The organism is Xenococcus sp. PCC 7305, from assembly GCF_000332055.1.
Classification (GTDB): Bacteria; Cyanobacteriota; Cyanobacteriia; order Cyanobacteriales; family Xenococcaceae; genus Xenococcus.
The window spans coordinates 1-84,218 of sequence record NZ_ALVZ01000223.1 but is presented as its reverse complement, the minus strand read 5'-3'; the positions used below and the strand labels follow the sequence as shown (position 1 = coordinate 84,218).

Genomic DNA, 84,218 nt, shown 5'->3' with positions numbered 1-84,218 from the left:
TTCGCAGAAGCCTTATCCTCAGCACGAAAAATTAAAGATAATTATAAGCGAGCAGTTGCATTAAGTTCTATAGCAACTCATTTACCTGCGATTTTTCCAGAAGCCTTATCCGCAGCACGAAAAATCAAAGATAAAAGCAATCGAGCAGCTGCATTAAGTTCTCTCGTCACTCATTTACCTGAAATTTTACCAGAAGCCTTTAAAACAATTAAAAGTATTGATTTTGAATTTGATCAAGTAAGATTGCTAATTTTACTTGTCCCTCATCTACCTGAACATCTGTTTTTAGAAGTATTACATGGAGCGCAGTATATCAGCTCAGAATCTGACAAAGCTAAATTATTAAGCAAACTTACTTATAATTTACACATAATTTGTGATTCTTCTATTTATTCTTGCTGGAGTGAATTACTTCACTACTCAGCCAGTTTAAAGCGTAGTAGCTTATTGATTCAAATTAGAGAAAATATTCACATCATTAGTAAGTTAGGCAACTCTAATACTTTTAGAGAAATTGCTGATGCGGTTCATGATGTAGGGCGATGGTTTCCCTAAAATCAAAGTCAATTTGTTGATCGCCTGTTGCAGATTTTGAAAAACAGCAATTACACTTTGGTTTTCCCACGTAAACTTGCCAAAAACCTTTCATGGACAAAATAAGCACAGATGTCTTAGTTGTTGGTGCTGGAACAGGAGGAGTCGCCGCCGCAATTCAATCCGCTCGCTCTGGAGTACAAACCGTATTAGCCACAGAATTTTCTTGGCTCGGCGGAATGCTAACCTCAGCAGGAGTTTGCGCCCCCGATGGTAACGAATTAGCAGCTTGGCAAACAGGTTTATGGAGAGCATATATTAAGGAATTACAAAAAAGACAAAGCGGTGGATTAGACAACGCTTGGGTGAGCCTCTTTACCTATCATCCCGCTGTAGGTGCAAAGATTTTCGACAATTGGACAGAAGAATTAGACAAATTACAAGTCATAAAAACAGGAAAACCTTTAGCTGTTCTCAAGCAAGGCGATCGCATTACGGGCGTAACCTTTGCTAACCTCACCATCGAAGCAACCATCACCATTGATGCCACAGAATTAGGAGATTTACTTGCGATCGCAGAAATCCCCCATCGTTGGGGTTGGGAATTACAAGCAGAATTCAACGAACCCAGCGCACCAATTGAACATAATGAAATAACTGAGAAATATACTGTTCAAGCACCGACTTGGGTTTTTTTGTTGGAAGAAGGGAATAGGGAACAGGGAATAGGGAACAGGGAACAGGGGGGAAATCTATTTAAGAATACTTGGGAAAATTATGGTGCGGAAAAATTTCTCAACTACGGAAAACTAACCGATAACCTCTACATGATAAATTGGCCGATCGCAGGAAATGATTATGGCCTCGGAATCGATCGCCTAACCCAATCAGCAACAGCAGCCGATGAATTTCTACTAGAAGCCTATAACCATAGCTATAAATATGCTGAATATTTGCAAACAGAATTAGCAGGTAATTACGGCTTAGCGAGTAACATTTTTCCTCACCACGAAAATCAGATTTTACAAAACTCAGAAATTAAACTTGATCCCGCCTTTGCCCTCCATCCCTACTATCGAGAAAGCCGTAGAATTATCGGCAAAACCACTATTACAGAACATGACATTTTACCGATGGCAAATGGTTCAGTCGCTGCTTTACCCGTAAATGACCAAGGACAAGTAAATGCGATCACGATCGGTAACTATGCCAACGATCATCATTACCCAGGATTCGATTTTCCCCTAGAGCCCAAATCTATCAAATGGGGTGGACGCTGGACAGGAACACCTTTTACCATTCCCTACGATGCACTGATTCCCCAATCCATTGACGGCTTAATCGCCTGCGAAAAAAATATTTCTGTTTCCCATATTGCCAATGGCAGTACCCGCTTACAACCAGTGGTGATGAATATTGGTCAAGCTGCGGGAATGGCGGCAAAGTTATGTATTGAACAGAATTGTCAACCTAGAGAATTACCAGTCAGAACATTGCAAGATGCTTTATTAGAAGATCAATTCGCTCCCTCAGCAGTAATTCCCCTGTATAACTTGTCGCCAAACAATCCTCAATGGTTGCACTGGCAAAAATATTATTTAGAGCATCCCGAAAAATATCCAGTAGATGGTAATTATCCTCACGAAGATCTTGATAATTATCTTGTCCCCCAAGGAAATCATTATCGGGGAATTTTCCAACTACATGGAGAACAAGACTATAGATTTACACTCCAAGAACCCCAAGATATCCCACAAAAATCTTGGCAGTTAATTACCATCGAGCCCCAGGTCAATCAGCAACTATTAAATCTCACCAATGGCATAGAGATTAATGTCGTCGGCAGGCTAAATTATGCAGGCAATTGGTTAATCATTGAAAAAATATTGTGAAAGCATAGATTGTTCTCCCGATATTTCAAGCAACAATACCTGACCACTGCACCTTTTTCTCTTTAGTGCGACGAAAGGAAAACCAATATTCAGGTTGTTGATAAGTACAATAAGGCGCGATCGCGATTTGTTCTTTACCAATCCCCAACTGCTCAAGTTGAATCGCATTAACTCTTCGCACATCCAATTTCACTCTGCCCGCTTGAGAATCCTCTAACAGAGGAGAATCTTCAATGTCAAACAAAGCATTTAGAACTTTCTCCTTCTCCTCATGCTCCGTAATACTTTTACCAACTTCTGCTGCGACAGTTTCCGTCACCTGATAGACTTCTCCTGCGATCGCTGCACCCATTGCAATTCGCAAATTTTCTAAACTACTACCCTCTGCCTGTAAAAGTGCGATCGCCTCTGGAACAATTTTCTGGGAAGTGCCGCGCCAACCAGCATGGATCGCCGCAACTTTACGAGTTTCCACATCTCCAATCAGCACCGGATTACAATCAGCGCTAGCAACCCAAAGAGCCTGTGTTTCATAATCACTCATAATGCCATCTGCATTGGGGAATTGCTGCTCCAAATTTTCTTGTGAAGTCTTAGAACTAATCTCTTGAGGAGTCAAGACTCGATTGCCATGCACTTGTTTAACTCGATAAACATCAGCCTTCGGCTCCAGCGCGGTTACCAATTTTTCAGGAGGATGAGGGTAACATTGCTGAGTGAAAAACCCATGCCGCCACGAACTTAATAACTCACAAGTTAAATAGGGCAAACCCTGCCATTCTTGCCATTTCCAAGAAGAATCATTCATAAAAAATCAATAATTAATAGTTAATAAAATCAAAAGACTAGCAAAGATAACTCTTACTAGTCTCCAATTGTAATTAATTTGATTAAGCTACAAGATATTACAAACCAGCTGTTCACTGATAACTGATTTTAGGCTTCGCTAGGCACAAATTCATTAGTATTCACATCATATTTCCAAGAAATACCTTCAGGATCTTTACTAAGACTCCAGATTGCAAATTCAGCTTCAGATTTTGTTTTCTGTCGACCGACCGTACTCGAATTTACATCCAGACGTTTAGCCAAATCTGCTTGATTCATAGATTGAATTTCAGGCTTGTCTAAGGTAGATGTAGCAGTAGCGGTTTTTGCTTTTTCTTGAGCGAGTTGGGTAATTTCTTTAAAAGATACCGAGTTGGGCTCTTTAGTTGTAGATGAAGTACTAATAGACTGAGGCGAAGTCGAGGTTGTTGTAACTTCTTCTTCTTCTGAATCATCGCCAAAAGGATCGCTATCGTCAAAAATACGACCCAAGGCACTAGCAGTAGGGAAATAATAGACAACACCTTTGTCTTTGACTTTTTTAGGTTGTGTCCCGTATTCTTCTGCTTTTCTTTCTAGATAGGCTTTAGCTGATTTGGAACTAAGACCAGCTTTTAATGACAAATCCAACGGAGTCAGATAACCTCGATTTTCTTTAACCAGGTTATTGAAAAAGGGATTGACTAATTGGCTCCATTTTCGCCATTGATAACCTTGCCAGGCTTTCCAGCTAACAATTATAAATGTTAATCCTAATAATACTGGCCATAGTTGGCAGATAATCACGATCGCAAATGCCATCGGAATAATCAAAACTAAAAGCCCATTAGAATTACGATCTAGCACTTGTCCAGTCATAATTATGGATGCAATTGTTTAATGAATGGTTTGCCTTGCAATTTCACTTGCATGGACTAAGTGCAATCTTAATGCAAGTTGCGTTGCATTGCATAGATCTAGAGGCAATTTTTGCCCCCAATAGCTACTTTGTTACAATCAGTTGGGATAACTCAAGACGTTGCAACATTGCTTTACGTCCCGCAATAGCTACCGAATCATCTAATTTGCTTAGGTTTATTTCCTTTTGATATTTGATTTGCAAGGCGGTTTTGATTAGCCAATCAGTGATGAAGGGATTTTTGGACAACAAGGGGCCGTGGGAATAAGTTGCGATCGCATTATGATAAAAGGCACCTTCGGTTTTGTCTTCCCCATTATTCCCATAACCAACAATTACTTTACCCAAAGGTTGCACAGAATCTAAATAGGTTCTACCACCATGATTCTCAAAGCCGATAATAATTGGGTCCTCGTCCCAAAGAGCCTGCAATTCCTTCGCTAAAGGAGTTGCTGTGATTTCAAAAACCACATTGCCAATACAGCGATTCGCCTCAATTCCGGGATGTTTACTGACTAAATCTAATAATCCTAAACCTTCAATTCTCTGTCCCAAAGCTGGTTCGTAATAGCGTCCCAACAGTTGAGGAGAACCACAGGTGAAGACTCCTGGAGTACCTGATTCTATCTTATTTCTAAAGGCTGCGGCCTTTGCTCCCTGGAGATCTCGCATCACAATCTCTTGTTGGCGATCTTGAGCTCCGCCACCAACAATAATATCTACCTTGCTAAATTGGGCACTATCCGCCTCGCGATCGAGGGGTATGATGGAAACTCCAATATTTCGCCATTGACAACGCCTTTGAACACAAATGACATTTCCGCGATCGCCATAAGTACTCATTAATTTAGGGTATAGCCAACCAATCGATAATTCCATATAGCTTACAAGCGAAGACAACTAAACTTGAATTTAGTCTAAAAAGCCAATTATTTCTGGAAGAAAATATTAAAATATAGTTACACTATTGAATAAATTTTAATAAGTTCCACATAGTTAGTATTAAAGTGAGAATCTAGAATATGCCTGCTAGCCCAACAACAGTTAAGGAAAAAGCTGCAAAAACTGTTCGCAAAACCTATCCTAACTATAAAATCATAGTTCTCAATGATGATTTCAATACTTTTCAGCATGTCACCAAAACCTTGATGACTTATATCCCTGGCATGAGTAGCGATCGCGCCTTGGAACTAACCAATCAAATCCACCATGAAGGTCAAGCCATAGTCTGGGTAGGCCCCCAAGAACAAGCAGAGTTATATCACCAACAACTTAAAAGAGCAGGATTAACAATGGCTCCATTAGAAGCAGCCTAAAATAAGACCAGTAAAAAACTTTGGCAACTATACCTCAAGTAAAAATAGCGAAGACTTTAACACAACTAATATTAATCGTATCTATTACCTGAAGGTAATCAGCAGTTTTCACTCAAGCAGTTTCCTGTTCGAAAAGATGTAATAAACTTTATTGAGTAGTAAGCATAGAGGGTTCATAGGATAATTCAGCCAAACAATTAAGAACTTTTTGAGGATGAAGCTGAGTCATGCAAAGATGATTTTCCAATAAACAAGATTTATTTTTAAAGCAATTCTTCTCGCAGATCGTACAATTAAATTCAGATAGAGCTATTCTAACGTGGGGTTGCCTGGGAGCCCAAAGCCTAATGGGACTGGCTCCATGGCCATTATCATCATTACCAAAGATAGCAACAGTGGGACAACCAACTGCTGCTGCAATGTGTAGAGGCCCAGAATCTACAGCAATGCAAGCCCTGGCTTGGCGGAAAGCACCAGCCAATTCGACCAAAGATGTTCGGCCTCTAAGATCAATCAAAGAAGTTTGGTTGAGCAAATCATCCTCAACATTTCCAGAATAGTATAAAGCTTGCTGAATTTTGGGGTTATTGCCCACTAATCCCACAGTTAATCCCTGTTGTTCACACCAGTTAATCACCTCTTTCCAATAACTAACTGGCCACATTTTGGCTGAGCGAGTGGCTGTTACACTAATCAAGATATCGGGGACTTTAAACTTAGGAAGCTTGCTAGGCAATTCCAATTTAAAAAAGTCGGTTTCTACATAAGCAATACGACAGAATATTTCGCCGATATAGTTGCTGGTAAGAATATCTCGATGTCTTTCGAGAAATGCAGGACTATTCCAGTTAGAATCTGCCAAGACTTTTTGCACAGGATCATGGCTTGCATCTAACTTAATCCGAAAATCAGGAGATAAGGCTCCGCCTACTATATATTTGGGGCGAATAGCTGTAACAATCACTAAATTGATTTCACTAAACTCATCACAATTAATCGCTAAATCATAATCACCAGCAATTTCACGTCTTTGGCGAACTGCTTGAGCAAGACTTTCGAGAAAGTTTAAACTGTCCGTATAAAGGGAAAATCGCCAGTCAACATAAGAACTTTGAACTTCAAAGTCCTTAGTAATTTCACTGCCAAAAAAGTCGATGATGCTATTGGGGTACTTTTCTTTGAGACCTCTTAAAAGTGGTGTGGTGACAACAAAATTTCCGACTTTGGTAGAAGAAAAAATTGCTATATGGGTATTTGAGCGTAGAGATTGATTAGAAAATATTTCCATTGGGAATAAAGAATGATATTACTATTGATTTAAATTTGATATTTATAGATATGGGAAATATAATAATTTCGAATATAAACTTTGCAAAATCACGATTCCTAGTTGTTTTAGCAACCTTAAATAATCGCTATATACATAATAATTAGAGCTTTATATAATACGATTCATTAATTATGCAAGAATTCTCATTATTCAGCTATCAATTTTTTCAAAAATAACTTGACGACCTTTATGAATCAGCTTAATTTTATCCGTGAAAACCCTTAAAAATTTATCGACAGCCATCTTAGGATGTTGATTAGGATTATCCTTAAACTGAGGCCAATTGTAATCATCAAAGATAATTAGACCTTTGACCTTAACCAAACCCCAGCCCAAGATAGCATCTTCAAGAATATCAGAGGCCACATGAGAACTATCAATGTATAGAAAATCGTAGGTGTTCAGGGGCAGCCTCCGCAATATTTCTTGCGATTTACCAACAATTTTTTGGACTTTCTCATTGGAGCCTGTTTTAGTAATATTAAAGTCAAATCTTAGTTCAACAGAGCTTAAGGACTGTTCGCCTTGGTAATCCTTAAACTCTGGATTCTGATGCTCTATAATCTCCTTAAATGTATCTATACAGATAATTTTTGCTGAGTCATGGGTCAATATATTATCTAGTAACCAACAAGTCGATCTTCCTTCCCAGCTTCCTATCTCTAAGAATTTTAGTTTTGCTAAATTTGTAAACTTTCCTAGAAACTTCTGCCAATTAGAAATATTATTACTAAACCAATCTTGAGTAAATTGATAACCTTTGAATTGACAATGTTGTATATATTGTTTATGCCGCAAATATAATAATCTTTTCTCTCTTATGTTATGCACTTCTCGTGCAGAGACAGGGTCGATGTGAGATTTTCCTCGATACTCATTTGGTGGTAGTTGGAACTTAGTTATTTGTCTGTCAAAATTATTGCCAGGATACCTAATATATTCAACGGTGTTTGGGTCAAATTTGACAATCTTATAAAATCTGGACAATGCAAGTTGATAGGCAATATCTTCTGTTCCTACTTTTTTATAAATCTCATCTTCAGGAAATCCTTCAATAAACTCATGACATTCTCTTCTGACACATAAATTGAGAGGAATACTATTCTCGATAGCTGCCTTCCAATAAGGATGGAGTTCATCTTCGGTTTTGACACCTGTTCTAACTACATCAATACGCTCTTCTGGAAAGTTGATTGTCAAGTTATAATTGTCATTAACAAGCTTGAAAGATGCTTTCCCTTCAGATTTGCCTTGTAACAACATAAAGCAGATATATATATGTTCTGGCAAGAATAGATCATCCCCATCACAAAAAAACAAAATATTGCCCTGAGAGTTCTTTGTCCCTATATTTCTAGCTGCTGCTGCCCCTCGATTGCTAAGTTGGTTCACAATTTTAATTAATGGGTTTTGGCTCGCAAACTCTGTTGCTAGGGATAAGCTGTTATCAGTGGAAGCATCATTAACGACTATTATTTCGGCTGTTACTTCCTGAGAGCGGGGAAAATTTTCATTGAAAAACTTAATACTAATATTAATGCTGTCGAGAGTTTTTATGATTTGTTTTTCACAGTTAAAAACTGGCACAACAACCGAAAAAGAACTAATGTTTAAGTCTGGTTTCAGACACTTTTGACCCCCAGTGTATTTCTCAACCAAACTTTTGACTTTCTCTACTTGAAGCCCTGTTTTAACCTCCTCAACAGAAAAAATCGGTGCTTCTCCTGCTAAAACAGCTTGCAGTTTCTTCTTCACCTGCTCGAATACACTTACCCAATCTCCTCGTTTGGATTGCCGAAACAATCGCATGGTGGGATACCAAGGAGAGTCCTGACGCTCAAGTAGCCAACGCCAGTCCGGGGCAAAAGGCAATAATACCCAGACAGGTTTACCCATTGCTCCTGCTAAATGCGCTACTGCTGTATCTACCGTAATCACTAAATCTAATTGCTCAATCACACAGGCAGTATCTACAAAGTCTTTTAGTAGAGGACTGAGATCGTAAATGCGATTTCTTGTGAGCCAGGGTTTAATATTGTCAGCATCCTCGCCCACTTGCAAGCTATAAAGTGATATATTTCCTAAATCAAGTAATTCTATAAAAAATTCTGGTATACAAGACTTTTTCCTATATATCTTAGTGTTAACTTTGCCTGCCCAAACTATACCGATGCGGTACTGTTCAGATGAAGGCAAGATGCATTCTGAACGTAATTTTTGAGGAGGAAAAATGTAGGGGTTTGAGTTGTAAATATTATCTAAATTGGTTTTGAGAATTCTCGGCAAACTCATCATTGAAGCATGGCAATCATAGGTATAAATGTTGCAGGCACTCAATTCCACAAGTTCAAAGTCATTTTTTAAACATTCTTGAAATAAGGGGATTAATGATGATTGAACAGCCAAAAAGACCTGTGCACCTCGTTTCTGGAGTTCTTTAGCGTAACGAACAAATTGAATAGCGTCACCAAGTCCTTGCTCATTCCAAAGAACAATTGATTTCCCATTAATATCAGCGCCTTTCCAAATAGCAGTTTTTAGATAGTGATATTTTTCTGTTTGCAATCGCCATTCGTATTCTGAAAAACCTTGCTGGAAATTACCTAAAATTAATAATGCCATGCCCAAATTTCTATGGGCTTCAGCATAATCAGGTTTCAGTGAAATTGCTTTTTGACAACAGACGATCGCATTGTCAAACTGTTCTAATTCTTGATAGACAACAGCCAAGTTATTATGAGCCTCAGCATAATCAGGTTTCAGTGAAATTGCTTTTTGACAACAGGTGATCGCATTGTCAAACTGTTCTAATTCTTGATAGACAACAGCCAAGTTGCTATGAGCTTCAGCATAATCAGGTTTCAGTGCAATTGCTTTTTGGTTGCATTGAAAAGCTTCAGCTGACTTTCCTTGGTCTAGATAAACTTTGCCCAAGTTAGTATAAGCTTGAACATAATCAGGTTGAGTTTTAATCGCTCTCTGATAGCATTCAAAAGCTTGATTCAACTGTACTTTTTTCAGATAAATATTCCCCATATTGCTATGAAATCTAGCATCATTAGGGTTAAGTTGAATTGCTCTATGATAGCATTTTAACGCTTTAGACCAGTCCCTTTGTTTTTCGTAGATAACACCTAAATTAAAGTAAGCAATAACATGATCAGGTTGCTCTTGCAAAACTTCTTGAAAACAACTTTGAGCAGCTGATATTTGACCTGATTTATAATGCTTAATCCCTAACTCAAACTTTTTGATTTCAGTATGATTTGTTGGTTGAAGCTGAATTGTAAGTCTCTTGACAGGAAATATAGGGGATTCTCCTTCCAAAACAGCTTGAAGTTTCTTCTTCACCTGCTCGAACACACTTGCCCAATCTCCCCGCTTAGGCTGCCGGAATAACCGCATGGTAGGATACCAAGGGCTATCTTGGCATTCTAGGAGCCAACGCCAATCCGGGACACAAGGTAATAATACCCAGACAGGTTTACCCATCGCTCCCGCCAGATGTGCGACCGCTGTGTCTACCGTAATCACTAAATCTAATTGCTCAATTACACGAGCAGTATCCACAAAGTCCTTGAGTAGAGGGCTGAGATCGTAAACGCGACCATTTCCTAGCCAAGGCTGAATTTGGGAAGCATCTTCGCCTACTTGCAAGCTATAGAGAGAGACCTTCGGACAATTCAATAAATCTATAAACAATTCTGGCGTACAAGATTTCCTCCTATACATCGCAGTATTAACCTTGTTGCCAGCCCAAACAATTCCAATTCGATAAGTATCTGATGGAGGGAGAAAGCAATTAGAGAGCAAAGGACTAGGAGAAAAAATATATGGATTACCATCAGGAATACTATCTAAATCAGTCTTAAAAATACAAGGCAAGCTCATCAGCGAAGCATGATATTCGTAACTATAAATGTTGCATTTGCTCAATTCTATGACTTCAAAAGTAATCTCCAAACAATTTTGAAATAAGGAAACTAATGGATCAACAACACTCAAAATTACTTGGGCACCTTGGTTTTTGAGTTGCATAGCATAACGAATAAATTGAATGGCATCACCCATTCCCGAATCATTCCAAAGAACAATAGATTTCCCCTTGATATCACAACCATTCCACATAGGAGCTTGCAGCTTAAAATGTCGATATTTCTTATTGGAAAGTTGCCATCGCCATTCATACTCTAAAAAACCTTGAGCCAAGTTACCTGACAGGAGCAAGACATATCCTAGACTATGATGAGCAGAAACATGGTTCGGTTGAATTTGGATTGCCTTATAGAAGTAATCAATAGCTTTATCAAGTTGTCCTGGCAACTTACTAGTTGTCTGACCTAAACTATTGTAGGCATCTACCAAATTGGGATTAATTTGTATTGCCTTCTGAAAATAATCTACGGCTTCTGGCAATTTGTCTTGCTCATCCAACAAACATCCCATACACCAATAAGCAATAGCATCATTTGGCTTGAGTCTAATAGCCTCCTGGAAGTATTTAAATGCTTGGATAAAACAGCCTTGTTTTTGGTAAGCCATGCCATAATTAAGCATAGCTTCAGGCAACATTTCTAGCTTTTTATAGGCAACACCCAGATTTCTGTAGGCTTCAGAGTAATGCCTATCTATTCGAATCGCTTTTTTATAAAATTTAATAGCTTGAGATAATTGCTTCTGTTCTGAGTAAACATTGCCCAGGCTACTATAGAAAATAGCTTCTGTTGACTTTAATTTAATCGCTCTTTCAATATTCTCAATAGCAATTGAATATTGCTTGCTTAGAGCATTCACAACTCCAAGTAGATGCCAAGTATCAGCGTTATCAGCTTGCCATCGTAATACTTGTTGAAAACAAGCTTCTGCGTCAGGAAATTGTTTTGATTGACAATACTTGATACCCAAATCAATGTACTGCTTAATTTGCTCATCCGTTATTGTTTCTTGAGTTTTCTTTTGTAGCTTTGAGACTTCTTCAGAATTCTGTCTTAACATCTTTTTTTAGTGCACTTTAGTTAAAACTTGCAGAGTGAATTTGGTCATGCTAACTTGACTCAGAGAATAAATTGCTCTATCGCCCCCATAGTTTAAACTAAAAAATTTTTAGGTGGTACTAAACAAGTAATGATTGATTGTAGTAGTACATGAAATGCCAAATAGCACCTATTATAGTTTTCCAAAGATTTAGCAAAAGACAAAGTTCTCCTGACTAAACACGATGCTTTTTGCCTAAGAATGTTGTTGCCTCTTTCGATATAGCTAATCTTGCCTATTTACTTTCTCAAGGCGCGATCGCATTTATTAGAGAATACCGCATTCCCCTTTTGCTGCCTTTACTAGGATTTCTTGCGGTATCAGAGCATATTTTTCGTTAACGGATATCGGTACATATCTTTTAGAAAACAGTTATAAGATGAGGTATTAAAAAACAGCAACTTGTCTAAGAGTTTCTAATACTTGAGGAGATTGCACCTTATATAAATCTTGTTTTCCTTTATATTCCCCAATTAGGCGAATTGTTTGGAGTAATTCTTGAGTGACTGGTCCTTTTTCGATTACGCCTTTAGTAAAGGACTTCATAATGTTGATGCTTTAGAATATGAAAGAATTGGATCTTTGTACAAAACAAAAAGCATCTATTCAATAACAGTTAAATTCTGACGTGCCCTGATTAACCCCTTTACGTCTTGGCATCTTTGTGCGAAATGAAAAATTAATAATTAGTAAGGGAGAAAAACAAATCTCCCCTCTAAAATCTATCTAACCAACAGTACCTTCCAACTTCAGACTAAGTAACTTATCAGCTTCAGCCGCAAATTCCATAGGCAACTCATTTAATACATCCTTACAGAACCCACTAACCAACATTGAAACCGCATCCTCTTCCGAAATACCACGCTGAGCAAAGTAAAAAAGCTGCTCTTCTCCAATTTTCGCAGTAGAAGCTTCATGCTCCACTTTCGCCGTATTATTATCCACCTGAATATAGGGGAAAGTATTCGCTTCGGCATTATCCCCAATTAACATCGAATCGCATTGAGAATAATTCCTCGCACCCTTCGCTTTCGGGCCCATTTTGACCAAACCACGATAGCTACCCTTAGAATTACCAGCCGAAACTCCCTTAGAAATAATCGTACTGCGGGTGTTTTTGCCGATATGAATCATTTTGGTGCCAGTATCAGCCTGTTGCAAATTATTCGTTAGGGCGATCGAGTAAAACTCCCCTACAGAATTATCACCAACTAAGACACAACCAGGATATTTCCAGGTGATCGCAGAACCTGTTTCCACTTGAGTCCAAGAAATCTTAGAATTTACCCCTTTGCACAAACCCCTTTTGGTAACAAAGTTATAAATTCCCCCCTTGCCATTTTCATCACCAGCAAACCAGTTTTGCACTGTGGAATATTTGATATCTGCATTGTCCAACGCAACCAACTCGACAACCGCAGCGTGAAGTTGATTAGTATCAAACATCGGTGCAGTACAACCTTCGAGATAGCTAACAGATGCTCCTTCTTCGGCAATAATGAGAGTCCTCTCAAATTGTCCTGTATCGCCGTCATTAATCCGAAAATAGGTGGACAACTCCATAGGACATTTCACGCCTTTAGGAATGTAGACAAATGAGCCATCACTAAAGACTGCTGAGTTTAAAGCAGTAAAGAAATTGTCTGCGACAGGAACAACAGTACCTAAATATTTTTGGATGATTTCGGGATATTCTTGCAAAGCTTCGGAGATTGAACAGAAGATAACCCCATCTTCAGCTAATTTTTCCTTAAAAGTCGTGGCAACGGAAACACTATCAAAGATGGCATCTACTGCAACGTTGCCCAATCTTTTTTGTTCTGATAAGGGAATTCCCAACTTCTCAAAAGTTTCGAGCAGAGTAGGATCTACTTGATCCAAACTGCCGAGTTGTTCTTTCTTTTGTTTCGGTGCTGAATAATAAACAATATCCTGATAATCAATAGCAGGATAACCAACATGAGCCCAATCTGGTTCAGTCATCTTAAGCCACTGACTATAGGCTTTGAGACGAAACTCCAGCATAAATTCTGGCTCGTTTTTTTTAGATGAAATTAGGCGAATAATGTCTTCACTAAGTCCCCGAGGAATAGCATCGGTTTCGATGTCGGTAACAAAGCCGTATTTGTAGGGTTGATTGACTAGATTCTTGACTGTGGCACTCATGTTTGGAATTTAAACAATAAATTTGTTGTTTAAGTCTATTGTAGGTTACATTAACAACAAAGATGTTGTCAAACTCAAAAATTTTATAATTCAACGATGGCGACTACTAGTTTAACCGCGACAAAACAGAATATATTGGAGTATCTGCTCAAACAAGGTCAAGCAACAGCTCAACAGTTGGCGAAAGCTTTCGACCTAAGTTCTCAAGCAATTCGTCGTCATTTGGGAGAATTAGAAGCCGAAGGCTTGATCGCCCATGATGCTAGGCAAAAGGGCATGGGAAGACCTAAATATCAGTATCAACTAAGTGCCAAGGGGCGTGGTCTATTTCCCCATCGTTACGAAGAATTTGCGGTTTCTTTTTTAGATACTTTAGCCGAAACGGTAGGCAAAGAGAGAGTTGGCAAGGTTTTAGCTAAACAATGGCAAAAAAAAGCTCAGGACTATCGCGATCGCATTGGCAATGGAACATTACAAGAAAGAGTTGCCAGGCTCGTCCAACTACGTCAGGAAGAAGGCTATATGGCAGAGTTACATCAGATAGAAACAGAAGATGACCAGCAACAGTTTGTCCTTACAGAATATAATTGCGCGATTTCGGAGGTAGCCGAATCTTATCCGAGTATCTGTGGCCATGAGTTAGAGATGTTTGCCGGGATTTTACCCGATTGCCAGGTCGAACGAAATCATTGGCTCAATAATGGTGAACATCTTTGTGGATATTTAATTAAAGCAAAGTGATCCCAGTCTGTTATTCGTAGTTAGTAAGACCAAGATGCAATCTCTCAAGACAAAATATTCTTTTGAGGAATATCTCAATTACCGAGATCATACGGACTAAACTGTTGACCAAACATTCGCGATATAAATTAATTTACTCCTCATCCCTCATCCCTCATCCCTTATTTATGATCACGCTCCTAGTTCCAACAAAATCAAATAAGAACTAATACCCGCTAAAAACCAAAGAAAAGTCGAGGTTCTTGGCTCAGGCAGTTCTTCAACAAAAACATTGAACAAAATAAATCCTGTAAGAAATGCTGTCAGGACATCAGTAAGTAACTCATCAAATTCTGGGTCTAAAAAAACGTTCAGCGCCAAACCCGCAAACAATGACAGAGCCAATACGGAACTTCCAATGACCTTGAAATGATTCCCATGTTTTTTATGAAGTCCATAATTCCGACTCAATAAATGTAATCCCATTGTTAATACATAAACTAATACCAGAATGAAAAAACCGTGAAAATGGCCAGGTAAAGTATAGATAATTAGTGCATTATAAATACCTGCAAAAAATATCTCCACCATAAATATTCGGGATAATAGTTTTTGGTCATGCTTAGTATTTTGTAATACGAGACTCTGCATTCCATAAAAAACGACGAAGCCACCTAAAGTAATAATATAAATCGATCTACCAAAAGCTGCTCCAGCTTCTTCAAGCTCAGGTAATAAATGAATAAAAACGTAGGATATTGCTAGTCCACCACTAAAAGAGTGAACAATATGTTCTACATTATCGAATAACTTATAAATAGGATGGGAAACAAGATGAAAAACTGCCAAAAGAGACGTTACCAATAAGAGTACCCAAAGTACTTCTGATTCAACAGCATGAGTTTCAGCAGTTTCCGCAACTTCTGCGAAATAAAAAATTAAGCTCATTTATGATTCTAGAACTTCTATTAATTTATAGTGATTTCACAACAATTCTCACAAGTTTATGAGGAAAGTCAAGCATAGTTTCGATTAATAAAATAAATATTCATGAAAAAAAATATGGGAGAGCAGCCGATATTCAGAACTAAACAAGCACATAAAACCCTGGACATCTTAATCGATCAAGATAATTTTGCTGCTGGACTTTTTCTTGCACCAGCCTTAATTCTTTTAGGGATCTTCTTGTTTTATCCCATTATCTATTTGCTTTATCTAAGTTTTACTACTGGAAGTTTTACTGTTGACGGTATGCGTTGGGTGGGCTGGCGTAACTATTGGCGTTTGCTGATAGATGCGGATTTTTGGCAGGTTATGGGAAATAGTTTTTATTTTGGAATTGCAACAGTAATTCCAACGATTGTGCTTCCTCTTTTACTAGCAACTATTCTTAACCAGGCGATCGCATTACGGGGATTGTTACGCACTGCCTATTTTATTCCTTCTATTACTTCGCTAGTTGCTGTTGGCTTGAGTTTTCGTTGGTTATTTCAAACTCAAGGGCCTGTTAATAATTGGCTCATAACACTGGGGCTAGATCCCATTCCCTGGTTGAGTAGTACCGTTTGGGCTATGCCTGTACTTATCTTATTAAGTAGCTGGAAACAAATTGGTTTTAATTTGGTTGTCTTTCTTGGTGGCTTGCAGACTATTCCCCAATCTCGTTATGAAGCCGCCGAATTGGACGGAGCCAATGCTTGGGCCAAATTTTGGTATATTACTTTGCCTGGGTTGCGCCCGACAATCATTTTTGCTGTGGTAACCACTACCATTTTTACGTTTCGTAGTTTTGAGCAAGTTTATATCATTACTGGTGGCGGGCCTTTAAATTCAACAAATCTACTCGTTTACTATATTTACGAACAAGCTTTTGCTCGCTTTGAATTTGGCTATGCTGCCGCTGCTGCGACTATTTTATTATTAATTACGTTTGTCTTGGTTGCTTTATATTTGAGAAGTTGGCAAGAAACTGATTAACGTGATTTCGACAAACTAGTGCCGCTGCGCGGAAGTAATAAGTAATAAGTAATAAGTAATAAGTAATAAGTCTTGATATATCAGCTTTTTGCTCTTCGTTGATGGTTGTCTTATTTACGCCCGCGTCCACTAGAGATGGATTAATTTGAGAATTTTTTACGGACAAAACCTAGTAAATTATGAATAAATGATTCTTTTTCTTGAGATAATAGCTGCGGCTCTGGTTGATTTTTTTGATAAAGAATCGAGCCAAGACTCTTATCTGCCAAGAGTTTGAGTTTGCTCTTACTGGGGGTGTAACTAGCTAGAAAGATTTCGTCCACTAGTCCGATCGCAATTAAACAATAGGCAGTAAACCGAATTTTTGCCAGGGGTTGCTCAGTGAGCTCAGCTATTTTGGTAAGAGATGTTGCGCCATCAGCAAGTTCCCATAATTTTTGCTCCCAAGACATGAGTTTTACATGGGGCTTTGCCATGAGTCTTTTTAAGCCAAAACTCGCCTCTGGTAGTTGATCGGCAAAGATCTCACGGTTTTTGATTAATCTTAAGGCATAAATACTAACTTGAGTTGGCCTCATGTGATGCCCTGTCATTTCTAGCCAGGGAATTTTCATTAGGCGATCGCGTAATTCGGCACTTTCATCAAAACGGAAAGAGCCAGCATTCAATTGAAATAGCTCGTAAACTTGATGTAGTTTTATTTGAAAAATAAAATTTAATTGCTCTTTGGACAAAAATTGATTTTTGTGGAGATAAATCCCCAAGGGCATTTCTGGAGGACATAGAGTCCTCAACTTGTTGGTGACCAGAGGCGTTACCCAACCTTGTTGTTCAATAAACTCGATTAGCCCCTTTAGATTAATGCGATCGCTGACAGCTACAAGATAACCATCTTGAAACCAAATATAATAGATGGGGCTTAAATGAATTTGTTTAAGAGTTAAAGATCCCTGGACAATCAGACGACCTGATTGTTTCTTTTGTTCAATGATGCGAAACAATTCGGGCAACGAAAATGATTTTAGAGAGCTGCAAATACTCATAAAATATCCAACTTAGTCCCCAAATTGCAAACAAGCTAAAAAATTAGCCTCAAGGATCAAACATAAAGATCTAGTAAAGACTATGTAAATTCTATGTTAATCGATTTAGCAATTGATGATCCAGATCAAGACCGATATTAGGTTTTAGGTGGTAGATTTTAGGTTGAAAAATATTTTAATTTCCCAACTGGGTTCTAAGGTTAATAAATCAGCTATATTATTGGCTGTTGGCGCAATTACAAAACAATAATTCACTGAAGATTTCCTAGCCGCTCTTTGTGGCTTTTTATCTAAAGTGAACCTGTGGATCTATATACTCCAGGCAACAATGTTAAGCCAGTTGCGTCAATAACCTGATAAGGATTTGAGCCTGCTTGATTAATAATGTAGTACTATTTGAGGATGTTTGTTGATGAGAGAAAAAGAAGAACAAGTAGTGGTACAGAAATCCCCAGAGCAACAAGAAGAAAATATAGTAGTTGAAATTGTTAAGACTCTGGTCACTGCTGCAATTTTAGCCTTTGGCATTCGCACTTTTGTCGCAGAAGCAAGATACATTCCCTCAGAATCGATGCAGCCTACTCTAGAAATTAATGATCGCTTAATTATTGAGAAGATCAGCTATCGCTTTAGAACTCCCCAAAGAGGTGATGTGGTAGTTTTTCGCCCGACCGAAGAGCTAAAAAAACAAGGCTACAAGGAGGCTTTTATTAAAAGAGTGATTGGCTTACCTGGAGACACAGTGGAAGTTAAAAATGACAGAGTATTTGTTAATGGTCAGGAATTAGCAGAAAAATATATCTACGTTCCGAATAATGACCCAGGATATCAACCCCGCCCGCAAAAACCCTATGGGCCAACAAAAGTCCCTGAGGATCAATATTTGGTTTTAGGAGACAATCGGAATAATAGTTTAGATTCTCGTTCTTGGGGTTTTGTTCCTCAAAAAAATTTGATTGGTAGAGCAACAGTACGTTTTTGGCCTTTGCAACGTCTTGGCACTCTAGACGAAAAGCCTCTTTATCCCAATTAATGATTTGATGTTGCAGGGAATCAAACAGTGAGGAAAAATCTTACCCCTGTTCCCTGTTCCCTGTTCCCTGTTCCCCTTTCCCCGACTGGACATCCACCCAATTCTACAGAAAACAAGCTCTTCATCTCAAAAGATTAATTTAATGAAGTTATCGTTACAAAAGAGCATAAAACTTCATCGTTCCAGTACATAGTTGCACATGAATTGCACAAAAACTTTGCTTAAATCAGATTAGTCCAAAAAAACTAAATTACTGAATCTCCTAACTCACCAAGTCTCTGGGGCTTATTTTCCGGTGAAAACCAAGAAAGCAAGTGTCAAGCCTTGACTTTTTCGGGGCTTCTTTATGGCTGAGGAGATAAAAAGTTGGGGTTCAGTTTCTTACAATCTAGTTTTTTGGTATTTATCAATATTCAGGAGAAACATTCATGTTAGATGCTTTTGCCCGTGTAATTTCTCAGGCCGATGCCAGAGGAGACTATATTACCAATAATCAATTTGACGCGCTAAACAGTATGGTTGCAGAAAGCAACAAGCGCATGGATGTTGTTAATCGCATCACTAGTAACAGTTCGACAATCGTCGCTAGTGCTGCTCGTGCTCTTTTTGCTCAACAGCCTCAGTTGATTGCACCAGGGGGAAATGCTTATACAAGTCGTCGGATGGCAGCTTGTTTGCGAGATATGGAGATTGTCTTGCGCTATGTTACTTATGCCACATTTGCTGGCGACGGTAGTGTTTTAGAAGATCGTTGTTTAAATGGCCTCAGAGAAACTTATGTGGCTTTGGGAGTTCCCGGTGGTTCTGTTGCTGAAGGCGTCAATAAAATGAAAGATGCGGCGATCGCAATTGCCAATAGCAAAGATGGCATCACTAATGGAGATTGTAGTTCTCTAATGTCTGAGCTTGCTGGCTATTTTGATCGTGCAGCTTCTGCAGTTAGCTAACTAACTTTCCCTTTAAATATCGTCAAAACAGCTAATCGCCAAGATTTGCTGGCAAAAAGAACATAAATTACAAGAGGTATATTATTAATGAAAACTCCCATTACCGAAGCCATCTCCACCGCTGATTCTCAAGGACGCTTCCTTAGTAGTAGCGAAATCCAAGTTGCTTTCGGTCGCTTTCGTCAAGCTAATGCTAGCCTCCAAGCTGCTCAATCATTAACTAGTCAAGCAAGTTCTCTAGTTAATGGTGCAACTAATGCTGTTTACCAAAAATTTCCCTACACCACTACTATGCCAGGAGCTAACTATGCTTCTACTCCTGAAGGCAAAGCTAAATGTGCTCGGGATGTTGGCTACTATCTAAGAATGGTTACTTATTGCCTAGTAGCTGGTGGCACTGGCCCTATGGATGACTATCTAATTGCAGGTATTGCTGAAATTAATAGTACTTTTGAATTATCTCCTAGCTGGTATGTAGAAGCTCTTAAATATATCAAGGCGAATCATGGTTTAAGTGGTGATCCTGCTGTAGAAGCCAACTCCTATCTTGACTATGCTATCAATTGCCTAAGCTAGTAATATTCGGTCGAGAATCGTAGAATATTCCCCGTAATTTTTTACATTAGGGCTCTAGGTTTTAAGTTCTAAGTTTTAAGCTCATATTATTTTGACTAATCGTCAAGCTTAGAGCCTAGGACTTATGACTTATAGCCATTAGTTTTAATTCACATAAATAGGAGCATAACCAGTGGTAATTTCAGCAGCAGCTCGTCTAGGGATTTCTGCCTTTGACGAAACTAGCATTGTGGAACTGCGGTTTGATTGGAGCCAGGAAGAGGCTAAAATTGCGATCGCAGCAGTTTATCGACAGCTTTTGGGCAATGATCATCTGATGAAGTCTGAGCGTCTTACTAGCGCTGAGTCTCTACTGTGTGATCGCAAAATTTCTCTGCGGGAGTTTGTCAGAGCGGTTGCCAAGTCAGAATTATATAAGTCAAAATTTTTCTATAACAACTATCATCCTCGGACTATCGAATTAAATTTTAAACATATTCTTGGTCGAGCACCCTATGATGAGACCGAGATTATCGAGCATCTAGACATTTATCAGAGTCAGGGTTTCGAAGTAGACATAGACTCCTATATCGACTCTGAAGAGTATACTCAAAGTTTTGGCGATAATATTGTCCCTTACTACCGAGGTTTTGCGACCCAGAAAGGCCAGAAAACAGTGGGCTTTACCCGGATGTTCCAACTATATCAAGGTTATGCCAATAGCGATCGCGCCCAAGGCAATACGGGTAGTCCTCGCCTAACCTACGATTTAGCTCGTAACATGGCAACTCCGGTGAATAATCCTGGCGGCAGAGGTTCTCTTTCAGGAACCACAACTACTGCTAGAGGGAATTTATATCGTTTGCGAGTCGCCCAGGGCGCACCAGGAAACTCACCTCAAATACGTCGTAGTTTCCAAGAATATGTCGTGCCCTACGAAAGACTTTCCGCAACCCTACAAAAACTTAATAAACAAGGTGGTCGTATTGAGAGTCTGACTCCTGCTTAATCTGACTTTCAACCACAGCTCTTGATCTACAAATACTAAGGAGAATCATACGTGGCTATTACAACAGCAGCATCTCGTTTGGGGGTTTCTGCTTTTAGCGATCGCAAGCCTTTAGAATTACGTCCTGATTGGAGTCAGGATGAGGCGAATGCGGTTATTAATGCAGTTTATCGTCAAGTTTTGGGCAATGACTATATTATGTTGTCTGAGCGCTTGACGGCTACTGAATCATTACTCAGTAACGGTTCGCTTACCGTTAGAGATTTTGTTCGGGCGGTTGCCAAATCGGAACTGTATAAGAAAAAATTTCTTTATGACAATTTTCAAACTAGAGTTATTGAATTAAATTTCAAACATCTGTTGGGTCGTGCACCCTATGATGAATCTGAGTTTATTTATCATCTTGATCTCTATCAAAATAAAGGCTTTGAAGCTGATATCGATGATTATATCGATTCGGCCGAATATGAAGCAAGTTTTGGCGAGAATATCGTTCCCTACTACAGAGGGTTTAACACGCAAACCCAACAAAAAACCGTCGGCTTTACTCGGATGTTCCAACTGTATCGTGGTTATGCCAATAGCGATCGCGCCCAAGTCGCCGGCAAACCTACCCGTTTGGCCAAAGAGCTAGCCGCTAATAATGCTTCAGCAGTAGTTGCACCTTCGGGAGGGACCAATGGCTGGGCTTATCGCGACTCTAGCAAAGGCACGACCCCAGAACGGACTTTTAGAAGTTCAAACAAAGAAGGCCGGGTGTATCGTGTCGAAATAGCTGGTATGAGTTTGGCTGGTTACCCTAAAGTACGTCGTGCTAGCCGTGCTCTGTTGGTGTCCTATGAGCAACTGACCCCAACTTTGCAAAGAATCAATAAGATGGGCGGCAAAGTTGCTAGCGTTACTTTGGCCTAAACAATAAATAACTTATTTAAGGAGATAGTTAAGATTATGTTAGGCAGTTCTTTGATTGGAGGAAGTTCCAGTTCATCTTCTCAGAATCGAGTTTTCGTTTATGAAGTAACTGGATTAAGACAAAATGACAATAATGACGGGAATGATTATCCTGTCCGCAGCAGTAATAGTGTATTTGTGCGAGTTCCTTACAACCGCATGAATGAAGAAATGCTGCGTATTGGCAAAATGGGAGGAAAAATTGTTGATATTCAACCCCTTGGGCTCTCTAGCACTGGGGAGGATGCAGCAAATGATGAATAATGATTCTTAAAATCAATTAAACCGAGGGTAGAAGTTAAAAGTGGTCAAGCTAAAACTTCTGCCTTCAGGAACGAAGCAACGTTAATAATTTATTTTTATAATAATGGTTACTATAATCAAGCCTTCTCTGAGAGAAAATCAATATTTACTGATTCGTCAACTGGCGAACTTTATTGAGGATCAATGGCAATTGCACCTAGAGCCATCTCCCTACGACATTCCTCAAAACCTCGGTTATGTAGAAGGTAATCTTGAAGGAGAAAAGTTGATTATCGAAAATCACTGTTATCAAACAACTCAATTTCGCAAGTTGCATCTAGAATTAGCCAAGGTTGGCGATCGCTTGGACATCTTGCATTGCGTGATGTTTCCTCGGGCCAATTATGATCTGCCAATATTTGGAGTTGATTTAGTTGCCAGTAAAATGGGTATTGGAGCGGCGATCGTTGATCTGTCTCCTGTCAACAGCGATCACCTATTGCCGAGCTCCTATCGAGATTTTTTGCAGGATCTGCCACAATTAGATTTTTCCCAGCCCCGTGCTTTGCCAGAATGGGGAAGAATTTTTTCAGAATTTTGTCTGTTTGTCCGTCCCGGAGATCACGATGAAGAACAGCTATTTTTTCATCGTGTTCAGCAATATCTAACTCTTCATTGCCAAATTGCTCTGGCGAAACCGCAAATCTCATCTCTAGTAGGCAAGGCTCAAATCTTGTTGGGTCAACATTACTACTGCACTCAACAACAACAGAACGACAAGACAAGAAGAGTTTTGGAAAAGTCTTTGGGTTCAACCTGGACAGATCGCTATATGAGTCAAATGCTTTTTGATTGTCCTTTAAATATTGAAAATTACTTAAACGAAAATTACTAACAACTTTAGTTTGAGCTATTTGATTAATTTTGATGAAATTATTCTTTAACAAAGATTGATTCAAGTTAAAGTTATTTAACAAAAGTAATTGTGTTTTTACCATGGCGGGAGCAAAGAAATCCCCAAGAAAAAAGTCTCCTAGCAAAAAAATATTGTTTGAGGCGGTTTTTAGGAATTCATTAGAAGCGATTATTATCCTGGATAAAAGCGATCGCATAATGGAGGTCAATCCTGCTGCTTGTAAGTTATTAGGACGCAAGAAAAAAAATTTATTAAATCATAAAATTGCTGATTTTTTAGAATTGCCCCTCAATTGGCCACAGGTTCAGGGTCGAGCAAAAATTAAAATTAAACAAGATCAAGGGGAGGCCAAAATTGCCGAGTATAGCCAAGTTCAGAATTTGCTACCCAGCTATAACTTGCTAATTTTACAGGACATGAGTAGTTTTCAAAATTCAGCGATCGCAGAATTAGAGCTGCACCACCAAAGAGTTGAGTTATTTGCTGAAGTCACCCTCAAAATTCGCCAATCTCTACAGCTCCAAGAGATTCTACAAACTGCAGTTAGCGAAGTTCAAAGAATTTTACAGGCAGATCGTGTACTCATTTATCAAGTTTTCACCAATGGCACGGGGATGCCGATTCGCGAAGCAGTATTACCAGAATTTAAGCCTATTCTGGGGGTTAAGTTTCCCGAGGAAGTTTTTCCTGAAGATTATCGCCAACTCTATTCCCAAGGCCGGGTTATCGCGATCGCAGATGTGCGCTCCACTGATGCCAATTTAGCCGAATGTCTGATTGAATTTATGGACGAATGGCAAATTAAATCCAAGCTCGTGGTGCCAATTCTGCAAAATGCCCAATTTCCCAAGAAGACTCCCCGAGAAGATCGACTCTGGGGGTTACTAATTGCCCATCAATGCCAAGCCACGAGAACCTGGACTGACTTTGAATTGGAACTAATGCGCCAACTAGCAGATCAAATTGGAATTGCCTTATCCCAAGCCGAACTACTTGAAAACTTAGAAGGATTAGTCGCGGAGAGAACTGCTAAATTGAGTCAAGCTAATCACAATTTACAGCAGGAGATGAGCGATCGCCTAGAGGCAGAAGCTGCTTTACGTCACAGCGAAGAGCAATTGCGTCTCATTGCCAATGGCTTACCAGTTTTAATTGCCTATGTAGATCGGCAGCAGCATTATCGCTTTAACAATGAAGCTTATAAAATTTGGTTAGGATTATCGCCCCGAGAAATTCAAAACTCTCATTTGCTCAAAGTTCACGGAGAGACAGAATATAAACAAATTAAACCCCATATAGAAACTGTATTAACTGGTGAGATGGTAACCTATGAAAGAGATCTCATTCTTCAAGACGGCTGTATGCATTCGCTGAGCATTACCTATATTCCCCATATTCAGGAAGACCATATTATCCAAGGATTTTTTGCTCTGACCAGTGATATCAGCGATCGCAAAGCGATCGAAAGAATGAAAGACGAGTTTATTTCCGTCGTTAGCCACGAACTGAGAACACCCCTAACTTCGATTCATAGTTCTCTCAAGATTTTGGCAACGGGAAAGCTAGGCAGTCTTTCGAAGAAAGGACAACGAATGCTCCAAATTGCCGACGAGCAAACCGAGCGCCTGGTTCATCTAGTGAACAATGTTCTTGATTTACAAAGAATTCAGTCGGGCAAAATCACCATGAACAAGCAAGCCGCCCAAGCTGAAGAGCTGATCCTCGAAGCTGTACAAACCATGGAAACCCTAGCGCAAGAACAGGCCATTCGGATTTCGATTCAACCAAATAACTTTATTGTTTGGGCAGACCGCGACTATATCGTACAAGCGCTGACGAATCTTTTGAGCAATGCAATTAAATTTTCTCCCCCCAACAGCATGATCGTGATATCCGCAACCAAAAATCACCGTCAGACAAATGGCAAGCAACAGCAAACGGTTTCTCCCATAACTTTTGCAGTTCAAGATCAAGGACAAGGCATCCCTGAGGACCGACTAGAAACCATTTTTGAGCGGTTTCAACAAGTAGACTCTTCTGATTCGCGGAAAAAAGGCGGCACGGGTTTAGGATTAGCTATTTGTCGTCAGATTGTCGAAGGACATGGGGGTCAAATTTGGGTAGAAAGTTGTCTGGATAAAGGCAGCACTTTTTACTTTACTTTACCCGAACTAATTCAATTAGAGAGCAAAGATCATGGCTGAAAAAAACATTTTACTAATTGATGATGAAGAGACTATTCAAGAGGTAGTGCAGATCGGCATCGAAATTGAAGCTGGGTGGCAAGTAGAAACGGCATCTTCAGGAACTGAAGGCATTAATTTAGCTACACACCGCCAACCTGATGCTATTCTGCTCGACATCATGATGCCCGATATGGATGGGATTGCCACCTTGTCCCGCCTCAAATCTAATGCCAAAACTAGCGCAATTCCCGTAATTTTTCTCACAGCCAAAACTCAAGCTGTCGAGAAAGAGCAATTTCGCAATCTCGGAGTCGCCGATATAATCACTAAACCATTTAATGCGATGACTCTTGCTAGTCAAATTGCCAAAATACTAGGATGGAATTTTTAAGCTTTGTTGTTTAATTTAATTTTTTAAGACATGAGAATTTTATTAGTTGATGATGATGAAGTTTTAATTGAGTTGTTAACGAGAAATCTGGAACAACAGAATTATGCGATTGATGTTGCCAAAGATGGGGAACAGGGCTGGATTTATGGCTCCACCTATAGCTACGATTTAATGATTCTCGATTGGTCTCTACCAAAACTTGATGGCATTACCCTATGCCAGCAGTTCCGAACGAGCGGGTTAAATAATCCTATTATCCTATTGACCTCCCGTGATGGGAGTCAAAACAAAATTAGAGGTCTCGATTCTGGAGCCGATGATTATATATGTAAACCTTTTGACACTGAAGAATTAGCAGCTCGCATTCGCGCTTTACTCCGCCGAATGAACTGTGATTTTTTTCCTATTTTGAGTTGGGGGCAATTGCAACTCAATCCTTGTAATTGTACGGTTACCTATCAAGAAGAACCAATAAGCCTGGGAGCTAAAGAATATCGACTATTAGAATTGTTGCTGCGACATAGCCAAGAGGTTCTAAGTATCGAAGAAATTATGGATCATCTCTGGTCATCTACAGAATATCCGGCTGATGCTACGGTCCGCTCTCATATGCGCCGTTTGCGTCAAAAACTAAAACTAGCTGGACTGCCGACAGATTTTATTACCACAATCCGCGGACAAGGCTATTGTCTGAAGCCCTTGAAGAGTGATCATAATGCTGCGATAGACCATTCAATAAAGAGATCTCCTCAGCCGTCAATTATCCCAGAAAATAAACCAGATAAAAAAATGCAACATATAGCTGCGCTAGCTTCTATTTGGGAGAAATATCAACCCAAAAGAGAAAAGCAATTAAAAATCTTGTCCCAAGCTGTAGCATCTCTTCAGATCGGCAATCTGGAAACAAGTGATCGCGTATCGGCAATCGTAGTAGCCCATAGTTTGGCAGGCAATTTAGGGCAATTTGGGTTAAATAGAGCTTCTAAACTAGCCCGAGAATTAGAACAATTATTACAAGAAGACCTAAGCCATGAGCCTCAGCAACTATTACAGTTACTTGACAAATTAGAGGCTTTGCAAAAACAGGTCACCGAACAACCAAATATTACCCATCAAATAAGCCAACAATTAGCACAGAATTCGCCCTGTTTACTAATTGTCAACGACGATCATCACTTAAACGAAGAATTGATAGCAGAAGCTCAAATTCAAGGGATCAATACCAAAATAATTACCAATCCGAAATCGGTCAAAATCTGGCTGGACGAACAACAATCTCAGGGGAAAAAACTTCCAGATGCAGTTATGCTCAATATCTCTTTTGAGGAGGATTCGAAGTCACAAAATTCCCTATCAGAATATTTAGAGTTAATTGCAGAATTTAATTTACTTATTCCATCAATACCAGTTATCGTAATTGCCGATCGCGATCGCTTTCAAGATCGGCTACAAGTTGCTAGACATGGCGGCAGATTGTATCTCACCCAACCTATTCGGGCTAGTCAAATTATTTCTATCTTCCAAAAAGCATCACAACATTCGTCCCCAGGCAAAAAAATTATGATTGTCGATGATGATGTAGAGCTGTTGCAAATATTACCTGATCTACTGAAACCTTGGAGATTCAAACTGACTACTCTAGATGATCCTCGACAATTCTGGGAAGTCTTGCAAGCTATCGACCCTGATTTATTAGTATTAGATATTGAGATGCCTTACTTAAGTGGCATTGAACTATGTAAAGTGCTGCGCACTCACACTTACTGGTGCAAACTTCCTGTTATGTTTTTAAGTATTCATAACGACACAAGCATTTCTGATCAAGTATTTGCCAGTGGCGCTAATGATTTTATTAACAAACCAGTTGTCGCGCCACAGCTAGCAAATAGAATTATCAATCGCCTCAATCTTGAGCATTCTTAAAACGAAGGCAGAAGGCAGAGGGCAGATGATTTTGAACCTAAAACCAGTCTTTACGAATAAGTAAATCGCCGAAATGTGCCTAGTATCTATTTTGTGTCGGGTTTTTGGGGAGGAAAAGCAAGTAAGGTGATATGCCCAACCAAAATCAGCAAATCTCTTTCTAACCCCGCGACTTTTTTAGCATTTTCCAAAAATCCAGGTAGCTGAACTGTGACAATAGCCCCGGCAATGATAAATAATAAGACTAAATTGCTTGCTTTCCAGAAACGACCAAACAACAGTGCCACACTGGCAACCACCTCAGCAATCCCCGTGATTGGCCCCAAGAAACCAGGAAGACCAAATCCGACGAATTTTTCCGTTGCCATAGACCAAAAAATCGCCTTTGGTAATCCGTGATAGAGGAAAATTGCCACTAGAGTTAAACGAATAATTAGTAGGGAATAAACCTGAAAATTGGTTTTAGATTTTGTTGTTTGAGTCATAGTATTTGTCATGGTTTAAATCTCCTTTGAGTTATAAGTTTAATAAGTCTTTTTACTAGATGTAATTCCCTAAACTATGCGAGAGATAGAACTTCTGCCATCTGCCCTCTGGCCTGACGCGCTAGCTAATCCTTTAGGGCTACCCTCTCGATCTTGGTTGATGGGAGAAAAAATAAATCGCATCGCGCGATCGCGGAAAATATAGCTATGAAGCCAGCTCATCAGAATCATCAAACGATTATGCCAATTAGGGAAATAGACCAAATGTACAGCTAGCCAGAACAACCAAGGCAAAAAGCCTCTGAGTTGCAGATTGCCAATTTTCCCCACTCCGCAATAACAACCAATAATAGCCAGTCTCCCTTTGTTGAAATAGCGAAAAGGCCTCACAGAATGTCCTTGAATAATTTTGGTAATAGCTTGCGCTACATAGACCCCTTGCTGCAAAGCTTCTGGTGCTACCCCAGATAAATTTTGACGGGAGGAATTTACCTGAGCGAGATCGCCAATGGCAAAAACCTCTGGATATTGCGCTAGTTGTAAGGTTGGGGAAACCTTAATTTTCCCTTGGTTACTCGTTTGCGGGAAAGGAAAGCTTTTCGGAATAGCGCCGGTGACTCCCACAGCCCAAATAACCGTAGCTGAAGCAAACCAAGTACCATCATCTAGTTCAAAGCCTTGGGCAGAAACTGAAGTAACTTTGGAGCGCAACATAACTTTTACCCCCAGACGACGCAGCTTACTTGCTGTGTAATCACCCAGAGATGAGGGAAATTCCGATAATAAGCGATCGCCGGAATGCACCAAAATAATCGTCACGTCTTGAGAATCTAATCTCGGATAATCTTTGAGCAAAGCATCATTGACCAACTCGACTAACGAGCCCGCTAATTCGACTCCTGTCGCACCTCCTCCTACAATAGCGATAGTTAATAGTTTTTTCCGTCGAGCAAAATCTAATTCTCTTGAACCTTGCTCACAACAGCTCAGAATGTGATGACGCAGGTTTATCGCATCACCAAGATTTTTTAGAGGAAAAGCAAATTTTTTTGCCGATTCAACACCAAAAAACTGGCTGCGACTACCAGTCGCCAAGACCAAATAATCATAGGAAATAGTTTCATTTGCCAATTGAACTATCTTGGCAGGAAAATCAATAGTTTCAACTTTTGCCGACACAAAACTAACATTGGGCGAGCTGCGCAACAGATTCCGAATCGGTACCACAACCTGTTCAGGGGCTAATTGGGCAGTAGCAACTTGATAGAGTAAAGGAATAAAACTGTGATAGTTATGGCGATCTATTAAAATAACTTCCACTGCTTTATGGGCCAAAGATTGAGCTGCTTGTAAACCACCAAAGCCTGCCCCAACAATTACGACACGATGATATGTTTGATGTTGTTTCATAGGGAAAAATAGCCATTCATAATGGTGTTACCTTGGGGTTGTTTAGTATCAGCTTCCGGCTCGATGGTAATCAAAATGGCGTTAGCATTTTTTAAAGCATTATTCGATAATTCCAAATGAACAATTCCTTCTTCATCGGGAGTAAAATTTGCACAGCCAGTTGTTTTTTCTGGAGATACGGCCCAGAGGCGATATACTTTCTTTCCGGATAAAGGTGCCAAATTTTGGAGAGCTAAAACAGCTTTCTTTTGCTGTGGAGCAATAAACAAACTTCCCGATGCTTTTGGTAATTCCTCTAATCCTTGAAGAGAAACTAAACGATTATGAGGTTGACGCAGCAGGCCAATTAATTCTTGTTGTTGATGTAATTGATTATTATTAGCTAGTTTTTGGCGTAAACTATAATTATCAACCCCCAATAATAATGTACTGACCACAGCAATACCACTAATTACCCAGGCCATAGGATTGAGTTTTGGAAAATTAGGATATTTTACTTGATTTTTTTGAGCAATTGAATCACAAATTCTACCACGCAAATCAGAGCTAGGATTATTTTGCGGTAAGCTATAGGGCATCAAAGTTAAAGTTGCCGATAATTCATCAATTTGCTGCTGAATTTGAGGGTTAGCAACTAATTTTTTATTTAGCCAAGTCAATTCTTTTTCGTCCAAATTACCGAGAACATAGCCGGCTAAAATCTCTTCTAAGTTGTAAGATTCATAATTATTTGCCATTTTTTAAGTGATCAAATTTTGTAAGTTTTTTCTAAGTATTATTAGTCCCCGACGACTATGGGTTTTGACAGTTCCTAAGGGTATTTCTAGTATCTCAGAAATTTCCGATTGACTAAGGCCTTCATAATAAGATAGTTCCAAAATTTTTCTTTGATTATCAGATAAATATTGCAGAGCATTTTTAACTTGAATTTCTCGCTCTTCCGTCGAGGCAATATCTATAGGATTAGCCTTATTTTCCTTGCCAATTAGATCCTTTATCTTACCAAGATTATGTAATAAATTACCTTGGGATTTTTTAGAACGTATTTTATCTATGGTTCTTGATCTAGTTAGCATCATTAAATAGGTATAAAAAGAACCTCGTTGTGGATTATAGTTGGGCTTCTCCTGAAGAGTCAGAAAAATTTCTTGCGTTAGATCCTCTGCTTCTGAATTATTTTTTAACATCCGATAAATCAAACGATAAACCAATAACCCATAGCGATCATATAAGATGCCTAAAGCTGCCGAATCACCCCGAATAAAATCGGCAAAAATTGCTTCATCTGTTGTCTGTTCTCCTTCAGTATTATTCACCTGAAATAAATCACGCTCTGTTTTTATCACGCTCTTATTAAAAGTATTGATAATCGCTTTGTATGAATCACTACTAAATATGAATACGGAGTCACTGGAAATTTGGATTCAATTTTTTTTAAACCGCGTCTAGTTTGAAACCCGTAGTTTTTGTCATTGTTTCGGGAACAGGGAATAGGGAATGGGGAACAGGGTTTGAGGCCTCTATAACTTTATTTCAAAACTCCAGTTCTCAATATGGACGCGGTTTATATAGCAATATCAATTGCTAAGTCATGTAGGCTAATATTTTAGTCTCTATGTAAACCATGAGGACAAAACTTCCATGAAAGCAGCAAGAATCCACGAATATGGCGACCCTGCTTCGGTGCAGGTTGACGAAATAGAACTTCCGAACCCAGGTGCAGGGGAAGTAAGAATTATAGTGAAAGCTGCGGGAATGAATAACTCTGACTTGCAATCAACCTATGGCAAATATAAAGGTTATGGTCATCTGGGATTGCCCCATATTCTTGGTCAGGAAGCAGCGGGAATAGTTGATGCTGTGGGTGATGGCGTTACAGAATTTTGCCCTGGGATGCGAGTAGTAGGACATGTTAGCGGCGCTTTTGCCGAATATGCGATCGCCCCAACCGAAGAATTATTAGTACTTCCAGATGCCATTTCTTTTGAAGTCGCAGCTAGTTTACCGATCGCCTATTTAACCGCGAGCATGGCACTGATTCATAAAGCACAAGTCCAGCCTGGAGAATGGGTCTTGATCCATCCGGGTAGTGGTGGCGTGGGCACAGCAGCATTACAACTGGTGAAGCTTTTGGGTGCCAAAGCGATCGCGACGGCGGGAAGTACAGCTAAAGTAGCATGCTTGAAGGAATTAGGCGCAGCAGAGGCATTTGATTATAGTCAAACCGATGTCGTTGCCGAAGTGAAAAGAATCACAAATGATGCAGGAGTGAATGTGGCCTTAGATGGCGGTGGAAAAGTTACCTTGCCCCATTGTCTAGATGCGATCGCAAATCATGGTCGTATTGTCTCCTATGGTTATGTAACTGGCATAGAAGCGACTATTCCTCTGATTAAAGTAATTGGGCGCAATGTCCAGCTCTATGGCATTGCCCTTTGGTACAACGAATATTACCAAGCAAGTTTAGCCACCTTAAGAGATCTTGTATTGCCAGCAGTTGCCGAGAGAAAAATTCAACCTGCGATCGATCAGGTGGTTGGGTTAGAAGGAATTGCCGAGGCGTTATTAACTATAGAACAGCGAGGCGTTATGGGGAAAATTATTGTCGTGCCAAGTTTGAGTAATAAGCAATAAGGCAATATTCTTGTTTTTTCTCTTAATATTTTAAAGAGAAAGACTATGAATCCAGTGGCAATAAACTTAGCTGATCTTGATGGTGCTAATGGTTTTGTAGTTAATGGTCTTGATGAGAGTGACCGTTCAGGTAATTCAGTAAGTAATGCTGGGGATATTAATCGTGATGGTATCGATGATCTTATTATTTTATTGGCGCACCACGTGCAGATGAAAGTTATTTAGTATTTGGCGGCAGTGATGTTGGCAGTGAGGGCAGCTTATAACTATCTGCTCTTGATGGAAGTAATGGCTTTGTTATTAATGATGGGATTGATGATTTTGACTTGTTAGGTATTTCCGTAAGTAATGCCGGAGATGTTAATGATGATGGTATTGATAACATCATTGTTGGTGCAAAGCTTGCAGGGAATGGCGGACAAGGGCAAAGTTATGTGGTATTTGGCGGCAGTAATGTAGGAAGTGGTGGAAGTTTAGAAGTATCTGCTCTTGTGTGATATTCGGCGGTAGCGACATTCTATCTAACTTTAACAATGTCGGGACAATAGGCAATGATTCGATTGAAGGCAGTTTAAATCCTGATAATATTTTTGCTTTGGCTGGTAACGATACAGTTAGAGGTCGTTTGGGTGACGATACGATCAATGGCAGAGATGGCAATGATAATCTTTTCGGCAATAATGGTAGCGATCTCATTTTTGGGGACAATGGCAACGATACCTTATGGGGTCAAGCAGACGACGACACGGTCGAAGGTGGCTTTGGGGATGACCGCATATTAGGCAATAATGGTAATGACAGCTTAAATGGTGGTGATGGTTCCGATACTTTATTTGGTGGAGCCAATAATGATTTTCTTGTCGGTGGGGCTGGCAATGACCTGATTTTCGGGCAGAATGGTGATGATAATCTCTCTGGTGGCAAGGGACTAGATACTCTTTTTGGTGGTGCAGGCAATGATACCTTTAACATTTCTCGTGGCGGCAATACCGATCGCATTAAAGATTATGTTGATGGAGAAGATAAATTTGCCTTGGGCACCAATCTAACTTTTGAAGATTTAACCTTCGTTCAGAATGGCAGCACAACTCAGATTAGATTTACTCAAGATGGCTTTAACGAATTTATTGCCGCAGTAGAAAATACTGATGTTGCTGATTTAGATGCTACAGATTTTCTTCTAAGCTAACGTTTCAAAATATTTGAGAATAAGATATTGCGGCATTAAGAGAAATATGATCGCGGCTTGAAATATTTCATAATAGTTAAGATTTAACGGAAATTCCCCAAGATTTGACTTAAACTTATTGCAAATAAGCATTTGGAGGAATTCCCATGTCTAATATTAGAGATGAAATGCCCGCGCTCACCCGACATGAAGGGGACTGGATTGGTACTTATACAACGGTTGACAATGAGGGAAAAATCCTCGATACCAACAAATCCCATCTAACCTGTGAGTTCCCGGAAAATGCGGAATATCCCTACTTTCAAACCAACCGCTATACCTGGGCTGATGGCAAATATCAAGAATATCAATTCCCAGGAATCTATAAGGACAAGACCCTTTTATTTGATACTGAACGCATTGAAGGGAAGGCTTGGGAAGCTGACGACAAGATCATCATCCTTTACTTTAGTTACAAAGATATCGCCGATGCATACATCTACGAAATGATCCATCTCAGTGCTTGCAATAATCATCGCGCCCGTACCTGGCATTGGTTCAAGAATGGTGAAATCTATCAAAGAACTTTAATTAAAGAAGAGCGTAAGCCTTAAATTAGATTTTAGGTTTTAGGGGTTAGGTTTTAGGTTTAATTGTATGAACTAGAGAGAATCAGATGAATCAAAGTATCAAGAGAGCCTTTTTAGATACAGAAGATGGTCAGATTCTTTATCGAATTGTTGGTGAGGGCGAACCTTTATTGTTATTGCATATGACTCCCCGTAGCAGTGATGAATTTCGGGAAATTATGCCAATCTTGGCTCAGAATCGCCAGGTCATTGCCATGGATTTAATAGGGTTAGGTGATTCTGATAAGCCACCGAGAATCTATTCGGTTGCAGATTATGCCAAAACAGTAATTGCACTTTGGGATCATTTAGGAATTCAAACCAGTAGTATCCTTGGCAGTCTCACAGGTGGTTATATCGCAGGAGAAGTTGCCGCAGCCTATCCAGAGCGAGTAGAAAAACTTATTCTTTGCAATGTCCATGGATTTGATAAAGAAGAAACTGACAAAATTGCCCAAAGATATACCCAAGGATTTCAAATTCAAGAAGATGGTTCCCATCTAATGCAAAGATGGCTTGCTCGGGTCAATTATGTTGGCAAAGGTGAGTTAAATCATCGTTGTGTGATCGAAGATTTAAAATGTTTTGGTTCTACTATCTACACTGGTTTGGCGGTAGCTAACTATTGTCCTACTGCGACCGAAAGATTTCGTTTGGTTCAATGTCCAACTTTGATTCTAGCGGGAGAAAAGGGCTTAGAACCTTTAGAAAAAGCTGGTTTAGCCAAGGCGGAAAATCAACATTGGCTCTCGGAAGCTATTCTCCATTGCAAAAGAGTTGAACTAGAAGGTGGAACCCTGTGGATGATGAATCAGAAGCCGGAAGAAATCTCTCAAATAGTTAGTAAGTTTCTGGAAGATCATTAGGAGGAAGAAAATGCATAAGGAATTACCACTGATTATCGAGTGCCGCTGTAACGAAATAGCTATGAGGGGTGACAATACTGCACTACCTTACAGCCCCAAGGAAATTATCAGAGAAGCAGTTCTTGCCTGGAAAGCCGGAGCATCCATCTTTCATTGGCATGGACGAGATCCTCAGACGGGAAAACCTCGCAATGATGTGGAACTTTATCTGGAAGTGATCCAGGGGATTCGTGAGCAAACGGATTTATTAATCCATCCGACTCTCGGCTATATTACTCAAAACCAGATTGAGGATCGAGTGCGACATATCTTAGCCGTAAATGATGATCCAGTGCTACGGGTGGATATGGCCCCAGTAGATTTTGGTTCTCTTAATGTCGATTTCTGGAATCCTATAACAAAACAGTTTAATAGCTACGATCAAGTTTATGTCAATAGTCGGGAGAACTTAAAGGCTGTTTTAGAAGTGTTCAAAAAGCATAATGTATATGTATCCTCAGTTTGTTGGGATGTCGGCCAAATGCGAACCGCTCGCTGTTTTCAAGAAATGGGGCTTTTACCGCAAAATACATTGTGGGAATTTGTGTTTACTGGAGAAGTTATGCCATCTGGAGCAGCTCCAACGATCGCTGGACTACAGGCTTTCATTGCAGAAGTGCCCAAAGATAATCAGTGGTTGGTCCTTTGTTGGAATGGTGATGTGATGCGAGTAGCATCCTGGGCGATCGCACTTGGCGGACATGTAGCAATTGGTTTGGGGGATCACCATTATTCCCGATTTGGGAAACCTCACCACGGGGAATTAGTCGAAAAGATTGCCCAAATGGCACATACTCTTAATCGCGAAGTTGCAACTCCAGCCCAAACAAGAGAGATCTTACAACTACCACAGCGATCTCAATTACCTACCAGAGCCACAGCACTAGTCTAGAAAAGTATTTGATAGTAAATAATAAATGTTTAATGATAGATGATACAACAAATTAAGAGAGCTTTTTTGGATACAGATGATGGTCAGATTCTCTATCGCATCGGTGGTGATGGGAAGCCATTGCTTTTACTACATATGAACCCCCGTAGTAGTGATGAATATCGTGAGTTAATGCCCATTCTTGCCCAACATAGACAAGTCATAGCAATGGATCTGATGGGATTTGGTGATTCGGACAAACCACCCAGAATGTATAATATTGCCGACTATGCCAAAACAGTGATTGCTCTTTTAGATGAATTAGGTATTGAAAAAACCAGTATTTTAGGCAATCATACGGGAGCTTTTGTGGCAACCGAAGTCGCTGCCGCCTATGGCGATCGCGTGGACAAGCTTATTTTGGGCAATGTCGCGGGTTTTGAAAAAGAAGGCCAAGCCAAGCTTTTTGAATTATTCGATATCGGGTTCAAAATAGAAGAAGATGGTTCCCATCTTATGAAAAGATGGCAAGCGCGATCGCGATATGTCGGCTCTGCGGAATTAAATCATCGTTGGGTTTTAGATGATATGAAGGGATTTGGTCATCCTTTGTATGCAGTTTGGGCAGTGGGTCATTATTGCCTAGAAGCTGAAGAACGCTTGGGCATGATCAAATGTCCGACACTGATTCTTTGGGGTATGGATGATGTGCAAGAGTTTGAAAGATTGGGTTTAGCTAAAGCGGAAAACCGTCATTTTGTCGCTAAGGCGATCGCCAATAGCCAGGAGGTTGAACTGCCAGAGGGCACGATTTGTATGATGAACCAAATTCCTGACCAAGTATCTCAAGTAGTACTTGATTTTTTGGGTAATGGGTAATGGACAATGGAAAATTGTTAGTCTTCAAGAACTGCCGTACATTTAATTTCGACAATTAATCCTGCTGTGGATAAACCTGTCACGCCAACACCAGTCCAAGTGGGAAACTTGTTCGTAAAATAGCGGTCTTTTACGTCGATAAACAATGGCAAATGGGGAATAGTCAATTGTTGTGGTTTTGCGGAAGAAGACTCGGAAGCACTTATAATATTTGCCCCCGTAACATGATAGGTAATCATCTCGACCACATCATCAAAACTAGCTCCTGCTGCTGTCAGTACTTTTTTCACATTCTCAAAAGCCTGAACAAATTGGGCCTCTGTGCCTCCGACTATCTGCAAATTCTCATCCCGTCCTACCTGTCCTGAGATGTATAGGGTATTACCTACCTTAATACCAGGACAATAATGGTATTTTTCATAGAGGATTTCCATTCCCTGAGGGATAATAACTTCACGCTTGGTCATGATTTATGAGTTCGGATACTTACAGAAAATTAATTGCCACAAAGTTTAGCTCAGATTTTAGCTCAGCTATTGAAATCATAAAGGATAAAATTCCCGAACCGACGAGTAAGCAAATTTTGATTCGCAATAAATTTGCCGGAGTAAATGCTGGGTTTGATACTTTATTGTGTAAAGGCAAAATTCCCTATTTCACGGAGACTCCACCTATTGATCTGGGCGTAGAAGCAATAGGCGAAGTTGTCGCGATAGGAGATCAGGTCAAAGAGTTTGCAGTGGGTGATGCGGTGGTCACAACTCAACGCGGCGGCGGCTATCGAGAATATCAAGTAATTGATGAAAAACTGGGTTTTCCTGTCCCGATCGCAACCCCAGAAGTTCTGACTTTGATGCCCACTGGAGTTTCAGCTTTAGTGGCATTAGAGCAAGTAGGGGCAATGACTAGTCAAGAAGTTGTAATGGTAACTGCAGCAGGGGGAGGAACTGGTCATATTGCGGTGCAACTAGCAAAATTATCAGGAAATCAGGTGATTGGAACCTGTGGCTCTGAGGCAAAGCATCGATTACTTAAAGATTTAGGCTGTGATCGCGTAGTTAATTATCGCGTGGACAATGTCGCTCAAGTACTCAAACAAGAATATCCCCAGGGCCTTAATCTGGTTTTTGAATGTATTGGTAAGCAGATGTTCGACATTTGTGTAGATAATTTGGCAGTTCGAGGGCGTTTAGTGGTCGTGGGCTTCATCTCTGAATATGGCAAGAATCCAGAATTAGTATCTCAACCCAGAATTTACAATCAACTTTTTTGGAAAGCAGCATCAGTTCGAGGGTTTTTAATGCCTTTGTACAAAGAATATATTCCCGAAGCTCGCGATCGCCTTCTAGAAATGTTTTCTACAGGGAAAATTAGAGTCGCGATCGATCCCAGCGAATTTCAGGGGCTTGAATCTATTCCTGCTGCGGTAAATTATTTACTCAGTGGCCAGAACTGCGGCAAGGTAGTGGTCAAGTTCTGATTAAACATCCTCTTTCATTTGGTGTATAACAGATCTAGCCGCATCGGATAATAACCAAGCATCGCCAGTTGGCGTTACGAAATCATAACCCTTATTAAACAACTCGCGACCTCCTGCGGCATTGCGACTTATTCCCCCAAGCCAACAATCAGATCTCCCAAGAACCGTCGCTTCAGCTTCTGCCATTAGTCTATCAAGTTTTGAGTTTTCATAGGTTCCAAAAGTAGTTAGTTCGGCAAAATCATTTACTAGCTCTGCTGTCAGATCTCCTGGACCCAAAAATACCATATCAATTCCTTCAACTGCGGCAATCTGTTCAATATTCTCAAAACCCCGAAGACTTTCTATAATAACTGCGATTATTAGATTTTCTCGATAATTGGCTGGATATTCCAGCTCTGCTAAACCCCAATTAGCTGCTCGACATTCTGGATAACCAACCCCCCGATGTCCGCCATGGGGTCGGTAGCGAGTCGCCGCAACAATTTTTCTTGCTTCATCTGCCGATTCTACAGTAGGAACAAGTAGACCTTCTACTCCAATATCCAACGCATGCTTGATATAAACTGGATCATGAGAAGGCACCCGTAAAATACAGGTCACATCTGTTGCCTGAGCCGCCCGAAGTTGCTTAACTAAGACACGTCTGTCCGAAGCAATATGTTCATGATCAATGATAAAAGCATCGAATCCACATAGAGAAAGAAGTTCTATTGAGTCACCATCTGAGAAGAAAATCCAACAACCAATTGGCTTAGAACCTTCTTGAAGCATTTTCTTAAGTCTATTAGTTCTGAACATAATTCTTTGGTGCTTTCAGAGTTTTCGCTGTAATGAAAATATATTTGCAAAGTAAGGATACTCCTGTCTAGCCAGGTTCATCAAAGAAGATATTTCGGATCTTGAGATCGCTTTTTAACTTCGGTTAGCAACTCAGAATCTGTCTGGTCATTTTCCCGATCCCTCATCTCCAATCGTTTAGAAATGCCCCAGCAACTGTAATATATATAATTGCGAATAAAACTAGAGGATAGGATTAGAATCGGATGTTAGATTTAACGGGAAAAAATGCTTTTGTTACAGGAATAGCCAATAATCGTTCTATTGCTTGGGGTATTGCTCAACAATTGCATCAGGCAGGAGCCAATTTAGGAGTTAATTATATGCCTGATGAGAAAGGACGTTATGAGAAAAAAGTTAGACAATTAGTCGATCCCCTAAATCCAGATTTAATCCTACCCTGCGATGTCCAAGATGATAAGTTAATGGAAGAGATGTTTAATGCGATCGCCCAAAAATGGGGTAAGTTAGACATTCTTATTCACTGCCTAGCCTTTGCCGACAAAGAATATTTAATGGGAGACTATAGCAGCGTCCCCAGAGACGCCTTCAGCAAATCCTTAGAAATTAGTGCCTATTCTCTAACAGATTTTGCTCGCCTCGCTAAGCCCTTAATGCAAGAAGGAGGAAGCATCGTCACCTTATCTTACCTCGGAGGAGTCAAGGTAATGCCCAACTACAATGTGATGGGAGTAGCCAAATCTGCCCTAGAAATGAGTGTTCGTTACCTAGCTTCAGAATTGGGGCCGCAAAATATTCGGGTTAATGGCATTTCCGCAGGCCCGATTAGAACTTTGGCTTCTTCTGCGATCGGAGGCATTCTTGATATGATTCGGATGATGGAAGAAAAAGCACCCCTAAGACGAACTGTTACTCAAGAAGAAGTAGGCAATACTGCCGCGTTTCTATGTAGCGATCTTGCCAGTGGCATTACAGGACAAATTATCTACGTCGACGCAGGATACGAAATTATGGGTTAGTATAAGTTAATTTTGTTCTGCGGACTTTATTTACCCATAAAAACCTCAATCAAAAAGGGAATCTTAGAAACTAAGACTCCCGATTCAAGCATCAAAATTATAGTGATAATAGCAATTGTGATAAGCACTAAAAGATATTTTTAGTCTTCGTAAACACGACATTCTAGAGCGTCCGGGTTATCATCACAATATTGTTCAAGAGAATTTTTTGCTGGATGATTCTGGCGCTGGTGGGAAGCTTCTGCTTGAAGTTCCTCAACCGCATCCCAAGCAGCTGCACATTCGCCGGAAGTCGCACCCTCAGTACTACAAACTTCTCTTGCCTGCGCTGTTTCTTGTTGGATTTGATCTTTTAGGTCGGTCATATTTTTCTTTTATCCTAGTTTTTATGGGTATATGGTGAGAAGCAAACTTTGCTACTTAGTTTATAAGTTTAGCCATATTCTGACAATATCTATTGTAACGTTGTGGTTCAGTTGAAAACCAAAATAAAGCTAAAGGAGTTGAACAAGACCAAAAGTCAAGAGAGATAGGGCATCCAGGGCATAGGACAAATACAAGAGGTGTGGTTTTCCGACCGAACAATCCTCCTTGCTCAAGAATAAATATATCCAGATAAGGAGAAGATATTATTCTGTTTGTTGTAAATTATTCCTCAGTATTTATTTCCATCTTATATAACCCTTTCATTACCTCCATCAATGGGGATTTGAGCTGCGGTGGTATTGGCAAATAAAGGAGTACAAAGCTCCACTGCTAATTCCCCTACCGATTCGCTCGTAACTTCTACTTTAAGAACATTATTTGTTTTATATTCTTCGACAGTTAATCCATAATGCTGAGCTCTATTTGCCAAGGTGTCTTCTGTCCAAATTCCTGTATCAAAAACTCCATTAGGATGCAAAGAATTAATCCTAATTTTATCTTTGCCCCATTCCAAAGCGGCCACTCTTGTTAACTGATTTAAAGCAGCTTTAGAGGCCGAATAAGCAGCAGCACCAGGGCCAGGAGCAGGGACATTCTTGGAGCCAATCACTACTACTCGGCCACCATTAGGCGATAATTTCAAGAAGGGATGAGATTCACGCATTAAGGTAAAGTTGGCATCGAGATTAATTGACATCACTTTATTCCAGGTTTTCCCGCTCAATTCGGCAATAGAACAGCCAGGAGGAAAAATTCCTGCATTGAGAATTAAAATATCTAAGCCACCAAATTTACGAGCAGTTTTTTCTAGAACTTGGATCAAAGCTTGTTCATCAGTCACATCACAAACCATCCCCATAAAATCAGCACGTTCATAAAGGGTTTCAATAGCAGGATTAATATCTAAGCCTACGACTGCTGCCCCTCTTTTTAAGAGTGAATCAACGCAAGCCTTGCCAATTCCTGAAGCTGCTCCTGTAACTAAGGCAATTTCTCCTGTCAAGATTGGTGGAGTGCCACCTTTGCGCAATTTGGCTTGCTCTAAATCCCAATATTCCATAGCAAAAAGATCTTTGGCAGATAAAGCTTGATATTTACTTAACTTAGTAGCTCCTTCAATCACATCAATCGTATGGTCATAAATATCGGCTACTATGTTTGCCGCTTTGACTGTTTTGCCGGCAGTACAAATTCCTAATTCTGGGTCAATGATTACTCGGGGAATTGGATCGAGCATCACATGATCAGCAGCAGCATGAGCTTTAAAGTAAGCTTGGTAATCACTCACATAGGATTCTACATTTTGACCTAATAAAGGTATTCTTTTGGTACGAATCACGTGATCTGGAGTTGCTGGCCCTTGTTGAGAGATAACTTTTAGATCTTGACGTTGCGCAAACTCTAAATACTTGGCTTCTCTATGATTAGATAAAATAACAGGGAATCCCACGTTTTTTGCGAGTTGATAACGCAAATTAGCTAAAGTCTTACCAAAAACCTTATCATCATGATCGTTTTGGGAATTTGCAGGGATATTTTTGGGTGCAGCATTGTTATCTTGAAGATAAGCTTCAGCTTTTCCTACTAATTCGATCATTAAATCATAGGACTCCTGAGCAGTATCACCAAAGGAAAAAATTCCGTGATTCATTAAGACCATGCCAACGGTTTGCTCATGGGATTCAGCAGCAAACTTCTCAGCGCAAATTCTAGCTAGATCAAACCCAGGCATAATATAAGGAATAATCACCACCGTATCCCCGTATATTTCTTTAACTCTATCTAATCCCTCAGGAGTATTAGTGATCGTTACCACTGCATCTGCATGGGTGTGATCGACATATTTATAGGGTAAAATCGCGTGAAGAATCGTTTCCACTGAAGGAGACGGCGCAGTGGCACGAGTCATTTGAGTTTTCAGCTCATTGACCATTTCTGGATCACTCAAGGATGATAGTTGAGCTAATTTTAATAAATGATTCATCCTGACTGGGGAAAAGCCTGGTTCTTCTATGGTGGCAAGATCCCAGCCACTCCCTTTGACGTATAGAATATCTTCTGACTCCCCCAGCAGATTCTTTTCATTTATTTTGACTGAAGTGTTTCCTCCTCCATGTAAAACCAAGGAAGGATCTTGTCCTAGCAAGCGGGACGTATAAACCCGCAATCCTAAATCGCCTTGATATTTTGCTGCTGCCTGATCATTCCACAGATTTTTCATGTTGATAATTTTTCTGATGACTACCAAAAATTTTAAATTATTAGAGACTCGTATCCTCAAAGAATCACAAAATGTCAAATAATATAGACTACCAACTCCCGCAAATCAAAAATCAAAGTCTATTAGAATTAGCTTTAACTCATCGCTCTTATGCCAATGAGCATCCTGAAGTGCCAGGGCATAATGAACGTCTAGAATTTTTGGGAGATGCTGTTTTAGGTTTTTTGGTAGGAGAAATGCTCTATCGTGAATATCCTTCGATGAATGAAGCTGAACTGACCCGTCTGCGATCGCGACTGGTCGATGAAGAGCAATTAGGCAAACTCGGAGCCCTAATGAATCTAGGAGAATTAATGCGCTTAGGCAAAGGTGCTGCTAAGGATAATGGCAGAGCTAATCCTTCTCTGCTCAATGATACTTTTGAGGCAATAATCGGTGCTTATTTTCTCGACCAGGGCATTGAAGCGGTTGCCAACTATATACAACATCTCTTTAGATCCTTAGCAAAAGAATTGGTTGACAAACAAAGTAATTCTCCCACAGCAACATTCATAGATAGTAAAAATAAATTTCAACAATGGGCCTTGGCTAAATGTCACGAAGCCCCAACTTATGAAATTATCCAAGAATCGGGACCCGATCACGCTAAAGAATTTACTGCCCAAGTATTAGTTCAAGGAATAGTTCACGGCACAGGCAAGGGAAAACGCAAACAAGAAGCAGAAAAAGCAGCCGCTGAAGCTGCTCTCAAACAAATTAACAATGGATAAAATTCTTTAAGGTTTAGCAATTTCTATCTCAATTACTCGATTTTGGTGCTGTTACAACAACTCTGCCATCAGGAAAAACTTCTATAGTCCCACCTAATTGTTCGATATTTCTTATTGCTGCCTGACGTACAATTTTATCTGAAGTACTAGTAAGTACTACATACCAAGCGCCCACTTGAGCTTCGACAATATCAGGATTAGTAGTTAAGAATTCAGCAGTGTTGCGTGCAGCATTTTCAATAAATTGATCTCCCGCTATATTTGCCCACTCGGCAGCTTTCTCGTAGGAATGTTGTGCCTTTTTTAAGTCGCCCATAAAAAGAACTTCATCCACTCCTTTATAGAGCCACACAAGATATGCTTGTGGGAAATCTGGAGTAAGCTTCTCTAGGACTTGATCCATAATTTCTACTGTTTTTTCGGGAGCTCCACCATAGATAGAAGAAGCAGCGGAAAGATTGACAAATGCTTTGGAAAAAAGAGGATCATTTTCAGCTATTACTTCAAGGTATTTGGGGCTAAGACTGTATCCAGTTTTCCTTCTCGCATTTTCGTCTCCCATATAAATTAAAAATTTTATATATGAATGACTAGCAACAAAATTACTTAATCCAAAGTTAGGAGCCTTATTAAGCACACTCAACTCCAGCTCTTCTGCTTTTGCTTGTTTTAAATATTCATCTGTTCCCAAGTTGACATCTCGCACTTCTTGGAGCTTAGGAATTTGTAGCTTAACTAGGCAATAGCCCAAAGAAATACTAAGAAGACTGGCTAATAACAAATTTATTTTCTGATTTTGATGTTGCGTAAATGTAGTCATTTTTATGTCTAGCAAATACAATATTTTGGGCAAGAGGAGTTATTAAGACAAGTTTTTGGATAGTAATTTAGCTATTTGAATCACGAAGTAGAACAGCTTATATTTTTACTATTCCCATTTAATAAAATAAAAAATCAATCAATAAAAAAATCTGGGTTTATGCTACGAAAATAAAATTTATTTGAATTTTAGTCTAATAATAGATAGTTATGACAAAAGGAAAAGTTATAAACTAATTTACTTAACAATTTCCCCATTATCGCAATTTCCTGGAGCTGTGATATTGGGGTCGTCCGTTATTAAAAAACCGATACATAACGAAGTAGTAAACCCTCCGCTTGGAAGGCGATATACTGCTGATTCTAGAGTATTTAATTCATTGGCATATATAGGCTTAGGATTTGCTTGATGGTGAATTTGGTTAGGAGAAGGAGGAGGATTAAGAATCACGTAGTCATAAATTTCAGAATTTGTAGTGTAATTGGATCCCATCTCTGACATAGTCAGGGCAAAACTACCATTTTCAAAATAGTAGGCTTGTTGTGTTCTATTAAGCGAGCCTAAAAATAGTTTTGCCTCTGAAGTTCGCGCTTTTTCCACTTGTCCGAATAGGTTTGGTAAGGCTAGTGCAGAAAGAACTCCCAAAATGATGACAACTACCAATAGCTCAATCAAACTAAAACCTTTTTCTTTGTTTCTTCTCAGAATGTAATACTTGTGTTGTGCAATTACCCATGTCATTTTTTTTAACTTATTACGGATTATGAACAAAAAATTAACTCTTAAAAAGTAAGCAAGGAATTCAGAGAATTAGGATAATTCTTATTCCTTGCTATTGCTTTTATGAATTTAATATCGATGCACCTAAGCAACCATATTAATTATTTGACTTCGGTACCTTGGGCGCATGCGGTAGCTAAGACAGAACCATCGTCTACTACATTAGTTATGGGTTGATTTGCGGCATTAATTGTGGCTTCTTCACAAATAATAGAAGAAAATGAACCAGTATCATTTTGACTAACCACAGCTGTGTAATTTAAAATATCATTTTCATATCTCCATACTGATTGTGCATAAGCGTAACCTACTTCAGGAGAGACAGAGGTAGTTGATGCTGCTGGAAATTCCCAAGCAGCAGAATCAGTTTCATCTGGTAACTGTAAGGCACCTGGTACACTGTTAAGTCCGTCAGAGAAGTAATAGAACTCAGGTTGAAAGCTTACAGCAAGAGCATTGTCAGGAATACCATCAACAGCACCAAGTGGAAGAAGGTCTTCCATTGTTGCAGTATCACGTCCGATTTGGCCAGGAAGATCAGCATTACCACCGACTTCATAATCCCCAATCTCGCCAAATGTACCATTTTCTAGACGGTGGGCTTGCTGGGAGCGAACAATAGTACCTAAGATGTTTTTCGCTTCAGCTTGTCTTCCTTTGGCAACTTGACCTAAAAGATTGGGTAGTGCAACAGCAGCTAGAACCCCGATGATAATGACAACTACTAAAAGTTCAATTAGAGTGAAACCTTTGTTTCCTTTTTTGTTACGTAAGTTTTGTAATAATTTTGCAGTAAATACGCTTACATAGCTTTGTTTCTATGATTGGGGAAGCTAAAGCTCATCCAGTTGTTCCTACATAGAACAATAAGCAAAGAATTAGAGTAGCTTATCAGCAGTTATTGACTCATAACGCTCAAAAGGCTGATGAATCCAAGGATTATCAGGAAGGTAGTCTACATAATAATCGGGTTTTATTACAGAGCAACTCTTATACCAAAGCACAGCAGTTTTCAGTTCTCTAATATCTTCGCCATAGCGACCGCGTAGCCAGTTGATGGATTCTTGTAAACTCACTCCCGAATCTACCAAATCATCTACGAGTAAAATTTTTCCTGCCAGATTTGATTCAATCATCGAAAGATGTTGAGAAAAAATAATTTTGCTGCGAGTCGGGGGGTTATTATCCTCAGAAAAGCCAGCATAGGACGAGGTGAACAAAACACCTAAAGGTTTATCAAATATACGACAGAGAATATCTCCGACGCGCAAACCACCCTTTGCCAAACAAATAATTTGCTCGCATTCCCAGCCGGATTGGTGAATCTTGATTGCCAATTGCTCGATTTTTCTGTGATATTCTGTCCAGGAAATATGTAGATCGCCCATTGCAGTAAACACCTAACCAATAACTCAAAAAATTATGAAGACAGAGAAGCTTAATTTTACTACGAAATTAGCCTACGGTTCGGGAGATATGGGGCCAGCGATCACAGCGAATGTTTTAGTATTTTTCCTACTATATTTTTGTACAAATGTAGCTGGTTTACCTGCAGGAATGGCAGGAAGCATTTTAGCGATCGGCAAAATTTCTGATGCTATTAATGATCCGATAATCGGAGTTTTGAGCGATCGCACGAGAACCAAATGGGGTAGGCGAATTCCTTGGATGCTCTGTGGCATGATTCCCTTTGGTTTGTGCTTTTTTTGCCTCTGGTTAGTACCGAGTTTTAGTAGCGATACCAATGTAAATAACTGGTGCTTGTTTACCTATTATGTAGTGATTGCTATTTTGTTTCATCTGTCCTACACTTCAGTCAATTTACCCTATACAACCTTAACTCCAGAATTAACTCAAGATTATAACGAACGCACTAATCTCAATAGTTTTCGTTTCGCTTTTTCGATTGGAGGCAGCATACTATCGTTAGTTCTCGCCAGCTTTATTTTTCAGGCTTATCCAGATAATCCCCGTCAACAGTATTTCGTCTTAGCTTCAGTCGTTGCAATACTCGCTATGGTTGCGCTTTTATGGTGTGCCCTGCGAATTCAAGAAAGAGGTGCGGAACCAGTTTTAAATCAAAAGCATAAAAAAAATCTGGGTTATCTTTTAATCGTCATTGCAGCAATCTCTCTGGTTTATGGCATTGCTAATTCCTTCACGAATCCTGTTAACGGAGTATTAGGGTTGCTTCTGGGATTGCAGTTATTGGGATTTGGTTACAGTTTGGTCTTTGCGAAGACAGAATCTCATTTGTGCGATCGCGATGCGATTGACCATCGCAACAGTGCCAATGCTACCCCGAGCCTGCCAATTATTGATCAAATAAAAATTGCTCTACAAAACAAACCTTTTCGCTATGTTATTGGGATATATTTATGTTCCTGGTTAGCAGTCCAATTAACAGCATCAATTCTGATTTACTTTACTGTAAGCTATATGGGAATGCCAGAGGCTGACTTCCCAAAAACCGCGATCGCAGTTCAAGGAACGGCTTTAGTCATGTTATTTTTCTGGAAATTTGTCAGTAGTAAAATTGGCAAAAAAGCCGTCTATTTTATTGGCACTAGCTTTTGGATACTTGCCCAGATTGGCTTGTTTCTCATACAACCAGGACAAATTACGGAACTATATATCTTGGCAGTCTTAGCAGGTTTTGGGGTCTCCGTTGCCTATCTTATTCCTTGGTCGATGATACCTGATGTGATCGAATTAGATGAGCTGAACACGGGACAGAGAAGAGAAGGTATTTTTTATAGTTTTATGGTTTTGCTACAAAAATTCGGGCTTGCTTTTGCCGTGTTTTTAGTGGGTATCGCTTTACAATTATCGGGATTTGTCGAGAGAATTCCTGGGGAAGCAATCCCTCAACAACCAGAAAGTGCCCTATTCGCTATTCGTTGTGCGATCGCACCTTTGCCGACTATTACGTTAATTATCGGTGTTATCTTGGCTTATTTGTATCCTATTACCAAAGAGTTTCATGAAGAAATTCGGCTTAAGTTGCAGGAGAAAAATCGTAATATTTGATTATCAATATAAAGAGTAAAAATATTTATGAAATTGCTTAAATAGCAAGCAATAGTAATAATTTTTACTCTTCCTAATTACCAGCTTATAGCCAAATATTACCAAGAGATTTTAAGAACTTGCCCATTCTCTAGCCCATTCTAAAGTCTTACGAACTTCAATCATATTGTCAGCTTGACAATAAAGACGTAATACCGGCTCTGTGCCACTAAAACGAATTAATAACCAGCTATCATCTTCTAATCTAAATTTATAACCATCAACGCTTAAACAATCTTTAACTGATTTACCCGCAATTGTTTGCGGAGTTTCTTCTGCCAAACGCTCCAATAATTTGGCTCGAACTTCCATATTTGGTAGAGGAAAATCTATTCGATCATAGTTAGCATGAAATTCAGTTTTCTTTTCTAATTCTGCGTAAATCTCACCTAAATCTTTTCCTGATTGAACCACCGCTTCTAAAACATAAAGAGCGGACAGCAAGGCATCTCGTTCGGGAATATGAGTTCCATAACCAATACCACCTGATTCTTCTCCCCCAATCATCACTTCGGCTTTTAACATCCGATCAGCAATATATTTATAACCAATAGGAGTTTCGTAGACTGTAAGTCCCAAAAGTTTCGCTAGTTTGGGAATGATATCAGAACCACTAACAGTTTTGACGATTTCTCCAGTAAATCCCTTATTTTGAAATAAATGTTGCATCAAAATGGGGATTAAAATTTGTGAGCTTAGGAAATTGCCTTCACCATCGGCCGCCGCAATGCGATCGCTATCCCCATCAAAAACTAAACCAACACGAATTGTCTCAGGAGATTCTTGAGCTGCAGCCTTGATAGTGCGAAACAAATCAGCCAAATATTTTGGCAAAGGTTCTGGTGCTCCACCACCAAATAAAGGATCGCGATCGCTATTAATCTCAATGATGGTCGAGTCTAGCAACCTCTCTAAACCTGTGGCAGCCGCCCCATGCATCACATCAACAAAAACTTGAAGTTTCCCTGAGGCGATCGCGTCTTTAATAGCTGTAATGTCAACCTTTGCCTGTAAACCCTGACAATAGCTGGGCCAAGGATCAAAATATTCTAATTTACCTGACTGGGCTGCCGGTACTACTGGTTGGTCCAAAATAGCCTCTATTTGCTGAGTAACCTCGGGCGAAACTGAACCACCAAAAGCGCTTTTGACTTTTAGACCTAGATAAGCTGCTGGATTATGAGATGCGGTCATCACAATTGCACCCAAAGCATTTTGAGCTTTGGCAGCCCAACTATAAGCAGGGGTTGGCGCAAAACATTCTGATAAGAGAACATCAAATCCGGCCTCTTGAATAGCCTCAGCCGCAACTTTCGCAAAATCCTCTGCCATAAAACGGCGATCATAGCCTACAATCACCGTATTACTATCTGTAGCCTTGCCGTAATTATCTGCAAGCACTTTAGCCGAAAGGGGAGCAAGCATAGCGACTCTTTCAAAAGTAAAATCTGCCGCAATAACTCCACGCCAGCCATCCGTACCAAATTTAATGGGATTAACAGTGAAAGCCATAAAACTCAATATTTAACAACATTAAAATAACAATTTCCAGGTTAGCCGTTTCTCGTAAGTTTGCACAACTTACAGCTTTTTGATTGTTTCTAATTGATAAGTTATTGCCATCTAAATGCATTATTTGCTTACCATAAATTTATAACCTATTTAAAGCTTACTATTTATGGAGCGCAATACAATGTCAGATGCTGAAAAAGTGGTTCTTAAAGCAGTTGAAACTCAATGGATCGCTGCGACTCTAGGAGTTATCCCTAATTATAGAGACAGTGGCCCTATTTTAAACACTCTTTTTACAAAGGCTTTCCAATATGCTCAAGAAAACAAGGTGGAGATTATCGGTTCACCTATTTGTATCTATCACGATAATACAATTCGAGAAAGTAACATTCCTATAGAAACAATCATTCCCATAGCACAAGAAATATCTGCTAACGAAGAGGTCTGGGTTTATCAACTACCCAAAGTTAATAATATGGCTTCTATAGTTCATAAAGGTTCATTTGCCACTATAGAAAAAGTCTACGATATCCTAGAAAACTGGATAAAAGATAATAATTACCAAATAAATGGCTCTCTAAGAGAAATTTATATAGTTAATGATCAAGGAGGAGACAATTCGGTCACAGAAATTCAATATCCCGTTGAAAAGATCAAAAATAAGAAAAATTTCTTCTCGTGGCTATTATCCTTATTTAACAACCGAGATTAGTTATTTGCTGAGGATGAGGGGTAATAACTAAAGGTTCAGCAGTCAAAATAATTTGTCCTTGTTCATTTACAAACCATCCTTGGACTAACTGAATATTATTATCAGATGTTTGACTAACTAAACTTGTAGCATCATCTTGTATTTGATGAGAATTTACCTCTGATCTTCCAGCATCTTCAAGGATGCGCCAGTCCTCCCAATTAATCACAACTGAGGTTTTCTGTTCTGAAGAAAAAGGAATACCACCACGACCAGTAACGTTGTATTTGCTTTTCCCAAGATTACGACAATAATTGTCTAAGGAATTTTTATCTAAACTTGCTACTTCTGTTTTAACATCTCTTTCTGGCTCTAATGTTTCTGACTCTGGAATAACTATTGTTACAGAGCCATCCTGTCCAAATTCAGAACTAGCATTAATTTCACTAAGGTTATCATTGGGCAAACCTTCAGTTTCTATTAGCCCCACAATTCCTTCTGTAGTGATTTTAATCTTACCGCCATCTCCTCTAATCGCATTGGCTATAATATCACCATTTTCTGGAGGAAGAGCAATAACAAAATCTGCTGAAATATCTATATTTCCCCCATTAGCAATTCCACTGGCTTCAGAAGAAATTTGACTATTATTTCTGATAATCAAATTATCTTCAACATTTATTTTAATATTCCCTCCCTGTCCTGAAATAGTTGCTGCTGTAACCCTTCCATTGTTTTTTAGTTCAATAGAATCCGCTGTAATTTCTACATTTCCGGGAGCTCCCAAACTATCTCCTTGAACAGAAATTACACCTTGATCTCTGATTGTTAAAGAATTGGCATTAATAATCAAATCGCCTCCATTCCCTGTACTTGCAGTACCCGAATTGATTCTGCTAGGAAGTCCCTTGCTCTCACCTGCAATATCTAAATTGGAAGTATTAATAGTAATATTTCCCGCATTACCTGATGAGTCTTCAAGAGCCGAAGAAGAAATAGAGCCTCCGTCACTTAAAATTATCTGATTAGCTGTAATATCTATATCTCCAGAACTACCTTGCCCAAAAGCATTAGCCGCAATAATACTACCAGACACACTGTTTCTCGTGCCCACACCTATAACTTTTAAAGTTTCCAGAATTTTGATGGTAATATCTTCACCATCTCCTGAGCTCAAAGGATTGGAGCCGATTAATCCACCATCTTCAATAGTCATATTTTTGGCGTTAATATTAATCTTTCCGCTGGAGTTATTACTAAACACAGAAGCAGTTGAAATAATACTAGCTTGAGCAACTGCGATCGAAGTTTCAAGATTTATTAGAATGAAGGGTTTATCAACTGGCTTGATTCCTAAAAATGGTCTATTGCCATTAATTTGTATAGATTCTGAGGCGTCAATAGATAAATTCCCCCCTTGCCCTAATAATTGTAGCTGTTGAGTATCATTTGGATTTCCGATAGTTTGTAATAAGATTTCCGCACCATTCAATAAACGTAAATCTTTAGTGAAAATATTTATATTTCCGCCATTGCCTGTATTTACCAGATTACCTGTATTTACAGTATTAGTTGTTATGCGAGAAGCTCTAGGAGCTAAAATGCCACTACTATCTTCTAGAGCATCATCTAAAAAAGTATTAGTAGGATCACTACCGTTAATTTCTAATAATTCAGAAGCATTAATAGTTATATCTCTACCATCAATAGAACCAAAAGTATCTGAAGAAATTCCTGAACCATTTAAGACACGAATTTCTTTTCCTTGAAAATGAATCTCCCCGCCACCTATACCACTTGCAGTAACCAAAGCTGAATTATCTAACACAATATTTTGAAACTGCGATACTTTCTCATAATTAAAACTCCAAATATCGGTAGCAATATCAAAATTAACGACATTATTCTCAGCAACACTACCTAATTCAATTTTTCCTTGGGATGCAGTAATAGTACCACCATCAATATTAATGTTTCCTCCAACAAGAGCTAGAGTTTTACCTAGTACTACAGATAATCCAGTTGTTGTTTGAGATAGATTTGTAATGGTTGCAGATTTATTCCCAAAGCGAACACCTAAAGGCACATTTATTGTCAGCAAAGGTTGTGAGTTCTTACTACGAGTACTAAACTCAATACCATCTTCAAATAAAAAACTTTCTGCTGTAGTTGCCAGAAAAGAGCCCCCAATATCTAAAGCTGCATTCTCGCCAAAGATAATTCCATTGGGATTAATTAAAAAAACATTAGTACTGCCCTGTGCTTTGATTAGTCCATCAATATTAGAAGAAAAATCTCCTGTAACTCGATTAATAATATTTTCAATTGTTGTTGAATTGTTAAAGATTGCTGAACCATCAAGGGGCACGGAAAATTCTTGGAAACTATGAAAGAGATTATTGCCTGCACGATCGCCTTCTGTAATTGTAAAGTTTAGATTATCTTCAGTTGTCACTTGAGTGGATAAACTGTTATCACCACTAATTTGAGCTTGAGTTTGATAACTAAAAGGAAAGGCAATAAGCCATAAGCTAATAAGCAAGGTATCTCTGAAAAGATCAATCTGAGGAAATAAATCAAGAAATTTAAAGTTCATAAATATTAAGTGATATTACAAAAGTGATTATCTCTGCATAAAATATACACATTTTACTTAAGTAAATAATATAGCTATATTTTTAGCTCATCCTAAGTCTTTAGCTTTTTCTAAAAAAACAATTGAAATGAATAAATCACCATCAACAGCATCAGCAAGTAACAACGAAGAACAACAGAAATCAGATCCCAATAAATATTTCCCCCAAACTATTCTAGCTGTCAGTAGAGAAGAATATTATGGTCAGGATACTGATCATCAACCCTTAAGCCTAACAATTATAGATGCCAAAACAGGACAGGAAACGCAATTACCTGAAGATATTCAAGGTCATGCCTTTATTCTAAGTCCTGCAGGCTCAGTAGCATCAGAGAAAGTGAATAAACAATATCAGGATCAGGTGGTTTGGTCTTCTAAGGATGGCTGGACTCCTCTTTATAATGGCGATGGTATGGTTTATAGACTCAGCTTTACCGATAAAAAAGCTCTGCTAAAAAATAGATTAGTAAAAGCTCCTTGTTATTATGCCGACAAAGCTACTGCCGCAGCTCCCAAAAAGAGTGATTATGGAAAATTAGCCTTTAATGATATTGGCATTTCCCGTGCTTCATTAGGGGGCTTAGGATTTCGTAATCAGTTAAATACAGCTTTTCTACCTTTTAAGACCGCTAAAGATATTTATGAACGCTTATTAGTAACCTGGGATACTGGTCGTCCCCATGAAATTGATCCCGAAACCTTGGAAACTTTACAGCCGGTGGGAACCAATGAGGATTGGGAAAATGTAGTTCCCATACCCGTCCCACTTCCCTTCAAACAAATTATGACCTCAGCCCATCCTTGCTTCGATCCTAAAACTAATGAGTTTTTCACACTTAATGTGGGTAAATCTCTCTGGACAATGTTAGGTTTATCTCGTTCTCTTAAAGAAAGATTGTTTGAGAATGCTCAAGCACTTAAAAATCCAGCAAAACAATTATTTTTTGGATTTAATTTTCAAAAAATCCTCTTAGGTCTTTATGATAAATTTTTGATGTTGTTAAAACTTATTGTGAGAATCATAAGTTTTATCGAAAGTTTGTTACAGAAGCTTAGCAAGGATAATTTTGTTCATTTACTCTTCTGGGAAGGGAAAGAGGTCCCTATTGCGCAAAAATGGCAGATTATGCTGCCTAGAAAGTTCTTACCAGGAAAACGCGCAATCAAAATAGACCAAACTACCCATCAAATGGGCTTGACTGAAAAGTACATTATCATTTCAGAATCCTCATTTAAATTTTCCTTTGAAGGTTTGCTGCCCTATCAAAGAAGTTTCCTAGCAAACAGCCTCAAAATCTTACTATCAGACTTCTTTAATTATGATCAGCTACCCTATACCAAAATTTACATTGTTAATAGAGAAGACTTGAAAAAGACTAATAAAAATCGCATAGCAAAAGTCGTCGCCAAAGAAGTTGTCTTAACTCCAGAATTTTCTCATTTTGTGGTGGATTACGATAACCCAGACAATCTAATTACCTTTCATACTTCCCATCTTCCGGCAACTGATATTGCAGAATGGCTCAAGATTTTTGATCGCTCTGCTTTTGATGATCGCGATCGCGATGATATAGAAGATAAATACGATGATCCAGACTTAACTTCTCGTGTACACAAGTTATCGGGCACTATTGGTTCAGGATTAGACGTCAGTCGTTTAGGATGTTTTCTGGTTGATGGAGAAAGGGGCGAAATCGTCGGCTCTCAAAAAATTTTCAAAGAATCACTTACTTGGTCGACAGCTTTTTATGCTTTAAGAGATGAACAACCCACCCGCAAATTCACTGATATTTACTGGAATAGTTGGGGAGCTTGGCCAGATTTGTTAACCCAAAGAACTGTGGAAGAATATAGAAATTACCCCCAAGAGCAACGTGAAATTGACGTACATCAAGTCTTGAATCTTACCTATAAAGGTATTCCCTCCAGCTTATGCCATCTTAAAATCAATACCCAAACCACTAAAGAAAATCCTCAAGTTAATCTTGAAATCATTGATGAATATCCGTTCGCAACATCTGATTCATCTCAAAACGGCTCGACTAAGCATTATTTAGGAACTTCTGCACAATTTATCCCCCGTTCTAAACCAGAAAACCCACCAGAAAACTATAATGCTCAAACTGATGGTTATATTGTTTGTGTTGTACTCACTTCCGACAAATTCATCAGCGAATCTCCCGATAATCCAAACTGGTCACAAACCAGTGAATTATGGATTTTTGATGCTGCTGATTTAAAACAAGGACCATTATATAAACTGAGTCATCCCAAAATGAATTTTGGCTTTACTGTCCACACTACCTGGCTTAAAGACGCCAAATCTTCAGATCGAGTAGCTTATGATATTAGAAAAGATTTCAATGAAGTCATTAATAAACAATCTGACCAAGTGAAAAATACAATGAAAAAGTTATTTGAAGAAGAAGTTTATCCACACTTCTCTTAAATTATTGAACACCAATGTTGAGCACCAAGTATATTTGATGCTCATGAATCATTACAATTTACTGTTCTTCGGTACGAAAGCGTATCGAATCAGTATGAGAAAGCCGGCCTTCAGCACGAGCCAATATTTGCAAAGTACTAGACATTTTTTTCAACGCCGTCGAGGAATATTCAATTACCGAGGATTGTTTAAGAAAGGTTTCGACCCCCAGTGCAGAAGCGAAACGGGCTGTTCCTGAGGTTGGCAAAATATGATTGGGGCCAGCTAAATAATGTCCCACTGCTTCGGGTGTGGATTCTCCCATAAAAATAGTTCCGGCATGGCGTATTTGCTCAATTAAGTCCCAAGGCTCGCTAAGATGCAATGCTAAATGTTTGGGAGCAAAAAAATTAGACAATGTTGCTGCTATTTCGAGGGACTCAACAACCCCAATCAAACCATAATGGGAAATTGACTTTTCTGTTAGGGTTTTTAAGGGGTGATTCGACAATTGGTGCAGCACTTCTTGCTGTACTTGATGAGCCATCTCTGTATCGTTGGTGAGCAAAATGGGGGCGGCCAGATAATCTTGAGCTGCGGTAGCAATTAAATCTGCGGCAATATAAACAGGATTCGCATTTTCATCGGCGATGATAACAATCTCAGACCCACTGGTCAAAGAATCGATGCCAACTTTACCGAAGACAATTTTTTTCGCCAAATTTACATAGGTATTCCCGGAGCCTGCAATAAAATCCACAGGTGGAATAGTTGCTGTACCGTAAGCTAAAGCTGCAATGCCTTGAGCTCCTCCTAAGCGATAAATTTCGTCAACTCCAGCTTCTTGGGCTGCGACTAAGACAGCAGGATTAATTTTTAGATTTTCTCCTGGAGGTGTCACCATAACAATGCGGGGCACCTTGGCAACTTTTGCTGGGATAATACTCATGAGCACAGTGCTTAGATAAGCCGCTCTCCCACCTCGAATATACAATCCCACTTGATCGATGGGAGTATAACGTTGTCCTAAAACAATCTCGTCTTCTGCGAATTGTACCCAAGATTTGGGAATCTTCTGACGGTGAAAAGCTGTAATTTGTTGACAAGCTAATTGAATTGCATGAATTAGATCTTTGGACAATTGTTGATAGGCCGCGTCCAACTCAGAACCTCGAACTCGAAATTTTTCAGGAGTTATTGTCTGATGATCAAATTCTTTTGTATAGTCAACCAAGGCTCGATCACCTTGGTGCTTGACGGTTGTGACAATCTCCTGAACAATATTTTCCTGTGATTGGAGAGCAGCTGTATCGGAAGCGCGATCGCTGATACGTTGGAGTTCTGCTTGTACTTCAGTTTGCAGATAAATTATACGCAGCATGAAATCCCCATATTTGAGTCGAGCAACAACTACCCCTATAGCTTAACGTGGATCGCTAGTTGATTGGGGTGGGAAATTGAAAATTGAAAATGCAGTAAATTTGAGGAAAAGAGCTATTATTTGATTTGTGATGACTCTTGAACTTGCCAAAATCTATGAATCAATCCAGCTTTTCGGTCTGCGTTATCTTGGGAACTCGTCCTGAAGCGATCAAATTAGCAACTGTAATTGAAGAATTACGTCATACCCCTGAGATTAAAACCTATGTAGTTTTAACGGGACAACATCGAGAAATGGTTGATGAAGTTATGACATTATTTGCCATTACGGCCGATCACGATTTAGATATCATGAAACCAAAGCAAACCCTCACAGAAATTACCTGTAATAGTTTGCAAGGATTAGAGAAAATTTTCGCCGAATTACAACCAGATTTTGTTGTAGTTCAAGGGGACACTAGTACGGCTTTCGCTGCCAGTTTAGCCGCATTCTACAATAAAATTCCTGTGGGACATGTCGAGGCCGGTTTACGGACTAATAATTTATTTAATCCTTTTCCCGAAGAAGCTAATCGACGTCTGATTTCGCAAATTGCCCAATTTCACTTTGCTCCTACAGAATTGGCCGTGAAAAACCTAGAGAAATCAGGGGTTGTGGGAGAAATTCATCAGACAGGCAATACTGTGATTGATGCTTTGCTTAAGGTAGCGAATAATAATCCTGAATGCCAAGTTCCCCAACTAAATTGGCATCATCATCGAGTTCTTTTGGCAACAGTTCATCGTCGCGAAAACTGGGGAGCACCTCTGCAAAATATTCTTCAAGGATTTCACTCGATTTTAGATAGCTTTCCTGATACGGTTCTATTATTGCCTTTGCATCGCAATCCTTTGGTTAGAGAACCCATTCAAGAGTCTTTAGGTCAACGCGATCGCGTCTTTTTGACAGAACCTTTAAATTACAAAGAATTGGTTGGTGCGATCGCACGCTGTTATTTTTTACTTACCGATTCTGGAGGTTTGCAGGAAGAAGCTCCTAGTTTAGGCAAACCAGTTCTGGTCTTACGAGATAATACCGAAAGACCAGAAGCTGTGACCGCAGGTACAGCCAAATTAATTGGTACAAATCCCGATAATATTTTTGTTAACGCCAAGAAATTATTAGAAGATGATCATGCTTATCGCCAAATGGCCAACGCGATTAATCCCTTTGGAGATGGTTTAGCATCCAGGCGAATTGTCAAAATTATTCAGAAATATTTTCAAAGGCTTTGATCTTCAAGCCAATCATGTTCCGCATCAAATCTCAATTCTTTCCCCAGTGAGCTCATAGCTCGCAACAATTAACCCTGGAAAAAGTTTGGGGATAGCAGTTTTGGGATTACTATCTGCGTAGATATAAGCTTTAGTCTCAAGAATCTCTTTAGAGTTTCGATGACGGAACTTCACTGAATATTCGAGACGATATTTTTTATTCTTGGACTGGGCAAACATAGCTTGAATTAAGGGAAGAGTTCAGCAAAATGCGATCACATTTTGTCGAGGTAATGAGTATTCTAAAAAACCTGTATTATAAAATTTGGCTCTCCAGAAAAATTTTACCTCTAATTCCAACCGTAATCCTAAGCAAATATTTTATCGGTCACAAGAATTACAAAATAATTCATGAAAAAACGTAATTGGCATCATCCACCAGAAAAACTAACCTTATTGAACAATGAAATTCATCTTTGGCGAGCAGATTTGGATTTATCTAAAGTTCTGATAAAAAAGTTGGCCCATAGTTTATCAGAAGATGAAATAACCCGTGCTCATCGTTTTCGATTTCAAGAACATTGTGATCGCTTTATTGCAGGGAGAGGAATATTAAGACAACTTTTAGCCAATTACCTGCAAATTCCAAGTGATCGCGTAGTTTTTGAATATAGTGATCGAGGAAAGCCTCATCTAGCATCTTCGTTAAATCTAAATAATTTGCAGTTCAATATTTCCCATTCACAAAATTTAGCTCTTTATGCCTTTACCAACCAAAGAATAATTGGGGCAGATCTAGAATATATTAAAGATAACGTTGACCATTGCCAACTAGCAAAACGTTTCTTTACCAATCAAGAATTACAATTAATTAATAACTCTAAAGCTGAAAAGCAAAAGACAATATTTTTTCAGTTATGGACAGCAAAGGAAGCCTTTTTAAAAGCTACAGGAGATGGTCTAGCAGGATTAGCTTTGGATGCTGTAGAATTCACTTTAAACCAGAATGGCAATCTAAGTTTAGTTACTATCAAAAAAACTCACCACACAAGACCTCATTGGTTAATAGATAATTTTATTCCTCAAGACAACTTTGTTGCGACAATCGCTGTAAAAAATAATTTAAACATCTCTAATTCAATAGCTACAAAGTTTTTCGAATTTCACCTTAGCTCGTGATTTAATAATTCCTCACTTGCTGTTCTTTTTTCCTTAGTTTTACTGAGGTTATATTATATGCAACTATGCCAGACTCGGAAAAATAGTTTGAGCAATGTTCTCGATGGTTGATACAACTCCCAAGACGAAAACTCGCAAAAGGCAGCCAAAAATAGAAAACTTACAACAAGAAGTTATCGATTTATTAGCTGATATCTGCACCCTCGTCGGTGATACACAAACTAGCCTGGTTAATAACGAATCGCCGAGTAAGTATAGTCAATTCCAAGAGCAGTTCTCCGCGGCGAGTCACAATGTCTCTGAGCTACAGCTCAGAATGTCGATCGTAGCGCCGATGAAAGCAGGAAAATCAACCATCATTAATGCGATCGCGGGTCAAGAACTGCTGCCAAGTTGCGCTACGGCAATGACCACATTACCCACAGAAATTACCTTCAGTACCGATATTCAAGAACCAATCCTAACCATACCCAATACAGCAATTGAGATTTTCCAAGAAATTTACCAAGACACGAAACTTCAGCTCAATAAATTTGGCATTGAGTCTTTACAGGATAAACTAGCTCGTTATCCTCATTTAATGCATTTACTAGGAGAAGTCCGCAAAACCAAACAAATTCCTTTGGAGCCTAAAATTGTCGGACGTACCGCCATTAATAAGACCTTAAATCGCCTTAATCATCTGATTCGTCTTTATTCTGTCATCGAGCCTTTAAAAGATCCCTTGGGAAAATTTACCGAAATTCCCCAAATTACCACCCCATTTTTGGGTATTTCAGGAACTTCTCAAGCCAGAACATTAGGCAATTTAGTTATTGTCGATACCCCTGGCCCTAATGAGGCAGGAGAAAGCCTTAAACTAACCGCAGTAGTTGAAGAGCAATTGCGCCGTAGTTCGGTTATTTTAGTAGTGCTCGATTATACTCAACTCAATAACGAAGCTGCCGAAACTATTAAACGACAAATTAATCCGATTTTAGAATTAATTGGCAAAGATAATCTCTACGTAATTGTCAATAAAGTGGATCAGCGTCGTAAAGGAGACATGACAACAGAGCAAGTTAAAAACTTTGTCGCCGCAGATTTAGAATTAAGTCAGGATAATATTAGTGAGCGGGTTTTTGAAATCTCAGCAATTCGAGCTTTTGCCGCTACGCAGTTTCTGCTAGAAGTCCAGCAAAATCCCAAAATCAAACTCTTAGAGATTAAGTCTTTAGAAACCGTGGCCCAAGAAATTTTTGGTATTGATTGGGATGAAGAAATTGAAGATGTTACAGTAAAGTTTCTAGCGCAAAAAGCCCTTAAGTTATGGAAAAAATCGGGTTTTGCTCCTTTCTTAGAAAAAGCGATCGCATCTTTAATGGAAACAGCAGCTCCTCGTTGTTTACTATCGGCATTAAATCTCAGTCGCTATCGATTGCTAGAGCTCAAAGATGATATTAGTCTACGTAGTAATGCCATTACTCAAGATGCAGTCAAACTACAGGATGAAATAACAGCTTTAGAAAAGGATTTGGCCTATTTAGAATCCTGCCGTAATAACCTACAACAAATTGAAGAAATTAAAAATCGTCTCCAATATAATCTCGAAATTATTCTTGTCAGTCTCAAAAACCAAGCAACAATTACCCTAGAAGATTATTTCACGGCAGCGGAGTACCAAGAAGGAGATGCTATTAAAAAGGTTGATATGCAAGCTCGAAAATTATTATTAACCAACCTTGGTGATTTTGAACTATTTCCCAAATGGATTACCAAAAAACTCAAAGAAAATTTGGAAAATACCACTTCAGGAATCATCCCTTTTAAAACAGAGCAACAAGCAGAAGCCTTTACTCAGAAGACTCTTGTCTGGGCGAAAGCAAGATTTGAAAACCTGATGTTATCAACTCGCAAAGATATCGAAACCGAAATATCCCAGACAAATCACAATTTGATAGAACTGTTAACTAAAGAAACTCAACCCATCATCAAACGAGCCAAAGGAAGGCTGCAAGCTAACTTTGAAATATCCCTGGAGTTGCCAATTCCCGATCTTAATATCCAAGAAAGCCTAAATCTTGATAAGAATAGTTTGATCAAGAAAAATACCCATTTAATAGAGGGTGATTTTGACGAAAGAGTTGTCAAAAAAAGAGCTTGGTACTATTGGTTTGGAGTTGTACCTTTTTATACTACAGAAAGTTATCAAAAGCCCTATAAGAAGGAAAATTATTACACTGTTTCCCTAGAAGAAGTTGTCGCAACTATCAATGTCAGTAGTGATAATTTTGTGGAAAATATTAAAATCAAAATAGTCGAGCATTTTGAAGGGAATCTGAAAGATCAAGTAGAGCTGTTTTTTGGCAGACTAGATAATTATCTCAACGGGTACCTAGAAAATTTACAACAGGCCCAAGCAGACCATTTACTGTCTTTAGAGCAAAGAGAAGAGTTAATTCAGAACCTCAATAAATTGGAGCCAGAAACCAAGAGCTATTTACAAAAAACTGATGATTATCTTCAGCTCACAGGAAAGTTCTTATCTTAGACTTCTCGGAAGCAAACAGTAAAAGTGCTGCCTTCCCCAAGCTGGGAACGCACAGTGATTTTGCCGCCCATGCCTTCTACTAAAGTCTTGACGATAGATAATCCTAAACCTGTTCCTCCTGCACGATTACGAGCTTCATCAATGCGATAAAAACGTTCAAAAATACGAGGTTGTTGTTGCAGCGGAATACCCACTCCCCGATCGCATACGGCAATTACCGCATCATTATTTTTGGAGCAGAGTTTTACTGTTATATTTGTGCCTGGTTCAGAATATTTGACTGCATTGTCAATTAGGTTCAGTAACACTTGTTTGAGACGATTGAGATCGGCTTCGATCGCGATCGATTTATTAGGCGCTTCAACATTAATATGACGATCGCTATATTGTTGAGCCATCTCTGCCACATCGACTATGAGATCATTAAGTAAAATTTTTTCATTTTGGAAATGAATCGCCCCACTATCCGCTCTAGCTAGGTCTAGTAAATCTTTTAACAGTTGAACGGTGCGATCTGCCTCCGAAGATGCGGTGGTTAGGGCTTCTCGCTGGATATCAGTTAAATTACTTCCTCGACGTAAAGTACTTTGGAGATAGCCAGAAATGATTGTTAAAGGAGTACGTAATTCGTGGGAAACATTGCTGAGCAGTTGTCTTTGATGTTCCCAAGATTGAGCGAGTCTTTCTAGCATTTGCTCGAAGGTATCGGCCAATTCTCTGACTTCACTAGGTGCTTTTTCAAGGTGAATTTGAGCCTCATTTAGCTTATCAGCCGAAATATTAGAGGTGATCTGACTAATGCGCTTTAATGGCTTCATCGAACGATTGATATAAAAAGCAATCGTAATTGTCATTGTTGCGATCGCAATAAGAGTAGCAATAATCAGACTACGAATCAGATTCAAAAACATAATCTGATCACTAGTAATATCCTGCGCAATATAAAATTCCCCCAGAGTAACTCCATTTACGGTTAAAGGCGTAGCGCAAAGCAACCAATAATCACCTCGTAAATCTTGAACCTGAGGAATTGGCGGGACATTCTTTAAAGATAAAAGCTTGGTCGCGATCGCTTCATCTTCTAACTTATTCGACTTGGCACTAACAACATTATTGTTATCTTTGATCCAGAGTATTTTATTATCATTAGAAAGATTATCAATCGCCCTTTGTGCGCCTTCTTCTAGTGAAACCATATCGCTATAGATTTCTACATCATGGGGAAAGCGTTCAGCAATATAGACAATATTTTCCTTATGAGTAGATACTAGAATATGTTGCATTCGCACACTAGTCCAAACTGCTAACCCTCCCAAGCCAATAGCCGAAAATGCTGCAATACCAGAGGTAAGACGAACTTTAAGAGACGTGGGATCTAATTTAGAGGAGAGTAATTTCATTAAATATATTAATTAGCCTAAAAGAAAAAATTTTATCTTTAATCCCATTTTTGCTAACTATTCTGAAAAATTTCTGATAAAGTCCTGGGAATTAAATAAAGGATGAAGGATGAAGGATGAGGAAATTAATATTAAAAGATTGCTGTAAATAAGCATAAAATTAAAGCTTCGCTCCATTCGACGATCGCACCATAGGTATCTCCTGTCTGACCTTGAAGTTGATAATAAAAATAATATCCTGTGGCAATTGTGATCGCAGCACAACCGACCAAAACCACTAACCATTGCAACCAAAATTCAGGCTCTAAATATATTAAAATTCCCTGACAAACTAGCAAAGGTAAAGAACCGACTAAAATATCTTGGGGTAGTTGAATGTTTGACTTATGAAATGCACCTTTACCCTGTTCTCTTAAGTAGGGATAACAAGCGATCGCGAACAGCTGACCCCATCTACCCCAACTCATAACTAATGCCAAAACAAGCCATACATGATCAGTAATTTCACTAAGAGCAGCAGTTTTTAACAATAAAATAATAATCCCTGCTATCGCACCAAAAGCTCCAGTGGCACTATCTTTCATGACTTCTAAACTGCGATCTCGAAGAGATCCGCTTTGCGAGCCGCGATCGCCCACGCCCAAACCATCAGCCGTATCCATCACACCATCTAAATGTAAGCCACCAGTAAGGCCAACCCAGATCGCGACAATCATGGCACTACGAGTCAAATCAGGAATTTGACAATATTGGAAAAATATATCTCCTAGTCCCAATAAAAACCCTAGTAGCAGGCCAATAAAACTTGCCCAACGAGCGATACGTGACCAATCGACAGTCCAGCTCTGGGGTAAGGGAATGATAGAATAAAAGACTAGAGCACTGCAAAAAGAACGAACTACGTGTTTTTTCCCTTGCCAAAAATAAATCATAGTTTACATTTGAAGTAATTACTAGGTAGTTGAGACTCGTGCGCTCCTTTACGTCTAACGCCGATGTTGGATCGCTCGTCAAATTTCATAGATTCCCTGAGAATTATTGAGTTAATATTGTTTCATAGGCTACTTTAATTAATCAAATCGTGTGTCTTAGCGCGATTCAGTATTTCTATCCTTAAGTATCAAAATTGTACTTGCTATGAATCAGCACTCTCGACCCCAACAGATACCCGCACCTTGCATTGTTGATATTGGTACTGTTGTCAATAAAGATGACATTAAACGATTACTAAATGACTTATGCCGAGTTTATTATATTCACACACTTGATGACAAGGTACAAAGTGAAGGGCAAGGCTGTGTGATTGAGGTGTTCAATGATCCTAAACAGTCTACTCTAGTAGCTAATAATAATCTATATATCAACATTCAAAGTTTTGATTTTCTGCAACTTAGTAAATCTGAACAGGATCAAGCCTGTTTTAATCTAGTACAAGATAATCGCCAATTGCGATTGATTCCTATCTCAAGAACCCATCCAGAACGTGGTTTGGATAAAACCATCGATACGGCAACTATCGAAGCAATGATGACCGAAGTATTATCTGCCCATTTAGACGTACAATTTGACGATGATGAATTCTAAAGAGCAGATTAATCTATAGTGGGATTTTCGTTTCAACTTCAAGCTAATTGCAATCATTCTCAAGCTCGGGCGGGAGTTTTTTCTACTCCCCACGGCATAGTAGAAACGCCTCGTTTTATGCCAGTAGGAACTTTGGCCACGGTTAAAGGAATTACTCCTCGACAGTTGCAAGATGCCTCGGCACAAATGATTTTAGCCAATACTTATCATCTTCATCTTCAGCCAGGAGAAGATATTATTGCCGAGGCTGGGGGATTACATAGTTTTATGGCCTGGGATAAGCCAATCTTGACAGATTCTGGTGGTTTTCAAGTTTTTAGTCTGAGTGAGTTGAGAAAAATCAGTGAGGAAGGAGTTATATTTCGCTCCCCCCGAGATGGCAACATGATCGAAATTACTCCAGAACGCTCGATCCAAATTCAGAATGCTTTGGGTGCGGATGTGATTATGGCTTTTGATGAATGCCCTCCTAGTGATGCTAGTCAAGAAGAAGTGGCCGCAGCGACTGACAGAACGAATCGTTGGTTAAAAAGATGCATTGCTGCTCATGAGAATCCTAAGACTCAAGCATTGTTTGGGATTGTTCAAGGGGGAATTCATCTCGATTTGCGATCGCAAGCCGTAGAAGAGTTAACAGCCTTGGATTTGCCTGGCTATGCGATCGGAGGAGTCAGTGTGGGCGAAGCTCCAGAGTTAATTAATGCCACGGTACAACATACGGCACCGTTGTTGCCTGTCGATAAGCCTCGTTATCTTATGGGAGTCGGGACCTATCGGGAAATGGTACAGGCGATCGCTTCAGGTATTGATTTATTTGATTGTGTAATTCCCACCCGTTTTGGTCGTCATGGAACAGCATTAGTTCAGGGAAACAGAATTAATATTAAGAATGCCCAATATAAAAGAGATTATCAGCCCCTTGATGAAACTTGTCCTTGTTATGCTTGCACCAATTTCACCCGTGCCTATCTGAATCATTTAGTGCGATCGCAAGAGATGTTGGGTTATATTTTATTATCCCTGCATAATATAACCGAATTAATCCGCTTTACTCAGCAAATCCGCCAAGCCATCTTCAATGATACTTTTGTCAGCCAATTTTCCCATTGGATAGATGTTGATTGAGAACTTAACTAAAAACCTAAAACCTACAACCTAACCCCTAAAACCTAATTCAACGAAACGTTTCATGATAATATTGCTACTATCTTTAAAGAAAATTTAGGAAGGTATCTAGATTTATGGAAGCAGCAATGCTCTTAGCAAAATTGCCTGAAGCTTATCAAGCGTTCAGCCCTTTGATTGATGCATTACCATTAATCCCTCTGTTCTTTCTGCTACTTGCTTTCGTTTGGCAAGCTTCAGTGGGATTCAAATAGAGCTTTGGTATTGAAACAAAATCAAAACTATCTTAAAAACACTTACCAGTGATTTGCGATCGCTTACTCAGTAATATCATATTGATAATCGCTCATAGATCACTGGTATTTTGTAAGCAATTTTTCCAGTTAAAAATCTAAATTATCAATTATGGCTGTTTGGCCCTGAGAAGTTCGGCAAAGTTTTGTCTTTGTTCTAAAGTTAAAACCTCTCTTGTTTCCAACATAGTCTCTAACTGTAATTTCCCCAATTTTTGACGAATTTCTAATACTTCTTGATGTTTAATCCGAATTACTGTTGCTGATTCTGTACTAGACATCATATTCGTCAGTTCTTCTTTAATGACAGTTAGTTGTTTTTTTAGTTTAATAATTTTGGGATAATAAAAACGATGTATTTTTTCTATTTTTTCCTGTTGATTAACAGTCAAATTTAATTGCTGAAACAAAGTTATTTTCGAACCACCATGATCTATAGAATGATGGTTTTCGGCAATCAACCATGAAGAATATAATTCTCTGGACAAATTTTGAATTGGAAAACTAGCATTTGCAGAACAGGGAATTGTTTTAAAAAAGCTAAAAACAGTAATCAATAATGTAGCAATTCTCATTTAGGTGATGTACTAATATCTATGCTTGAAGAAACCGATAGTAAATAATTAATCATCGTTATTTTAATTTAAAATATTTCTAGAATACCTTTAGAATATTACTGAGAATGAGATAGAACTTGAGGAGATTTTTCAGTGTGGGAAAAGAACCAATCGGCTTCTTGTTCATTAGAAAAGAAAACAGTATGTTCATTAACTGTATTCTCCCAACTGTTAAGTAAAAATGCCTCAACCATGCCCTGATCAACTGCTATTTTCTGTGTCTGTTGACTCCAACGACTGCCACTCCAGAGTACTGCTAATCCCAGGACAATTGTTCCAGAAAAAGCTGTTATAAGCTTGAGGTGATTTTCCGGAGAATTCCTTTGAGATGTCTGATTGACTAACTCCATCAGATGACTTTCCAAATGGGAATTTTGCTTTGGTGGAAGAGGACGATGTTGATGCAAAAAAGCGATCAAGTCCTGTTCATCATCTTGAAAAAACTTTTTCATTTTTAGGATTTATCTTTCATTACTGGTTAATAAATAGAATAACTGATAACTTCCAAAGGCATCTTTTAAATGGATATTCCTTGTTGTTGGAGAAAATTTTTCAGGGTCTTTCTGGCATAGTATAGGCGAGACTTGACTGTACCTACAGGAACCTCAAGAATCTGAGCGATTTCCTGCTGAGGAATATCTTCCAAATCATGTAAAACTAAAACTACACGATGAGGTAAACTCAAATGCTCCAACCCCCTTTTGACTACATCTTGATAGTGTAACCTCATTAAATCTGATGTTTTATCAATGTGAGGCGAGATACCTTCTTGAGCGATCGCTTCTAGTTCCCAGGTTGATTTGGACTTAGCTGCATTACGAGCCAATTTTCTACGATAGTCAGTCGCGACATTCCAGCAGATGCGATAGAACCAGGTGGAAAAATATTTGGGAGTTCGGAGTTTGGGTAATCCTTTCCAAGCCCGGATAAAAACTTCTTGTACCAAATCATCAAGCATGAAGCCACCACAGAGTTGGTACAAGGTAGAACTAGCTTTTTGCCGATAAAGCTGATACAACGCGCGAAAACTCTCACTATCTCCTTGTTGGGAACGCAAGACTAAATCTAATTCATTCAATACAGTAGATTGGACTCTTTTTGAGGCAATGCGATCGCTAATTAGCACCTGACAAAGTTTTGCAAAGTATTTTGGTTATAGTTTTAGACGAGATACTGAAGATATTGGTTCAATATTTTTTAAGAAGCTGAGGAGAACTAGGGAATCTCATCTTGCGGAATGTGGGATATCTGCCGCCAAAAAACATTAGACGCTAGATTTTTGGGAATAACTTCTTACTTGAATCTAACACCTAATTTAAACAAGTATTTATTGAGTTCTAATACAATGTTAGAGCATCAAATAATTGCTGAGTTCTAATACAATGTTAGAGCATCAAATAATTGCTGAGTTCTAATAGCAGATACCTCAGAGTCTGCGATCGCTTCTGGTGCAAGAGTTCGTCCAGAATTAAGAAGAATGAAACTGAAATCTGCACCAAAGTTGGCAGCCACACCATGACAACCCATACAACCAGCTGAGGTAAAGCCTTGACCAGCATTGAAGGCGTTGAAGAACTGCCCAGTCTTAGAATCTCCAAATGCAGGGATCTGACCTGGTGGGGCATAATCGGTGATTAACCCTTGACTAATAAGCTTCTTCCCTTTTAGATAGAATTTACCACTAAAGAATTGCAAGTTATAGTCTGTTTCAACAACATCATTCGACAGATAGTAACCACCAGGATTTTCCCCTGTATAACGAACACCAGGAGCCTTAGTTAGAGGCTTGTATTGAACATTGATAAGTCTGTAGTTCAACCAAGGAGAGTTGTCTAAGTTATGTTCCAGGTTGTAATTTGCAATAGCATCATGAGCTAAAGCGTTAACTGCAATAACCTCCTCAGGAATTGGAATTTGACGCTTGTTAATCGTAATTGGGAATTGAGGTAGTAAAGATCCAGCAACATCTTCTTTAGTTTCTGGAGTATTGCGATAGTAGAGACTCTTATCTTTTATGTCATGAGTTGTCGAATATCCTGTGGGAGGATTTAGATAAGGATCAAAGACCTGTTGAACTGAAGCACTCTTAGCAGCCACTTCGTAAACAATTGTTTGATCCTTATTGGAGGGAATAGAACTAACTTCGACAATATTAGGAGATGTAGGGTCAGCTGATTGATTAGCAATAATTACCCCATTGGGATTTTCAACTGGACTACCATTATTAGTCACAATGTTATTGACTTGATCAAAAGTAGCGAAGGTGAAATAGGGTGCGCTCGGAGTTTTATGATTGATGTGCAATGCTGCCATACCCCAACCACTATTAGTCTGAACATAGCAAGTACTGCCATCATCCTCTTTCAGATAATAACGAACAGGAGCGGTGTAAAATTCGCTCTCCTCCCCGGAGTTCAACTGACGCCAAGCACTTTTGAGCTCGATGGTGCCATTGGGCAGACTAACGCAGGTGTCAGTATTGGAGCATGTCGAACTAGCTGAAGGAGGATATTTATGGTTGTCACCAATGAAATTTCTAGTTGCTGTCGCCACACCTTGAGGTACACCTGCGAGGTTCCAATAGGTTCCACCTCGATTTTTGGTTGCGTAATTATATTCAACATGGTTGGCTTTAGCGACATACAAAAACTGCTGTTTGGGATAGACACCTGCATCATTAGGTTTTGCACCAGGGTTGGGATTGACGATTCCCGCATACATGCTGGCTCGACCAATTTCATTAGTTTCATCTAGGTTAACCCAGGCAGGTTTTGCTGGAGTTGAACCTGAGCATGGAAGAACCTCACTAGAATATTCCCAATTGTAATCTGGAGCTATGTTGTAAGCGGTTGGCTTACCCAAATTAGAACGACCACTTCCTTTACCGGGATATATCTCCAACTTGCCTCGAAAGGTTTCCCAGACCAAGGGATTAGTATATTCATCACTAAAGGACTGACCAAATAACTTGTTAGTCGCAGCTTTATCGCGGGTGGTTGTTTGACCTGCAATATCATTTTGGTTTACAGCAGGCCAATTGAGAGCAATAAATTCCTGCCAAGCAAAAACAGCCGCATCTGCCAAGCTAGCATTGGGTGCTCCTCCAGGAATATCTTCAGGAATGTTACTGCTGATTGGGAACAAAGAATCAAAAAGGTAAACAGCAAAATCGCCGTAATCTAAGCTGACAAGAATGATGTCATGAGAACCTCTAGAAGCAGAACTACCATTATCGAAATGAATAGCTGAATCTCGATGTTCATCATCAAAAAATACATTTACGTTTCCCGGACTGCGATAATAAACAGGAATAGATATTCTTTTTGCGGCGTTCTTGATTAAAGCTTTAGAGACAGAGTGAGGAACAGGCAGCATCTGTTGGGTTCTTATATCAATCACCACATCATCATCCGCTGGGAAGTCAAAGTATTTTTGGGCATAGACGAGCTCTTGAGAGCTAACTTTAACTTCTTCATATCCACTTACAAAAGAAATTGGCACACCTATCTAAACATCTGCATAGGCAGGTGCTGGAAAGCTCGTAACTCCAAATATACAACTAACGAAAATTAGTAGGCTCGAAGAGAGTATTGCAACAGCTCTCTTTAATGGAAGCCAATTCATAAAGAAAAACTCCTTTAATTTGTATAGATACATTCTTAACGATAGGTATTCTTCTTTAGACTAAGAGAGAATATTAATATTACTTAACTTAATATAAACTTAATAAATGATGTGGTTCTACTTTAATAAAAAATAATAAATAAATATTCTCCAGAGTTTAGTCTAATTGTATTAGAGTAGTAATCAATAGATGTAAACTTATACATCCTGGATGTAGACATATTTTTTTGAAATAATAATTGGGATCTAAATGTTGTAAGCCAAAGGCCAAATAAATCACCAAAAATTAGTTTCAAGAATTAGAAAATTGAGAGTAATATTACCATCTGAATACATTTTTGTAATATTCATGCAGCCGAAAATGATGCTTGGGAAAGCTCAAACAAACTAAGTATTTGGTTAGCCGGAGACTCGACGAGGTGATTTTCCCTAGTCTGATTTTTGATAAATTCTTCCTTTCCAGTTTTCTCCTTGTCCTAACCAATGTTTCCTAGCAGAGTCGACCGTCATGAGAACATATAGAAATGCGATCACGGGGAGGGTGAAACACCACCAGGGAGAGAGTTGGTAAAGCTTTATTGTGGGGAAGTAAGCGATCGCCATAAGGAGCCAAATACCCATTCCGAAACATGCGATCGCAAAGCTCTGGTAAATTATACCTATAATTAGAGCGATCGGCGAACTCAAATATAATATAATCATTCCGATCACCGCAGTGATCAATAACCAAACAGAATAATCTAGTTGAGTATAGGCACTACGAGCTACCATGTCCCAAATACTCTTAAGATCATCATAGGGACGCAGACTAATATTGGTAGAGGTTAATCCCAACCAGATTTTGTAATTTTGGGCTTTGACTTTTTGAGCCAAACTACAATCATCAATAAGAGCATCTTTAATCGCAGCAATTCCCCCAATAGTTTCTAGGGTTTGGCGACGAATCAAAATACAACCCCCTGCTGCTGCTGCAATTGATTTTTGAGGGTTATTAACCCAATCAAAGGGATAGAGTTTCTCAAAGAAAAAGACAAAAGCTGGAATCAATAACTTTTCCCAGAAGGACTGACATCGCAGTAGCACCATTAGGGAAACCAAGTCTAATTGTTTAACTTCAGCAAAGCCCACCAACTTTTGTAAATTATGCTGGTCATGTTGAATATCACCATCAGTTAACAAAAAATAATCAGGTTTGATATTTTGAGCAGAAATATAATCAACTCCCTGGGCGATCGCCCATATTTTACCCTTCCAACCAGCAGGTAGATTTTTCCCTTTAGCTATATGTAATTTGTCAAGACAATTTAAGTTTTGAGTAGTTTCTTGGGCAACAGGAATGGTTTGGTCACTGCTTTGATCATCAACTAAAACAATATTGAATTCCCCTGGATAATTTTGCTTTAAAAGAGAACTAAGACTATCAGATATCACCTCCGCTTCATTTCTTGCTGGGACAATCGCCCAAACATTAGGATATTGCTGATTATAGGTATCTTGTTCGTTAGCAACTAAGGGGTAGCAAAGATCTAAATTAACCTGACCACGCCAAAACTGACCCCAAAACAATAAGAGGAACAACCAAATTAATAAGGACAAAGATAAAATTCCTATCACAACGAGAGATATCAATATGCAACTCCTTTTGTTTAATGACCTTAACAAGCGATAATTAGACCAGGATTAGTTTATGACATTTTGATCATGGTAAAGACAGACCAAAAAGCGACAGCCCAATTAGAAAAACCCACTACATTTGATCTTAATAGCTATTTAAAAGAGCAAAAAGCTTTAGTAGAAACCGCCCTAGATCAATCTCTTGCCATAGGAATACCAGAGAAAATCTATGAGTCGATGCGTTATTCCCTTTTAGCGGGAGGAAAGCGTCTTCGTCCCATCCTTTGTCTGGCTACTTGTCGATTAACAGGTGGTAGTACTGAAATGGCAATGCCAACAGCTTGTGCTTTGGAGATGATTCATACCATGTCCCTAATCCATGATGATTTACCAGCGATGGATAATGATGATTATCGTCGAGGAAAACTAACTAATCACAAAGTTTATGGTGAAGATGTTGCCATTTTAGCCGGGGATGGTCTACTGGCCTATGCTTTTGAATATGTCGCCAATAAAACTGACAATGTGGCTCCAGAAAATATCATTAAAGTGATTGCCCGTTTAGGGAATACAGTGGGGGCAGAAGGATTGGTTGGTGGTCAGGTATTAGATTTAGAATCGGAGGGAAAAACTGACATTACTGCTGAAACTTTGAGTTTTATTCACACTCATAAAACAGGAGCCTTATTGGAAACTTCTGTGGTTACTGGGGCTATCTTAGCTGGAGCGTCTGCTGAGGAGATTATCAAACTAACTAAATACTCCCAAAACATCGGTTTAGCATTTCAAATTATTGATGATATTTTAGATATTACTGCTACAGATGAGCAATTGGGCAAAACAGCAGGCAAGGATTTGGCAGCACAGAAGGCCACTTATCCCAGTTTATGGGGTTTAGAAAAATCTCAGGCTGAAGCTGAGAAACTGATTGCTGAGGCTCTGGATCAATTGGCATCCTATGGTGAAGCAGCAGAACCTTTAAGAGCGATCGCGAAGTTCATTGTTACTCGCAATCATTAAATTGTTCACTGAATAATTTAATTAATTCCTAATTAGGTACAATGGCGGTGCTTATTATTTGGCAATAGAGACTTTCGTTTATTATTCACAACTTAAAAGACTATGGAAGGGGTTTCAGGAATTTTCCACAATCAAATCTTGGTGGTTGCACTTCTTGCTTGCTTTACAGCTCAAGGATTGAAAGTCATTATTGAATTAATCAAAGATCGCAGCCTTAACTTTCGCTATCTAGTTAGTACTGGAGGAATGCCAAGTGCTCATTCTGCATTGGTGGGTGCTTTAGCTACAGGAATTGGTCAAACTATTGGTTGGTCATCTCCCGAATTTGCGATCGCTTGTCTTTTTGCTGTAATCGTAATGTACGACGCTGCAGGCGTTCGCCAAGCTGCGGGCAAACAAGCAAAAATACTCAATCAGATAACTGATGAGTTGTTTCAAAATGAGCATAATCTAAATGAAGAAAAATTAAAGGAGTTATTGGGACATACTCCCTTTCAAGTTGTCGTTGGTTTAGCTTTAGGAATTACTATCGCGATGCTTTCTTCTCGTATAATTTAGTTCGGAAAACATAACCATAAAAGCAAAGTAATCTTCACTATGACAAACCATAGAGAAAAGATAAGATAATATTGTGTTGCTAGTCCTAAGGAGGATAGATGACAGCTAACTCTTCAGATAAAATCAAATTGCTTTCGGCAGCTTCTCATGGTTCCATTTTCATCAGTGCTACAGTCATTGCAGTAGGGATTCCCATCGCAATTCTCATGATTTCCGATGATTATATAGTCAAGGAAAATGCTAGAGAAGCAATTAATTTCCATTTCAATGTTTGGTTGGGGGGGATTATTATTGGGGTTTTATCTTTTATAACCCTGGGCCTATTGGGGTTAATTTTGGCACCGATTTGGTTCATCTATACTTGGGTTTTGTCGATTTGGGCTATCATATTCTGCCTTAAAAATACGGAAAAGCCTTTCCGTTATCCTTTTGTTTTTCGCTTACTGTAGTTCAAATTGATGATTGAAGATCTTGGGGCAAAATGACTAAACAGAATGCCAAGTAGTACCTTCTTTGGTGTCAATAAGACTAATGCCTTGGTCTTTTAGTTCATCCCTAATGCGATCGCATTCTGCCCAATTTTTGGCTTTTTTGGCAGCGGCGCGTTGCTCAATCAATTGCTCAATCTCAGCATCAGTCAGACCATCATTAACTGTTTCTTCTTTTAATTCTGCTTTAAAACCTAAAACTGCTGACAACTCTATTAACGTATACCAGAGAGTGGCCAACTTTTGGGGATCTGTTGCCGTTTTTCTTTGATGGACTATGATATGACCTTCCTTTTGTAACTCCTTAGCCATTTCAAACAAGACTGCTAGACCCGCAGTAAAATTAAAATCATCGTTCACTGCATCCTTAAATCTTTGTCGAATCAATTCGCTTTCTTCAGATTTTGCAATAGTAGCAGAGTCAGTAAATCCTAAATCTTGACCAAAGCGATCGCCAAATAATAATCCTTCCCTGAGAGTTTCCCAACCATTAGTGGCAGCTGCGATCGCCTCATTGGTAAAATCAACGGGTTTGCGATAATGAGCTTGTAAAATAAACAACCGCATGGCCATCGCATCCACAGGTTTATCCAATAAATCCCGAATTGTGGTGAAGTTTCCCAGGGATTTCGACATTTTCTCCCCATCAACTTTCACCATTCCGTTATGCAACCAATAATTAGCCAAAGATTGACCTGTTGCAGCTTCGGATTGGGCAATTTCATTTTCGTGGTGAGGAAAGGTAAGATCACTGCCGCCAACATGAATATCGATGGTTTCTCCCAATCGCTCCCTAACCATAGCAGAGCATTCGATATGCCATCCAGGGCGACCCGCACCCCAAGGGGAATCCCAGGAAGGTTCACCTTCTTTGGCCGCTTTCCAAAGGGCAAAATCACAGGGATCTTGTTTTTTCTCCGCTTCAGGAGTGTCCACTCGACCGCTGGCTCCTGTTTGCATGTCTTCTAGTTTTCTACCTGAGAGCTTGCCATAATCGGAAAATTTTTTCACTGCATAGTAAACATCACCATCGGCCGGATAGGCAAATCCTTTGGCCTCAAGTTCTGCGACCAATCTTTTAATGCCATCTAGAGTATGAGTCGCGCGGGGATAGGCATCAGCTTGCCGAATTCCCATTCTTGACATGTCTTCAAAGTATGCTTGAATAAAACGCTCTGAAACATCTTCCATTGATGTTCCTTCTTTTTTCGCGCGATTTAGTATTTTATCGTCAATGTCAGTGAAGTTCTGAATATAGTTAACTTCATAGCCTAACCATTCGAAATAACTGCGTACTACATCCCAAACTAAACAGGTTCTAGCATGGCCTAAATGGCAATAATCATAGACTGTTATGCCACAGCAATACATCCGCACTTTGTTAGCTTCTAAAGCTTGAAAAGTTTCTTTTTGGCGAGTGAGGGTGTTATAAACTGTTAAAGTCATGATTTTAGGTCAGAAGTTTGATCGCAGCAAGCAATTAACAATTTAGGGAAGATAGGTGGACAAGTCAACATCTATACAGTTAACTAATTATCAGTAATCCGTTAGACATTGTGGGAAGACATAAAATCCAACAAGATTTGACGGTGAATATCGCCTAGAGGTCTTTCCATGTTCGGCTTATCGGAATAATGAAATCCGTGTTGAATATTCTCTACTGGAACCAAATCTAAATCCCATCCTTCATTCAGTTCCAGTTCATTGATATCAACAGTCAAAGGACTATAAAAAATATAGCGTTCTGCTTTGTGATCTGCGTAACATTTATAAAATTTTGGTTTTTCAATTACATAATTGATTTCTTCAATTAATTCCCTTTTAACTCCTACTTCAGGATTTTCTCCTGGGTCTAAATGTCCTCCAAAAAATCCCCACTGACCAGGGTAAAGAATACCTTCAATATCATCTCGTAATTGCATTAAAAATTTATTGTCTTGATAAAGAATTGCCATTGCTGCAACAGGAGGATTTCGAACCATAATTTTTTCTACTAGGAATTATCTAAACGTTCTATCTCAACTAAATATAATTCTTCCGTTTCTTGACTGATTAAAGATAAATTTTGAGATTTAATCTTACATTTAATAAATATATTTTGACCTACAGAGGGTAATTCTACTGCTGTAACTACCCAAATATTACCTGTATCATCCTGAATTTGATAAGCATTTTTTCCCAACAATGGTGCGACCTTAATTACTTTGCCCGTAACATATATTGTTGTACGTTTTTTTTTGTTTGCGATCGCAAGTCGCCTCGCTTCTAGTGATATTGTATTAATGGGAATTGTTTGGGTACTATTAACTATATTTAATGGATCTGGAAAACTACAACTTGTCAGACTAAAATTGAGACCAATTATGATTGCGAAATAAATAAGTTTATTTACCTTTGGCCCGCCAATTTTCTGATTAAGCAAAAACATACAGCAATCCTGAACAAATTGGGATAATTTATATTTCCCATTCTCCCCGAATTTTTACTTATTTAATATGCAGCATTTTATGGGTTTGGAGACTAATGCGCCATTGAGGATTATTGCGCACATAATTGAAGATAATTTCCTTACTTTTGGGTGTATTCCATTCTGGTTGTAAATATTTTAAAGTTTGGGTTGGTACTAAAGCTGACTGTTGCTCTGCCCATTTCAAATCATATTCACTAGTGATCACAACTTTAATTTCATTGGCATGTTTATAGATACTAGGATGGGGAGATTTAAATTGTTTGGGGGAAAAGGTTACCCAATCAAAACTACCAGTATATGGATAGGCGCCAGAAGTTTCTAGGTGAACTGCCATACCTAGTTCTTTAATAGCTGTGGTTAAGGGCAACAAATCATGCATTAAAGGTTCTCCACCTGTAACGATCACGATCTCGGTTTTGGTTTGTTGAGCTATCTTGGCTAAATCTGCCACATAATATTGGGGATGGCGTTCGGGATTCCAAGATTCTTTAGTATCGCACCAAGGACAGTGCACATCACAACCCCCAAGACGAATAAAAAAAGCATTGGCTCCAGTCCAATAACCTTCTCCTTGCACTGAATGAAAAGTTTCTACTATTGGGTAGTTTCTATTGTTTGTGGCGATCGCATTTTGTCCAGACATAATTGGGGTTTGAAAGAAGTGCTATAGTTACTGATGCTTCCTGGATTCTAGTTCAATTTTAGGAAATCTTTCAAACTAATAAAGATATTAATTTTCAAACTTGCGCGTTCCCTTGCGCCTTTCGGCGGCGCGGGTTCGCCCGTCAATTTTCAATTTTCAATTTTCAATTTTTAATTACAATGAGCGATCGCTTTATTTCCTTATTGGGCTTACTAGTTTTCATTGGTATTGGTTATTTGGGCTCAAACAATCGGCGAGCAGTGCGCTGGAATACAGTTCTTTGGGGCGTGGGTTTGCAGTTGCTTTTAGGAGTTATTATTCTCAAAACCCAATTTGGGTTAGCAGTTTTTCAGTTTTTGGGCAATCTTGTTAGTCAATTTCTAGATTTTTCTGATGCTGGGGCAAAATTAGTTTTTGGTGATGGTTTTACCGAACATTTTATTGCTTTTAAGATTTTACCGACGATTATCTTCTTTTCTGCTTTTATTTCTTTACTTTACTACTATAATATCTTGCCACGTATTGTTGCTGTGATGGGTTGGGGCATGATGCGTTTGATGAAAACTTCCGGGGCAGAATCTCTCAGTTGTGCGGCCAATATTTTTGTTGGTTCGACTGAATCACCCTTGATGATTAAACCCTATTTACCTGAGCTGACGCGATCGGAACTTCATGCAGTGATGACGGGGGGCTTTGCCACGATCGCAGGGGGAGTGATGGCGGCTTATATTTCCTTTGGTATCCCAGCTGAGCATTTGATCTCAGCTTCTGTGATGTCGGCACCTGCAGCTTTGGCAATTTCTAAACTATTTTATCCTGAGACCGAAAAGCCCCAAACTAGGGGAAAAGTGTTGACTCAAGTAGAACAAACAGCGACCAATGCGATCGATGCAATTACTACAGGGACTTTGGACGGGTTGAAGCTAGCTCTCAATGTAGGGGCAATGTTGATTGCTTTTCTAGGATTATTGGCTTTGGTAAATGCCATTTTGGGTTGGTTGGGATCGCAAGTTGGATTGCCTGCCCTTTCTTTAGAATGGATATTGTCTTATCTTATGTTTCCTGTTGCTTGGTTGATGGGCGTGCCGATCGCCGATTGTCAGGCAGTGGCAGTACTATTAGGCAAGAAGGTTATTATCAGTGAGTTTGTGGCCTATCTAGATCTCAAAGAGTTGATTGCCAGCTCTGCGATTTCTCTAAGAGCACAAGTTATCTCTACCTATGCGCTTTGTGGTTTTTCTAATATTGGTTCGATTGGGATTATTATTGGCGGCATCAGTGCGATCGCGCCTTCTCGTCAGTCGGATTTAGCTAGATTAGGAGTTCGAGCTTTGATTGCTGGCTCGATCGCTTGTTTTATGACTGCTTGTATCACAGGTATGTTGTTGTGATATTAAATCCAATCTAGAGCCAATTTTCTTTGGCGATCGCTATATGTTTTCTCTATTGATCTGGTTTACTCTTTTCCAAGATCAACTATTGATACATTTTATCGTGATGATTTCTTAAAAGCTTTAAAAATTCAGTATTATTATCTAGGTATAATTCCATAAAATGATTGTTGAACTACAAAAAGTTTCAGACAATTACTGAACTTGGAATGTGCCCAGAATATGAATCAGAACAAAAAGACAGTAGAAATATTGCGATCGCTTATTTCCAATAACATATGTCAATTTATCATCGGTTTATTCCTAGTAGTTTTGATGACAAGGGTTTCTGATGCAATAGAATTCTTATCTTTACAACTTTTTATTAAATCTGTTAGTTATATTATCTTTTTCTATTTGGGAACTCCTTTTTTAATCTATTGGTTGGCCTATGTCAGCGCGATGAAATTAACCAAAGTTAAACTTACTGTTACTATTTTGCTAGTGGCTATGTATAGCTATATATTTTGGGATTCTTATTTTTTCTACAAAGATACCCTAGGAAGATTATTTTTTAGTTAAATCTCGTTCACATTTAAAACTTGAGTTTAGACATGGAAATACAGATTGATTAAACCCTTTACTCCTCTATTGTTCAGTGTTCTCGTAAGCTTGTAGCCTACGCGGGGTCTGATCCCTGTTCCCTGTTTTCAATTTCCCATTCCGGATTACCTAAAGCTTGGATTTGCTTTACCTTACGAGTAGAAAGAATTGCTATAAATAGAATTCAAAGGTAAGAGGCTAATAGATGTCAATAAAAGTAGATGAGCAAAGCATGGTAAAGAGTGCCGGGGAAAAAGATCTAGCTATGGTTGAAACAACAGAGCGAGAATTTAGTTGCAAAACTAAGGGGCCGGATTTTTTAATTATTGGGACAAAAAAATCAGCTACCTCAGCAATTTATAGCTATATCAACGAACACCCACAAGTCATTCCCTGTGTGAGAAAAGAAATGCATTTTTTTTCCACTCATTATAGTAAGGGAATAGAATGGTATTTATCTCATTTTTATCCTATTAGAGAAAACATTCGTACTGGAAAGTCATATTTAACAGGAGAAGCTAGTCCTGGGTATTTGGGAAATGAGCAAGCCGCTAGGAGAATATTAAACCATTTTCCTAATGTAAAATTAATAGTATCGTTGAGAAATCCTATAGATAGAGCTGTTTCAGATTATTATCATCGAGCAAAAACGGCGAAGAATGAAAATTGCTCTTTGGAGGAGGCTTTAGATATTAATGATTTTACGCATTCGGGCAAATATTTAAACCGAGGAAAATATATTCATGGCATTAAATCATGGATGGAAGTTTTTCCGAACAAGCAACAATGGTTAATTATTAGATATGAAGATCTAATATCTGAACCAATAAAACTGAGAAAAAAAGTTTTCTCTTTTCTCAATATTCCTGACAAAACAAATATTGATTTTACTCAAAAAGTATATGCAAATAAGTATGATTATCCCAAGATTACAGTAGAAAAAAGAATGGAACTTAATGAATATTTCCACGAAAGCAATCAACAATTGGAAAAATTTCTAAATATGAGTTTTGATTGGAAATAGTGCCATTATGAGTAAGTAATGAGTAATGAGTAATAAGTAATAAGTAATAAGTAATAAGTAATAAGTAGTGAGTAATTAAGAAAATAATACCAAATCTTTTTGAGATACAACTTTCTCTTTAAACTGTTCCCTATTTCCTATTCCCTATTCCCTCAAGTGAAGATTTACTGTTTCTCACCAGTAAAAAAATATCATTAGACAATGGATTTTAAGACAGTGACTAAATTGTCAATTTCAGTTTCCAAGGTAAGGTAATGGACACAAGCTCTAATACAATAAGGATTGGCTAGGGTTCTGAGCATAAAGCCTTGTTTTTCAAGATTTCTGACTACCCGATCGCTGTCTTGATTTTCAATATAGAAAGAGACTAAACCGGCCTCTGGTGGTGAATCTTTTAAACAAATGAGACCGTCAATTGCTTGTAATTGTGACCATAAATATTTGCTCAATTGGCAAATTTTTTGATATCTTGCGATCGCATCACCCCATTGTTGATGAATAGCGATCGCGGCTCTTAAGCCCTCGTAGTCAGGAAAAGAAGAAGTAGCCACTTCAAACTTTTTACCATTAGTTTTCCAAGCTTGAGGACGCCCTTGGGTATCGGTGTCAATGCTGCGCCAACCAATAAAAGTTGGGTTAAGTGTGGCAAAGGCATTTTCACTAATATATAATCCCCCAACTCCCGCAGGGCCACATAGCCATTTATGACCTGTAAAAGCATAGTAATCGACTTGAGATTCCGGTAAATCTAGCGGCAGAGAGCCAACGGATTGAGCCGCATCGACTAAAACTTGAATTTGCTGTTTACTCTGGCTGTAACTATGGCAAGCAGTGACTATTTCGGTGAGGGGTAAAACTTGTCCTGTATTCCAAAGTAAATGGGAGAGGACAACTAAACGAGTCTGCGGTGTTAAATATTCCTTAATTACTTCGGTGGGATTTCCCCGATTAAGAGTTGCGAGAATGGGGCAAACTTCGACTTTTAGCTGGAAACGGCGGGCAATTTCTTCAATTGTCGCGATAATACCCTGATGTTCGCAGTCAGTTAGTAAAATACTGTCTCCTGGTTGCCAATCTATCCCCCAAAGAGCAATATTACAGCCAGCAGTAACATTTTCTGTCAAAGTAATCCTATCAGCAGTGGTCGCTAATTCGTCTGCGATCGCATTGCGAGTTAAGGCAACTTGTTTTTGAATCCAATTATTAACTTCTATGGAAAAAGGGCCAGCCTTTTGCATATATTTATGAGCTTCGATAATGGCATCTAATGAGCCATTGGGCATAGTTCCTTGTCCACCAAAGTTAAAATAGGTTTTATTCAGTAAACCTGGAAATTGCTGGCGTTGTTCCTCTATAGTTATTCTTAAGGGATCAGTCATAGTCAGTTAACAGCTAACAGTTAACAGTAAACAGTACTTACTTATAGTATGTTAAAACTCAACTAAACTTTCTCTGCACCAATTCCTCATCCTTCATCCCTCATCCCTTCCCTGATGTTGTTAACTGACGAACTATTACTCAATTACAAGCGTTGTCGCCGTCGTACCTTCCTCGAAGTATATGGATCTCATCAAGATCGAGAACCGACCAAAGAATTTCTCCTCAAACTCAAACGGGAAAACAAACATCATGTAGCTACAGTCCTCAAGGAGCGATCGCTAGTTTATCAGCAGCCAGAAGCTAGTAAAAAAGATTGGTTACTGCGATCGCAACAGACTTTGGAGTTGATGAGTCAAGGAGTTGAATGTATTTATCGGGGCAGACTACATATTAAGTTATCAGATTGGCAATCTAGCTTAGTTGATTCGGAAAACTCAATTATCAATGAGATGATTCTTCCCATCGCTTCAGAAGATGTAACCTTAATTGCCGACCCGACTTTGTTAATTAAGCAACCAGGAAAGTCTATTTTTGGGGATTGGACCTATCTTCCTCTCAATATTAAATTAGGTCGTCGTCCCAAGCCAGAATATAAGTTAATAGCTGCCTATCATGCCCAAATAATTGCAGCAATTACGGGGGAATTACCCGATACATCAACCTTAATTCTGCGCCAGCAAAATGATTATCAAATTAATTTAGAATATTGGCTGCCCAGGATGTACGACATTGTTAATGATTGCATTGAGATGTTGGTTCATCGCCAAACTCCAGAAGTCTTTATTTCCCGACAGCGATGCAGTTTATGTCATTGGCATAGTTTTTGTCATGAGCATGCCAAATCCCAGAAGCATTTGTCTTTAGTTCCTGGTATTACTCCCAAACGTTACGAATCTCTCTTGTCTATGGGTTTGGATAGTTTAGATGCGATCGCAAAGGCTAATCCTAGTCAAATGGCAGAAAAAATTGGCAAGGAGGTCACGAGTCAACTGCAACAACAAGTTCGTTCTCTTTTGCTGGAAACTCCTTTGATTAGAAGTAGCTATAATCTCCAAAATAACCGTCATCTGCCAACCCATGCGATCGAGTTTTATTTTGATATTGAAGCTGAACCCGATCGCAATCTAGATTATCTTTTGGGAATTTTGGCGGTGGATCGAGTGAATAATACGGAGGAGTTTTATCCTTTTTTAGCGGAAACTGTTGACCAAGAAGCCAAGATTTGGCAGGAGTTTTTAGAGTTTGTGATGGCCCATCCCAATGTGCCTATTTTCCATTTTTCTGATTACGAAGTAGATACGATCAAAAGACTTGCTGCTTTATATAATACGCCCTACAGAGAAACTAAAGCTTTACTAAATCGTTGTGTAGATATTCATCATTGGGTGACTACTACTGTGGTTTTGCCGGTGGAAAGTTATTCCTTGAAGTCTTTGGCCAATTGGCTTGGTTTCTCTTGGCGGGAGGCCAAAGCTGGTGGTGATCAATGTGTTTGTTGGTATGACGACTGGTTGCGATCGCAAGATAGTTCTTTGTTGGATGCGATTCTGAGTTACAACGAGGATGATTGTTATGCGACTTATTATTTAAAATATTGGCTGGAGAATTTTTTAGCAGAGTCTCAGAAATATCAAGTTTTATAAAAGATTTTATTAATCTCACTTATGTGCAATCGCTTATGTTTGGCTAATGTTGCTTTTAGTAAATAAGGATTGACAATGGCGATCGCCGAGTGGTAGGCTAATTTTAATTCTTCATAATGGAAGTGGTGACTCTCATAAATAAACGTCAATATCTCCACTATGAAAATAATAATATCACAGGTTAAAACTAATTCCAAGACCCTCCCAGAATTAATTTTTTTCGTTAATAAATGTTAAAATAATATAGTTTGAAAGCAATTAAATTTCGCTTTAGCAAAGATTTTTTTGTAGAGCTTCTGATTAAGATACACGACTTGGCAATTTTATGGTCTAGTCAGGATTGGTGTTAGGTTTTAGGTAGTAGGTTTTAGGTTAAAAAAGTAATATTTTGATTTAGATTGGAGAATATCTTAGATATGAAGAATTTTTCTCTCTATCATTGCTGAATTTATCGTTTTTTGGTATTTACCTAATATCTAACACCAAACACCTAAAACCTTTGACTTCTCAATTAACTTAATTTTGCCAAGTCGTGTAAGATAATTCTTCTAGTGCTTGTTGCGCAAACTCTCTAACTTGTTCATCGGGGTCATTTTCGGAGCGCTCTACTAATAAAGCTTTTGTCTGAGGATGATTAGGAAAATATTGAATAATTCCTTCTAAAGCAGTTTGGCGAGGGTTAGTTTCCCAGTCATGTTCACGAACAAAAACATCTTTAACTGCACAGTTTGCCAGAAATTCAAACATTTCAGGATGCTCTCTCCAACCCTTGGCTAATTCGGAGACAGCGGTACTTCTGACATACTTATTATCATCAGATTGGGCGTGTTGTTGGAGGATGGGTAAGGTATCAGGATGCTCTCTCCAACCCTTGGCTAATTCGGAGACAGCGGT

At 39.0% G+C, this 84,218-nt stretch carries 80 protein-coding genes and 1 pseudogene; 43 read left to right on the top strand and 38 right to left on the bottom strand.

Going from position 1 to position 84,218, the window contains the following annotated elements; all coding sequences use genetic code 11:
* Both XEN7305_RS29170 and XEN7305_RS21300 read left to right on the top strand, forming a co-directional pair.
* A pseudogene (locus tag XEN7305_RS29170) lies at positions 1 to 555 on the top strand (hypothetical protein); the annotation flags it as partial.
* A gap of 92 nt (positions 556 to 647) precedes the next feature.
* The gene (locus tag XEN7305_RS21300) at positions 648 to 2,426 is read left to right on the top strand and encodes an FAD-dependent oxidoreductase (protein ID WP_006511590.1); all 1,779 of its coding nucleotides are present in this window, start codon (positions 648 to 650) and stop codon (positions 2,424 to 2,426) included.
* A 25-nt stretch (positions 2,427 to 2,451) separates the two neighbouring features.
* Here XEN7305_RS21300 and pgeF read toward each other — a convergent pair whose 3' ends face one another.
* The 3 genes from pgeF to XEN7305_RS21285 form a co-directional block, all read right to left on the bottom strand.
* Positions 2,452 to 3,234: a peptidoglycan editing factor PgeF gene (gene pgeF / locus XEN7305_RS21295; RefSeq protein WP_006511589.1), complete on the bottom strand. Its 783-nt coding sequence runs from the start codon at positions 3,232 to 3,234 to the stop codon at positions 2,452 to 2,454.
* A 128-nt stretch (positions 3,235 to 3,362) separates the two neighbouring features.
* Positions 3,363 to 4,112 carry a hypothetical protein gene (locus XEN7305_RS21290; RefSeq protein WP_006511588.1) on the bottom strand — a complete coding sequence of 250 codons (750 nt, stop codon included), beginning with the start codon at positions 4,110 to 4,112 and terminating at the stop codon, positions 3,363 to 3,365.
* A gap of 124 nt (positions 4,113 to 4,236) precedes the next feature.
* Complete coding sequence (locus XEN7305_RS21285) at positions 4,237 to 5,031, bottom strand: type 1 glutamine amidotransferase (protein WP_006511587.1); 795 nt, start codon at positions 5,029 to 5,031, stop codon at positions 4,237 to 4,239.
* Positions 5,032 to 5,174: 143 nt separating this feature from the next.
* Between XEN7305_RS21285 and clpS the strand changes: the two genes are divergently transcribed.
* Entirely contained in the window at positions 5,175 to 5,468 is a 294-nt protein-coding gene (clpS, locus tag XEN7305_RS21280; RefSeq protein WP_006511586.1) for an ATP-dependent Clp protease adapter ClpS, read from the top strand.
* A 148-nt stretch (positions 5,469 to 5,616) separates the two neighbouring features.
* Here clpS and XEN7305_RS21275 read toward each other — a convergent pair whose 3' ends face one another.
* The gene (locus XEN7305_RS21275) at positions 5,617 to 6,756 is read right to left on the bottom strand and encodes a glycosyltransferase family 9 protein (RefSeq protein ID WP_006511585.1); all 1,140 of its coding nucleotides are present in this window, start codon (positions 6,754 to 6,756) and stop codon (positions 5,617 to 5,619) included.
* Between the two features lie 192 nt (positions 6,757 to 6,948).
* A complete protein-coding gene (locus XEN7305_RS26995) occupies positions 6,949 to 11,793 on the bottom strand; it encodes a tetratricopeptide repeat protein (protein ID WP_006511584.1) in 4,845 nt (1,614 codons plus the stop codon).
* 230 nt (positions 11,794 to 12,023) lie between these two features.
* Between XEN7305_RS26995 and XEN7305_RS29165 the strand changes: the two genes are divergently transcribed.
* Complete coding sequence (locus tag XEN7305_RS29165) at positions 12,024 to 12,173, top strand: hypothetical protein (RefSeq protein ID WP_158500428.1); 150 nt, start codon at positions 12,024 to 12,026, stop codon at positions 12,171 to 12,173.
* A gap of 46 nt (positions 12,174 to 12,219) precedes the next feature.
* Here the strand turns inward: XEN7305_RS29165 and XEN7305_RS28760 are convergent, their stop codons facing one another.
* Both XEN7305_RS28760 and sufB read right to left on the bottom strand, forming a co-directional pair.
* Entirely contained in the window at positions 12,220 to 12,378 is a 159-nt protein-coding gene (locus XEN7305_RS28760) for a hypothetical protein (protein ID WP_006511583.1), read from the bottom strand.
* Positions 12,379 to 12,558: 180 nt separating this feature from the next.
* Complete coding sequence (gene sufB / locus XEN7305_RS21260; RefSeq protein ID WP_006511582.1) at positions 12,559 to 13,998, bottom strand: Fe-S cluster assembly protein SufB; 1,440 nt, start codon at positions 13,996 to 13,998, stop codon at positions 12,559 to 12,561.
* Positions 13,999 to 14,094: 96 nt separating this feature from the next.
* Here sufB and sufR point away from each other — a divergent pair, with 96 nt between their 5' ends.
* On the top strand, positions 14,095 to 14,739 hold the full coding sequence (gene sufR, locus XEN7305_RS21255; protein WP_006511581.1) for an iron-sulfur cluster biosynthesis transcriptional regulator SufR: 645 nt from the start codon (positions 14,095 to 14,097) through the stop codon (positions 14,737 to 14,739).
* Positions 14,740 to 14,910: 171 nt separating this feature from the next.
* Here sufR and XEN7305_RS21250 read toward each other — a convergent pair whose 3' ends face one another.
* Positions 14,911 to 15,666, bottom strand: a complete 756-nt coding sequence (locus tag XEN7305_RS21250) for a hypothetical protein (protein ID WP_006511580.1) — start codon at positions 15,664 to 15,666, stop codon at positions 14,911 to 14,913.
* A gap of 114 nt (positions 15,667 to 15,780) precedes the next feature.
* Between XEN7305_RS21250 and XEN7305_RS21245 the strand changes: the two genes are divergently transcribed.
* A complete protein-coding gene (locus XEN7305_RS21245; protein WP_006511579.1) occupies positions 15,781 to 16,695 on the top strand; it encodes a carbohydrate ABC transporter permease in 915 nt (304 codons plus the stop codon).
* A 140-nt stretch (positions 16,696 to 16,835) separates the two neighbouring features.
* On the opposite strand, the gene XEN7305_RS21240 is transcribed toward XEN7305_RS21245, so the two are convergent.
* Positions 16,836 to 17,738, bottom strand: coding sequence for a DUF4388 domain-containing protein (locus XEN7305_RS21240; protein WP_006511578.1), 903 nt, complete (start codon positions 17,736 to 17,738; stop codon positions 16,836 to 16,838).
* Between the two features lie 412 nt (positions 17,739 to 18,150).
* Between XEN7305_RS21240 and lepB the strand changes: the two genes are divergently transcribed.
* The 10 genes from lepB (at position 18,151) to XEN7305_RS21190 (ending at position 27,892) form a co-directional block, all read left to right on the top strand.
* Positions 18,151 to 18,771: a signal peptidase I gene (lepB, locus tag XEN7305_RS21235; RefSeq protein ID WP_006511577.1), complete on the top strand. Its 621-nt coding sequence runs from the start codon at positions 18,151 to 18,153 to the stop codon at positions 18,769 to 18,771.
* Between the two features lie 428 nt (positions 18,772 to 19,199).
* Entirely contained in the window at positions 19,200 to 19,718 is a 519-nt protein-coding gene (locus XEN7305_RS21230; protein ID WP_006511576.1) for a phycocyanin subunit beta, read from the top strand.
* 87 nt (positions 19,719 to 19,805) lie between these two features.
* Complete coding sequence (gene cpcA / locus XEN7305_RS21225) at positions 19,806 to 20,294, top strand: phycocyanin subunit alpha (RefSeq protein ID WP_006511575.1); 489 nt, start codon at positions 19,806 to 19,808, stop codon at positions 20,292 to 20,294.
* Between the two features lie 172 nt (positions 20,295 to 20,466).
* Complete coding sequence (locus XEN7305_RS21220; RefSeq protein WP_006511574.1) at positions 20,467 to 21,282, top strand: phycobilisome linker polypeptide; 816 nt, start codon at positions 20,467 to 20,469, stop codon at positions 21,280 to 21,282.
* A 51-nt stretch (positions 21,283 to 21,333) separates the two neighbouring features.
* Positions 21,334 to 22,194, top strand: a complete 861-nt coding sequence (locus XEN7305_RS21215) for a phycobilisome linker polypeptide (RefSeq protein ID WP_006511573.1) — start codon at positions 21,334 to 21,336, stop codon at positions 22,192 to 22,194.
* 36 nt (positions 22,195 to 22,230) lie between these two features.
* Positions 22,231 to 22,497, top strand: coding sequence for a phycobilisome linker polypeptide (locus XEN7305_RS21210; protein WP_006511572.1), 267 nt, complete (start codon positions 22,231 to 22,233; stop codon positions 22,495 to 22,497).
* Between the two features lie 103 nt (positions 22,498 to 22,600).
* On the top strand, positions 22,601 to 23,371 hold the full coding sequence (locus XEN7305_RS21205) for a phycocyanobilin:ferredoxin oxidoreductase (protein ID WP_006511571.1): 771 nt from the start codon (positions 22,601 to 22,603) through the stop codon (positions 23,369 to 23,371).
* A gap of 101 nt (positions 23,372 to 23,472) precedes the next feature.
* Positions 23,473 to 25,596 (top strand): ATP-binding protein, encoded by a 2,124-nt coding sequence (locus tag XEN7305_RS21200; RefSeq protein WP_006511570.1) that lies wholly within the window; start codon positions 23,473 to 23,475, stop codon positions 25,594 to 25,596.
* Positions 25,589 to 25,969, top strand: coding sequence for a response regulator (locus XEN7305_RS21195; protein ID WP_006511569.1), 381 nt, complete (start codon positions 25,589 to 25,591; stop codon positions 25,967 to 25,969). The genes XEN7305_RS21200 and XEN7305_RS21195 overlap by 8 nt, the downstream gene beginning before the upstream one ends.
* 30 nt (positions 25,970 to 25,999) lie before the next feature.
* On the top strand, positions 26,000 to 27,892 hold the full coding sequence (locus tag XEN7305_RS21190; RefSeq protein WP_006511568.1) for a response regulator: 1,893 nt from the start codon (positions 26,000 to 26,002) through the stop codon (positions 27,890 to 27,892).
* An 86-nt stretch (positions 27,893 to 27,978) separates the two neighbouring features.
* On the opposite strand, the gene XEN7305_RS21185 is transcribed toward XEN7305_RS21190, so the two are convergent.
* The 4 genes from XEN7305_RS21185 to XEN7305_RS21170 are packed head-to-tail and all read right to left on the bottom strand — an operon-like array spanning position 27,979 to position 31,133.
* On the bottom strand, positions 27,979 to 28,389 hold the full coding sequence (locus XEN7305_RS21185; protein ID WP_006511567.1) for a DoxX family protein: 411 nt from the start codon (positions 28,387 to 28,389) through the stop codon (positions 27,979 to 27,981).
* 57 nt (positions 28,390 to 28,446) lie between these two features.
* Positions 28,447 to 29,787 carry an NAD(P)/FAD-dependent oxidoreductase gene (locus XEN7305_RS21180; RefSeq protein ID WP_006511566.1) on the bottom strand — a complete coding sequence of 447 codons (1,341 nt, stop codon included), beginning with the start codon at positions 29,785 to 29,787 and terminating at the stop codon, positions 28,447 to 28,449.
* A complete protein-coding gene (locus XEN7305_RS21175) occupies positions 29,784 to 30,524 on the bottom strand; it encodes an anti-sigma factor (RefSeq protein ID WP_006511565.1) in 741 nt (246 codons plus the stop codon). Before XEN7305_RS21175 ends, XEN7305_RS21180 begins: the two co-directional genes overlap by 4 nt.
* A gap of 3 nt (positions 30,525 to 30,527) precedes the next feature.
* Positions 30,528 to 31,133 carry a sigma-70 family RNA polymerase sigma factor gene (locus XEN7305_RS21170; protein ID WP_006511564.1) on the bottom strand — a complete coding sequence of 202 codons (606 nt, stop codon included), beginning with the start codon at positions 31,131 to 31,133 and terminating at the stop codon, positions 30,528 to 30,530.
* Positions 31,134 to 31,428: 295 nt separating this feature from the next.
* On the opposite strand from XEN7305_RS21170, the gene XEN7305_RS21165 reads away from it, so the two are divergent.
* The 8 genes from XEN7305_RS21165 to XEN7305_RS21135 all read left to right on the top strand — a co-directional run bounded on the left by XEN7305_RS21165 (position 31,429) and on the right by XEN7305_RS21135 (position 36,873).
* Positions 31,429 to 32,421 (top strand): NADPH:quinone oxidoreductase family protein, encoded by a 993-nt coding sequence (locus XEN7305_RS21165; RefSeq protein ID WP_006511563.1) that lies wholly within the window; start codon positions 31,429 to 31,431, stop codon positions 32,419 to 32,421.
* 45 nt (positions 32,422 to 32,466) lie between these two features.
* Positions 32,467 to 32,646, top strand: a complete 180-nt coding sequence (locus XEN7305_RS21160; protein ID WP_006511562.1) for a hypothetical protein — start codon at positions 32,467 to 32,469, stop codon at positions 32,644 to 32,646.
* A gap of 101 nt (positions 32,647 to 32,747) precedes the next feature.
* A complete protein-coding gene (locus tag XEN7305_RS29160) occupies positions 32,748 to 32,918 on the top strand; it encodes an integrin alpha (RefSeq protein WP_006511561.1) in 171 nt (56 codons plus the stop codon).
* Positions 32,915 to 33,610: a calcium-binding protein gene (locus tag XEN7305_RS21155; RefSeq protein ID WP_006511560.1), complete on the top strand. Its 696-nt coding sequence runs from the start codon at positions 32,915 to 32,917 to the stop codon at positions 33,608 to 33,610. The genes XEN7305_RS29160 and XEN7305_RS21155 overlap by 4 nt, the downstream gene beginning before the upstream one ends.
* A gap of 146 nt (positions 33,611 to 33,756) precedes the next feature.
* Positions 33,757 to 34,203, top strand: a complete 447-nt coding sequence (locus XEN7305_RS21150; protein WP_006511559.1) for a DUF3598 family protein — start codon at positions 33,757 to 33,759, stop codon at positions 34,201 to 34,203.
* Positions 34,204 to 34,265: 62 nt separating this feature from the next.
* A complete protein-coding gene (locus XEN7305_RS21145; protein ID WP_006511558.1) occupies positions 34,266 to 35,084 on the top strand; it encodes an alpha/beta fold hydrolase in 819 nt (272 codons plus the stop codon).
* A 10-nt stretch (positions 35,085 to 35,094) separates the two neighbouring features.
* Positions 35,095 to 36,015, top strand: a complete 921-nt coding sequence (locus XEN7305_RS21140; protein ID WP_006511557.1) for a 3-keto-5-aminohexanoate cleavage protein — start codon at positions 35,095 to 35,097, stop codon at positions 36,013 to 36,015.
* Between the two features lie 39 nt (positions 36,016 to 36,054).
* Positions 36,055 to 36,873, top strand: coding sequence for an alpha/beta fold hydrolase (locus XEN7305_RS21135; protein WP_006511556.1), 819 nt, complete (start codon positions 36,055 to 36,057; stop codon positions 36,871 to 36,873).
* A 17-nt stretch (positions 36,874 to 36,890) separates the two neighbouring features.
* On the opposite strand, the gene XEN7305_RS21130 is transcribed toward XEN7305_RS21135, so the two are convergent.
* A complete protein-coding gene (locus tag XEN7305_RS21130; protein ID WP_006511555.1) occupies positions 36,891 to 37,340 on the bottom strand; it encodes a RidA family protein in 450 nt (149 codons plus the stop codon).
* Between the two features lie 5 nt (positions 37,341 to 37,345).
* Here XEN7305_RS21130 and XEN7305_RS21125 point away from each other — a divergent pair, with 5 nt between their 5' ends.
* Positions 37,346 to 38,353 carry a zinc-binding dehydrogenase gene (locus XEN7305_RS21125; RefSeq protein WP_006511554.1) on the top strand — a complete coding sequence of 336 codons (1,008 nt, stop codon included), beginning with the start codon at positions 37,346 to 37,348 and terminating at the stop codon, positions 38,351 to 38,353.
* Here XEN7305_RS21125 and XEN7305_RS21120 read toward each other — a convergent pair whose 3' ends face one another.
* Entirely contained in the window at positions 38,354 to 39,154 is an 801-nt protein-coding gene (locus XEN7305_RS21120) for an HpcH/HpaI aldolase/citrate lyase family protein (RefSeq protein WP_006511553.1), read from the bottom strand.
* A gap of 245 nt (positions 39,155 to 39,399) precedes the next feature.
* Here XEN7305_RS21120 and fabI point away from each other — a divergent pair, with 245 nt between their 5' ends.
* Positions 39,400 to 40,173 (top strand): enoyl-ACP reductase FabI, encoded by a 774-nt coding sequence (gene fabI / locus XEN7305_RS21115; protein WP_006511552.1) that lies wholly within the window; start codon positions 39,400 to 39,402, stop codon positions 40,171 to 40,173.
* Positions 40,174 to 40,313: 140 nt separating this feature from the next.
* Here fabI and XEN7305_RS21110 read toward each other — a convergent pair whose 3' ends face one another.
* Entirely contained in the window at positions 40,314 to 40,538 is a 225-nt protein-coding gene (locus XEN7305_RS21110) for a Calvin cycle protein CP12 (RefSeq protein ID WP_006511551.1), read from the bottom strand.
* A gap of 308 nt (positions 40,539 to 40,846) precedes the next feature.
* On the bottom strand, positions 40,847 to 42,820 hold the full coding sequence (locus XEN7305_RS21105; RefSeq protein ID WP_006511550.1) for a bifunctional aldolase/short-chain dehydrogenase: 1,974 nt from the start codon (positions 42,818 to 42,820) through the stop codon (positions 40,847 to 40,849).
* 71 nt (positions 42,821 to 42,891) lie between these two features.
* On the opposite strand from XEN7305_RS21105, the gene rnc reads away from it, so the two are divergent.
* Entirely contained in the window at positions 42,892 to 43,590 is a 699-nt protein-coding gene (rnc, locus tag XEN7305_RS21100) for a ribonuclease III (RefSeq protein WP_006511549.1), read from the top strand.
* A gap of 28 nt (positions 43,591 to 43,618) precedes the next feature.
* Here the strand turns inward: rnc and XEN7305_RS21095 are convergent, their stop codons facing one another.
* The 4 genes from XEN7305_RS21095 to XEN7305_RS21075 form a co-directional block, all read right to left on the bottom strand.
* On the bottom strand, positions 43,619 to 44,410 hold the full coding sequence (locus XEN7305_RS21095) for a hypothetical protein (RefSeq protein ID WP_006511548.1): 792 nt from the start codon (positions 44,408 to 44,410) through the stop codon (positions 43,619 to 43,621).
* Positions 44,411 to 44,647: 237 nt separating this feature from the next.
* Positions 44,648 to 45,151: a type IV pilin-like G/H family protein gene (locus XEN7305_RS26990; protein ID WP_006511547.1), complete on the bottom strand. Its 504-nt coding sequence runs from the start codon at positions 45,149 to 45,151 to the stop codon at positions 44,648 to 44,650.
* 140 nt (positions 45,152 to 45,291) lie between these two features.
* A complete protein-coding gene (locus XEN7305_RS21085; protein WP_006511546.1) occupies positions 45,292 to 45,693 on the bottom strand; it encodes a hypothetical protein in 402 nt (133 codons plus the stop codon).
* 375 nt (positions 45,694 to 46,068) lie between these two features.
* Positions 46,069 to 46,578 carry a phosphoribosyltransferase gene (locus XEN7305_RS21075; protein WP_006511545.1) on the bottom strand — a complete coding sequence of 170 codons (510 nt, stop codon included), beginning with the start codon at positions 46,576 to 46,578 and terminating at the stop codon, positions 46,069 to 46,071.
* A 34-nt stretch (positions 46,579 to 46,612) separates the two neighbouring features.
* On the opposite strand from XEN7305_RS21075, the gene XEN7305_RS21070 reads away from it, so the two are divergent.
* The gene (locus XEN7305_RS21070) at positions 46,613 to 48,220 is read left to right on the top strand and encodes an MFS transporter (RefSeq protein ID WP_006511544.1); all 1,608 of its coding nucleotides are present in this window, start codon (positions 46,613 to 46,615) and stop codon (positions 48,218 to 48,220) included.
* A 111-nt stretch (positions 48,221 to 48,331) separates the two neighbouring features.
* Here XEN7305_RS21070 and XEN7305_RS21065 read toward each other — a convergent pair whose 3' ends face one another.
* A complete protein-coding gene (locus XEN7305_RS21065; protein ID WP_006511543.1) occupies positions 48,332 to 49,771 on the bottom strand; it encodes a phosphoglucomutase/phosphomannomutase family protein in 1,440 nt (479 codons plus the stop codon).
* A gap of 181 nt (positions 49,772 to 49,952) precedes the next feature.
* On the opposite strand from XEN7305_RS21065, the gene XEN7305_RS21060 reads away from it, so the two are divergent.
* Complete coding sequence (locus XEN7305_RS21060; protein ID WP_006511541.1) at positions 49,953 to 50,483, top strand: GyrI-like domain-containing protein; 531 nt, start codon at positions 49,953 to 49,955, stop codon at positions 50,481 to 50,483.
* On the opposite strand, the gene XEN7305_RS21055 is transcribed toward XEN7305_RS21060, so the two are convergent.
* Entirely contained in the window at positions 50,467 to 53,058 is a 2,592-nt protein-coding gene (locus tag XEN7305_RS21055) for a filamentous hemagglutinin N-terminal domain-containing protein (RefSeq protein WP_006511540.1), read from the bottom strand. The two genes, XEN7305_RS21060 and XEN7305_RS21055, sit on opposite strands and share 17 nt — an antisense overlap.
* A 127-nt stretch (positions 53,059 to 53,185) precedes the next feature.
* Here XEN7305_RS21055 and XEN7305_RS21050 point away from each other — a divergent pair, with 127 nt between their 5' ends.
* The gene (locus XEN7305_RS21050; RefSeq protein ID WP_006511539.1) at positions 53,186 to 55,546 is read left to right on the top strand and encodes a carotenoid oxygenase family protein; all 2,361 of its coding nucleotides are present in this window, start codon (positions 53,186 to 53,188) and stop codon (positions 55,544 to 55,546) included.
* Between the two features lie 58 nt (positions 55,547 to 55,604).
* Here the strand turns inward: XEN7305_RS21050 and hisD are convergent, their stop codons facing one another.
* Complete coding sequence (gene hisD / locus XEN7305_RS21045; protein WP_006511538.1) at positions 55,605 to 56,906, bottom strand: histidinol dehydrogenase; 1,302 nt, start codon at positions 56,904 to 56,906, stop codon at positions 55,605 to 55,607.
* 155 nt (positions 56,907 to 57,061) lie between these two features.
* Between hisD and wecB the strand changes: the two genes are divergently transcribed.
* The gene (gene wecB, locus XEN7305_RS21040; protein ID WP_006511537.1) at positions 57,062 to 58,180 is read left to right on the top strand and encodes a non-hydrolyzing UDP-N-acetylglucosamine 2-epimerase; all 1,119 of its coding nucleotides are present in this window, start codon (positions 57,062 to 57,064) and stop codon (positions 58,178 to 58,180) included.
* Positions 58,181 to 58,204: 24 nt separating this feature from the next.
* Here the strand turns inward: wecB and XEN7305_RS21035 are convergent, their stop codons facing one another.
* Positions 58,205 to 58,399 carry a hypothetical protein gene (locus tag XEN7305_RS21035; RefSeq protein WP_006511536.1) on the bottom strand — a complete coding sequence of 65 codons (195 nt, stop codon included), beginning with the start codon at positions 58,397 to 58,399 and terminating at the stop codon, positions 58,205 to 58,207.
* A gap of 171 nt (positions 58,400 to 58,570) precedes the next feature.
* Between XEN7305_RS21035 and XEN7305_RS21030 the strand changes: the two genes are divergently transcribed.
* Together XEN7305_RS21030 and XEN7305_RS21025 are read left to right on the top strand one after the other, a co-directional pair.
* Positions 58,571 to 59,338 carry a 4'-phosphopantetheinyl transferase superfamily protein gene (locus XEN7305_RS21030; RefSeq protein WP_006511535.1) on the top strand — a complete coding sequence of 256 codons (768 nt, stop codon included), beginning with the start codon at positions 58,571 to 58,573 and terminating at the stop codon, positions 59,336 to 59,338.
* Between the two features lie 103 nt (positions 59,339 to 59,441).
* Positions 59,442 to 61,868, top strand: coding sequence for a dynamin family protein (locus XEN7305_RS21025; protein ID WP_006511534.1), 2,427 nt, complete (start codon positions 59,442 to 59,444; stop codon positions 61,866 to 61,868).
* Here the strand turns inward: XEN7305_RS21025 and XEN7305_RS21020 are convergent.
* Positions 61,865 to 63,268 (bottom strand): cell wall metabolism sensor histidine kinase WalK, encoded by a 1,404-nt coding sequence (locus XEN7305_RS21020; protein WP_006511533.1) that lies wholly within the window; start codon positions 63,266 to 63,268, stop codon positions 61,865 to 61,867. The two genes, XEN7305_RS21025 and XEN7305_RS21020, sit on opposite strands and share 4 nt — an antisense overlap.
* Positions 63,269 to 63,399: 131 nt before the next feature.
* Positions 63,400 to 64,200, bottom strand: coding sequence for an adenosylcobinamide-GDP ribazoletransferase (gene cobS / locus XEN7305_RS21015; protein WP_006511532.1), 801 nt, complete (start codon positions 64,198 to 64,200; stop codon positions 63,400 to 63,402).
* Positions 64,201 to 64,405: 205 nt separating this feature from the next.
* Between cobS and XEN7305_RS21010 the strand changes: the two genes are divergently transcribed.
* The 3 genes from XEN7305_RS21010 (at position 64,406) to XEN7305_RS21000 (ending at position 66,231) form a co-directional block, all read left to right on the top strand.
* A complete protein-coding gene (locus tag XEN7305_RS21010; RefSeq protein WP_006511531.1) occupies positions 64,406 to 64,852 on the top strand; it encodes a hypothetical protein in 447 nt (148 codons plus the stop codon).
* Positions 64,853 to 64,870: 18 nt separating this feature from the next.
* Positions 64,871 to 65,977, top strand: a complete 1,107-nt coding sequence (tgt, locus tag XEN7305_RS21005; protein WP_006511530.1) for a tRNA guanosine(34) transglycosylase Tgt — start codon at positions 64,871 to 64,873, stop codon at positions 65,975 to 65,977.
* A 116-nt stretch (positions 65,978 to 66,093) separates the two neighbouring features.
* Positions 66,094 to 66,231 carry a photosystem II reaction center protein K gene (locus XEN7305_RS21000; RefSeq protein WP_006511529.1) on the top strand — a complete coding sequence of 46 codons (138 nt, stop codon included), beginning with the start codon at positions 66,094 to 66,096 and terminating at the stop codon, positions 66,229 to 66,231.
* Positions 66,232 to 66,380: 149 nt separating this feature from the next.
* On the opposite strand, the gene XEN7305_RS26985 is transcribed toward XEN7305_RS21000, so the two are convergent.
* The 5 genes from XEN7305_RS26985 to XEN7305_RS20975 form a co-directional block, all read right to left on the bottom strand.
* Positions 66,381 to 66,845, bottom strand: coding sequence for a Spy/CpxP family protein refolding chaperone (locus XEN7305_RS26985; protein WP_006511528.1), 465 nt, complete (start codon positions 66,843 to 66,845; stop codon positions 66,381 to 66,383).
* Between the two features lie 98 nt (positions 66,846 to 66,943).
* Positions 66,944 to 67,339 carry a hypothetical protein gene (locus XEN7305_RS20990; RefSeq protein WP_006511527.1) on the bottom strand — a complete coding sequence of 132 codons (396 nt, stop codon included), beginning with the start codon at positions 67,337 to 67,339 and terminating at the stop codon, positions 66,944 to 66,946.
* 65 nt (positions 67,340 to 67,404) lie between these two features.
* The gene (locus XEN7305_RS20985; protein WP_006511526.1) at positions 67,405 to 68,013 is read right to left on the bottom strand and encodes a sigma-70 family RNA polymerase sigma factor; all 609 of its coding nucleotides are present in this window, start codon (positions 68,011 to 68,013) and stop codon (positions 67,405 to 67,407) included.
* 248 nt (positions 68,014 to 68,261) lie between these two features.
* The gene (locus tag XEN7305_RS20980; RefSeq protein WP_006511525.1) at positions 68,262 to 70,388 is read right to left on the bottom strand and encodes a hypothetical protein; all 2,127 of its coding nucleotides are present in this window, start codon (positions 70,386 to 70,388) and stop codon (positions 68,262 to 68,264) included.
* A gap of 552 nt (positions 70,389 to 70,940) precedes the next feature.
* The gene (locus tag XEN7305_RS20975) at positions 70,941 to 72,107 is read right to left on the bottom strand and encodes a glycosyltransferase (RefSeq protein ID WP_238569015.1); all 1,167 of its coding nucleotides are present in this window, start codon (positions 72,105 to 72,107) and stop codon (positions 70,941 to 70,943) included.
* 105 nt (positions 72,108 to 72,212) lie between these two features.
* Here XEN7305_RS20975 and crtE point away from each other — a divergent pair, with 105 nt between their 5' ends.
* The 3 genes from crtE (at position 72,213) to XEN7305_RS20960 (ending at position 74,152) form a co-directional block, all read left to right on the top strand.
* A complete protein-coding gene (gene crtE, locus XEN7305_RS20970) occupies positions 72,213 to 73,145 on the top strand; it encodes a geranylgeranyl diphosphate synthase CrtE (RefSeq protein ID WP_006511523.1) in 933 nt (310 codons plus the stop codon).
* Positions 73,146 to 73,247: 102 nt separating this feature from the next.
* Complete coding sequence (locus tag XEN7305_RS20965; RefSeq protein WP_006511522.1) at positions 73,248 to 73,703, top strand: divergent PAP2 family protein; 456 nt, start codon at positions 73,248 to 73,250, stop codon at positions 73,701 to 73,703.
* A 98-nt stretch (positions 73,704 to 73,801) separates the two neighbouring features.
* Positions 73,802 to 74,152 (top strand): DUF4870 domain-containing protein, encoded by a 351-nt coding sequence (locus XEN7305_RS20960; protein WP_006511521.1) that lies wholly within the window; start codon positions 73,802 to 73,804, stop codon positions 74,150 to 74,152.
* Between the two features lie 36 nt (positions 74,153 to 74,188).
* On the opposite strand, the gene cysS is transcribed toward XEN7305_RS20960, so the two are convergent.
* The 4 genes from cysS to XEN7305_RS20940 form a co-directional block, all read right to left on the bottom strand.
* On the bottom strand, positions 74,189 to 75,637 hold the full coding sequence (gene cysS / locus XEN7305_RS20955; RefSeq protein WP_006511520.1) for a cysteine--tRNA ligase: 1,449 nt from the start codon (positions 75,635 to 75,637) through the stop codon (positions 74,189 to 74,191).
* Positions 75,638 to 75,738: 101 nt separating this feature from the next.
* Complete coding sequence (locus XEN7305_RS20950) at positions 75,739 to 76,173, bottom strand: NUDIX domain-containing protein (RefSeq protein ID WP_006511519.1); 435 nt, start codon at positions 76,171 to 76,173, stop codon at positions 75,739 to 75,741.
* Between the two features lie 11 nt (positions 76,174 to 76,184).
* Positions 76,185 to 76,619, bottom strand: coding sequence for a hypothetical protein (locus tag XEN7305_RS20945; protein ID WP_006511518.1), 435 nt, complete (start codon positions 76,617 to 76,619; stop codon positions 76,185 to 76,187).
* A gap of 58 nt (positions 76,620 to 76,677) precedes the next feature.
* Complete coding sequence (locus XEN7305_RS20940) at positions 76,678 to 77,304, bottom strand: 7-carboxy-7-deazaguanine synthase QueE (RefSeq protein WP_006511517.1); 627 nt, start codon at positions 77,302 to 77,304, stop codon at positions 76,678 to 76,680.
* Positions 77,305 to 77,483: 179 nt separating this feature from the next.
* On the opposite strand from XEN7305_RS20940, the gene XEN7305_RS20935 reads away from it, so the two are divergent.
* The 3 genes from XEN7305_RS20935 to XEN7305_RS20925 all read left to right on the top strand — a co-directional run bounded on the left by XEN7305_RS20935 (position 77,484) and on the right by XEN7305_RS20925 (position 80,301).
* Positions 77,484 to 78,695, top strand: coding sequence for a NupC/NupG family nucleoside CNT transporter (locus XEN7305_RS20935; protein ID WP_006511516.1), 1,212 nt, complete (start codon positions 77,484 to 77,486; stop codon positions 78,693 to 78,695).
* A 222-nt stretch (positions 78,696 to 78,917) separates the two neighbouring features.
* Positions 78,918 to 79,256 (top strand): hypothetical protein, encoded by a 339-nt coding sequence (locus XEN7305_RS20930; protein ID WP_144053338.1) that lies wholly within the window; start codon positions 78,918 to 78,920, stop codon positions 79,254 to 79,256.
* Between the two features lie 226 nt (positions 79,257 to 79,482).
* Complete coding sequence (locus XEN7305_RS20925; RefSeq protein WP_006511514.1) at positions 79,483 to 80,301, top strand: sulfotransferase domain-containing protein; 819 nt, start codon at positions 79,483 to 79,485, stop codon at positions 80,299 to 80,301.
* A gap of 194 nt (positions 80,302 to 80,495) precedes the next feature.
* Here XEN7305_RS20925 and XEN7305_RS20920 read toward each other — a convergent pair whose 3' ends face one another.
* Positions 80,496 to 81,680, bottom strand: a complete 1,185-nt coding sequence (locus XEN7305_RS20920) for an aminotransferase class V-fold PLP-dependent enzyme (protein ID WP_006511513.1) — start codon at positions 81,678 to 81,680, stop codon at positions 80,496 to 80,498.
* Between the two features lie 114 nt (positions 81,681 to 81,794).
* Here XEN7305_RS20920 and XEN7305_RS20915 point away from each other — a divergent pair, with 114 nt between their 5' ends.
* Positions 81,795 to 83,324: a TM0106 family RecB-like putative nuclease gene (locus XEN7305_RS20915; protein ID WP_006511512.1), complete on the top strand. Its 1,530-nt coding sequence runs from the start codon at positions 81,795 to 81,797 to the stop codon at positions 83,322 to 83,324.
* Positions 83,325 to 83,840: 516 nt separating this feature from the next.
* On the opposite strand, the gene XEN7305_RS29155 is transcribed toward XEN7305_RS20915, so the two are convergent.
* Positions 83,841 to 84,218 (bottom strand): HEAT repeat domain-containing protein (locus tag XEN7305_RS29155; protein WP_006511511.1); only part of this gene is annotated, 378 nt, incomplete at its 5' end.

What these genes read in the sequence shown, in the direction of transcription:
- XEN7305_RS21060 (WP_006511541.1), top strand. Translation starts at nt 49,953, where the DNA reads ATGTCAGATGCTGAAAAAGTGGTTCTTAAAGCAGTTGAAACTCAATGG.
- lepB (WP_006511577.1), top strand. Translation starts at nt 18,151, where the DNA reads ATGAGAGAAAAAGAAGAACAAGTAGTGGTACAGAAATCCCCAGAGCAA.
- XEN7305_RS21065 (WP_006511543.1), bottom strand. Translation starts at nt 49,771, where the DNA reads ATGGCTTTCACTGTTAATCCCATTAAATTTGGTACGGATGGCTGGCGT.
- XEN7305_RS21190 (WP_006511568.1), top strand. Translation starts at nt 26,000, where the DNA reads ATGAGAATTTTATTAGTTGATGATGATGAAGTTTTAATTGAGTTGTTA.
- XEN7305_RS21180 (WP_006511566.1), bottom strand. Translation starts at nt 29,787, where the DNA reads ATGAAACAACATCAAACATATCATCGTGTCGTAATTGTTGGGGCAGGC.
- cpcA (WP_006511575.1), top strand. Translation starts at nt 19,806, where the DNA reads ATGAAAACTCCCATTACCGAAGCCATCTCCACCGCTGATTCTCAAGGA.
- XEN7305_RS20930 (WP_144053338.1), top strand. Translation starts at nt 78,918, where the DNA reads ATGAATCAGAACAAAAAGACAGTAGAAATATTGCGATCGCTTATTTCC.
- crtE (WP_006511523.1), top strand. Translation starts at nt 72,213, where the DNA reads ATGGTAAAGACAGACCAAAAAGCGACAGCCCAATTAGAAAAACCCACT.
- hisD (WP_006511538.1), bottom strand. Translation starts at nt 56,906, where the DNA reads ATGCTGCGTATAATTTATCTGCAAACTGAAGTACAAGCAGAACTCCAA.
- XEN7305_RS21025 (WP_006511534.1), top strand. Translation starts at nt 59,442, where the DNA reads ATGGTTGATACAACTCCCAAGACGAAAACTCGCAAAAGGCAGCCAAAA.
- XEN7305_RS21075 (WP_006511545.1), bottom strand. Translation starts at nt 46,578, where the DNA reads ATGGGCGATCTACATATTTCCTGGACAGAATATCACAGAAAAATCGAG.
- sufB (WP_006511582.1), bottom strand. Translation starts at nt 13,998, where the DNA reads ATGAGTGCCACAGTCAAGAATCTAGTCAATCAACCCTACAAATACGGC.
- XEN7305_RS21250 (WP_006511580.1), bottom strand. Translation starts at nt 15,666, where the DNA reads ATGAGCTTAATTTTTTATTTCGCAGAAGTTGCGGAAACTGCTGAAACT.
- XEN7305_RS20960 (WP_006511521.1), top strand. Translation starts at nt 73,802, where the DNA reads ATGACAGCTAACTCTTCAGATAAAATCAAATTGCTTTCGGCAGCTTCT.
- rnc (WP_006511549.1), top strand. Translation starts at nt 42,892, where the DNA reads ATGTCAAATAATATAGACTACCAACTCCCGCAAATCAAAAATCAAAGT.
- XEN7305_RS21200 (WP_006511570.1), top strand. Translation starts at nt 23,473, where the DNA reads ATGGCGGGAGCAAAGAAATCCCCAAGAAAAAAGTCTCCTAGCAAAAAA.
- XEN7305_RS21120 (WP_006511553.1), bottom strand. Translation starts at nt 39,154, where the DNA reads ATGTTCAGAACTAATAGACTTAAGAAAATGCTTCAAGAAGGTTCTAAG.
- XEN7305_RS20945 (WP_006511518.1), bottom strand. Translation starts at nt 76,619, where the DNA reads ATGTTTTTGCTTAATCAGAAAATTGGCGGGCCAAAGGTAAATAAACTT.
- XEN7305_RS28760 (WP_006511583.1), bottom strand. Translation starts at nt 12,378, where the DNA reads ATGAAGTCCTTTACTAAAGGCGTAATCGAAAAAGGACCAGTCACTCAA.
- XEN7305_RS20940 (WP_006511517.1), bottom strand. Translation starts at nt 77,304, where the DNA reads ATGTCTGGACAAAATGCGATCGCCACAAACAATAGAAACTACCCAATA.
- XEN7305_RS21230 (WP_006511576.1), top strand. Translation starts at nt 19,200, where the DNA reads ATGTTAGATGCTTTTGCCCGTGTAATTTCTCAGGCCGATGCCAGAGGA.
- XEN7305_RS21010 (WP_006511531.1), top strand. Translation starts at nt 64,406, where the DNA reads ATGAATCAGCACTCTCGACCCCAACAGATACCCGCACCTTGCATTGTT.
- XEN7305_RS21140 (WP_006511557.1), top strand. Translation starts at nt 35,095, where the DNA reads ATGCATAAGGAATTACCACTGATTATCGAGTGCCGCTGTAACGAAATA.
- XEN7305_RS20935 (WP_006511516.1), top strand. Translation starts at nt 77,484, where the DNA reads ATGAGCGATCGCTTTATTTCCTTATTGGGCTTACTAGTTTTCATTGGT.
- XEN7305_RS21210 (WP_006511572.1), top strand. Translation starts at nt 22,231, where the DNA reads ATGTTAGGCAGTTCTTTGATTGGAGGAAGTTCCAGTTCATCTTCTCAG.
- XEN7305_RS21085 (WP_006511546.1), bottom strand. Translation starts at nt 45,693, where the DNA reads ATGGAAGACCTTCTTCCACTTGGTGCTGTTGATGGTATTCCTGACAAT.
- XEN7305_RS21125 (WP_006511554.1), top strand. Translation starts at nt 37,346, where the DNA reads ATGAGTTCGGATACTTACAGAAAATTAATTGCCACAAAGTTTAGCTCA.
- XEN7305_RS21245 (WP_006511579.1), top strand. Translation starts at nt 15,781, where the DNA reads ATGGGAGAGCAGCCGATATTCAGAACTAAACAAGCACATAAAACCCTG.
- XEN7305_RS20965 (WP_006511522.1), top strand. Translation starts at nt 73,248, where the DNA reads ATGGAAGGGGTTTCAGGAATTTTCCACAATCAAATCTTGGTGGTTGCA.
- XEN7305_RS21095 (WP_006511548.1), bottom strand. Translation starts at nt 44,410, where the DNA reads ATGACTACATTTACGCAACATCAAAATCAGAAAATAAATTTGTTATTA.
- XEN7305_RS21195 (WP_006511569.1), top strand. Translation starts at nt 25,589, where the DNA reads ATGGCTGAAAAAAACATTTTACTAATTGATGATGAAGAGACTATTCAA.
- XEN7305_RS21035 (WP_006511536.1), bottom strand. Translation starts at nt 58,399, where the DNA reads ATGTTTGCCCAGTCCAAGAATAAAAAATATCGTCTCGAATATTCAGTG.
- XEN7305_RS21290 (WP_006511588.1), bottom strand. Translation starts at nt 4,112, where the DNA reads ATGACTGGACAAGTGCTAGATCGTAATTCTAATGGGCTTTTAGTTTTG.
- fabI (WP_006511552.1), top strand. Translation starts at nt 39,400, where the DNA reads ATGTTAGATTTAACGGGAAAAAATGCTTTTGTTACAGGAATAGCCAAT.
- XEN7305_RS21300 (WP_006511590.1), top strand. Translation starts at nt 648, where the DNA reads ATGGACAAAATAAGCACAGATGTCTTAGTTGTTGGTGCTGGAACAGGA.
- wecB (WP_006511537.1), top strand. Translation starts at nt 57,062, where the DNA reads ATGAATCAATCCAGCTTTTCGGTCTGCGTTATCTTGGGAACTCGTCCT.
- XEN7305_RS21110 (WP_006511551.1), bottom strand. Translation starts at nt 40,538, where the DNA reads ATGACCGACCTAAAAGATCAAATCCAACAAGAAACAGCGCAGGCAAGA.
- XEN7305_RS21160 (WP_006511562.1), top strand. Translation starts at nt 32,467, where the DNA reads ATGAATCCAGTGGCAATAAACTTAGCTGATCTTGATGGTGCTAATGGT.
- XEN7305_RS21165 (WP_006511563.1), top strand. Translation starts at nt 31,429, where the DNA reads ATGAAAGCAGCAAGAATCCACGAATATGGCGACCCTGCTTCGGTGCAG.
- XEN7305_RS20990 (WP_006511527.1), bottom strand. Translation starts at nt 67,339, where the DNA reads ATGAAAAAGTTTTTTCAAGATGATGAACAGGACTTGATCGCTTTTTTG.
- XEN7305_RS21150 (WP_006511559.1), top strand. Translation starts at nt 33,757, where the DNA reads ATGTCTAATATTAGAGATGAAATGCCCGCGCTCACCCGACATGAAGGG.
- XEN7305_RS21050 (WP_006511539.1), top strand. Translation starts at nt 53,186, where the DNA reads ATGAATAAATCACCATCAACAGCATCAGCAAGTAACAACGAAGAACAA.
- XEN7305_RS21105 (WP_006511550.1), bottom strand. Translation starts at nt 42,820, where the DNA reads ATGAAAAATCTGTGGAATGATCAGGCAGCAGCAAAATATCAAGGCGAT.
- pgeF (WP_006511589.1), bottom strand. Translation starts at nt 3,234, where the DNA reads ATGAATGATTCTTCTTGGAAATGGCAAGAATGGCAGGGTTTGCCCTAT.
- XEN7305_RS21030 (WP_006511535.1), top strand. Translation starts at nt 58,571, where the DNA reads ATGAAAAAACGTAATTGGCATCATCCACCAGAAAAACTAACCTTATTG.
- XEN7305_RS21175 (WP_006511565.1), bottom strand. Translation starts at nt 30,524, where the DNA reads ATGGCAAATAATTATGAATCTTACAACTTAGAAGAGATTTTAGCCGGC.
- XEN7305_RS20925 (WP_006511514.1), top strand. Translation starts at nt 79,483, where the DNA reads ATGTCAATAAAAGTAGATGAGCAAAGCATGGTAAAGAGTGCCGGGGAA.
- XEN7305_RS26990 (WP_006511547.1), bottom strand. Translation starts at nt 45,151, where the DNA reads ATGACATGGGTAATTGCACAACACAAGTATTACATTCTGAGAAGAAAC.
- XEN7305_RS21130 (WP_006511555.1), bottom strand. Translation starts at nt 37,340, where the DNA reads ATGACCAAGCGTGAAGTTATTATCCCTCAGGGAATGGAAATCCTCTAT.
- XEN7305_RS20920 (WP_006511513.1), bottom strand. Translation starts at nt 81,680, where the DNA reads ATGACTGATCCCTTAAGAATAACTATAGAGGAACAACGCCAGCAATTT.
- XEN7305_RS21070 (WP_006511544.1), top strand. Translation starts at nt 46,613, where the DNA reads ATGAAGACAGAGAAGCTTAATTTTACTACGAAATTAGCCTACGGTTCG.
- XEN7305_RS26995 (WP_006511584.1), bottom strand. Translation starts at nt 11,793, where the DNA reads ATGTTAAGACAGAATTCTGAAGAAGTCTCAAAGCTACAAAAGAAAACT.
- XEN7305_RS21285 (WP_006511587.1), bottom strand. Translation starts at nt 5,031, where the DNA reads ATGGAATTATCGATTGGTTGGCTATACCCTAAATTAATGAGTACTTAT.
- sufR (WP_006511581.1), top strand. Translation starts at nt 14,095, where the DNA reads ATGGCGACTACTAGTTTAACCGCGACAAAACAGAATATATTGGAGTAT.
- XEN7305_RS21240 (WP_006511578.1), bottom strand. Translation starts at nt 17,738, where the DNA reads ATGAGTATTTGCAGCTCTCTAAAATCATTTTCGTTGCCCGAATTGTTT.
- XEN7305_RS21205 (WP_006511571.1), top strand. Translation starts at nt 22,601, where the DNA reads ATGGTTACTATAATCAAGCCTTCTCTGAGAGAAAATCAATATTTACTG.
- XEN7305_RS21000 (WP_006511529.1), top strand. Translation starts at nt 66,094, where the DNA reads ATGGAAGCAGCAATGCTCTTAGCAAAATTGCCTGAAGCTTATCAAGCG.
- XEN7305_RS21055 (WP_006511540.1), bottom strand. Translation starts at nt 53,058, where the DNA reads ATGAACTTTAAATTTCTTGATTTATTTCCTCAGATTGATCTTTTCAGA.
- XEN7305_RS20915 (WP_006511512.1), top strand. Translation starts at nt 81,795, where the DNA reads ATGTTGTTAACTGACGAACTATTACTCAATTACAAGCGTTGTCGCCGT.
- XEN7305_RS21275 (WP_006511585.1), bottom strand. Translation starts at nt 6,756, where the DNA reads ATGGAAATATTTTCTAATCAATCTCTACGCTCAAATACCCATATAGCA.
- cysS (WP_006511520.1), bottom strand. Translation starts at nt 75,637, where the DNA reads ATGACTTTAACAGTTTATAACACCCTCACTCGCCAAAAAGAAACTTTT.
- XEN7305_RS26985 (WP_006511528.1), bottom strand. Translation starts at nt 66,845, where the DNA reads ATGAGAATTGCTACATTATTGATTACTGTTTTTAGCTTTTTTAAAACA.
- XEN7305_RS21135 (WP_006511556.1), top strand. Translation starts at nt 36,055, where the DNA reads ATGATACAACAAATTAAGAGAGCTTTTTTGGATACAGATGATGGTCAG.
- cobS (WP_006511532.1), bottom strand. Translation starts at nt 64,200, where the DNA reads ATGATTTATTTTTGGCAAGGGAAAAAACACGTAGTTCGTTCTTTTTGC.
- XEN7305_RS20950 (WP_006511519.1), bottom strand. Translation starts at nt 76,173, where the DNA reads ATGGTTCGAAATCCTCCTGTTGCAGCAATGGCAATTCTTTATCAAGAC.
- XEN7305_RS21145 (WP_006511558.1), top strand. Translation starts at nt 34,266, where the DNA reads ATGAATCAAAGTATCAAGAGAGCCTTTTTAGATACAGAAGATGGTCAG.
- XEN7305_RS21020 (WP_006511533.1), bottom strand. Translation starts at nt 63,268, where the DNA reads ATGAAATTACTCTCCTCTAAATTAGATCCCACGTCTCTTAAAGTTCGT.
- XEN7305_RS21185 (WP_006511567.1), bottom strand. Translation starts at nt 28,389, where the DNA reads ATGACAAATACTATGACTCAAACAACAAAATCTAAAACCAATTTTCAG.
- clpS (WP_006511586.1), top strand. Translation starts at nt 5,175, where the DNA reads ATGCCTGCTAGCCCAACAACAGTTAAGGAAAAAGCTGCAAAAACTGTT.